This is a genomic window from Comamonas squillarum, from assembly GCF_025309455.1.
Classification (GTDB): Bacteria; Pseudomonadota; Gammaproteobacteria; order Burkholderiales; family Burkholderiaceae_C; genus Comamonas; species Comamonas squillarum.
The window spans coordinates 1,756,694-1,870,707 of record NZ_CP104377.1 but is presented as its reverse complement, the minus strand read 5'-3'; the positions used below and the strand labels follow the sequence as shown (position 1 = coordinate 1,870,707).

The 114,014-nt window shown below is 63.3% G+C and carries 101 protein-coding genes, 1 tRNA gene and 1 pseudogene (1 of these 103 cut by a window edge); 52 read left to right on the top strand and 51 right to left on the bottom strand.

Going from position 1 to position 114,014, the window contains the following annotated elements:
- Nucleotides 1-80 precede the first annotated feature (80 nt).
- The gene (locus N4T19_RS08730; protein ID WP_260719927.1) at nt 81-2,399 is read right to left on the bottom strand and encodes a PKD domain-containing protein; all 2,319 of its coding nucleotides are present in this window, start codon (nt 2,397-2,399) and stop codon (nt 81-83) included.
- 651 nt (nt 2,400-3,050) lie between these two features.
- Between N4T19_RS08730 and N4T19_RS08725 the strand changes: the two genes are divergently transcribed.
- Nucleotides 3,051-6,320 carry a DUF11 domain-containing protein gene (locus N4T19_RS08725; RefSeq protein WP_260719925.1) on the top strand — a complete coding sequence of 1,090 codons (3,270 nt, stop codon included), beginning with the start codon at nt 3,051-3,053 and terminating at the stop codon, nt 6,318-6,320.
- Between the two features lie 104 nt (nt 6,321-6,424).
- Here the strand turns inward: N4T19_RS08725 and N4T19_RS08720 are convergent, their stop codons facing one another.
- The 4 genes from N4T19_RS08720 to N4T19_RS08705 form a co-directional block, all read right to left on the bottom strand.
- On the bottom strand, nt 6,425-6,871 hold the full coding sequence (locus N4T19_RS08720; RefSeq protein ID WP_021027649.1) for a GatB/YqeY domain-containing protein: 447 nt from the start codon (nt 6,869-6,871) through the stop codon (nt 6,425-6,427).
- Between the two features lie 151 nt (nt 6,872-7,022).
- The gene (gene rpsU, locus N4T19_RS08715; protein ID WP_007833691.1) at nt 7,023-7,235 is read right to left on the bottom strand and encodes a 30S ribosomal protein S21; all 213 of its coding nucleotides are present in this window, start codon (nt 7,233-7,235) and stop codon (nt 7,023-7,025) included.
- 231 nt (nt 7,236-7,466) lie between these two features.
- A complete protein-coding gene (locus N4T19_RS08710) occupies nt 7,467-8,714 on the bottom strand; it encodes a BaiN/RdsA family NAD(P)/FAD-dependent oxidoreductase (protein WP_260719924.1) in 1,248 nt (415 codons plus the stop codon).
- A gap of 76 nt (nt 8,715-8,790) precedes the next feature.
- Entirely contained in the window at nt 8,791-9,669 is an 879-nt protein-coding gene (locus tag N4T19_RS08705; protein WP_116925938.1) for a DUF3626 domain-containing protein, read from the bottom strand.
- Nucleotides 9,670-9,825: 156 nt separating this feature from the next.
- Here N4T19_RS08705 and tenA point away from each other — a divergent pair, with 156 nt between their 5' ends.
- The 6 genes from tenA (at nt 9,826) to N4T19_RS08675 (ending at nt 21,131) form a co-directional block, all read left to right on the top strand.
- A complete protein-coding gene (gene tenA, locus N4T19_RS08700; protein ID WP_260719923.1) occupies nt 9,826-10,491 on the top strand; it encodes a thiaminase II in 666 nt (221 codons plus the stop codon).
- A 238-nt stretch (nt 10,492-10,729) separates the two neighbouring features.
- On the top strand, nt 10,730-10,969 hold the full coding sequence (locus tag N4T19_RS08695) for a hypothetical protein (protein WP_260719922.1): 240 nt from the start codon (nt 10,730-10,732) through the stop codon (nt 10,967-10,969).
- Nucleotides 10,970-11,702: 733 nt separating this feature from the next.
- Nucleotides 11,703-13,370, top strand: coding sequence for an MdtA/MuxA family multidrug efflux RND transporter periplasmic adaptor subunit (locus N4T19_RS08690; RefSeq protein ID WP_260719921.1), 1,668 nt, complete (start codon nt 11,703-11,705; stop codon nt 13,368-13,370).
- A gap of 13 nt (nt 13,371-13,383) precedes the next feature.
- Nucleotides 13,384-16,494, top strand: coding sequence for an efflux RND transporter permease subunit (locus N4T19_RS08685; RefSeq protein ID WP_260719920.1), 3,111 nt, complete (start codon nt 13,384-13,386; stop codon nt 16,492-16,494).
- Nucleotides 16,491-19,682 (top strand): efflux RND transporter permease subunit, encoded by a 3,192-nt coding sequence (locus N4T19_RS08680; RefSeq protein ID WP_260719919.1) that lies wholly within the window; start codon nt 16,491-16,493, stop codon nt 19,680-19,682. Before N4T19_RS08685 ends, N4T19_RS08680 begins: the two co-directional genes overlap by 4 nt.
- Nucleotides 19,683-19,688: 6 nt before the next feature.
- Entirely contained in the window at nt 19,689-21,131 is a 1,443-nt protein-coding gene (locus N4T19_RS08675; protein ID WP_260719918.1) for an efflux transporter outer membrane subunit, read from the top strand.
- A gap of 16 nt (nt 21,132-21,147) precedes the next feature.
- Here the strand turns inward: N4T19_RS08675 and N4T19_RS08670 are convergent, their stop codons facing one another.
- Nucleotides 21,148-22,215: a DNA/RNA non-specific endonuclease gene (locus N4T19_RS08670; protein WP_116925945.1), complete on the bottom strand. Its 1,068-nt coding sequence runs from the start codon at nt 22,213-22,215 to the stop codon at nt 21,148-21,150.
- A gap of 537 nt (nt 22,216-22,752) precedes the next feature.
- Between N4T19_RS08670 and N4T19_RS08665 the strand changes: the two genes are divergently transcribed.
- Complete coding sequence (locus N4T19_RS08665; protein ID WP_182342827.1) at nt 22,753-23,028, top strand: hypothetical protein; 276 nt, start codon at nt 22,753-22,755, stop codon at nt 23,026-23,028.
- Nucleotides 23,029-23,968: 940 nt separating this feature from the next.
- Here N4T19_RS08665 and N4T19_RS08660 read toward each other — a convergent pair.
- Nucleotides 23,969-24,664: a LexA family transcriptional regulator gene (locus tag N4T19_RS08660; protein ID WP_182342825.1), complete on the bottom strand. Its 696-nt coding sequence runs from the start codon at nt 24,662-24,664 to the stop codon at nt 23,969-23,971.
- A 426-nt stretch (nt 24,665-25,090) separates the two neighbouring features.
- On the opposite strand from N4T19_RS08660, the gene N4T19_RS08655 reads away from it, so the two are divergent.
- From N4T19_RS08655 to N4T19_RS08580, 16 genes are all read left to right on the top strand, one after another.
- The gene (locus N4T19_RS08655; RefSeq protein ID WP_260719917.1) at nt 25,091-25,363 is read left to right on the top strand and encodes a hypothetical protein; all 273 of its coding nucleotides are present in this window, start codon (nt 25,091-25,093) and stop codon (nt 25,361-25,363) included.
- A gap of 2 nt (nt 25,364-25,365) precedes the next feature.
- A complete protein-coding gene (locus N4T19_RS08650; RefSeq protein ID WP_260719916.1) occupies nt 25,366-26,307 on the top strand; it encodes a hypothetical protein in 942 nt (313 codons plus the stop codon).
- On the top strand, nt 26,304-26,765 hold the full coding sequence (locus N4T19_RS08645; RefSeq protein WP_260719915.1) for a hypothetical protein: 462 nt from the start codon (nt 26,304-26,306) through the stop codon (nt 26,763-26,765). The genes N4T19_RS08650 and N4T19_RS08645 overlap by 4 nt, the downstream gene beginning before the upstream one ends.
- Nucleotides 26,766-26,817: 52 nt before the next feature.
- A complete protein-coding gene (locus N4T19_RS08640) occupies nt 26,818-27,330 on the top strand; it encodes a hypothetical protein (RefSeq protein ID WP_182342817.1) in 513 nt (170 codons plus the stop codon).
- Nucleotides 27,331-28,051: 721 nt separating this feature from the next.
- Nucleotides 28,052-28,699: a phage tail protein gene (locus N4T19_RS08635; protein ID WP_260719914.1), complete on the top strand. Its 648-nt coding sequence runs from the start codon at nt 28,052-28,054 to the stop codon at nt 28,697-28,699.
- Nucleotides 28,700-28,798: 99 nt separating this feature from the next.
- Nucleotides 28,799-29,182, top strand: coding sequence for a phage tail assembly chaperone (locus N4T19_RS08630; protein WP_182342813.1), 384 nt, complete (start codon nt 28,799-28,801; stop codon nt 29,180-29,182).
- A complete protein-coding gene (locus tag N4T19_RS08625; RefSeq protein ID WP_182342811.1) occupies nt 29,182-29,523 on the top strand; it encodes a DUF1799 domain-containing protein in 342 nt (113 codons plus the stop codon). The genes N4T19_RS08630 and N4T19_RS08625 overlap by 1 nt, the downstream gene beginning before the upstream one ends.
- A 64-nt stretch (nt 29,524-29,587) precedes the next feature.
- On the top strand, nt 29,588-34,585 hold the full coding sequence (locus tag N4T19_RS08620) for a phage tail length tape measure family protein (RefSeq protein ID WP_260719913.1): 4,998 nt from the start codon (nt 29,588-29,590) through the stop codon (nt 34,583-34,585).
- Nucleotides 34,582-35,478 carry a hypothetical protein gene (locus N4T19_RS08615; protein WP_182342806.1) on the top strand — a complete coding sequence of 299 codons (897 nt, stop codon included), beginning with the start codon at nt 34,582-34,584 and terminating at the stop codon, nt 35,476-35,478. The genes N4T19_RS08620 and N4T19_RS08615 overlap by 4 nt, the downstream gene beginning before the upstream one ends.
- Complete coding sequence (locus tag N4T19_RS08610) at nt 35,478-36,419, top strand: hypothetical protein (protein WP_260719912.1); 942 nt, start codon at nt 35,478-35,480, stop codon at nt 36,417-36,419. Before N4T19_RS08615 ends, N4T19_RS08610 begins: the two co-directional genes overlap by 1 nt.
- A 32-nt stretch (nt 36,420-36,451) precedes the next feature.
- Nucleotides 36,452-37,120: a hypothetical protein gene (locus tag N4T19_RS08605; protein ID WP_260719911.1), complete on the top strand. Its 669-nt coding sequence runs from the start codon at nt 36,452-36,454 to the stop codon at nt 37,118-37,120.
- An 8-nt stretch (nt 37,121-37,128) separates the two neighbouring features.
- Entirely contained in the window at nt 37,129-37,668 is a 540-nt protein-coding gene (locus N4T19_RS08600) for a hypothetical protein (protein WP_260719910.1), read from the top strand.
- Nucleotides 37,669-37,906: 238 nt separating this feature from the next.
- The gene (locus N4T19_RS08595) at nt 37,907-38,563 is read left to right on the top strand and encodes an SGNH/GDSL hydrolase family protein (protein WP_260719909.1); all 657 of its coding nucleotides are present in this window, start codon (nt 37,907-37,909) and stop codon (nt 38,561-38,563) included.
- A 57-nt stretch (nt 38,564-38,620) separates the two neighbouring features.
- A complete protein-coding gene (locus tag N4T19_RS08590) occupies nt 38,621-38,959 on the top strand; it encodes a hypothetical protein (RefSeq protein ID WP_182342798.1) in 339 nt (112 codons plus the stop codon).
- A complete protein-coding gene (locus N4T19_RS08585) occupies nt 38,956-39,588 on the top strand; it encodes a glycoside hydrolase family protein (protein WP_260719908.1) in 633 nt (210 codons plus the stop codon). The genes N4T19_RS08590 and N4T19_RS08585 overlap by 4 nt, the downstream gene beginning before the upstream one ends.
- Nucleotides 39,585-40,124, top strand: coding sequence for a hypothetical protein (locus N4T19_RS08580; protein WP_182342794.1), 540 nt, complete (start codon nt 39,585-39,587; stop codon nt 40,122-40,124). Before N4T19_RS08585 ends, N4T19_RS08580 begins: the two co-directional genes overlap by 4 nt.
- A 312-nt stretch (nt 40,125-40,436) precedes the next feature.
- Here N4T19_RS08580 and N4T19_RS08575 read toward each other — a convergent pair.
- Nucleotides 40,437-40,521, bottom strand: a tRNA-Leu gene (locus N4T19_RS08575).
- 37 nt (nt 40,522-40,558) lie between these two features.
- Here N4T19_RS08575 and cysM point away from each other — a divergent pair.
- The 3 genes from cysM to N4T19_RS08560 are packed head-to-tail and all read left to right on the top strand — an operon-like array spanning nt 40,559 to nt 42,404.
- Nucleotides 40,559-41,470: a cysteine synthase CysM gene (gene cysM, locus N4T19_RS08570; RefSeq protein WP_260719907.1), complete on the top strand. Its 912-nt coding sequence runs from the start codon at nt 40,559-40,561 to the stop codon at nt 41,468-41,470.
- Between the two features lie 47 nt (nt 41,471-41,517).
- A complete protein-coding gene (locus N4T19_RS08565; RefSeq protein WP_182342790.1) occupies nt 41,518-42,144 on the top strand; it encodes an NUDIX hydrolase in 627 nt (208 codons plus the stop codon).
- Between the two features lie 32 nt (nt 42,145-42,176).
- Entirely contained in the window at nt 42,177-42,404 is a 228-nt protein-coding gene (locus N4T19_RS08560) for a sulfurtransferase TusA family protein (RefSeq protein WP_027010629.1), read from the top strand.
- A 71-nt stretch (nt 42,405-42,475) separates the two neighbouring features.
- Here the strand turns inward: N4T19_RS08560 and galU are convergent, their stop codons facing one another.
- The 9 genes from galU to hemC all read right to left on the bottom strand — a co-directional run bounded on the left by galU (nt 42,476) and on the right by hemC (nt 52,907).
- A complete protein-coding gene (gene galU, locus N4T19_RS08555; protein ID WP_116925950.1) occupies nt 42,476-43,363 on the bottom strand; it encodes a UTP--glucose-1-phosphate uridylyltransferase GalU in 888 nt (295 codons plus the stop codon).
- Nucleotides 43,364-43,471: 108 nt separating this feature from the next.
- Nucleotides 43,472-46,375, bottom strand: a complete 2,904-nt coding sequence (locus N4T19_RS08550; protein WP_182342786.1) for a valine--tRNA ligase — start codon at nt 46,373-46,375, stop codon at nt 43,472-43,474.
- Between the two features lie 231 nt (nt 46,376-46,606).
- The gene (locus N4T19_RS08545; RefSeq protein ID WP_116925952.1) at nt 46,607-47,182 is read right to left on the bottom strand and encodes a YceI family protein; all 576 of its coding nucleotides are present in this window, start codon (nt 47,180-47,182) and stop codon (nt 46,607-46,609) included.
- 45 nt (nt 47,183-47,227) lie between these two features.
- Nucleotides 47,228-47,803 (bottom strand): YceI family protein, encoded by a 576-nt coding sequence (locus N4T19_RS08540; RefSeq protein ID WP_182342784.1) that lies wholly within the window; start codon nt 47,801-47,803, stop codon nt 47,228-47,230.
- Between the two features lie 43 nt (nt 47,804-47,846).
- Entirely contained in the window at nt 47,847-48,410 is a 564-nt protein-coding gene (locus tag N4T19_RS08535) for a cytochrome b (RefSeq protein ID WP_182342782.1), read from the bottom strand.
- 293 nt (nt 48,411-48,703) lie between these two features.
- Nucleotides 48,704-49,990 (bottom strand): heme biosynthesis HemY N-terminal domain-containing protein, encoded by a 1,287-nt coding sequence (locus tag N4T19_RS08530; protein ID WP_116925955.1) that lies wholly within the window; start codon nt 49,988-49,990, stop codon nt 48,704-48,706.
- A gap of 3 nt (nt 49,991-49,993) precedes the next feature.
- Complete coding sequence (locus tag N4T19_RS08525; protein WP_260719906.1) at nt 49,994-51,133, bottom strand: uroporphyrinogen-III C-methyltransferase; 1,140 nt, start codon at nt 51,131-51,133, stop codon at nt 49,994-49,996.
- Nucleotides 51,130-51,966 carry a uroporphyrinogen-III synthase gene (locus tag N4T19_RS08520; RefSeq protein WP_116925957.1) on the bottom strand — a complete coding sequence of 279 codons (837 nt, stop codon included), beginning with the start codon at nt 51,964-51,966 and terminating at the stop codon, nt 51,130-51,132. The genes N4T19_RS08525 and N4T19_RS08520 overlap by 4 nt, the downstream gene beginning before the upstream one ends.
- A 20-nt stretch (nt 51,967-51,986) precedes the next feature.
- Nucleotides 51,987-52,907 (bottom strand): hydroxymethylbilane synthase, encoded by a 921-nt coding sequence (gene hemC / locus N4T19_RS08515; protein WP_260719905.1) that lies wholly within the window; start codon nt 52,905-52,907, stop codon nt 51,987-51,989.
- 177 nt (nt 52,908-53,084) lie between these two features.
- On the opposite strand from hemC, the gene ppc reads away from it, so the two are divergent.
- The 3 genes from ppc (at nt 53,085) to N4T19_RS08500 (ending at nt 58,554) form a co-directional block, all read left to right on the top strand.
- Complete coding sequence (ppc, locus tag N4T19_RS08510) at nt 53,085-55,970, top strand: phosphoenolpyruvate carboxylase (RefSeq protein WP_116925959.1); 2,886 nt, start codon at nt 53,085-53,087, stop codon at nt 55,968-55,970.
- Nucleotides 55,971-56,150: 180 nt separating this feature from the next.
- Nucleotides 56,151-56,483 carry an SMR family transporter gene (locus N4T19_RS08505; RefSeq protein WP_260719904.1) on the top strand — a complete coding sequence of 111 codons (333 nt, stop codon included), beginning with the start codon at nt 56,151-56,153 and terminating at the stop codon, nt 56,481-56,483.
- A 127-nt stretch (nt 56,484-56,610) separates the two neighbouring features.
- A complete protein-coding gene (locus N4T19_RS08500) occupies nt 56,611-58,554 on the top strand; it encodes a trypsin-like peptidase domain-containing protein (protein ID WP_260719903.1) in 1,944 nt (647 codons plus the stop codon).
- Nucleotides 58,555-58,621: 67 nt separating this feature from the next.
- Here the strand turns inward: N4T19_RS08500 and N4T19_RS08495 are convergent, their stop codons facing one another.
- From N4T19_RS08495 to N4T19_RS08485, 3 genes are all read right to left on the bottom strand, one after another.
- Nucleotides 58,622-59,542: a sulfurtransferase gene (locus tag N4T19_RS08495; RefSeq protein ID WP_260719902.1), complete on the bottom strand. Its 921-nt coding sequence runs from the start codon at nt 59,540-59,542 to the stop codon at nt 58,622-58,624.
- 102 nt (nt 59,543-59,644) lie between these two features.
- The gene (locus N4T19_RS08490; RefSeq protein WP_116925962.1) at nt 59,645-60,526 is read right to left on the bottom strand and encodes a DMT family transporter; all 882 of its coding nucleotides are present in this window, start codon (nt 60,524-60,526) and stop codon (nt 59,645-59,647) included.
- 148 nt (nt 60,527-60,674) lie between these two features.
- Complete coding sequence (locus N4T19_RS08485; protein WP_260719901.1) at nt 60,675-61,814, bottom strand: aromatic ring-hydroxylating oxygenase subunit alpha; 1,140 nt, start codon at nt 61,812-61,814, stop codon at nt 60,675-60,677.
- Between the two features lie 397 nt (nt 61,815-62,211).
- On the opposite strand from N4T19_RS08485, the gene N4T19_RS08480 reads away from it, so the two are divergent.
- From N4T19_RS08480 to N4T19_RS08465, 4 genes are all read left to right on the top strand, one after another.
- Complete coding sequence (locus N4T19_RS08480; protein WP_021026004.1) at nt 62,212-62,469, top strand: exodeoxyribonuclease VII small subunit; 258 nt, start codon at nt 62,212-62,214, stop codon at nt 62,467-62,469.
- A gap of 9 nt (nt 62,470-62,478) precedes the next feature.
- A complete protein-coding gene (locus N4T19_RS08475; protein ID WP_116925964.1) occupies nt 62,479-63,387 on the top strand; it encodes a polyprenyl synthetase family protein in 909 nt (302 codons plus the stop codon).
- 125 nt (nt 63,388-63,512) lie between these two features.
- On the top strand, nt 63,513-65,426 hold the full coding sequence (gene dxs, locus N4T19_RS08470; RefSeq protein WP_260719900.1) for a 1-deoxy-D-xylulose-5-phosphate synthase: 1,914 nt from the start codon (nt 63,513-63,515) through the stop codon (nt 65,424-65,426).
- A gap of 233 nt (nt 65,427-65,659) precedes the next feature.
- Nucleotides 65,660-66,745 carry a TRAP transporter substrate-binding protein gene (locus tag N4T19_RS08465; RefSeq protein WP_116925966.1) on the top strand — a complete coding sequence of 362 codons (1,086 nt, stop codon included), beginning with the start codon at nt 65,660-65,662 and terminating at the stop codon, nt 66,743-66,745.
- A 292-nt stretch (nt 66,746-67,037) separates the two neighbouring features.
- Here the strand turns inward: N4T19_RS08465 and N4T19_RS08460 are convergent, their stop codons facing one another.
- The gene (locus N4T19_RS08460; protein ID WP_182342774.1) at nt 67,038-68,867 is read right to left on the bottom strand and encodes a TRAP transporter large permease; all 1,830 of its coding nucleotides are present in this window, start codon (nt 68,865-68,867) and stop codon (nt 67,038-67,040) included.
- Between the two features lie 21 nt (nt 68,868-68,888).
- On the bottom strand, nt 68,889-69,521 hold the full coding sequence (locus N4T19_RS08455; protein ID WP_182342772.1) for a TRAP transporter small permease subunit: 633 nt from the start codon (nt 69,519-69,521) through the stop codon (nt 68,889-68,891).
- 442 nt (nt 69,522-69,963) lie between these two features.
- Here N4T19_RS08455 and N4T19_RS08450 point away from each other — a divergent pair, with 442 nt between their 5' ends.
- Entirely contained in the window at nt 69,964-70,596 is a 633-nt protein-coding gene (locus N4T19_RS08450) for an OmpA family protein (protein ID WP_260719899.1), read from the top strand.
- Nucleotides 70,597-70,684: 88 nt separating this feature from the next.
- Here the strand turns inward: N4T19_RS08450 and modC are convergent, their stop codons facing one another.
- The 3 genes from modC to modA all read right to left on the bottom strand — a co-directional run bounded on the left by modC (nt 70,685) and on the right by modA (nt 73,443).
- Nucleotides 70,685-71,821: a molybdenum ABC transporter ATP-binding protein gene (gene modC / locus N4T19_RS08445; protein ID WP_260719898.1), complete on the bottom strand. Its 1,137-nt coding sequence runs from the start codon at nt 71,819-71,821 to the stop codon at nt 70,685-70,687.
- Complete coding sequence (gene modB, locus N4T19_RS08440) at nt 71,818-72,516, bottom strand: molybdate ABC transporter permease subunit (RefSeq protein WP_260719897.1); 699 nt, start codon at nt 72,514-72,516, stop codon at nt 71,818-71,820. Before modB ends, modC begins: the two co-directional genes overlap by 4 nt.
- Nucleotides 72,517-72,687: 171 nt before the next feature.
- Entirely contained in the window at nt 72,688-73,443 is a 756-nt protein-coding gene (modA, locus tag N4T19_RS08435) for a molybdate ABC transporter substrate-binding protein (RefSeq protein ID WP_260719896.1), read from the bottom strand.
- A 200-nt stretch (nt 73,444-73,643) separates the two neighbouring features.
- Between modA and N4T19_RS08430 the strand changes: the two genes are divergently transcribed.
- The gene (locus tag N4T19_RS08430) at nt 73,644-74,474 is read left to right on the top strand and encodes a TOBE domain-containing protein (protein ID WP_182342762.1); all 831 of its coding nucleotides are present in this window, start codon (nt 73,644-73,646) and stop codon (nt 74,472-74,474) included.
- Between the two features lie 255 nt (nt 74,475-74,729).
- Here N4T19_RS08430 and N4T19_RS08425 read toward each other — a convergent pair.
- Nucleotides 74,730-75,257 (bottom strand): annotated as a pseudogene (locus tag N4T19_RS08425) (LysR family transcriptional regulator substrate-binding protein); the annotation flags it as partial.
- 46 nt (nt 75,258-75,303) lie between these two features.
- Between N4T19_RS08425 and chrA the strand changes: the two are divergent.
- Nucleotides 75,304-76,539 (top strand): chromate efflux transporter, encoded by a 1,236-nt coding sequence (chrA, locus tag N4T19_RS08420; RefSeq protein WP_260719895.1) that lies wholly within the window; start codon nt 75,304-75,306, stop codon nt 76,537-76,539.
- A gap of 32 nt (nt 76,540-76,571) precedes the next feature.
- Here the strand turns inward: chrA and N4T19_RS08415 are convergent, their stop codons facing one another.
- Nucleotides 76,572-77,456, bottom strand: coding sequence for a LysR family transcriptional regulator (locus N4T19_RS08415; RefSeq protein ID WP_116925974.1), 885 nt, complete (start codon nt 77,454-77,456; stop codon nt 76,572-76,574).
- Between the two features lie 128 nt (nt 77,457-77,584).
- On the opposite strand from N4T19_RS08415, the gene argC reads away from it, so the two are divergent.
- The gene (gene argC / locus N4T19_RS08410; protein WP_260719894.1) at nt 77,585-78,511 is read left to right on the top strand and encodes an N-acetyl-gamma-glutamyl-phosphate reductase; all 927 of its coding nucleotides are present in this window, start codon (nt 77,585-77,587) and stop codon (nt 78,509-78,511) included.
- 25 nt (nt 78,512-78,536) lie between these two features.
- On the opposite strand, the gene N4T19_RS08405 is transcribed toward argC, so the two are convergent.
- Nucleotides 78,537-78,902 (bottom strand): hypothetical protein, encoded by a 366-nt coding sequence (locus N4T19_RS08405; protein WP_260719893.1) that lies wholly within the window; start codon nt 78,900-78,902, stop codon nt 78,537-78,539.
- A gap of 75 nt (nt 78,903-78,977) precedes the next feature.
- On the opposite strand from N4T19_RS08405, the gene N4T19_RS08400 reads away from it, so the two are divergent.
- From N4T19_RS08400 to N4T19_RS08375, 6 genes are all read left to right on the top strand, one after another.
- Nucleotides 78,978-79,613 carry an ABC transporter ATP-binding protein gene (locus N4T19_RS08400; RefSeq protein ID WP_116925977.1) on the top strand — a complete coding sequence of 212 codons (636 nt, stop codon included), beginning with the start codon at nt 78,978-78,980 and terminating at the stop codon, nt 79,611-79,613.
- A gap of 118 nt (nt 79,614-79,731) precedes the next feature.
- The gene (locus N4T19_RS08395; RefSeq protein WP_116925978.1) at nt 79,732-80,559 is read left to right on the top strand and encodes an undecaprenyl-diphosphate phosphatase; all 828 of its coding nucleotides are present in this window, start codon (nt 79,732-79,734) and stop codon (nt 80,557-80,559) included.
- A 203-nt stretch (nt 80,560-80,762) separates the two neighbouring features.
- Complete coding sequence (locus tag N4T19_RS08390) at nt 80,763-81,290, top strand: 2,4'-dihydroxyacetophenone dioxygenase family protein (protein WP_021026020.1); 528 nt, start codon at nt 80,763-80,765, stop codon at nt 81,288-81,290.
- A gap of 1 nt (nt 81,291) precedes the next feature.
- Nucleotides 81,292-82,029, top strand: a complete 738-nt coding sequence (locus tag N4T19_RS08385; RefSeq protein WP_116925979.1) for an SDR family NAD(P)-dependent oxidoreductase — start codon at nt 81,292-81,294, stop codon at nt 82,027-82,029.
- A 34-nt stretch (nt 82,030-82,063) separates the two neighbouring features.
- On the top strand, nt 82,064-83,044 hold the full coding sequence (locus N4T19_RS08380; protein ID WP_116925980.1) for a Bug family tripartite tricarboxylate transporter substrate binding protein: 981 nt from the start codon (nt 82,064-82,066) through the stop codon (nt 83,042-83,044).
- A 43-nt stretch (nt 83,045-83,087) separates the two neighbouring features.
- On the top strand, nt 83,088-83,813 hold the full coding sequence (locus N4T19_RS08375) for an SDR family NAD(P)-dependent oxidoreductase (protein ID WP_021026023.1): 726 nt from the start codon (nt 83,088-83,090) through the stop codon (nt 83,811-83,813).
- A gap of 103 nt (nt 83,814-83,916) precedes the next feature.
- Here N4T19_RS08375 and tolA read toward each other — a convergent pair whose 3' ends face one another.
- From tolA to N4T19_RS08330, 9 genes are all read right to left on the bottom strand, one after another.
- Entirely contained in the window at nt 83,917-85,086 is a 1,170-nt protein-coding gene (tolA, locus tag N4T19_RS08370; RefSeq protein WP_260719892.1) for a cell envelope integrity protein TolA, read from the bottom strand.
- 11 nt (nt 85,087-85,097) lie between these two features.
- Entirely contained in the window at nt 85,098-85,532 is a 435-nt protein-coding gene (locus N4T19_RS08365) for an ExbD/TolR family protein (RefSeq protein ID WP_021027304.1), read from the bottom strand.
- 17 nt (nt 85,533-85,549) lie between these two features.
- Complete coding sequence (gene tolQ, locus N4T19_RS08360; protein WP_021027305.1) at nt 85,550-86,248, bottom strand: protein TolQ; 699 nt, start codon at nt 86,246-86,248, stop codon at nt 85,550-85,552.
- Nucleotides 86,245-86,658 carry a tol-pal system-associated acyl-CoA thioesterase gene (gene ybgC, locus N4T19_RS08355; RefSeq protein WP_260719891.1) on the bottom strand — a complete coding sequence of 138 codons (414 nt, stop codon included), beginning with the start codon at nt 86,656-86,658 and terminating at the stop codon, nt 86,245-86,247. The genes tolQ and ybgC overlap by 4 nt, the downstream gene beginning before the upstream one ends.
- Before the next feature lie 105 nt (nt 86,659-86,763).
- The gene (locus N4T19_RS08350; RefSeq protein WP_116924446.1) at nt 86,764-87,948 is read right to left on the bottom strand and encodes a pyridoxal phosphate-dependent aminotransferase; all 1,185 of its coding nucleotides are present in this window, start codon (nt 87,946-87,948) and stop codon (nt 86,764-86,766) included.
- 148 nt (nt 87,949-88,096) lie between these two features.
- Nucleotides 88,097-88,633: a transcription antitermination factor NusB gene (gene nusB / locus N4T19_RS08345; protein WP_116924445.1), complete on the bottom strand. Its 537-nt coding sequence runs from the start codon at nt 88,631-88,633 to the stop codon at nt 88,097-88,099.
- Nucleotides 88,630-89,091 carry a 6,7-dimethyl-8-ribityllumazine synthase gene (ribH, locus tag N4T19_RS08340; RefSeq protein WP_021027309.1) on the bottom strand — a complete coding sequence of 154 codons (462 nt, stop codon included), beginning with the start codon at nt 89,089-89,091 and terminating at the stop codon, nt 88,630-88,632. Before ribH ends, nusB begins: the two co-directional genes overlap by 4 nt.
- Nucleotides 89,092-89,096: 5 nt before the next feature.
- The gene (gene ribBA / locus N4T19_RS08335) at nt 89,097-90,218 is read right to left on the bottom strand and encodes a bifunctional 3,4-dihydroxy-2-butanone-4-phosphate synthase/GTP cyclohydrolase II (RefSeq protein ID WP_260719890.1); all 1,122 of its coding nucleotides are present in this window, start codon (nt 90,216-90,218) and stop codon (nt 89,097-89,099) included.
- Nucleotides 90,219-90,350: 132 nt separating this feature from the next.
- Nucleotides 90,351-90,641, bottom strand: coding sequence for a 2Fe-2S iron-sulfur cluster-binding protein (locus tag N4T19_RS08330; protein ID WP_116924442.1), 291 nt, complete (start codon nt 90,639-90,641; stop codon nt 90,351-90,353).
- A 370-nt stretch (nt 90,642-91,011) separates the two neighbouring features.
- On the opposite strand from N4T19_RS08330, the gene N4T19_RS08325 reads away from it, so the two are divergent.
- From N4T19_RS08325 to N4T19_RS08315, 3 genes are all read left to right on the top strand, one after another.
- Nucleotides 91,012-91,929 (top strand): SDR family NAD(P)-dependent oxidoreductase, encoded by a 918-nt coding sequence (locus N4T19_RS08325; RefSeq protein WP_116924441.1) that lies wholly within the window; start codon nt 91,012-91,014, stop codon nt 91,927-91,929.
- Between the two features lie 226 nt (nt 91,930-92,155).
- On the top strand, nt 92,156-93,688 hold the full coding sequence (gene gshA, locus N4T19_RS08320; protein ID WP_116924440.1) for a glutamate--cysteine ligase: 1,533 nt from the start codon (nt 92,156-92,158) through the stop codon (nt 93,686-93,688).
- A gap of 177 nt (nt 93,689-93,865) precedes the next feature.
- Nucleotides 93,866-96,241: an FUSC family protein gene (locus tag N4T19_RS08315; RefSeq protein WP_260719889.1), complete on the top strand. Its 2,376-nt coding sequence runs from the start codon at nt 93,866-93,868 to the stop codon at nt 96,239-96,241.
- A gap of 21 nt (nt 96,242-96,262) precedes the next feature.
- Here N4T19_RS08315 and N4T19_RS08310 read toward each other — a convergent pair whose 3' ends face one another.
- Together N4T19_RS08310 and N4T19_RS08305 are read right to left on the bottom strand one after the other, a co-directional pair.
- On the bottom strand, nt 96,263-96,490 hold the full coding sequence (locus N4T19_RS08310; RefSeq protein ID WP_116924438.1) for an oxidoreductase-like domain-containing protein: 228 nt from the start codon (nt 96,488-96,490) through the stop codon (nt 96,263-96,265).
- Entirely contained in the window at nt 96,487-96,738 is a 252-nt protein-coding gene (locus tag N4T19_RS08305; protein ID WP_021027316.1) for a hypothetical protein, read from the bottom strand. Before N4T19_RS08305 ends, N4T19_RS08310 begins: the two co-directional genes overlap by 4 nt.
- Nucleotides 96,739-96,808: 70 nt before the next feature.
- Here N4T19_RS08305 and ylqF point away from each other — a divergent pair, with 70 nt between their 5' ends.
- The 3 genes from ylqF to N4T19_RS08290 all read left to right on the top strand — a co-directional run bounded on the left by ylqF (nt 96,809) and on the right by N4T19_RS08290 (nt 100,458).
- A complete protein-coding gene (gene ylqF / locus N4T19_RS08300) occupies nt 96,809-97,753 on the top strand; it encodes a ribosome biogenesis GTPase YlqF (protein ID WP_116924437.1) in 945 nt (314 codons plus the stop codon).
- Between the two features lie 445 nt (nt 97,754-98,198).
- Nucleotides 98,199-98,444, top strand: a complete 246-nt coding sequence (locus tag N4T19_RS08295) for a hypothetical protein (protein ID WP_182342736.1) — start codon at nt 98,199-98,201, stop codon at nt 98,442-98,444.
- Between the two features lie 31 nt (nt 98,445-98,475).
- Nucleotides 98,476-100,458 carry an ATP-binding protein gene (locus N4T19_RS08290; RefSeq protein WP_260719888.1) on the top strand — a complete coding sequence of 661 codons (1,983 nt, stop codon included), beginning with the start codon at nt 98,476-98,478 and terminating at the stop codon, nt 100,456-100,458.
- An 86-nt stretch (nt 100,459-100,544) separates the two neighbouring features.
- Here the strand turns inward: N4T19_RS08290 and N4T19_RS08285 are convergent, their stop codons facing one another.
- The 7 genes from N4T19_RS08285 to N4T19_RS08255 form a co-directional block, all read right to left on the bottom strand.
- Nucleotides 100,545-101,675, bottom strand: coding sequence for a TraB/GumN family protein (locus N4T19_RS08285; RefSeq protein ID WP_182342732.1), 1,131 nt, complete (start codon nt 101,673-101,675; stop codon nt 100,545-100,547).
- 62 nt (nt 101,676-101,737) lie between these two features.
- Nucleotides 101,738-102,934, bottom strand: coding sequence for a M20 aminoacylase family protein (locus N4T19_RS08280; protein WP_116924435.1), 1,197 nt, complete (start codon nt 102,932-102,934; stop codon nt 101,738-101,740).
- A gap of 142 nt (nt 102,935-103,076) precedes the next feature.
- The gene (locus tag N4T19_RS08275; RefSeq protein WP_409935164.1) at nt 103,077-104,342 is read right to left on the bottom strand and encodes an MFS transporter; all 1,266 of its coding nucleotides are present in this window, start codon (nt 104,340-104,342) and stop codon (nt 103,077-103,079) included.
- 57 nt (nt 104,343-104,399) lie between these two features.
- Entirely contained in the window at nt 104,400-105,212 is an 813-nt protein-coding gene (locus N4T19_RS08270) for a pseudouridine synthase (protein ID WP_182342729.1), read from the bottom strand.
- A gap of 66 nt (nt 105,213-105,278) precedes the next feature.
- Entirely contained in the window at nt 105,279-105,692 is a 414-nt protein-coding gene (locus tag N4T19_RS08265) for a DUF6691 family protein (RefSeq protein ID WP_260719887.1), read from the bottom strand.
- Between the two features lie 10 nt (nt 105,693-105,702).
- Nucleotides 105,703-106,131, bottom strand: coding sequence for a YeeE/YedE family protein (locus N4T19_RS08260; RefSeq protein ID WP_182342725.1), 429 nt, complete (start codon nt 106,129-106,131; stop codon nt 105,703-105,705).
- A gap of 36 nt (nt 106,132-106,167) precedes the next feature.
- On the bottom strand, nt 106,168-106,491 hold the full coding sequence (locus N4T19_RS08255; RefSeq protein WP_116924431.1) for an ArsR/SmtB family transcription factor: 324 nt from the start codon (nt 106,489-106,491) through the stop codon (nt 106,168-106,170).
- A gap of 91 nt (nt 106,492-106,582) precedes the next feature.
- Between N4T19_RS08255 and N4T19_RS08250 the strand changes: the two genes are divergently transcribed.
- Entirely contained in the window at nt 106,583-107,503 is a 921-nt protein-coding gene (locus N4T19_RS08250) for an MBL fold metallo-hydrolase (protein ID WP_260719886.1), read from the top strand.
- 158 nt (nt 107,504-107,661) lie between these two features.
- Here N4T19_RS08250 and N4T19_RS08245 read toward each other — a convergent pair whose 3' ends face one another.
- The 3 genes from N4T19_RS08245 to N4T19_RS08235 form a co-directional block, all read right to left on the bottom strand.
- Nucleotides 107,662-108,942, bottom strand: a complete 1,281-nt coding sequence (locus tag N4T19_RS08245; protein ID WP_116924430.1) for an MFS transporter — start codon at nt 108,940-108,942, stop codon at nt 107,662-107,664.
- 346 nt (nt 108,943-109,288) lie between these two features.
- On the bottom strand, nt 109,289-110,125 hold the full coding sequence (locus N4T19_RS08240; protein ID WP_260719885.1) for an META and DUF4377 domain-containing protein: 837 nt from the start codon (nt 110,123-110,125) through the stop codon (nt 109,289-109,291).
- A gap of 270 nt (nt 110,126-110,395) precedes the next feature.
- Complete coding sequence (locus N4T19_RS08235) at nt 110,396-111,268, bottom strand: peptidoglycan DD-metalloendopeptidase family protein (RefSeq protein WP_409935200.1); 873 nt, start codon at nt 111,266-111,268, stop codon at nt 110,396-110,398.
- Between the two features lie 382 nt (nt 111,269-111,650).
- On the opposite strand from N4T19_RS08235, the gene N4T19_RS08230 reads away from it, so the two are divergent.
- The gene (locus tag N4T19_RS08230) at nt 111,651-112,208 is read left to right on the top strand and encodes a DUF2242 domain-containing protein (protein WP_312986736.1); all 558 of its coding nucleotides are present in this window, start codon (nt 111,651-111,653) and stop codon (nt 112,206-112,208) included.
- 102 nt (nt 112,209-112,310) lie between these two features.
- Here the strand turns inward: N4T19_RS08230 and N4T19_RS08225 are convergent, their stop codons facing one another.
- Both N4T19_RS08225 and N4T19_RS08220 read right to left on the bottom strand, forming a co-directional pair.
- Nucleotides 112,311-113,687 (bottom strand): YdgA family protein, encoded by a 1,377-nt coding sequence (locus N4T19_RS08225; protein ID WP_260719883.1) that lies wholly within the window; start codon nt 113,685-113,687, stop codon nt 112,311-112,313.
- Between the two features lie 202 nt (nt 113,688-113,889).
- Nucleotides 113,890-114,014: the 3' portion of a gamma-glutamyltransferase family protein gene (locus tag N4T19_RS08220; RefSeq protein ID WP_260719882.1), read on the bottom strand. 1,801 nt of this gene lie beyond the right edge of the window; 125 of the gene's 1,926 nt are visible here — the last part of the coding sequence; its start codon lies beyond the right edge, outside the window — the gene reads right to left on this strand; it ends in the stop codon at nt 113,890-113,892.

Here is a 114,014-nt window from a genome sequence, read left to right as displayed (position 1 = left end):
CTGCCGCGTGGCAGAAGGCAGGGGTGTTGGCGAGGCTAAGCGCGGATGTGACCGTGCCATGGATTTCCCGCCAGCAGACCTCAATTGGTTTTGAAGGTGCTGGTGTAGGTGAAGGCCTCACCGGTTTCCTTGATCGTGAAGCTGAACTTCAGATTCACCGTCTTGCCATTGGTATAGGCGCTGCGCAGCGCAAAGGATACTGGCTTGTCCGAAGTGACCACTTGGCCATCAGCCAGACCTTCAAAAGACGCTTTGACGCTGGAGCCCGAAGTGAGGTTGGTCGCTTTGAGGTCGGCAATCGTGTAGTTGGCGCCATTGACTTGGAGCTTGTATTGGGCAATCTTGTAGGTGTTCTCGCAAGCACCGACGCAAGCTACGCTAGCGCTGATCTCTGACGAGCCGGTGTATGGCCAGCTCAGCGCCTGGCCCGATGCGGCGGAGTCATCGTCACGCAACAGGCGAATACCGTCCTTGGGCATGACGGTTACCGTCACTTTGGCTGCGGCACTGTCCTTGCTGCCATCATTGACCACAAGCGTGATCACATAGCTGCCAGCCTTGTCGGCGACAAAGCTGGGGCTGATGGTGTCGGCAGACTTCAGTTGGGCCTCGCTGCCTGCCGGGGCAGCGCTCAGCGTCCACTTGTAGGTCAGGCGTTTACCGGCCGCAGCTTTGCCGCTGCCTTCCAAGGTCACCGTCCCGCCTTCGACTGCGCCGGTCACCGCGCCGATTTGGGCGGTAGGTGCAGCAGCCTCGCCGTTGCCAGGGTTGTTGCCTTCGTCGTCCACAGGGTAGAGGGGGCCGCCTTGTACCAGATTGCCTTGGGCGTCGGTGATGCGGATAGCGGTCAATTCGGGCGAGCTGTCGGGGAGGGAGCCACCGTCGCCCAAAATAGCGCGGGCAGCACCATAAAAACCCGCACCCAGACGAATGCGCTGCTGGTCAGCAGTGACCGTCTTGGGTTCGCAGACAAAGCGCAGATCCAGCCAGTAAGACACGGTGCAGGTGTATCCGGCATCCTTGTCTTCGACTACGCCGCTGGCGGTTTTCTTCAGGTTGAGAATGCGATGCTTGACAGCGCCGGCATGCGGCACCAGCGCCCAAGTGCCGACGAGGCTGTCGATGCGGTCTTGGTCAATACCGAAGTAAAAACGCTTGAAATTGACAGGATCTTCCTTGGGGAATTGAATCAGGCCGGTCGCTGTGGTATTGAAGGTGATCTGCTCCGGTCCGACATACACATCTTCAACACCGTCTTGTGCAGGGCCTCCCAAGTAGCGACCGCCCTTGTACTTCATCACGGGGATGGCAGGCAAGGAGGGATTGACCGCGCTGGGGCTGTGGGTGGCCATGCCGATGTGGAAAGTGGCATTGCCCTTTTCGTCGTAGTTGTAGATGGGCATGAACAGCAGGTGCTTGCTGCCCACCGGCTTTTGCAGATCCAGCGAAATACCACGGCCCGCCTTGCCGGTGACTTCATTGCTGATGATCCAGGTTCCCGCTTCAGGCAGCGAATTGCGGCGGAAGTAGGCGCGCGTGACGACCTTGCTCTCTTCGATGGCGTACGCCGTTTGTTCCACCCGGGCGCCCATCACCTTGGTGTCGCTGCCATCCAGGGTCAAGGTGCCTTGCAGGTCGTCAATGCTGCGCTGCATGACCAGGCTGATGGGCTTGCGCACAGAACTGCCTGAGCTGGTGTCCACTTGCTCGCCGACGCAGCTGAATTCCATGTTGGAGCCCAGGTACTCGCATTCCATGAAGCCATGCTTGTTGGGCGTGGCCAAGTCCAGCGTATGCACCGTGAACTTGCTGCTGGATTTGTAGGGCCAGCCGGCAGCCATGTTCGGAACCATGGCCATCTGCGTGCCAATCGCGGTATCGGCAAAGAAGGTCGATGTGGGTTTGCCATCAGCATCCATCGCCACCATGGCCCAACGCTCGACAAAGGCTGGGTCGGACCATTGGTCTTCCGGCGTGCTTTCGTAGTTGAAGCGGTGCATCAACTTGGGCTCTTCGCCAGGGAGCTGGATCGTGGCGGTAGTACGGCTGGTGAATTCGATCTTCACATTGCCGGCATTTTCAGCTTCCACTCCATCACGGCGGCCGCTGCCAAAGTAAGGTCCATCCTTGTACTTTTTGAGGGGTGCGTCCACCTTGTTGTCAATCACTGCGCCTGTAGCCATATGGAAGGTGGCGCTGCCGTCCTTGTTGTAGTTGTACAGCTGCATCAGAAAGACGCCATCCTGGACATCAATGCCCATGCCGCGGCCAGGCTTGCCGCCCAATTCGTCGGCAATGATCCAGTTTCCGTTCTGTGGCGCAATGGTGTTGGCAGCCCAACCTGCGGAGACGGCGCAAGATATCAGCGCAGCTGTGATGCTTTTGGAGATCAGTCGCATTGGTGTATTCATAGGAAGTGAAACAAGGCAGTCGGCACCGACCGCATAGCTGTGTGTCATGGAAGCCTACAGCCAACCGAGCATTGTAAAAGCATGGCGGCAAAGCCAAGGATTTTGCAGGGAATCGTTACGAATTTCTGCATTTGAAGGTCAGTGCACACAGGGCCAGACGCTTGCTGGCTGGTTCGATGTCAGTTTCCTCGGGCCCTGCATCCATCCTGTGGGACCGAACGCCGCTTGCTAAAGGCTCTCACAGGCCAGGCGCCATGCGCATACACCGCAATCTTGCTGGTGTATTGAGTTGTGAAATAAAATGATACATAAATAACCTATTGAAATTTATTGATTTCAGTCAAGGTTGGGCCCAGGCCAAATTTCAGTCTTTGTTAACCAAAGTGAATACATGGAATCAAAGGCTTTATTTTGATAATTGATTAAGTTAATATATTTTTTGAATTTCAACTGATGGACACAGGCCCTGATGCTGCACAGGCTTCAGGGTCTTGGCATTTCGGTGTCGGTGTTTTCAACAAGAACGGTCAAGGTGTGATGGGTTCAGTGAATAGGTGGGCGCAGGGTGCGCGGCGGATGCATGGCTTGCTGGGGCTTTGCTTGGTGCTGGGGCAGGGCGTGGCACATGCGGCAGACAATGTGACTGCTGTCTGGGGCAGCTTCAACGGCAACCGCTGGACGGCCAGTACCAGCAACGCCGCCACGGCGCCTGCAGCCAATGGGAACAACGATCTGCTGGCGTTCACGGCCGGGGGCGTGCGCTACTCGACCGGGGTCAATGATGCGGTGCTGACCGGGGCTTTTGAGCCGGCGGTCTTCCAGGGCTTTACGCCCAACGCCAGCTCGCTCCCGGCTACGGGTGGTCTCAATGCCATCGCGCAAAGCGCGAGCTACGACATCTCCAAAACCCGGGCCTCCTACCTGTCTGACGGCGTGCATGGGCTCGATCTCAGCACGGCCTTGTTCAATATCCCGGCGAGCTCACTGCGCTTCAGTGCGAGCGTGGGCAATCCCGAGTCCACGACGGATGATGTGCCCGATGTGCTGGTGACCCAGGTCGGTCAGCCATCGAGCAAGACCGACACCTTTTATTTCATCGACGACACGGGCGCGGTCGTGGGGAACAGCGTCAGCATCGCGCTCAGCAGCGTGCCGGTCGTCGCCCGGCAGAACTGGCAGTTCTGGAACCCCAACCACACCAAGTCCTCGGTCGGTGATGGCAGCCGTGATCTGCGCATACGTGCTTACTATTTCGCCGACTTTGGCATCACGCCGCAGAACATGGGCCGGGTGGCTGGCTTTGTGCAGGCCTTGAGCGGCGACTCCGACATTGCCTTTGTTGCCTACAACCAGGAGGCCGTGAGCACCCCCGCGGCATTGAGCGTGCAAAAGACCAATGCGGCCGCAGCCGTGACCGCAGGCGGTCGCACGGTCTACACCGTGACGATCAGCAATACCGGCGGCTCGCTGGCCAGCGATGTCTCCTGGCAGGATCTGCCCCAAGGCCTGCGCGTGCTGGGTATTGAGGCCGGTGCCGTGGGCGCGGGCAGCGATGCCGGTGTCTGCAATAGCAGTGGCTGCACGGGCCTGCGCCTGGCGCCGGGTGCATCGATCACGTACCGCGTGGAGGCGGAGGTGACCGGCTTGGTGGGTACGATGGCATCGAACACCGCCGTTGTGAACGGCGCCAACTGCAGCAACGGCAGTCCCGCCAGTTGCAGCAGCAGCGATGCGGATCTGATCGTGGCCGCCGACTCGGTCAGTGTGGTCAAGACCAATGGGGTGGACCGCCTGACCGTGGGCGCCGAGACCACCTACAGCGTGACCCTGAGCAACAGCGCAGCGACCGCGTTCGCGGGCCTGAGCTGGAGCGATGTGCCCAGCGGCCTGGCGGTCAGTGGTATCCGCGCGGGCAGCGTGGGGGCCGGTAGTGTGGCGGGAACCTGCAGCACCACGGGCTGCACCGGCATCACCTTGGCTGCGGGTCAATCCATCGTCTACATCGTCAGCGCAAAAGTGAATGCTACCGTAGCTGCAGGCGCCTCGGTCAGCAACAAGGCCGTGGTGCAGGGCGGCACCTGCACCAGCGAGCGGGTGAGCGGCTGCGCCAGCACCGATACTGACCAGGTGGTGACGGCGGCCAATATGCAGATCAGCAAGAGCAATGGCGTGGATGTGCTGGCACAGGGTGCCAGCACGGTCTACCAGGTGGTTGTGCGCAACACCGGCGGCAGTGCAGCTGCGGGCCTGCGTTGGGCAGAGAGCCCGGTGGGCCTGGCTATTGAGCGCATCAGCGCCACGACGGTGGGCGCCAACAGCGAGGCCGGCCTATGCACCGTCAGTGGTTGCTCGGATATCGCCGTTGCGGCTGGCGAATCGATTGTCTATGCGGTGCAGGCAACCGTCACCGGCGAGGTGGGTGTGGACAGCGCTCGCAATGCGGTGACCTTGAGTGGCGCTACCTGCAGCGGCGGCAACAGCTGCAGCGCCGAGGACCGCGATGCCATCGTGCTGCCAGCCGCTGTCAGCATCCACAAGAGCAATGGTGTCGATACGCTGACCGAAGGCGCCAGCAGCAGCTATACCGTCACCATTACCAACAGCGGCGGCATGCCCGCTGCCGGCCTCGCCTGGCTGGACAGCCCCCAAGGCATGGAGATCGAGGCCATCACGCCGCTGGCGGCCGCAGCGCCCAGTGATGCCGGCAGCTGCAGCCTGCAGGCACCGATGGGCTGCAACGGCATCACGGTTGCCGCCAACGCCAGCGTCAGCTACCAGGTGCGGGCGCGGGTCACGGCGCTGGTGGAGAGCCGTGCCGATGCCACGGTCAGCAATACGGCCACGCTGACGGGGGCGAACTGCACGGCAGCATCCCCCTGCACAGTGACGGATACCGACTCTCTGCGCAGCCCCGTGCATCTGACGCTGAGCAAGACGGCCGCGGCAACGGTGGAAGCGGGCCAGGCGCTGGACTACCAGTTCCGCATTGGCAACAGCGGCCAGACGGCCGTTGCCGCCGGGCAAACGCTGGTGGTCGCTGAGGCCCTGCCCGATGGCATGCGCCTGACGGGTGCCTCGCCCGGTGCCGGTGTGACATCGGTGGTCTGTAGTGGCGAGCCGCTGGAGTGCGAGCTGGTGCTGGATGCCGCGCTGGAGCAAGGCGGCCATGTTGCCTTTGGCTTGCATGCCATCGCGCCAGCGCAGGCCGGCAGCATCACCAACCATGCCGCCATCGATCCGCTGGGGGGCAGCGAGCCGCCTGTGCCGGGCGCTGCCTGCCTGCCTGCCGACAGCTGTGCCCAGGCGCGCACTGATGTGCTGGCCCCCGCCCATATCACCGTGCTCAAAAGCAATGGCGTGAGCCAGGTGCTGGAAGGCAGCAGCACGCGCTATGTGGTGACGCTGAGCAATGAAGGCGGCATGCCCGTAGAGCTGCAATGGGACGATGTGCCCAGCGGCATGGTGGTGACCGAGATTGTTGCGACCGAGGTTGGGGGCCACAGCGCCGCAGGTGTCTGCAGCCCATCGGGTTGCACCGGCGTGACGCTGGCAGGCGGCGAAACCGTGCGCTATGCGGTACTGGCCCGGATCACGGCCACGGCACCTGCGCATGTTCGCAATCTGGCCCGGGTAAGCGATGCGGCCCAGTGCAGCAGCAGCGCGCCTTGCAGCAGTGAGGACGAGGATGAGGTCTACAGCAACACCATCGATGTGGACCCACCTGCGCCCGATCCCACACCTGACCCGACTCCAGACCCTGACCCCACTCCGGATCCAGACCCGACACCGTTGCCCGCGCCGGTGGCGGTACCCACGGTATCGCTGGCGGGGCAGCTGCTGATGTCGCTGCTGCTGGGCGGGGCCGCTGCGCTGGGCCTGCGCCGCATGCGCCAGCGCTGCCGCCACTGAGCGGCAAAGCGCCCACAAAAAAACCACTGCCGCTCGGTGCTGCAGTGATTTTTTTGATGTTTGTCTTCCGGGCAGCCCCGTACCCGGGGCCTGCCTCCCGGCGATCAGGGGGCCAGTGCAGCCTTCACGGCGGCAGAGACCTGGCCCATGTCCGCCTTGCCCGCCAGCTGGGTCTTGACGGCGCCCATGACCTTGCCCATGTCGCCAGGGCCCGAGGCGCCCAGTTCCGCCACGATGGCCTGGACCGCAGCGGTCACTTCTTCGGCGGACATGCGCTCTGGCAGGTAGGCCTTGATGACCTCGATTTCCGACTTTTCCTTGTCGGCCAGGTCCTGGCGGCCGGCAGTTTCAAATGCGGCGATGCTGTCCTTGCGCTGCTTGATCATCTTGTCGACGATGGCGATCACCATCGCGTCATCGAGCTCGACGCGCTCATCGACTTCCTTCTGCTTCATCGCAGCTTGCAGCAAGCGGATGGTGCCCAGGCGTTCCGTGTCCTTGGCGCGCATCGCGTTCTTCATGTCTTCGGTGATTTGTGCTTTCAAGCTCATAACAGGCTCCTGTTGGCAGGCCGTCGACGCAAGCAGCGGTCTGCCTGAAAAATCTGGCGATGGCCAGAAAACAAAAAACCCGCGCCTGGCGTCCCGAGCGCGGGTGGTGTCACAGCCTGGGCAAATTGCGTCAGGCCTGTGAGAGCTGCGATCAGTACAGCTTCTTGGGCAGTTGCATGCTGCGAACGCGCTTGTAGTGGCGCTTGACGGCAGCAGCCTTCTTGCGCTTGCGCTCAGCAGTTGGCTTTTCGTAGAACTCGCGAGCGCGCAGGTCGGTCAGCAGGCCCAGTTTTTCGATGGTGCGCTTGAAGCGGCGCAGCGCAACGTCAAAGGGTTCGTTTTCTTTTACACGGATAGTCGTCATTAGCTAATGTTTCCATTGGTGCCAACAGCGGGTTTTGGGGAAGATCGCGCCCCAAAGCCTTGAATGGCGGTTTTGCCCTGTCATATTGACTAGTATTGGCAGACAGGGCTTTGCCAGCAAAGAGGGGAGATTATATCCGGCTTTTGATCCAAAAGCAAGAGGGTCGCGGTTTGCAAGCGGGGAGCCAGACCTGCGCTGTTGCTCTCCTGCATCTTGCCTTGCGTCCTGCTGTTATTGGCTTTCTGCCATGCCCGCTGCGCAGGCGGCCGCACTGGCCCAGGCCCATTGAAAGTTGTAGCCGCCCAGCCAGCCGGTGATATCCACCACCTCGCCAATGCAGTAGAGGCCCGGCACCTTCTTGGCCTCCATCGTTTGCTGCGACAGCTCGCGCGTGTCCACACCGCCCACGGTGACCTCAGCCTTTTTATAGCCTTCGGTGCCGGTGGGGGTCAGCTCCCAGCGCGTCAGGCGCTCGGCCAGGCGCAGCAGGGCCTTGTCACTCGCCTCGGCAATCGGGCGCTGCCATTCGGCATCCTGCGCCACCCAGGCATCGGCCAGGCGCGCGGGCACCAGGCTGGCCAGCGCATTGGCAATCAGCTTGCGCGAGCGCTGCTTGGCCGACAGCAGCTGCTCGGCCACATCCACCTCAGGCACCAGGTTGATGTCGATGGGTGTGCCGGGCGTCCAGTAGCTCGAGATCTGCAGGATGGCCGGCCCCGACAGGCCCCGGTGCGTGAACAGCAGGTCTTCGTTGAATGTCATGCGGTTTTTCTTGCTGCCGGTGCCAATTACCACCGGCAAGGCCAGGCCCGCCAGCTGCGCATAGGGCGCCCAGGCACTGCCATCGAAGGTCATCGGCACAAGGCCTGGCACACGCGGCACCAGTGCCAGACCAAACTGCTGGGCCAGGCGGTAGCCCAGGTCGGTGGCACCAATCTTGGGGATGGACAGGCCGCCGGTGGCAACCACCAGGTGGCGGCAGTGCACCGTGCCCTGGGCGGTGCTGACCTGAAAGCGCTGGCCTTGGGCATCGGCATCCAGCGCCGCAACGGCGTTGACAGCGCAGGGCTGCCAGTGGGTCACCTCGCCCGCGCGGCACTCGGCCAGCAGCATCGCGATGATGTCTTCGGCCGAATGGTCCGCAAACAGCTGGCCCTTGTGCTTTTCGTGGTGGGCAATGCCGTGCTTGTCGACCAGCGCGACAAATTCGGCCGGCCCAAAGCGCGACAGTGCCGAGCGGCAGAACTGCGGGTTCTGGCCGACAAAGTGCCGGTGCGGCTGGCGCACATCCAGATCGCGGTTGGTGAAGTTGCTGCGCCCGCCGCCCGAGATGCGGATCTTCTCTGCGACCTTGGCCGCATGGTCAATCAGCAGTACCTTGAGCCCGCGCTGGCCCGCCTGCGCCGCACAAAACAGGCCGGCAGCGCCTGCGCCAATGATGACGGTATCGAACAGGTGGGTGGGAGCGGGAGAAGGCATGCGGATCCGGAAGATGGCTGGGCCTCTCAATTGAGTGCCTGCGCCGACAAAAGCAGCGATTATCGGTGATGCGGCTCTAACCCGACTGCCTGCCCAGGTGGGCTATGCAATGCCAGGCCTTTTTCAGCAGTGCTGCCGGGTAGCGATGGCAGGCCTGGGCCTGGCCCAGATCGGCTGGGGTGAGCCCACCTGGCGCATGCTGCAGCATATCGGCCAGCACCTCGGCCACCTCGGCGCCCCGGTACAGGCTGGCTTGCGCCAGTTGGTCAGCCAGCAGCCGGTAGCCGGCGTGAAAGCGCAAGGGCAGACCGGAAGTCTGCACGGCTTGCGCCAGCGGCGTATTGCGGTAGCAGGGGTCGAGCCAGATGGCCGCCACATCGCGCGCCAGCACCAGGCCGCCATGCAGCTGGGCCTCGACATAGTGGTCCAGCGGGTCGGCCAGTTGCAGGCATTGCAGCTGCTGCCAGTCCATCTGCTGCCACAGCCCGACATGGCGGGGCTGCCAGTAGCTGTCGGGGTCGCAAAAGCTGCTGCGCGCGGTGGCGGCGCGGTGCAGCTGCAGATACGCCGATCCAAAGCGGGGCGCGGCGCCATAACCCTGGTGGCTGGGGTGGCCCAAGGGCGCCAGATCGACGGCGCCGTACACCGGCCGCTCGGCGGGATCGGCGTGGTTGTAGGCGCCCGCAAACTGCTGGTCCTCCCACTGCCAGCGCTCGCCCTGGGGCTGGGGGCTGTAGCTGCCATTGCTGCGGCCGCTCTCAAACTGCGACAGGTAGCGGCCTTGCTGGCACAGCAGCGCCAGCAGCGGCTGGCCTTGCACGATCCAGTCGGCATGAAAGTGGACGTGAATCGAAGCGGGTGCAAGTGCGTGCTCGCGCACCGGGCCGCCACGGCGTTGCACGGCCTGCAGGGCTTGCTGCTGGGCGGCGGTCAACAAGGGCGTGGGGCTGGGCATGGGCAGGTTCGGTTGAAGGTCCAGGGACTGCAGTGGATGGATCGTAGCCGGTTCTGCGCTGCATGTATGCCCTGGCTGTTCTGGGGTTGGATACTGCCCAGCGGCCCGGCGCTGGCCGACAATCAGCGCTTATCCCCGATCTCTTGAGGAGTTTGCATGTCGTTTTGCCAGGCCTTGTGGCAAGCCAACCAGGCGCTGTACCAGCGCACCTTGGACCATCCCTTCAACCGCGAGCTGGCGGCAGGCAGCTTGTCGGTCGAGCGCTTTCGCCATTACATGATCCAGGATGCGCATTACCTGGTGGCCTATGGCCGTGCGCTGGCCGTCGCTGCCGCCAAGGCCGACCAGGCAGAAGGCGTGGTGCAGTTTGCCAATGCCGCCAATGAGGCGGTGGCCGAGGAGCGCAAGCTGCACGATGGCTTTATGCGCGACTTCGGCATTACGCCGCAGCACTTTGCCGCCACGCCACTGACGCCGGCCTGCCACCACTACACGAGCTTTTTGCTGGCCAACAGCTGGTCGCAGAGTTACCCGGTGGCGCTGGCCGGGCTCTTGCCCTGCTTTTGGATCTATGCCGAAGTGGGGCGCGACATCCATGCCCGCTCCCAGCCGGGCAACCCCTACCAGGCCTGGGTGGATACCTACGCCAGTGAGGAGTTTCATGCGGCGGTGCGCGGCGTCATCGCCACGATCGACCGTGTGGCCGACACCGCTGACTCGGCCACGCGCACGCGCATGGCCGAGGCCTACCGCTACAGCGCTGAACTTGAATGGATGTTCTGGGACAGCGCCTACCAATTGGGAAGCTGGCCGACACGCTAAGCTGCGCTGAAGCCTGGTGCGCTGCCGCACGCTGCGCCGGCTGTAAAGCCCGGGCAGCGCGGGCGTAAAGTTATGCAATGCTGCATCCGGTCGCGATAGGCTGGCGGTATTCGCCTACAGGCGCTTGCCAAAAACCGTCTTACGCTTCGTGGCATTCATTGATCAGATGCGCCAACGCGCAGACCCCGAGCGAGCCCGAGGCCTACACGCACGCATCGCAACCTTAGAAGGAGTTGCCATGTTGTCTACCAACGCTGCCCACACCCATACCGCCTACCACGCCCCCGTGTATGAACCCACGGTCGATGAGCTGGCCGTGCTGAAGAAGCTGGAGCTGGGCGAATCGATCTCGGTGGAGGATGCGCTGCATGCGCATGTCTCCAAGCGTTTGCTCGAGCGCGGCTTGGTCGAGCAGCGCGATGGCCATCTCACCATTACGGCGCAGGGCCTGCAGCTGATCAAGCGCGACGATGCCTGATCCCCACCCCACCTGCGCCGAGCAGCGACACCCCAGGCAGTCCAAGCAGGCTGCCTTTTTTTTCATCATGGCACTCTTTTTGTTTTATTTTCAACGATTTGGGTGGCTTATCTACAGCTGTGCACAGAGCTTTCCACAGCATTGTGCCCACGGACTGGGGACAACGCGGTGATGCGCTGAAATAGCGGCGTTCCAGTGCCAGAAGAGGCCAGGGCCAGTAGTGCAGGCGCGTTGAAACTGCGCGAATGACGCGCCCAGGCCCCATATGCCTCAATTTTGAGCATGGTTGGCATTTGGCTTAGAAATCAGCGGCTTGCCTTGCTTATCTACAAGCTTCTTCACAGCTTTCCACAGCATTGTGCCCGTGCATTGGGGACAACGCGCGACTGCCGCGCGACGCGCAGGCCTGGGGTGATCCGCAAGCTGGTGGGGCGCTGCGCGCATGTTGGCTGGCTTGCGCTTTGCTGCGCCAGGAATGGCGATGGGCGGCTGCAGGCAGCGAAGCAACCGCACCGCAAAAAACCTGCGCGTCCAACAGCCTTGCCAACGGCGTGCTGCCACGGAATCTCAGTAGACTCGGGGCTGGCGGCGGTGGCGTTTACTTATCTTCGCAGTCGGTACAGGGCAGGTGCAACATGGCTGCACTAGGATGCGGTCATTCTTTACATGCCGGTGCCGATGGTGGAACTTTGCCCCAGGCCGCTGCTGTAACTCACCTCTACCGATTGCTGCCATGGACCATAACTCCAATAATTCCACCCGTCCCACCCCAACCCCCGGCGCGGCAGACGCCGGGCTGAAACCCGGTGCTGCAGCAGCACCCAAGCGCCGCAGCCGCTGGCTGGGCTCGACGATCGCCATCGTGCTGGTGGCGGGGCTGGCAGGTGGGGCCTGGTACCTGGTGCAAAGCAAGAAGAACCCGAGCGGCATGGCAGCGGGCGCGCCCGGCATGGGCGGCCCACCGGGCGCAGGCGGCCCTCCTGGCATGGGCCCTGGCGCGATGCGCGCGATGGCCGTCACCGTGGGCAGTGCCGCTGCCAAGCGCCAAACGCTGCCCGTCACCCTGACGGCGATGGGCACGGTGGTGCCCACCACCACAGTGACCCTGACCACCCAGGTCTCCGGCATTCTGCGCGATGTGCTGTTCACCGAAGGCCAGATGGTCAAGAAGGGCCAGAAGCTCGCCCAGATTGATCCGCGCCCATTTGAGCAAGCGCTGCAGCAGGCCAAGGGCCAGTTGGCACGCGACCAGGCGCAGCTCGATGCCGCGCGCGTGACGCTCAAGCGCTACCAGACCTTGTGGGACCAGGATTCGATTGCCCGCCAGGACCTGGACACGCAGGCCGCGCTGGCCAAGCAGCTCGAAGGCACGGTGCTCACCGACCAGGCCCAGGTGCAGACCGCCCAGCTCAATCTGGGTTATGCCAGCATTACCTCACCCATCGATGGCCGCATCGGTCTGCGCACGATGGATGCGGGAAACTACATCAGCGCGGGCGGCACCACCGGCATCGCCGTCATCACCAAGATTGCGCCGATCGATGTGAGCTTTACCGTGCCGCAAGACCATATCCCCGCGGTGCTGGGCGCGCAAAAGACCGATGCCCGGCTACCGGTGGCAGCGCTGGACCGCGCGGGCAACAAGACCTTGGCCCAGGGCGTATTCCTGACCTTGGACAACCTGGTCGATACCGCCACGGGCACCGTCAAGGCCAAGGCCCGGTTCGACAACAGCGACGGCTCGCTCTTTCCCAACCAGTTTGTCAACACCCGCCTGACCTTGAAGGACGAGAGCGCGCTGGTGGTGCCGGTCACCGCCATCCGCACCGGCGGCAATGGCGATTTTGTCTATGTGATCAATGCGGACCGCACCGTGACCCAGCGCACCGTCATCCGGGGCATGAGCACGGTCGAATGGGTGGCCATCAACTCCGGCCTCAAGGAAGGCGAGTTGGTAGTGACCGAGGGCGCCGACCGCTTGAAGGATGGCGCCGTGGTCGCCCTGCAAGGCGACACCCCCACGCAGGCCCATGGCGCCAGCAGTGGCCGGCGCGGCCCCCGTGAGGGCGGTGGGCGCGAGGGCGGCGGGCGCCGCGGCGCTAACGGTGGCCCCGCATCGGGCGCACCCGGTGCGGCAGGTAATGGTGTGGCTGCGGGCACTGGTGGCGGCGGCGCTGCCGTCGAGCCCAATGCCGGCCAGCCCAGCGCCGCAGCCCCTGCGGTGAACCCGGACCAGGCTGCCGGTGGCGCCAGTGGTTCAGGTGGCGCCAGCGGTTCAGGTGGATCAACCCCTTCCACGCCATCCGGCCAGACCGCACCGGCGATCAAACCGGAGGATGTGCCCAAGGGCATGGCGCCAGCGGCCACCACCGTGCAACCCGCCCAGCGCGCCAACCCATAAGGCGGGCTGAGCGATGAGTCCTTCCCGTCCCTTTATCCAGCGGCCGGTAGCGACGGCCTTGCTGATGCTGGCCATCGTGCTGACCGGTCTGGTGGGCTTTCGGCTGCTGCCGCTGTCGGCGCTGCCCGAGGTGGATTACCCGACGATCCAGGTGCAGACCCTGTACCCGGGGGCCAGCCCCGAGGTGATGAGCCGCACGGTGAGTGCGCCGCTCGAGCGCCAGCTCGGCCAGATGTCCGGCCTGGACCGCATGGCATCGACCAGCGCAGCGGGCGTGTCCATCGTGACCTTGCAGTTCCAGCTGGGCTTGTCGCTGGATGTGGCCGAGCAAGAAGTGCAGGCGGCCATCAACGCCAGCAGCGCGCTGCTGCCGGCCGACCTGCCCGCGCCCCCGATTTATGCCAAGGTCAATCCGGCCGACACGCCGGTGATGAGCCTGGCCATCACCTCCAAGGAGCTGCCGCTCACCGAGGTGCAGAACATCGTCAATACGCGCCTGGCGCAGAAGATCAGCCAGGTCACCGGCGTGGGGCTGGTCAGCCTGGAGGGCGGGCAAAAGCCTGCGATGCGCATCCAGGCCAACACCCAGGCGCTGGCGGCCAATGGCATCACCCTGAGCAGCCTGCGCACTGCCATCAGCAATGCCAATTCCAACACCGCCAAAGGCAGTTTTGATGGCCCCAAGCGCTCGTACTCGATCAACAGCAACGACCAGCTGCTGACCGCTGCCGACTACATGAACCTGGTGGTGTCCTGGAAGGACGGCGCCCCGGTGATGATGAAGGATGTGGCGCGCGTGGTGGCGAGCGCCGAGAACGACCGGCTCGCCGCCTGGGTCGATGAGACACCCGCGATCATCTTGAACGTGCAGCGCCAGCCCGGCGCCAATGTGATTGCGACGGTGGACGCGATCAAGCAGCGCCTGCCCGAGCTCACCGCCTCCTTGCCCGCCTCGGTCGAGGTCAAGGTGCTGACCGACCGCACCACCGGCATCCGCGCCTCGGTCGAGCATGTGCAGATGGAGCTGGCGCTGGCCGTGGTGATGGTGGTGCTGGTGATCTTCTTTTTCCTGCACAGCCTGCGCGCCACGGTGATTGCGAGCCTGGCCGTGCCCATCTCGCTGATCGGCAGCTGCGGGGCCATGTACCTGCTGGGCTACAGCCTGAACAACCTGAGCCTGATGGCGCTGACCATTGCCACCGGCTTTGTCGTCGACGATGCGATCGTGATGATCGAGAACATTGCGCGCTACATCGAGGAGGGCGAGACGCCGATGGCTGCTGCCTTGAAGGGCGCCGCGCAAATTGGCTTTACCATCATCTCGCTGACCGTGTCGCTGATCGCGGTGCTGATTCCGTTGCTCTTCATGGGCGATATCGTCGGGCGTCTGTTCCGCGAATTTGCGGTGACCCTGGCGATCACCATCCTAATCTCGGCAGTGGTCTCGCTCACCTTGGTGCCGATGATGTCGGCGCGCTGGCTCAAGCAAGAGGACACCAGCGCGCACACGCGCGGCTGGGCCAGCTCGGTGCAGCGCGGTTTCGACAAGGTGATCCACCACTACGACCGGGGGCTGCACTGGGTGTTTCGCCACCAGGCGCTGACCCTGGTCGTGGCCGTGGCCACCGTGGTGCTGACGGGCCTGCTCTACCTGGCCATCCCCAAGGGCCTGTTCCCGACGCAGGACACCGGCCAGCTGCAGGCGCAGATCGAGGCGGCGCAAGAAGTGTCCTTTGCCCGCATGAGCAACCTGCAGCGGCAGGCCGTGAGCGCCATCCTGCAGGACAAGGATGTCGCCTCGGTCAGCTCGGTGGTGGGCGTGGATGCGGCCAACAACACCATGCTCAACACCGGCAGCCTGTCGATCAACCTGACCCGGCCGCATGATGCGCAGGATGAGGTGATGCAGCGCCTGCGCGAGCGGGTGAGCCAGGTGGCGGGGGTGCGCATTTTTCTGCAGCCCTCGCAGGACCTGACCATCGACTCGCAAACCGGCCCTACCGAATACCGCCTGTCGATCGGCGGCGTGAACACCGACCAGGTCAATGACTGGACGCAAAAGCTCGTCAGCCAGCTGCAGAATGTGGCTCAGGTGCGCAATGCCACGAGCGACGCCGGGCGCAAGGGCCTGTCGGCCTATGTGAATGTGGACCGCGATACCGCATCGCGCCTGGGCATCAGCGCCAGCAGCATCGATGACAGCCTCTACAGCGCCTTTGGCCAGCGCATTGTCTCGACGATCTTCACGGAGACCAACCAGTACCGGGTGATTCTGGAGGCGCAGCAGGAGCAGCTCAACAGCGTGCAGACCCTGGGCAACCTGGCCATCAATGCCAGCAGCACGGGCGCTACGCCGCTGTCGGCGATTGCCAAGATCGAGGAGCAGATGGCGCCGCTGCAGGTGACCCGCGTGTCGCAGTACCCGGCCGCCACCCTGGGCTTTGACACGGCGCCTGGCGTGTCGCTGGGCCATGCGGTCGATGCCATCAAGCAGGCGACCAAGGACATCGGCATGCCCGCGTCGCTGACCATGGAGTTCCTGGGCGCAGCGGCGGCCTACCAGAACTCGCTCACCAGCCAGCTGGTCTTGATTTTGGCGGCGCTGGTCTGCGTCTACATCGTGCTGGGCGTGCTGTACGAGAGCTATGTGCACCCGCTCACCATTCTCTCGACCCTGCCATCGGCCGGCGTGGGCGCCTTGCTGGCGCTGATGATCAGCGGCAACGACCTGGGCGTGATCGGCATCATCGGCATCATCTTGCTGATCGGCATCGTCAAGAAGAACGCGATCATGATGATCGACTTTGCGATCGATGCCGAGCGCAACCAGGGCATGGCACCGCAAGAGGCCATCCACCAGGCCGCGCTGCTGCGCTTTCGGCCCATCTTGATGACGACCTTGGCCGCCTTGTTTGCCGCGCTGCCGCTGATGTTTGGCTGGGGCGAGGGCGCCGAGCTGCGCCGCCCGCTGGGCCTGGCCATTTTTGGCGGGCTGATGCTCAGCCAGTTGCTGACCTTGTTCACCACGCCGGTGATCTACCTGGTGTTTGACCGCCTGGGTGCCCGCTTTGGCCGCCGCCAAGCCGGTACTGCGGATGGAAGCCATTCCGAGGTGCAGGCATGAACCTGTCCCAGCCCTTTGTCAAACGCCCGGTCGCAACGGTCCTGCTGACCATTGGCATGGCATTGGCGGGTATTGCCGCGTTCTTTGCGCTGCCGGTGGCACCGCTGCCGCAGGTGGACTACCCGGTGATCTCGGTCACGGCCAGCCTCTCGGGCGCGAGCCCAGAGAACATGGCCTCGAGCGTGGCCACGCCGCTGGAGCGCCACCTGGGCGTGATTGCCGGTGTCAACGAGATGACCTCGCGCAGCTCGACCGGCTCGGCCAATGTGACCTTGCAGTTTGACCTCAACCGCGACATCAATGGCGCCGCGCGCGAGGTGCAGGCGGCCATCAATGCAGCGCGCACCGATCTGCCTTCTGACCTGCGCAGCAACCCCACCTACCGCAAGATGAACCCGTCGGATTCGCCGATCATCATCTTGGCGATGACCTCGCCCACGCGCACGCCCGGCGAGCTGTATGACGAAGTCTCCAACGTGGTGAGCCAGCGCATCTCGCAGGTCGATGGTGTGGGCGATGTGGAAATCGGCGGCGGCTCCTTGCCGGCGGTGCGGGTCGAGCTCTTGCCCCAGGCGCTGAGCCACTACGGCATTGCGACCGAGGATGTGCGCGCCGCCATCCAGGCGGCCAATGCCAACCGGCCCAAGGGCGCCATCGAGAGTGGCGGCAACCGCCTGCAGATCTACACCCCCGCGCCCGAGCGCAAGGCCAGCTGGTACCAGGGCCTGGTGGTGGGCTGGCGCGACAATGCGGCCGTCCGCCTAGGCGATGTGGCGCGCGTCATCGACGGGCCGGCCAATGTCTACACGATGGGGCTGTTCAACGGCCAGCCCGCCATCCTGGTGCTGATCACGCGCCAGCCCGGCGCCAACATCATCAATACCGTGGACAACGTGCGCAAGCTCCTGCCCGAGCTGCAGGCCCAGCTGCCCAAGGATGTGAAGATCCAGGTGGCCAGCGACAGCACCAACTCGATCCGCTCGTCGCTGCGCGAGATCGAGACCACCTTGATGGTGTCGGTGATCCTGGTGGTGCTGGTGGTGGGCGCCTTTATCCGCAAGGCGCGCGCCACGGTGATTCCGGCGGTGGCCACCGTGGTGTCGCTGCTGGGCACCTTTGGCGTGATGTACCTGCTGGGCTATAGCCTGAACAACCTGAGCCTGATGGCGCTGACGGTCGCCACCGGTTTTGTCGTCGATGATGCGATTGTGGTGCTGGAGAACACCAGCCGCCATATCGAGCAGGGCATGGACAAGATGGCCGCCGCGCTGCAGGGCGCGCGCGAGGTGGGCTTTACCGTGCTGTCGATCAGCCTGTCCCTGGTGGCGGTGTTCATTCCGCTGCTGTTCATGGAAGGGCAGATCGGCCGTTTGTTCAAGGAGTTCGCCGTGACCTTGTCGGTCGCGGTGATGATCTCGCTGGTCATCTCGCTAACCACCACGCCGATGATGTGCGCCTGGTTTCTGCGCAATGAGGATGCGATTGAGACGGCGCCGCGCGGCCGCTTTGCCCGCGCGCTGGAAAGCGGCTATGACTGGATGTTGCGCGTTTATGAGCGCTGCCTGGATTGGGCCTTGCATGCCAAGGCCGTGGTGATGCTGATCCTGGTGATCGTCATCGGCATGAATGGCTATTTGTTCATGCATGTGCAAAAGGGCTTTTTCCCGCAGCAGGACAATGGCCAGCTCGCCGGCGGCCTGCGCGCAGACCAGAGCATCTCGTCGACCGCGATGGCCGGCAAGCTCAAGGAGGCACTGGCCATCATCCAGCAGGACCCGGCCATCGACACGGTGGTGGGCTTTGCCGGCGGCAGCCGCTCGGGCGGCGGCTTTGTGTTCATCAACCTCAAGCCGGTGAGCGAGCGCGATGTGACCAGCCTGCAGGTGGTCGCGCGCCTGCGGCCGCAGCTGTCGCAGATCACCGGTCTGCGCGTGTTTCTGAACCCGGTGCAGGATTTGCGCATGGGGGGGCGCTCGTCGAACTCGACCTACCAGTACACTCTCAAGAGCGACAACACCGCCGACATGAAGAAATGGGCCACGCGCCTGGCCGAGCGGCTCAAGCAAGAGCCCTTGCTGCAGGACGTGGACACCGACCAGTCCGACAGCGGCGTGGAAGTCTATGTCGAGGTGGACAAGCAGGCTGCAGCGCGCCTGGGGGTGAATGCCAAGTCCATCAACAATGCGCTCTACAACGCCTTTGGTCAGCGCTCGGTGGCCACCATCTACAGCGATCTGAACCAGTACTCGGTGATCATGGAGTGGGCGCCCGAATACACGCGTGGGCCGCCGGCGCTGCAGGATATCTATGTGCCATCGAACCTGAGCGGCACCGAGGGCGCCGCGGCCAACCCGGCGCTGCGCAGTGCATCGACCGGCAGCGTGATCAGCACCAGCGTGGCCACCATGGTGCCGCTGTCGAGCTTTGCCAAGGTGCTTGAGCGCCCTGCGCCCACCAGTGTGAACCACCAGGATGGTGAGCTGTCGACGACGATATCGTTCAACCTGGACGCAGGCGTGGCGCTGAGCGAAGCCCAGCAGGTGATTGCCCAGGCCGAGGCCGATATCGCCATGCCGATCAATGTGCGCGGCAGCTTCCAGGGCACGGCGCTGAGCTTTCAGAAATCGCAGAACCAGCAGCTCTACCTGATCCTGGCTGCGATTGTCGTGATCTACATCGTGCTGGGCATGCTCTATGAAAGCCTGGTGCACCCGATCACCGTATTGTCCACGCTGCCATCGGCGGGGGTGGGCGCGGTGATTGCGCTGATGCTGTGTGACATGCAGTTCACGGTGATTGCGCTCATCGGGGTGTTCTTGCTCATTGGCATCGTGAAGAAAAACGCCATCCTGATCATCGACTTTGCGCTGGAGGCCGAGCGATCGCGGGGCCTGTCCGCGATCGATGCGGTGCGCGAGGCCTGCCTGCTGCGTTTTCGCCCCATCCTGATGACCACCTTGGCCGCCGCGCTGGGTGCCTTGCCACTGGCCATTGGCTTTGGCCAGGGCTCGGAGCTGCGCCAGCCGCTGGGCATCGCCATCATTGGCGGCCTGCTGGCCAGCCAATTGCTGACCCTGGTCACCACCCCCGTGGTCTATGTGCTGCTGGACAAGCTGCGCCGCCGCGCGCCCAACGAGCGTGACCTGGGCCGTGCCTCGAGTGACGGCATGCCTACCCTGGAACACTGATACGCCATGACGCCTTCTCTTGATCTTTCCTATTCTTTTCGTGCCCCCCTGCTGCGCAGCCTGGCGCTGGCGCTATGCTGCGCAGGGCTCTTGAGCGCCTGCTCGGTGGCCCCCGTCTACCAGGTGCCCGCCACGCCAGCGCCAGCCAGCTTCAAGGAAGCGGGCGCGCTGTGGCAAAGCGCCCAGCCCAACGATGCGGTGGACCGGGGCGACTGGTGGACGCTGTTTGCGGACGAGCCGCTCAACCAGCTCGCTGCCCGGGTGCAGGTGCACAACCAGAACATTGCCGCGGCTGCTGCCGCTGTGCAGCAAGCCCAGGCCGCGTTGCGCGTGGAGCAGGCCGGCTTGCTGCCGACCGTCAGTGGCAGCCTGGGCCAGACGCGCCAGGGTGGCAGCCAGTCCAGCAGCAATGGCAGTGCCTCGCTGGGCATCAGCGCCGCCTGGGATGCAGACCTGTGGGGCCGCCTGCGCGAATCGGTGAGCGCCGCCCAAAGCAGTGCCCAGGCGAGCGAAGCCGATCTGGCCGCTGCGCGCCTGTCGGCCGTGGGCAGCCTGGTGCAGAACTATTTCCGCCTGCGCGAGGCCGATGCCGAGATGCAGATCCTGCTGCAATCGATCGAGGGTTACCAGCGCAGCCTGCTGATTGCCCAGAACCGCTACGACGTGGGGGTGGAGGCGCGCACGGCAGTGCTGCAGGCGCAGACCACGTTAACCAATACCCAGGCCAGCGTGGAGTCCCTGCGCCAATCGCGCCAGACCTACGAGCATGCGATTGCCGTGTTGACGGGCCAGGCGCCGGCGCAGTTTGACCTGCCGCCCGCCGCCTGGAACGTGACCGTGCCCGAGATTCCGGGCATGGTGCCATCGACCCTGCTGGAGCGCCGGCCCGACATTGCCGCTGCCGAGCGCGCGGTGGCTGCTGCCAATGCCCAGATCGGCGTGGCCCAGGCGGCCTACTACCCGAGCCTGGGCCTGAGCGGCTCGTTGAACCGCTCGGGGTCGAACATCGGCAACCTGTTCAGCGCCTCGGGCCTGCTGTGGTCGCTGGGCGCATCGCTGAGCCAGAGCATTTTCAACGCCGGCGCCACTACCGCGCAGGTCGATTCGGCCCGCGCCGCGCATGCGGCCCGCACGGCCAGCTACCGCCAGTCGGTGCTGGCGGCGTTCCAGGCGGTCGAAGATGTGCTGAGCAATGTGGCAGCGCTCAATGCCCAAAAGCCGCTGCTGCAGCAAAGCCTCGATTCTGCCGAGAAGGTCGAGCAGCAGATGCTCAACCGCTACAAGGAAGGCCAGGTGCCCTATACCGATGTGGTCACCGCCCAGGCCACAGCGCTGTCGGCACGCCGATCCTTGATCCAGCTGCAGCTGAACCAGCAACTGGCAGCGGCCCAACTCATCCAGGAGCTGGGGGGCGGCTGGCATGCCGATTGGATGAAGCCGGGCGCCTAAAGCTCAGACAAAGGGCTCAGTGCAGATGGGGCAGAAAATTGCGCCCTGTCCGCTGCACAAATTGCGCATAGCTCATTGGCGCGCCCAGTTGCGCATCGCCCCGGTTGGGCAGCACCCAGGCCCAGGCGCGTTGTTGCTGTTCATCAAACACCAGCTTGTACAAATGGCTGGGCACCCAGACCTGGTTGCGGCCGATGGTGGGGGTCTGGCCCTCAAACAAGGGGCCGGTATAGACAAACACGTTGCCGCTGGCGCGCTTGGCGTACTTGCGCACATCCGCTTCGAGCTTGGACCAGACCTGGCGGTTGTGCGTCGGGTCCTGCGGCACCATGTTGGACAGCGCAAAGGACTGCGCCATGCCGGTGGCGGTGCTCTGGTCCGCTGCCGGCGCCATATGGCCCCGGTCATAGCCACTGGCCTGGTAATCGGACAGCTCGGCCTTGTAGGCCGCGCGCAGGCGCGCATCGGCATAAAAGTGGTCGGTGCGCTGCAAGCCCGCCGCGCCTTGCAGCCGCTGGCGGCTCAAGCGCTCCACCGTGACGATCGGCGTTTTGGACAGCCCCGAATAAAGCACCGCAAACCCGGTCGAGCACAGGGTGACGGGCATCCAGTTGCGCCCCACACTGGCAGCACTGAGCGGCGCGCTGGCGGGCAACTGCTCGGCGCAGTCGGCAAAGCCCTGGCTGCCTTTATCGCTGCTCGCCTGGCTGGAAGGGGGCGGGGTGGGGGTGGCTGAAGCGTGCCCGGCATCTGACGCAGCGCCCCGGCTTTGCCGGGCAATCTCTAGAAAGCGGCTTTGCCAGTCTGCCGCGGTGGACTGGACCTCTTCCACCCAGTGCTGCACCGTTTGCACCGGCGGCAACTGCTGCAGCCACTGAGTGCTATGGCTGACCGCCCATTGGCGGATAGGGTCGAGTTGCGGCACATAGGCGGCCGACGCGATGGCTGCGACCGCGCTGTAGGCGGCAATCGCCCCTTTGCCCACCATGCCGCGTAAATAACCGCGCAGCAGGCCGGGGGCGGACTTGGATGCTTTTTTCTTTTTGGCGGGGCGCTTGGCGGAACGGGGAGGAGGGCAGGCCATGAACTACGACAACCGGGGCATGCCGACCTTTAGCCAGCACAGCAAGACAACTGCCGTATTGTGGCTCAAATTGCTACCTGTTGCCTGAAATTGCTATGAATTTTTAAGCTAACTATCTAGTGCAATGAATGCGTTGTGGCTATATGGTGCTGAAGGCCGCCAAGCACAGGACTGTATAAAAATATGGCAAATATTGCGCTGTAGAAGCGCAGCTGGCACAGCCGCCCCCGCGCCACCGGGGCTGGTGCTTCAACCAACGGTCTGCGGCGGTGGCTGCATCCCTCATAAAACAGATTTCACACGAATAGCAAACAACTGCAAACTGATAGTTGTTGTTAACCACAAATAGATTTAATCGAATATCATATAGCTATCAATTATAGCTAAGTGTTAGCGCGGAGTTAATCGCTGTAGCCGTTTCTGTCATTTACCATCCGCGCTGGGGGAGAATCCAGTGCGGAATTTTTGATGGCGGCACAGGTAATGGGTAGTAATGGTATTTGCTGCCCCCTAATTCGCAAAGACAATATTTACTCAATGTACACCCCTGTCTACGTGTATTTGTCGTCAGAGCCGTTTTCGAAGATAAAACTCAAGCCCACCAGCCATTTCGGCGTGTACAGAACGGATCCCATCAAGCTCGTGGTGAACGAAACCACGGTGGCGACCTACCAGTATGTGCGGCTGGACCGGGTATTCAACAAGATTTTTATCTACGATATCCATTTGCGCCGCGATGTGGGCAGCCTGGGCCTGGGCCAGTTTTATGATGAGCAAATGGGCGGGCGGGCGAAGTCGGGCGGGGATGAGTGATTATTGAAGTATTTTAATAAGGTACTCATTGCTTTATTAAGCTGCACATGAGCTATTCGGCCAGTTTGGAAGTTAGCGATATGGATCTATTTGGTAGCCATGGATCGTTGCTTCAAATACCTTACTCAACATGCTGTATTTGTGCATTGTTGCCAAGCCCCTATGACGTTAGCTGGACACGCAGTTCAAATATCTACTCAGACTTTTGAGCTATATATGTGAGCACATGTGTTAGTAGTATCTCCATTTTCCAGAGCCATGCTACTGGACTGCGCACTGAAGTGGCATGCATTGCTCGCCGCTCTTAACCTCGTCGCTTATAGACGAGGTCACCCGATCAAGCCATCTCTTTGAACGGGAGGACCGCAGCACTAGCTGGTCGGAGTGCGCTGTTAGTAAATACACGGGGTGGTTTTGGCTACCTCAATGAATCAACCGCTCTCTGTGGAGCACGTCTATGGCGAACTGCTACAGGCTGCGCACCATTGTCATGACCTCTATCGCTGCATTGAGTATTATAGGTATCAAAATTAATTAAATGATATCTATGAGATGCTTTTCTGCGATCATGTGCGCTTGTTCGTGGCTTAGCGTCTTCCAATTTCAGCGGTTTCGGCGCCCGGTCCGAACCATCTGCAGTCGCGGGATCCGTTATTTGGGTTACGGTTTGCGCGGGCTATGTCCGGTGTCACTTGTTGGCTAGCCTTCGCCAGGATGGATAGATAGTCAAACCTAAGTTAATATCAAAATTTAACTATAGTTAAGTAAATTTCTGAACTATTCTTAATTTCTACAATAAGATGCCCGGTGTCGGGTGCAGCATTGGCGCCAAGTATGCAGGCAGTGCTGACCGGTGATCTGCACCGGTCGCCTGCAATCAATAGTTGGTGGGTCAAAAGCCCGAGCGTGCGGTGGGTAAAGACAAGGCTTTGGCTGGTGGTCAGAGCTTCTGTCCATTCCAGGCCCAAAGAACTCGGCCGCGCACATCGAGTTGCTCCCGGCCGTCGAGCAAGTCTGAGGTCTTGATGCTCGGGTTGTCGCTGCTGATCTCGAACTGGCCATCCCAGCGTTGGCGCACGCGTTTTACAAAAAGTCGGTCATGGGCGCACAGCACATACACCCCATCGATATCGACCAGGCGAATGCCAGTATCAACCAGCAAGATATCGCCATCGTTGAAGGTGCCCTTCATCGAGTCACCATAGGCATGGATAAAACGCAGCGCCTGCACATGGGAAGGCTTGACGCGCTGCGTGACCCACTCCTGAGAGAGCTTCAGATCTCCTGTCAGCACGTCGTGCTCCAGCAACTCTGCGCCTGAGCCCATCGATGCGCTGTTGGACAGCACAGGCACGGCGATGGTGGGACGCCCGGGAATCGGCGCAGGGGACAGGTCACTATAGGGCATCACCATGTTGGAGCGCGACATCGTACCTTCGCCCAGCGCCAGCCAATCAGACGAGACATTGAGCAGCTGCGCTGCGCGAGCGCTGTTCTCCGCCGTCAATGCCTTGGTGTTTCCGTCCACCACCTTCTTGATCGCTTGGTAGGACAGTCCCAGCCGGTCTGCCAGATCGGCTGTTTTCATCTCTGCAGCAGTCATCGCCTGAACCAGGCGGTCTTTGTATTCAACCATGGTTTAAATTCTCGTAGAAAATATCTTAACTATAGTTGCTATTTGTTCTGAACTATGGTTTAATTGTGACATGTCTACACCAAAGTCACAAGCCATCCAAGATCAGAGCCAGGCCCCCGGTTCTGTGGTGGCGCATGAAGCAGCGCTCATGGAGTCGGATTCAGAAGCAGGGGGCTCTTATGGCGTGGTGTGCCGCGTCGGATCCAACAAGTCAGGCTGGTCAACCCTTGGTGCTTCTGTGCACGCGGGGTTGGTTCCGAATGCCTTTAGCCGCCCGGCGCAGTCTGTTGCATCCAAGTTCAGCCCGCAGCGGGTATCCAGAACCGTGGAGCGCAATCCCCGATACCCCGGCTATTTCATCGAGAGCGGGGCCCAAGCCCAGGCCTCTCACCATAAAACCCAACGTATTTTGAAAGGAGCACTGCGATGAACAACACCCGAGCCTATGACCCTGTGAGCAGCCACTGCGCTGCAGAGCATTCGGCACGGTTTGCTGACAGACATGTCTCCCGCATCATGGCAGCGCTGCAAGATGAGAAGTCGCTGACGGCAGGCGAGATGGCCGAATGCACTGGCATGACGGTTGAGCAAATCTGCCGCCGTCTGCCCGAGCTTGAGCGACGTGGCCATACCCAGGTAGTGCAGTTTGAAGGCGCGGATCTGCTGCGCAATGGCTATCGCGTATGGGAGGCGGTGTGAGCATGCAGCTGCCCTGGTTTCGCGCCTACACGGAGATGGTCGACGACGAGAAGCTGCGCCTGCTCGCCTTCGAGGACCGCTGGCATTTCATGGCGCTGCTGTGCCTCAAGGGGCGAGGTGTTCTGGATGATGCCGGCCCTTTGATGATGCGCAAGGTCGCCGTCAAGATGGGCATTGACACCCGCACCTTTGCGGAGGTGGGTCGTCGCTTGGCTGAGGTAGGTCTGATCGACCAGGAGAGCTTGCAGCCTTTGCGCTGGAACTCGCGCCAGATGCGCAGCGACACTGACCCCACGGCTGCTGATCGCAAACGCCGCCAGCGCGCAAAAGCCAAAGCCGGTCCCGCACTGCAGTCCGAGACGGATGGGGTACGCGTGACCGCAGGCGATGTCACGCGTACAGACAGAGAGACAGATGCAGATACAGAAGCAGAGAAAAATACAAATGAAGCTGCTGCGGTGACGGCTGGCGCAGGCCTGGGCTTTGGTCAGGCTGCCGGAGCCATGCATGACTCCAAAGCCAAAGCGGCCACACGCCTTGCCGATGCCTGGATGTTGCCGCAAGCCTGGTGTGACTGGGCAATGCAAGCCCGGCCAGATCTGACAGACGATGACGTGCGCAAGCAAGCGGAGGTGTTTGCCGATTTCTGGCATGCCAAGGCTGGCGCTGATGCGAAAAAGCTGGACTGGCTGGCGACCTGGCGCAACTGGATTCGGCGCTGCGAAACCCGCAAGCCCTTTGCACGGCAAGCATTTGGTGCGCAGCATCACAGCGGCGAGACCAGCTACCAGCGCAGCATGCGGGAACGCGCCCAAGAGGCAGCTCCTTCCATTGCCCGGCAAGCTCCTGAAGCATCGCCCGCCGATTTTTTCAAAAGCCAGGCCATTGAGGTCGCGGCCAGGCGCATTGAGCGGCCACAGAAAAATATCGGAGGTGCGGCATGAGCTTGCCGGTCGCATGGATAGACAAGATTTTTACCAAGCTCTCCTTGGTATATGGCCGCGACTTTCTGGGACGATGGGAGAGCCTGGACCTCAATGCCGTGAAATCCGATTGGGCGCATGAGCTGGCGGGTTTCGAGAAATTCCCGGAAGGCATCGCCCACGCATTGACACACCTGGATCTGGTCAAGCCGCCCACTGTATTCCAGTTCCGCGATCTGGCGCGCAAGGCACCTGTGCCAGAGGCTCGGCAACTGTCCGCGCCGCTGGCCTCGCAAGCCGTTGTCGCCGAGCAGCTCAAACGCTTGGCGCCGCAGCTCCAGCGTGCGCAGGCGCCGGCGGACAAAGGCTGGGCACACGCGATCATCCAGCGCGTCAAGGCCGGCGAGAGGCTCAACCCGACCACGGTCCGCTTTGCGTGTGAGGCAGTGGACGCGGATGGGAGGCAGGCATGGTCTTGACCACCATGCCAGACGAGCGCATGGCACTAGACCGCAGCGCCCACCTGAACATATGCGCAAGCAGAACCCGACTGAACCCAGCCAGCACAACGGCATTGAAGGAGCAAGCATGAGCAATACAGCAGAGCGGTACACGGCCGCGATAAGTTCCCGTGATCTGTCGGATGAATCGCACCGCATCGGCCAGGTGGACCTGATCAAGGCCAGCGGGATGAGCAAAGCCAACGTCGCCTTGCACTATCTGCGGATCATCACCAAGCCTAGCAGGGTGGATATGGAGCGTATGTACACAGCCTTGATCCAATACGGATCGACCAAGAAGCTGGCCGATCCTCAAGATGCTGCCCTTGAAGCCATGGCTTGGCTGCTGGACCAAAGGTGCAAGCCATGCCAGGGAACGGGCCTGACGGCCAAGGATGGCAAGAGCTACAAGTGCCTCAAATGCAAGGGTGCGATGCTGGCCAAGGAACCCAGCCGCAGGGATGTGCAGTTCCTTATCGACTATGTGATGGATTGCAAAAGAACGCACAGCAATAACTTGAATAAGTTGTTGCGGCCTGGCTAAAACTGTGGTATTCTCGTAATCGTTGAGACAGTGATGCGAAGGACGCGAAAGTAGCCCGCCAATGTCCTCAGCCATGAACTACTTGCGATGCTGTTGCGGCATCGCAAGGCCTTGGATGGCAGAGCTATGCCACCAGCCTTTGAAGCCTCGCCCCGTGCGGGGCTTTTGCATTTCTGGCGTGGGTAAATGCGCTGAAAATTGTCTGCACAGATGGGCTGTGGCGTTGTGCTGATTCACCTATACGGCGCCACACAATTGCACTTACCAGGCACCCATTCTTCTTACCTTCATTTTTGCGCCGAGGCCCGCTTTATGTGGGCTCTGTCGTTTCAACTGCAGCAAGCGCAGTCCGCACCTGAGTGGTTTGACGGTGTGGTATCTCCTGCTGAGAGCTTCCCAGTGCTTGAAGAAGCGAACAGCAGCCCCAGCCCGCTTGGGTGGTCTGATGGGGCATTGATCTGGAGGCCAGTGTTCGTGCTGGCCTTTGTAGTTACCGCAGGGCAGGCTCTGCGCGCATGCGCAGCCAACCATCTGGAGCCTAGCCCCTGCGACCCTTGACGAGAGAGCGCAGGCTGCCGACGTTCAATACGCCGCCCGCAGCCTTGTCTCTTTCAACCATCGCATACCGCCGAGAGGCGGTTTTTTTGTGCCCGACGAGGGCGAAACCGATCCGCCCTGCAATGACGCAGGCGGATTTTTCTTTTTCTAGAAAGGCCCAACCATGGCTTATGAAGTATCGACCGGCACCCGCTTCGCAATCTCGACCGGCTTTGGCGCTCCCGTCTCCGTGACCACCATCTCCAACGCCGCACCTCCTGTGATTGCTGCAGCCGCGCACGGCCTGAGTGCCAAGGACCCCTTCCTGCTCAACACGGGCTGGGAGGACATGAACGACTCGATCTTGCGTGTGGGTTCGGCCACCACGGGTGCCATCACCCTGGAAGACGAAGACACCTCTGATCTGATCCAGTTCCCCAGCGGCTCGAGCGCCGGCACGGTCCGACCCATCACAGGTTGGACCGAGCTGCAGCAGGTCAGCGAAATCAGCCCTACCGGCGGTGAGCAGCAGTACGCGGAATTCGCGCCGCTGTCGCAGAAGTACGGCATCAAGATCCCCACGACCCGCTCGGCAATGAGCTGGGAGCTGACCTTCGGCTGGGATCCCTCCCTGCCTGGCTACAAGGCAGCGGTGAATGCCTCCCGTGCCAACCGACTGGTGGCGATTCGCATGGCGCTGCCCAACGGGGGCTCGGTCAGCTATGCCTATGGCTACATCAGCGTGCAGGAAACCCCCGTGGTGGCCTCCAACGCTGTGACCACCGGCAAGCTGACCCTGTCCATGCTGCGCCCCATCAAGACCTACAAGTAAAGGTCGCCACACCTGTCTTGACCGATCAAGGCGGGTTTTCTATGCCCGGCAGGTAGCACCTGCACGGGCTTTTTTTGTTTGAAAAGAAGGAAATTCATCATGGCGAAGTCTCTCGCATCGTTTGCACCCACTCCCACCTTCAAAGGCACTGCCGATGTGCCCGTTGCCGGCAAGGGCCCGCAACCCCTGGGCCTGACCTTCCGCTTTCATGACACCGAAGCCATGAAGGCGCTGTCGGCCGAGTTCACAGCCTTGCAAGACAAGTACAAGGCGACGGCCGAGGCCCCGCTCAGCGATGAGCAAGAGAAGGACATGCGTACCGACCAGGCCAAGCTGGTGATGAAGATCGTGTCCGCCTGGGAGTTCACCGATGACTTCAGCGTTGAGAACATCACGCAGTTCTTTGTGACCCATGCGTTCGCCTTCGGTGCGATTGTGACTGGCTTCTTCCAGGCTCATTCGGGCGCCAAGACAAAAAACTGATGGAGCTGGGCCGCGCGCTGTTTGGCGAACGGTCCAGTCCCCAACAACTGGTGGCCATGGGCTTTCCTTCCGAGATCATTAAGGAACGCGAGCCCCTGGTGTGCTACCCCGACAACGAGCTGGCCTACCGCTGCTTCATCGACAACTCCAGCCAGTGGCGTGCAGGCATGGGCGGCATCTACGCCCTTGACTACAACGTGATCTACAGCTGGTTGGATGCCGAGGGCATCAAAAAGCGCAAGCGCAACCAGGTGCTGCGCGAAGTCGGCCTGCTGGAACGGGGCGCGCTTGAAGCGATGCAGACGCGCAGGGAAGCACAGGAGCGCTCCCGCCAGAAATAGCCCACCTCGGTGGGCTTTCCTTTTTCTACGCTCGCCTCGGCGGGCCATTTCTATTGGTGCTGCTATGGCTGATCTAGAAAAAAATATCAAGATTGGTGTCGACCTCTCGGATCTCCAGGTGGGTGTCCATGAGGCCATCAACAGCATTCAGGGCTTCTGGAGTTCGGTCGAGGCCGGCTCCAGAAATTCCGCACAATCGTTCGAGCTGATGACCTCGGCGTTTCAGAGCCAGTCATCGGTGATCCAGGTGGGGATCCGGGATACCCAGCGCTTCTCAGAAACCTTTGTTCAGGTGCAGCAAACCAGCCAGGTTGCGCTGAGTAGCTACTCCAGAGACCTGGCGACGGTGCAGCAAGAGCAAGAGAGCGCAAATGCCTCTGCCAAACGCTGGACCGAATCCACCAAGGTGGTGTTCGGCCTGCTGGCACAAGGCGCGCCCGCGTTCTTTGGCAAATTCATCACCGAGACCATCAATGCAGAGAAGCAGCAGGCCCAGCTCTCTGCCGTGTTGAAGTCCACCGGCGAGGCTGCGGGTTGGTCACAGGAACGGCTCAACGGCATGGCGACATCGCTGTCCAAGTCCAGTGTCTTCTCGACCGGCGATATCACCCAAGCGCAAACGCAGCTGCTGAACTATTCCAATGTGGTGGGGCAACAGTTTCCGCAGGCCATGCAGGCCGTGGTGGATATGTCTTCGCGCATGGGCACATCGGTGACCAGCTCTGCGGAGACCATTGGACAGGCGTTGAACTCCCCGTCCGAAGGGCTCAAAGCGCTGGCGGACAAGGGGGTGCAATTCACCGACCAGCAAAAAGAGATGGTCGCGCAGTTGGAAGCCACCGGCCAAGTTGGTGCGGCACAGGCCGTTATTCTGGATGCGCTGCAAACCTCGTATGGCGGTGCGGCAGTTGCTGCCAGGGATACGCTGGGTGGCGCCTTGGAGGCGCTGCAGCACAGCTTTGCGACGGCCATGACAGGCGACAGCGGCAGCCTGCAAGGGATGCGCGAGGGCATTGAGTCGTTGAACGATACGCTGTCCTCCGAAGCGACACGCGAAGGCTTTCAGACAGTGATTGGCGCGATTGCTGGCGTCATTGAAATTGCCATCAAAGGCATCAGTGCGCTTGGGCAGCTGGCGAATGCCGCCTCGCTGAGTCGCAAGGAGACTGCGCACAAGACCGCCAGTGCTAACTTTGACTGGAACAAGAAGAACTATGAGGAGGCCAAGGACTTGGCAGAAGCTGAGCCTGGCAACAAGCGCTACGCAGCTGAAGCTCAGAAATACTACGATGCGATGCGGGCTGACCATGCGAATATGCAGCGCATCACTGCATCGATGCAGCCTCCGACCATCGAGCTACCGACGGTCAAAGTGGAAACTCCCAAAATCACGCCGAGGCGGGCACCTTCTGCAGGAAGTAATTCTGCTGGCAATGCCCCCCGTGAATCTAATGGGGGTGATCAGGAGCATGCGATTTCTGGCATCAAGTCCAGGATTGCGGCCGAAGAGGATCTGATTGATCGTCTCAAGGAGCGGGCTGCAGCGGCCGCCAGCATGAGCGAGTCAGACCAGCTAGTCATGAAGCTGCAGAAAGAAATTGCTCGCACAACGGATGCGAGTACCAAAGCCAATTTGCAAGGCCAGCTTGTTGAAGCGCAGCGCTACCAGGTGATCCAGCAGGTCCGGGGTGAACTGGAGAAGCAGATTCAGACCCAGGACGAAGCAAGCAAGAGCTATCTCAAATATATCGACGACCTGAAAAAGTCAGCAAGTGCGATTGGCGATATGGCAGACAAGCAGGATGTGGCCAACGCAAACTTTGGAAAGTCCAAGATAGCTATTGCCGAAATGGCGATGGAGAAAGCCCGGTCCGAAGCAAACAATGCCAGCGGAGTGCCCTGGAGACCTGAGGTCAGCGAAGGTTTGGCGAAGGTTGCCGAGCAGCATGAGCGTTATGTGCAATCGCTGAAAGAAGGCGCATACATCGAGGCCAGCAGCAAGTATGCAGAGCAGCTGAAAGCTGCAAAAGAGGAATATGAACTGCAGCAATACAGCATGTCCCTGCTGGGCGTGGAAGAAAGCCAGCGCCAGAAACTGCTGGCTGTGCGCAAGGCTGAGTTGCAGCTTGCGCGTGAGATTGAGCAGATCAAAAAGAGTTCTTACGATTCCAACAGCGAAAAGAACGCGATCAAAGAAGCTGATTTGATTGCTCAGGCGAGACTCACTGCAGAGACGAAGCTACAGACCGAGCTGGCGCGCATTCAGGACCAATACGTCACGCAGCAGGCAAGCAAATATGCGGATGTCGTGCGCCAGGGATTCGCCGACTTTCTCAATAACGGCGCTCAGGGTCTGAAGAACTTGGGCAAGTCTTTGAAGACGACCGTACTGACCTCCATTTCAGATGCTTTGTACAAGGCATTCGCGCAGAAGTTTGTGATGAACATCGGCGCGAACATCACGGGCATTATTACCAGCGGAGTGGGATGGCTGGCTGGGTTGTTTGGTGGAGGCTCGGGACTTGGTGGTTCAGGCGATGGCGCCATGAGCTTGCTGAGCGGTGGGTCTAATGCATACAGCCTCTATACCGGGGAAGGATTGCTGGGTCAGACTTCTCGCTACGTAGGAAGCATGCTTGGCTGGGGTAATACTGCGACCTTTTCCGCGCATACCCTCAACTCAGCAAATGCAATAGGTATGGCCGGAGGTGACTCTCTTGGATTTCTGGCTACAAGCTCGGAAGCCGCGGGAGCTGGCGGATCCGGGATGGGCAGTTGGTTTTCCGGTGGCGGTTGGGTGATGAGTATCCCAATCATCGCGGCATACCTCGGCGGCATGTTCAAGGAAGAAAAGCAGGTCGGCAGCGGCCTGATGGGTGAGCTCGGCGGAGACATGTATGGCTACCAGCTGATGCGAGAAAGCGGCAGCTTGTTTGGTGGTCCGAAGTACCGCTACCTGGCTGCAGAGAAGGAGATCGAGAAGGCCAATGCGCAGATCGAAACGCTCCAAGGCCAGATCGCGGCGAACCCGGATGCCAAGGAGAATGGCTACCGTGAGCGCCAGCTCCAGCAGCTGTATTCGCGTGTCGAAATGCTCAAAGAGAACTATGGCACGGCGATTGAAGGCTCCAAAGGCCCCATCAAGGTGCTGCAGGATGCCTTCAAGGACATGCGTGAGGACACGGCCAAAAAAGCCGATACCCTGGGGCTGAATGGAGACGCAATCCGTGCCATGAAGGTGGCACTGGGGCTCGATGAGATCCATCCGGACACGGGCGGCAAGGGCTTGCAGTTGACGGGCCTGTCGCAAGAGGAAGCATCGGCCAAGATCCAGCAGGCGCTCGCGCAGGCCAATGAAGAGCTGGCACGCAGTGTGCTCGGCAGCTGGCAGGAGCAGACCAGCGAAGTGACCCGCATGGTGTGGGACAACGTGCAAGTGGCCGGCGATGGAGACACTGAGCAATGGGCTCGTGTCGGCCGCCAGGTGACGGAGACGGTTACCGAGCAGATCTTCGTGATGAGCGAGTATGTGCGCACGGGTGAGACGGCAGTTGATGCCTTGACCCGCATGTCATCCAGCCTGGTCGGCGTCAACCAGATCTTTGAACTGTTTGGCTCTACCTTGCTGGAGGGCTCGCTCTCTGCAGGTGACTGGGCCAGCAAGCTGGTGGATGCGGTTGGCAGCATGGACGCGCTCACACAGGCCGCAAGCACTTATTACGATTTGTATTACAGCGACGACGAGAAGCGAAGCCGTGCGACCAAGGTGGCCAACGACGGTATGGAAGAGCGTGAGCTGGACCTGCGTGTTGGCGATGTGGATGCAAAGAAGAAGTACCGCGCCCTGGTTGACAAAGCGATTGCGGACAAGGACGAGGAGCTGCTCGCTTGGCTGCTGCAGTTTGCGGATGATTTTGCCAATGGCGTTGATGCCGTGAATGCCAGCTTGGAAGAGGGATCCAACAAGCTTCAGCATGCCCGGGAAACGACGCTGTCAACGTTGGGGCTGTCGATGGATGGCCTGGTCGATGGCTTCATCAATGAGATCAACGAGGGACGTGGTGCGGAAGCCGGTAGCTGGCTGGCCAATCAAATCTCGGCGGGCTTTGAGCAGGCTGTGTACGAGCAGGCGGTGAACACCATTCTGGCGTCCATGATCGACGGGATGATCACGCCGATGCTGACTGCTGCACTCACTGGAGCCAATGTGGCTGATGCCGTGAGCGGTGCAGCGATTGACAACATGATTTCAAATGCCAATGCGGCGCTGCAAGCACTGAATACGTTGCTGACCAGCACCGAATTCGTGGAGGGCATGGAGAAAATCAAGGTCACCGTCAAGTCGTTGGGGAACTCCATTGGCGTCAGCATTCCCAAAATGCGCAGCTACCAGGGAGGCGTCTCCAGCCTGGGCAGTTCCTACGACTCGTCCGCCAAGGCTGCAAACTCTGCGGCGGATGCGGCCAAGAAGCTGGCTGAACAGTGGTCCAAAACCATTGACGCCATGTCCAATGAAATGAAGCGGCTGCGCGGGCAGTTGCTGGGCTCTGGCCCGGACCACGGAGCGGCATATTACGAGTCCCTTTTTGCCATCAAGACGGCCCAGGCCCGATCTGGCAATCAGGATGCAGCCGACGAGCTGCCCTCGATCATCCAGGCGCTGGAGGAGCTAGCAAAAGCCAGTGCAACGTCCCAGGCCGATGTCTTGCTCAAGCAGTCGGCCTGGCTGGCGTCGTTGGCCGATACGAGGAACTTCCTGGCCAATAAATACGGCGTCGATATCGGCGATGTGAAAACCGCAGAGGTGGGCGCTGCCACTGCAGGGCGCGTGGTTCAGGCGAGTGGCAACACCGCTTTGCTCAGCGCGCTGCAGGCGTCGAGCGACAACCCGGTGCTGGTGGCGGAAGTGCGGGCCCTGCGCTTGGCACTCGACAACCATGATGCCAACCGCAAGGCCGAGGCCACGGTCGTTGTGCCTGCCGTGCAGCAACTCAACAAGACGCTGCGCATGTGGGACGCCGATGGAATGCCTGCAACACGTACACAGGAGGAAAACGCATGACAGGATTGAGAACCGTCAGCCCGCTGGAGATCAGCGATGGCGTGATCGTTGCGCAGCCGCCCGTGGAAGACACAGCTGCGGCCTGGTTGGCTGGCGCCTGGCCCGCAGGCGGCAGGGTGCGCTACCAGCATCTGGTCTACCAGGCCGGGGCGGACATCAATGACAGCATTCCGCCGCCGGACAACCCCACGCTCTGGATCAAAGTCGGGCCCACCAATACGTGGGCCCTTTTTAATGGGCGCACGTCGCAGAGCTCCAAGTTCAATGCGACGGCGTCCTACCGGTTCCGATTTGGACGCGCAGTGGATGCCGTATGTGCCATGGGCATGACCGGTGTGCATTCCGTCCGAGTGCGCGTGCTGGACCCTACCTATGGCACCGTCTATGACAAGGCACTCACCGTAGGCCTGGCGCCAGAGACCGCCGATTGGTGGGAATGGCACTTTGGCGAGTGGACGCCTACGGGTGTGCTGGGGCTCTTTACCGGGCTACCGGCATTCCCGCAAGCGGATGTGCTGGTGGATTTCATCGGCACGACCGACATGGAGGTCGGCAACCTCATTTTGGGCAATGCCAAAGAGTGGGGTCTGGGTGTCGAGATCGGGGCCTCGGTGGGTATCCAGGATTTTTCCCGAAAGGAGCTCGATGAGTTCGGCAATCGTGTGCTGGTCGAGCGCACCTACATCGGATGGGCGGATATGTCTGTGCCCATCCGGCGCTCAGAAATCATGGCCATCAAAAACTACATGACCAAGAACCGGGCCAAGCCCATTCTGTTCCTGGGCTCTCAAGACATTGAGGCCCTGAACGTATTTGGTATCGCCAAGGATTGGTCAGTCGCTATCGAGTACCACGACTACTCGATGTTTGCAATTCAACTTGAGGAGGTGTGATGCCTTTAGTCGTTCCAACCCCTATTCCCGCCTATCCCCCAGCGCCGCAGCCCACGGATGACCGTGTCAGCTTCAGCACCAAGGCCTTTGCGCTGGCGGCAGCCTACGAGCCGCAGCGGCTGGCTTTCAATACAGCTCTGGGCCAGGTCTATACGAACTCGCAATGGGCGCAAACCAAAGCGCAGGAGGCGCAACAAGCGGCCTCCAGTGCTGATGATTCTGCAGACGCAGCGCACGTCAGCCGCGTGGCCGCTGACCAAGCTGTCCAGGATGTGCGCGATGCAATGGCCTCCATTCAAGCTGGGCCGGTTGCCTCTGTTATGGGGCGCACCGGGGTGGTGACTGGGTTGGCTGAGAGATCGGGTCCCATCTACACAAAGGCCGTGTCGATGGCCAGTGCGCCTTTGGGGCAGTGGGCGAGCTATAACGATGGCACAGGAGCAGGGCCTGACTGGCCAACTAGTTTGGCTATTTCTTGTTGGAACGTTTTCACGTACGGCACAGCCCTGCGCAAGACACAGCGTGCATCGCAGGTGCTTGAAGGGACACAGCAGGGCTGGATATTTGAGCGACAGCTGCATGATGCTGTTTGGAGCCCTTGGCAGAGAGTGCTTGGGGATCGGACGCTAATAGAGTTGTCCGCAGGAGGCGGAATTACCACAAGCGGGTTTCTGATTAACCCATCTCTTGGCTCGGTACAGCAATACGGTATTCAAACATCCGTAACGCTGAGCATCACCCCGGCGAGGTCCCCGGGCGATCAGGTTACCTTCTGCGCACATATGCAGGGGGCTTTCTCGATAACCCTTGGCGCTAACATCGCGCTGCCTATCGGCGCCTCGTTGCCAACGGTCGCTAACGGAGAGATGCTGATGCTTATATTCACGGCGAAATATGACAACACCTGGTATTGCTCTATTGGTGGAAAGTACCCAGGATGACGGCGCGGCGCTTACTCTTGGCGGGCGGCCTTGTGCCAATCACAATTGCCGCGACTGTCCGCAGCCCCAACATTGCTGCGCTGGCCCGTGCCCGCGGGTGGAATGGCTACGGCCAAATCATCTGCACCATTAATCCAGGTGTCGATGTTGCCACGCTCAGCATCTCGGGAATCCCTCACGATTGCCTGACCCTCCTCAATCATGGGGGCCGCATTGGTGGTGTCCTCAACGGCGGCACCGCGATCTACACACGCACCCGCATTCGCATCGATAACACCGGTGGAACGATATTTGGCGGAGGCGGGTTTGGCGGCGGTGGTGGGTCATACCTTATCCAAAATCCCAATTCTTCGAGCTATCGGGCATCGGGCAATGGCGGCTCGGGTGGCAACGGCGCCGGGTTCAGTTCTTCGGGTGTGGTGACCATGAGCAACGCGCAATCGGGGTCTAGTGGCAGCTCGCAACAGTTAAGCGGGCCATCAACAGGCTCGCTTGGTACTTCTTACGGCGGCAGAGGTGGATACGGCGGCTCCATCGGTCAGGCAGGGACAATTGGCTTTGATGGCAGTGCGAGCGGGAATTACACCTTGATTCAGGTCTACCAGCCCAGCCAAGGACAACCCGCAGGCCTTTACGTTGACGGAGCTAGCCTCGTCACCTGGATCGTTGAGGGCACCCGTCTGGGTAACGCAGCAAACTGAGGATCGACATGTATATCGACACAACTACCAATGAATGGGGCCTTACCCAAGCTGCAATCATGCAGCGTCACCCTTTAACAGTTTTCCCTGATCCATTTTCCCCTCTTGAGCAATACGCGGAGGTGGCGGATCAACCCCAGCCTTTTTTTGACGCAGCGACTCACAAGGCAGTGGAGCAGCAGCCTTTGTTGAGTGAGCGCGGCTATCTGCAGCAGTGGCACGTCGTGCCGCTGAATGAAAAGGAGCTTGCACATCTTCAGGCCGAGCGCCTGTCTGCTGAGCAGACCGCATTAGATTCAAACCGGATAACGATTTCGCGCACCCAAGGTTTGATCTATATCTATCGCATGTTGCGGGTGACTGAGGCGGATATGGAAATTCAGATGGAGTCGTTGACAGACGAAGACACCAGGTACGAGGCTACCTTGTACTTTCGCTCTGCAACTTGGGAAAGCGACAACCGATATGTACTTGCCTTTGGTGCTTGCATTGGTTGGGATACGCCTGCCAAGCTGGAGCATGCTTTCCGCGCCGCACGGGCACTGTAGTGACTGGTGTTACCGCCGATACGGCCCGCCATAAGCGTTCTTATTTTTGAGGTTGATGTGAAGTGAACATACCTGCAATCGTCAAGTAGCTCGATGACGATTGCCCAAGGCGTTGATGGCATGTGGTGCTGAACCAGACCTCAAGCCAAGGTGCACCGGTTTGCCGCATCGCTAGGCTGGGCTGCCGTACCCATCTCTTACGCCATCTGACCTCTTAGGAGCCCAATACGAAAAGAATATGACAATCCAAAAACTTCTCTGCAAAATCCTGCGCAAATTGTGCGTTAGTTGCTGTCCCTTGTCGGTAGAACTGAACGGGGACAGCATTTTGTTTGGCTGGGGCTGCGACAGCACGCCAGCAATGCAGATGCGCGCACAGCGCCCTCGATGGACGCTGACGGACCGCAATGCCTGTGGTCTGCGGATGGCGGACTTCATGCAGGGTTACCAGGAGCCATTTCCTGATGCGCCGCCAGACATGTATCCCGCAGGTCCGCAGCCCGCATTCAAAGATGCCTTGCACCAGGCACAGGTGATAGTGCTTGGTCTGGGCCTGAACGACTCCTACGGCTATCTGTCGCCAGAGGCCTACCGGCAGCAACTGCTCGATGCGCTGGTGGTCATTCGCAGTGGGGGCGCCGTTCCCGTATTCACAGGTCTTGTGCCTATTCCCAGTGGTTACTACGACCCTGTGCAAGATGCCAATCTTCTGGCCTTCCAGCAAGTGATGCGCGAAGTGGCGGATGCGCAGTGTGTCATCCATGCGGGTTGGGACCAGGAGTACCACGGCGAAGGGGACCTGCAGGACGACCATATCCATCGCAGCCAAGGCGCGACGGACCGCCTGGCGGCCCGCTTGATCGCAGCCATTGACCGCGCGGCAAAGCGCGTTTGACCTGGCTGTACCACCCATGACCCGCTTCGGCGGGTTTTTTTATTTTTAGGAGGCCTGATGCAAAGCACAGACATCAGCATGCCGATGGCCAAGGCGACCAGTGCGGTTACCTTGGCCACCGCTGCACAGACGGACATGGCGGACAAGCTGGTTCAGGCTGCCACCGTTAATACCAGTGCACAGAGTTGGCACTGGGTCAATTCAATTCCCTGGGGCACCATTGCCTCCATCGTGGCAGCGCTCTATACCTCGCTGTTGATTTGCGAGTGGTTCTGGAAAAAGCTGTGGCGTCCGGCTTTCGAGCGCTGGGGGTGGATGGCACCGAATAAGCGGCGAACCACTATGACCCTCGATGAATGCCAGCACATGAGTGAGACGCCAAGGATGGAGCCATGAGCCGCGTGCCCCATGCGCTGCGCGCGGGCCTGCTTGCTTTGGCTGTACTGCTGGCCGGTGGTGGCGGCTATGTGGTGGCTGAGCGCGACCAAGCTGCCGCCCAGGTGATGGCGGAGCAAAGTCATTACATCCAGGCCGTTGCGGCTGACGCTGACACTTCGGATGCCGCCAAGATCGCGATGGTCATGGGCAGCTATTACGAAAGCAGCTATCGCCACATCGGCAGGCCCTATTTTGACCAGCTGGGCAAAGGGGCGCCGCTGACGGTTTGCAATGGAATCACCGGGCCTGCAGTGGTGGCCGAGCGCTATTACTCACCGGCTGAATGCTATGGGCTTGAAAAGTCCCGCTACCTGGCATCCGAAGCCGCTGCAAAGCGGCTTTTTCGTTTTTGGGCGCAGTACACGGCGCTGCAGCAGGCGGTGTTTATCGACTTCATCCACAACAAGGGCGAGGCCGCTTTGGCGGGATCGACCTTGCTGCGCAAAGCCAATGCCGGTGATGTGTTGGGCGCCTGCCGAGAAAACCCGCGCTGGAACCGGGGTACGGTCAACGGTGTGTCGGCGGTGCTGCCTGGTCTGCAGCGCCGGGGCGATGCCAACGGCGAGATTTGCGAGGAGGGCTTATGACCCTGAAGCTCCAGCTGATGCTGGCGGCCGTCATGGCCGCGCTGGCTTTCTCGACTGGCTGGGTGGTCAAAGGCTGGCAAACCGGCACCCGCCTTGCTGAGATGCGCGCTGATCAGGCGCTTGACCTGGCTGCACGCACCGACGCTGCCCGAAGTGACGAAGCCCACACCGCCCAATTGGAGAGCAAACATGCCCAAGATACCCTCTACAACGCTGACAAGCTGGCGGCCTTCAAGACGGGCATTGCTATGGATGTGCGTGCTGAGCTTGCTCGTGCTGAGCGCCTGCAGCGCAGCGCCGACCGCAGAGCCGCCACTTATCGCGCGCAAGCCCAGGCCGACACCGCTGCCCGCAGCGATCTTGCAGATAAAGCCGCAGCCCTCGACCGCCAGCTTGCAGAAGGCCTCGGCGTGGTCGCAGAACTCGGAGGTCATCTTAGGCGGCGAGACGCAGAAGTAGCTGCGCTGTGCAGCCAGGTCAATACCGAGCGCCAGCTTGGTGGCGATGAGAGTGACAAAGCCTGCACTCAGCCATGATCGGTTATGCAAAGAGCCTCCCTGGCGCCATCTGGTGCCGGGGAGGCTCTTTTTTTGTTGGTGGAGCCAGATAGATATGTGATGCCGACCTGCGTGTGTACGAGGCAGGCGCCGTTGAAGCGAGGAGACTGTTGCCGCCTCCGGCACCCCCAACACCAACCCAACAAGGGGCTTGCCCTCTGGTTAGAATGTCGGCTGCTATCGTTTTTAAACAAACGCAATCGGTTTCAACCGCGAACGCCTAGACATGCAGCACCCCGCACCAGACAAAGAAAAAGCCGCTAAGTTGTTTAAACTTAACGGCTTTGAATGTGGTGCCCGGGGCCGGAATCGAACCGGCACGCCTTGCGGCGGGGGATTTTGAGTCCCCTGCGTCTACCAATTTCACCACCCGGGCTGTGTCTGTATCGCAGCTCGCAATTATGGCACAAATAATGAGCTCCAAAAAATACCCAACGATTGAGGATGCGATTGGCAAGACCCCCTTAGTGGCCCTGCAGCGCATCGGTGCCGACTACAACGAAGCCCATGGCAATGTGGTGCTGGGCAAGCTCGAGGGCAACAACCCGGCCGGCTCGGTCAAGGACCGGCCGGCGGTGTCGATGATCCAGCGCGCGCAGGAGCGCGGCGAGATCAAGCCCGGTGATACCTTGATCGAGGCGACCTCGGGCAACACCGGTATTGCGCTGGCAATGGCCGCGGCCATCAAGGGCTACCGCATGGTGCTGATCATGCCCGAGGACCTGTCCATCGAGCGCGCGCAGACGATGAAGGCCTATGGTGCGCAGCTGATCCTGACGCCCAAGAGCGGCGGCATGGAATATGCCCGCGATCTGGCCGACAAGATGGTCGCCGAGGGCAAGGGCATTGTGCTGGACCAGTTTGCCAACCCGGACAATCCGCGCGCGCATTACGAGACCACCGGCCCTGAGATCTGGGAGCAGACTGGCGGCCAGATCACCCACTTTGTCAGTGCGATGGGCACGACCGGCACCATCACCGGTGTCTCGCGTTATTTGAAGGAAAAGAACCCGGCCGTGCGCATCATCGGCGCCCAGCCCACCGAGGGCTCGCGCATCCCCGGCATCCGCAAGTGGCCCGAAGAATACCTGCCCAAGATCTACGACCCCAGCGCGGTCGACGAGATGGTCTATGTGACCCAGAACGATGCCGAGGACATGGCCCGCAGCCTCGCCCGTGACGAAGGCATCTTTGCCGGCATCTCTGCTGCTGGCGCCTGCCATGTCGCCCAGGAAATTGCGCGCCGCGAACGCAACGCTACCATTGTGTTCGTCGTCTGCGACCGGGGGGACCGCTATCTGTCCACCGGCGTGTTTCCCGCCTGAGCACGCGCGCCGAGCGATGAGCGCTCGGTTGCCGGCATGAAAGCCCTATGCAATACGAAACGAAATTTTGCGTGAACTGCGCCACGGCGCTGCAATGGAAGGTGATGGCCGAGGACAGCGGCGAGGTGAGCCGACTGCGCTGCCCGGCCTGCGGCTGGACGCACTGGGGCAACCCCACGCCCGTGCTGGCCGCTGTCGTCGAGAACGACCTGGGCCAGGTGCTGCTGGCGCGCAATGCGCTGTGGCAGCCGGGCATGTTTGGCCTGATCACCGGCTTCATGGAGGCTGGCGAATCGCCCGAGGCCGGCATTGCCCGCGAGGTGCTTGAAGAGACGGGCCTGCAGACCCAAGCCCTGCGCCTGATTGGCTGCTGGGAGTTTTTGCGCATGAACCAGGTGCTGATCGCCTACCATGTGCGCGTGGCGGGCCGGCCCGAGGACGTGCGCCTGTCGCCCGAGCTGGTGGAGTACCAGTGGCAGACTGCGCAGGAAGTGCTGTGCTGGCCCTCTGGCACGGGTTATGCGATGGCCGAATGGGTCAAGAGCAAGGGCGAGCCGGTGCGCTTTGGCGCGTTCCGCCCCAACAACCCGAACCCGAACCCCGATCCCGCCAAATGGCCAGTCAATTATTGGGAAGAGGACGCGCGCTTTGTGGTCGCTCCCCGTTTGGACTGAGCAGGGTGGGTTATCGATAACGAATGAACACGATGGATATTGACCAGGAAGTGGATACGCGCGGACTGAACTGCCCGCTGCCGATTTTGAAGGCCAAGAAGGCCTTGGCCACCATGCAAAGCGGCCAGCTGCTCAAGGTGGTGGCGACGGATACCGGCTCGATCCGGGATTTCCAGGCCTTTGCCAAGCAGACCGGCAATGAGCTGGTGGAGCAGCAGACCGTGGGTGAGGAGTTCATCCATATTCTGCGCCGCCGCTAGGCGCCACACCCGCCACTGAAACACCAAGGCCTGCATCTGCAGGCCTTTGTTTTGAAGAGGTGGAGCGCCGATCAGATCTGCAGGTTCTTCAAAAAGGCGCGGAAATCATCGCCCACGTCGGGGTGCTGCAGCGCCAGCTCCACGGTGGCCTGCAAAAAGCCTTCCTTGCTGCCGCAGTCATAGCGCTTGCCGCTGTAGCGGTAGGCATACACGGTTTCGCTGTGCATCAGACGCTCTATCGCATCGGTCAGCTGGATCTCGCCGCCCACGCCCTTGGGCTGGTTGCGGATCTCGTCAAAAATGCCGGGGGTGAGCACATAGCGGCCGGCCACACCCATGCGCGAGGGGGCTTTTTCCGGGGCGGGCTTTTCGACGATCTCGTCAATGCGCATCAGCGGGCCGCCTGCGGGCTCGCCCTTGACGATGCCGTAGCGCTTGGTGTGTTCCAGCGGCACTTCCTGCACCGCCAGCAGCGAGCGGCCTTGTTTGGAAAAGGCGGCCGTCATCTGCGCCATCACGCCCGGGCCGCCTGGCGCGCCGGTCATCAGGTCGTCGGCCAGCAGCACGGCAAAGGGCTCATTGCCCACCAGTGGCTCGGCGCAGAGCACCGCGTGGCCCAGGCCCAGCGAGCGGGGCTGGCGTACAAACAGGCAATTCATGTCATCGGGGCTGACGCTGCGCACCAGGTCCAGCATGGCCTGCTTGCCGGCGTTTTCCAGCTCGTTTTCCAGCTCATAGGCGGTGTCGAAGTGGTCTTCGATCGCACGCTTGCTGCGGCCAGTGACAAAGATCATGTCCCGGATACCGGCCTCGTAGGCCTCTTCCACCGCGTACTGGATCAGGGGCTTGTCCACGACGGGCAGCATTTCCTTGGGCGATGCCTTGGTGGCAGGCAAAAAGCGGGTGCCCAGGCCAGCGACTGGGAAAACGGCTTTGCGGACACGGGTCGGTGTAGTCATAAATACTCGGGTGCTAGGACTTGGATGTGACAAAGGCGCAGCAAGCTGCGCCTTTGTGTGCAGGGCCAAGGGGCATTATGTGCTGATTTTTGCACGGCCCCGGCCGATTCAACCCAGGCGCTGGAGCTGCTCTTGCAGCTTGCTGAGCGAGGCACCAAAGTCCGCCACGCGCTTTTTCTCCTGGTCCAGCACGGCAGCGGGGGCCTTGGCGCAGAAAGCCTCGTTGGACAGCTTGGCGTTGGCCTTGGTGATCTCGCCTTCGAGGCGCTTGATCTCCTTGCCCAGGCGCAGCTTCTCGGCGTCCACATCCACTTCGACAAACAGCGCCATGCGCGCATCGCCCACCACCGACACGGGGGCATGCTGGGCTTCGGCCGCCCAGGCCGCTTCGTCGTCAAACACCTTGACCTCGCTCAGCTTGGCCAGGTTCTTGAGCACATCGGCGTTGGCGCGCAGGAAGGCTGCGCCCTCGGCAGAGCCGGCCACCGTCAGCAGCGGCAGGCGCTGCGCGGGCGACACGGCCATTTCTCCGCGCAGCGCACGGCAGGCATCCACCATCTGTTTGATACGCTCGACATAGGCAATCGCTGCGTTGTCGATCTTCTCGGGCTGGGCTTGCGGGTAGGCGGCAATCGCAATCGATGCGCCTTCGCGGCCGGCCACGGGTGCCACCTTCTGCCACAGCGCTTCGGTCACGAACGGGATGATCGGATGGGCCAGGCGCAGGATGGTCTCCAGCGTGCGGATCAGCGTGCGGCGGGTGCCGCGCTGCTGGGCTTCGTTGCCGGTCTGGATCTGCACCTTGGCGATTTCCAGGTACCAGTCGCAGAACTCATTCCAGACAAAGTCATAGAGGGTGTTGGCGACGTTGTCCAGGCGGAACTCGGCAAAGCCCTTGGCCACCTCGGCCTCGACCTTTTGCAGCTGCGAGACGATCCAGCGGTCGGGCTGGCTGAACTGCAGGTAGTCGCCCGTGGCGCACTGGTCCTTGCTGTGTTCCAGCAGACCGCAGTCATGGCCTTCGCAGTTCATCAGCACAAAGCGCGAGGCGTTCCACAGCTTGTTGCAGAAGTTGCGGTAGCCTTCGCAGCGCTTGCTGTCGAAGTTGATCGAACGGCCCAGCGACGCGAGCGCTGCAAAGGTAAAGCGCAGCGCATCGGCGCCATAGGCGGGAATGCCTTCGGGGAACTCCTTTTGCGTGTTCTTGCGCACCTGGGGCGCCGTCTCCGGCTTGCGCAGGCCCACGGTGCGCTTGTCCAGCAGCGGCTCCAGTGCAATGCCATCGATCAGGTCGACGGGGTCGAGCACATTGCCTTCGGACTTGGACATCTTCTTGCCCTGCGCATCGCGCACCAGGCCGTGGATGTAGACATGCTTGAACGGCACGCGCCCGGTGAAGTGCGTGGTCATCATGATCATCCGGGCGACCCAGAAGAAGATGATGTCGTAGCCGGTCACCAGCACCGACGAGGGCAGGTAGAGGTTGAAGTCGTCATCGGCGGCGTCGCCCTGCTCGGGCCAGCCCATGGTGCTGAAGGGCACCATCGCCGAGGAGTACCAGGTGTCGAGCACATCGGCGTCGCGGCGCAATACCTTGCCGGGCGCCTGTGCCTGGGCTTCAGCCTCGTTCTTGGCGACGTAGATGTTGCCTTCTTCGTCGTACCAGGCCGGTATCTGGTGGCCCCACCACAGCTGGCGCGAAATGCACCAGTCCTGGATGTTGTTCATCCACTGGTTGTAGGTGTTGACCCAGTTCTCGGGCACAAACTGCACCTGGCCCGAGGCCACGGCGTCGATGGCCTTTTGCGCAATGCTCTTGCCGGTCGGGTCCTGGTCACTGACCTTGCTCATCGCGATGAACCACTGGTCGGTCAGCATGGGCTCGATCACCTGGCCGGTACGGTCGCAGATGGGCACCATCAGCTTGTGCTTCTTGGTCTCGACCAGCAGCCCCTGGGCTTCGAGGTCGGCCACGATGGCCTTGCGCGCGACAAAGCGGTCCATGCCGCGGTATTTCTCGGGCGCCTCGTCGTTGATCTTGGCTTCCAGGGTCAGCACCACGATCATCGGCAGCTTGTGGCGCTGGCCGACCTGGTAGTCGTTCTGGTCATGCGCGGGCGTGACCTTGACCACGCCGGTGCCGAATTCGCGGTCCACATAGTCGTCGGCAATGATCGGAATCTGGCGGCCCACCAGCGGCAGGGTCACGGTCTGGCCGATCAGGTGCTGGTAGCGCGTGTCCTCGGGGTGGACCATCACGGCCACGTCGCCCAGCATGGTCTCGGGGCGGGTGGTGGCCACCACCAGCTGGCCTTCGCCGCTGGTCAGCGGGTAGGCAATGTGCCAGAGCGAGCCGTCCTTTTCCTGGTTTTCCACTTCCAGGTCGGACACGGCCGATTGCAGCACCGGGTCCCAGTTGACCAGGCGCTTGCCGCGGTAGATCAGGCCTTGCTGGTAGAGCTTGACGAAGGTCTCGGTCACCACTTTGGAGAGCTTGTCGTCCATGGTGAAGTACTCGCGGCTCCAGTCCACGGTATCGCCCATGCGGCGCATCTGCGTAGTGATGGTGTTGCCCGACTGCTCCTTCCACTCCCAGACCTTGGCGACAAAGTTCTCGCGGCCCAGGTCATAGCGGCTTTGGCCTGCGGCCTGCAGCTGGCGCTCCACGACGATCTGGGTGGCAATGCCAGCATGGTCGGTGCCCGGAATCCAGGCCGTGTTGTAGCCCTTCATGCGGTGGTAGCGGGTGAGCGAGTCCATGATCGTCTGGTTGAACGCATGGCCCATGTGCAGCGTGCCGGTCACATTGGGGGGCGGCAGCTGGATGGAGAAGTTGTGCTGCGCCGCGACCGATTCCGCATTGGGCGCACCGGTGCCGCGATAGCCGGCGTTGCCGTAGCCGCGCTTTTCCCATTCCGGGCCCCAATGGGCCTCGATGGCCGCAGGCTCAAAAGACTTGGACAGGCTATCGAGACCTGGTTGGGAGATCGGTTGGCTGTTGGTGTCGCTCATGGTGTGATCAATGGAAAACGGCACCACAGATCGAGATGCCGTTGGATAGCTTGGAATGAATAGGCTGATTTTAGCCCGCCTGCGGCCATGACCGGCCCGCGTGGGCTTGTGCCGCCGTTGGCGGCGGCCTCGCCCTGGGCGATGGCCATAAAAAAACTGCCAGGGGCCGTCAATCGGCCACTGGCAGTCTGTGCTCCTGTGCGGAGGATTTCAGCGTGGGTATCGGCTGGATTACTGCTTCACTGCTTCGATCTGCACGACCAGGCGCACGTTCTTGGCAGCGCCATAGTTCACACCATAGTCCAGGCCGAAGGCGGTGCGGTCAAAGGTGGTTTCGAAATCGCCACCGCAGACTTCGCGGTCCTGCAGCATCTTGTTGGGGTAGCAGTTGAACTTGCTGGCCTTGAAGGTGATGGGCTGGGTCTTGCCCAGCAAGGTCAGGTTACCTTCGACGGCACTGAGCTTGTCGCCGTCAAACACGAACTTGGTCGACTGAAATCGGGCCTTGGGGTGCTCGGCCACGTTGAAGATGTCCTTGCTTTGCAGGTGCTTGTCAAAAGCGGGCGTGCCGGAGTTGACCGAGGAGGTGTCGATGCTGATATCGACCGAGCCGGTCTTGCCCGCGCGGTCCAGCGTCAATGTGCCTTCTTTTTTGTCAAAGCGTGCACGGTTGGTGCTGGCGCCGTTGTGGTCGATCTCGAAGGTCGCAAAGGTGTGCGTCGGGTCGATCGCGTAGGTGGCTGGCGCCGCGTGCACGGCACCGGCGAACAGGGAAGCAGCGGCCAGGGCCAACAGGGAAGTGCGCATCAGGAATCTCCTAAAAAAGAGGTTGAGAGAAAAGGGAACAACAGCTTAGATCTTGCCCACGCCGGTCAGGGCCAGCTTGAACTGCACCAGCACTTCGTCGGCCACCATCGAGGTGTCTTTCCAATCGCCATCACCGATGGCGTAGGTCAGGCGCTTCAAGGGCAGGGTGCCCGCTGCGGTGGTGGTCGTGCCCGACTGGGTCAAGGTGACGGGCAGGCTGACCTTCTGGACATTGCCCTTGATCGTCAAGGTGCCATCGACCTGGTACTTGCCGCCGCCCAGCGCCTTGACGGCAGTGGAATCAAAAGTGGCTTGCGGAAACTTGGCGACGTTGAACCATTCGGCCTTGGGCAGCTCGGCATCGGTTTCCTTGACGCCCATCGTGGCGCTGCCGGTATCGACCGAGAAATGGATCTTGCTGGCTTCGGGCTTGACCGTGTCGAAGGCGATCTTGGCATCGAACTTCTGGAAGTGGCCCTTGATCGGCACGCCCATCTGCTTGGCTTCGAAGTTGACGGCGCTTTGCGCCGGCACCAGCGCTTGCTGGGCCATCACAGGGGTGGCAAAGGCAACTGCGGTCAAGGCGGCAGCGAACAGGGCGGAGGGGGAGAGCTTGGACATCAGATCAGACTCCAGTAAAAAAAACGGTGCAAAACAGTACAAATCAGGAGGCGCGGCCGGGCAGCATACGCGAGAGCAGGCCATCGCGGTCGATCAGCTGGTGCTTGAGCAGCGCGGCCACATGCATCACCACCAAGGCCGCCAGCGTATAGGCAAGGTAGGCATGCCAGGGCTTGAGGGCTTCTGCGAGCTCCGGGCTCTTGCTCACCAGATCGGGCAGCGGCACCACGCCAAACAGCACGACGGGAAAGCCCGCAGCCGAGCTGTAGAACCATCCCACCAGCGGCACCGCGAAGAACAGTGCATACATCAGGTGGTGCACGCCGTGGTGGGCCACATGCTGCCAGGCGGGCATTGCGCGGGCGGTGGCCTCGGGCAGCGCCGGTGGGCGGTGGGTGAAGCGCCACAGGATACGCACGGCCGACAAAATCAAGATCGTCATACCGGCCCATTTGTGCCAGTTGAAGTACTTGAGGCGCGTAGGGGAGAAAGGCAGGCTGGTCATGTACAGGCCAAAGGCAAAGATACCAATCAGGGCCAGGGCCAAAATCCAGTGCAGTGCGATCGCCGTGCCGGTGTAGCGGGTGTTATTCGTCGTGGTAGCCATAAAAAACGCTGCAGCGGTAGGCCCAGCGGTATTGTTTGAAGCGAGTGTAGGAGCGGATCAACCGGTAGAAGTTCAGCCCGATTGATGGCGAAGTTCAAATTAATTGAATTGATCGATCCTCTGGTGGCGAGTTCCAGAACCAATCCACATTAGCATATGCCGAGCAGGCGCTAGCTCGCGCTGCTCACTGGTGCGCATACAACAGCGGGGGACCGGGACTTTGTATCGCCTTGTATACCGTGCTGGGGCACGGCGCCCTACACGGAGCCCGACGGGGCCTGACCGGGCCTGCCTTAGGCTTGCTCGCCGGCGAGGGCTGCCTGCTTCCAGGCATGGGCGGCCGCAGCGGCATCGCCCCGGTACTCGGCCTGCCGTGCCAGGTGCTGCCAGGCGCGGCGGCGCAGCGATTCCTCTTGCAGCGAAGGAGCCGCCTGCTGCAGCCACTGCTGGGCCTTGCCCCAGAGCTGGCGCTGCAGGCAGGCGCAGCCGGCCAGGTACTGCAGGTAGGGGTCATGGGGGCGGCGCTGCTGGGCCGCCTCAATGCGTGCCAGCCAGCTGGCGTCGAGCGCACCCATGCTGTCTTCGAGCACACGCACCAGGCGTTCGGCCTGCAGGCTGGGCAGGCCGTTGTTGCTGGTGGTGTAGCGCTCCCAGGCGGGCAGCAGCCACTCGCGCATCTGCTGCGGGTTGCCGCCCAGCTGCTGCAGGCGCCGCGCCGCGTGGATGCCCACTTCGGGCAGGTTGCGCTCGGCCGCATCCAGGTTGCGCCAGGCCTGCATCAGCTGCTCGGGGTCGTGGGCGTCGTTGATCAGCTCGGTCGCCAGGCCCTTGATGATGCTTTGCGCCGCAGCGGCCGAAAACGCGCGGTGCTTGGCCAGCAGGCGGGCGGTATCGAGCGCGGTCAAAGCCTGGCGCAGCTGGCGCGCGGCCTTGAGCTTGAGGCGCAGCGCCAGGGTGCGACGCGCCGCCCCCTGGGGCAGGCGCGCGAGCTGCTCGATCGCGCTGTGGGCATTGTGGTCATCGAGCGCCCATTGGGCCGCGCGCAGCTGGGTGCCTTCGGCCAGTTCGGGCTGGTTTTTGGCCTGGGGGGTGGCCGCTTCCTGCATCGCCAGCTCCCAGTGCTGGTCGCGCTGGGTTTGGTCCTGCAGCGCATGCGAGCTCTCAGCGGCCAGCACATGGCCCAGCACGCGCAGCTGCAGGCCGTTGGGGATGGCGGCGCCACTGTCCTGCAAGGCCTGCTCCTGGGCCAGTGCCGACAGCGCAGCCTTGCGGGCGCGCACGAAGCGGCCTGCTTGCAGCTGGGTCACGGCATCCAGCGCTGCGCCATGCATGGCGCGCTCTTTTTGCTGGATGCGCCAGCGCTTGGCCTGGCGCGGCAGCTCGAACATGGCGCTGACGCCGCGCAGCGCGCCGTAGACCAGCACAAAGGCCAGCAGCAGCAGCACGACGACCATGTTCAGCGAGAAATCGATGCGGTAGGGCGGCCAGTGCAGGGTCACGCTGCCCTGGTTGCTGCCGGCAAACAGCGCGGCGGCCACTGCCACGGCAAACAGACCGATCAACCAAAGTGCGGCTCTCATCGCTTACCGTCCTGCCGCTGCCGTGGCCAGTGCGGCCAGGGTGTCATTGGCGCGTGGCACTTCCACATCCTGCATGGCCTGCTGCAGCTGGTTGAGTTGCTGGGCGGCCTGCTGGCCTCGGCGCGAGGAGATATCGAAATACTTGTGCACGGCGTCAGCCGCAGCGGCCAGGTCATTGCGCGAGGCATTCATCTGGCGGCCCAGCAAGGCCATGCGGGCGTTCAGTATGCGCAGCTTGAGGTTCTCGCGCACAAAAAATGCCTGTGTGGGCGAGAGCAGCACCGCATCGGGGTAGTCGATGCGGCGTACGCGCACGAGGCTGCGGGCTTCCTCATACACCACGCCCCAGGCGGTGGACAGCGCCGACAGCCACCAGCTGGGGCTGGCACTGTCGTCCGTTGCAGCTTCGGCTGGGGTACTGGCTGCAGCGGGGGTAGCCGATGGGTTGCCCCGGTTGCGGGCGGGCGCCGTGCGGCGGGCGTTTTTGTCGAGCACATCGTTTTGCAGCGGCAGATCATCGATCTGGCGCAGCAGGTCATCCATGCGGGCCAGCAGGCCGGCGGTGTCCAGCGATTTGCTCGCGGCGATGCGGTCCAGGTCGCGGGCAATGGCGCGTTGCAGCGGGGCCAGGCGCGGCTGGGCCGAGACGGTCACGCGCTGCTGGGCGATCTTGAGGGCGCTGACGAGCGGGTCGGGGCTGCCGCTCAGCTGGCTTTGCTGCATCGCAAAGCGCACGGCGCTTTCGATATCGCCGACCATGGTGTCATCGCGGTTGCGTGAGAGGCTTTGCACCAGCTCTTCGAGCTGGCCGCGCTGCAGCGCAACTTCGCCCACGCGCGCTTCCATTACCGACATGCGCGAGGCGGTATCGCGCGAGACATCTTCGGCTTGGCGGGCGAGGGTGCGCGCTTCCACGGCCTGGCTGCGCGAGTCGGCGCTTTGCAGCGCCAGCTGCTGCTGGATGTTGTTGAGCCGCTGCCAGAGCATGGCCGCGCTGATGATGGCAATGGTGGCGGCAACGCCCAGAGCCACTGACGTCCAGACCCAGGCTTGCGGCATGCGGCCGCCCGCAGGGTGGGCCTGGTGGGAGGAGGTGGCCGGGTGGGGAGGCGTGGGGTTCGGTGCGTGCTCGGGCAGCGTCATAGGGCAGATTCTAACGACGCCACCACGTCTTCCAGCGAAGGCCTGCACTGCTGAATGTGGACAAATCCTGCCGCTCGGGTCGCTTGCGCGATGCGTGCATGGGTGCTGAGCGCCTGGGCAGGCGCCAATGCGTCGGCGCTGAATCTGTTGCTTAAATGCATCACCGCCTCGGAGCTGCTGAACAGCCAGATGCTGCCATCGGTCAGCGCCTGCGTTGCCAATGCCAGTTGCGCTGGCGTCCAAGCGGGCGCGCGGCGCTCGTAGACACCGACAAAATCCACGCCCACACCAGCCGCTTGCAACTGGCGCGCCAGCCATTCGCGGCCTGAGCCGCTCACCAACTGGTCGATCGCGCTGCCCGCGCTGGCGCCGCGCACCACCAGCACGCGCTGGCCCGATGCTGCCATCGCTGCGGCCTGGGCGCCGACCTCGGTCCACAGCGATTCGGAGTCGAACTGCGGGGCATCGGTGGCGGGTTGGTCGATCAAATCAATGGGCACGCCCAAGGCCTGTGCCGCGCGGGCCGTGCCTGGGCCCGGGCACCACAGCCGGGTATGGGGCGCCTTGCGCTGCTGCTGGGCCAGCGCCTGCACCAGGGCCGGGTCCAGAAAAAAACGGGCCGCATTGGTGCTCACCAGCATCAACGCGCCATAGTGCTGCCAATGCTGGCGCGCATGCATTCGCGCCGTGTGGTGGGCGGGGCTGTCGGCTGGAACAATATCGATCAGTGGCAGCGCATCGGCCCGCAACCCCCGCTGCCGCAACTGGGCGACCCAGTCGTCCGCCTCGGGTTGCGGGCGGGTGATGATGGTGCGGTGGTGTGACGGGGCCATGGCGGACGGCGGCCGGGTGCTTAGCGGCGCACCTGCGCGCCCGCTTGCTGAAGCAGCGATGCCACCTGCTGGCCCAGTGCATCGGCGCTGGCCAGGTCGGTGACGGCCGCGCGGGCCTGCGCAGACACCAGGGGCGCGTTCGGGTTGGCTTCGTCGCCCCAGGCGGCGCGCAGCCACAGCTGGCCGTCCTGCCATTCACCGTGCGCGGCCAGCGGCATCGAGCAGCTGCCGCCCATGCAGCGGCTGACGGCGCGCTCGGCCGTCACGGTCTGCCAGGTGCGCGGATCGGCCAGGCCGGCAAACAGGGCCAGCAGGTCCTGGCGGTCGCTGCGCACCTCAATGCCCAGCGCGCCCTGGCCGGCCGCGGGCAGCATGGTGTCGGTGGCAAAAGCATGGCGGATGCGTGCATCCAGCGCCAGGCGCTTGAGGCCGGCAGCGGCCAGCACAATGCCGTCGTACTGGCCTTCATCGAGCTTGCGCAAGCGGGTGTTGACATTGCCGCGCAGCGGCTGGATATCCAGATCGGGACGCAAGGCCTGCAGCAGCACCTGGCGGCGCAGGCTGGAGGTGCCGACCACGGCGCCCAGGGGCAGATCCTGCAGACTGGCGTAGTGGTTGGAGACCCAGGCATCGCGCGGGTCTTCGCGTTCGAGCACGGCTGCCAGCGCAAAACCCGGTGGCAGCTCCATCGGCACATCCTTGAGCGAGTGCACGGCCAGGTCGGCGCGGCCCGTCTCCAGCGCGGTTTCCAGCTCTTTGACAAACAGGCCCTTGCCGCCCACCTTGGACAGCGTGCGGTCCAGAATCTGGTCGCCCAAGGTGGTCATCCCCAACAGGCTGACCTGGTGGCCCAGGCGCTGCAGGATATGTTGCACATGTTCAGCCTGCCACAGGGCAAGCTGGCTTTCGCGGGTGGCGATGGTCAGGGACAAGGAGCTCATGGGATGGGGGAGCACGCCAGGCCCGGTCACCTCTTTATTGGCGGCCGGACACCTTACGTGGTCAACAAGCGGTTCACAACAGGCGGCTGATGCTAGCATGTGCAGCGCCGCTCTTGGCGCAGTGCGACTTTGAGCGGCATCAATCGTTCAGCCCCTTTGCTACTTTGCCCTTCGCCCATGACCACTGCCAGCAAAAAAGACAACCCTGCAGTCGCCAAGACCCCTGCGCGCAAACCGAAGGCGAGCAGCCCTGCCGCCACCCAGGCCGTGACGCGGCGCGCGGACAAGGACCAGCCTTTGATGGATGACATCCGGCTTCTGGGCCGGATTCTGGGCGATGTGATTCGCGAGCAGGAGGGCCAGGCCGCGTTCGATCTGATCGAACAGGTGCGCCAACTGTCGGTAGCCTACCGCCGCAATGACGACCAGGATGCAGAGAAATCGCTCAAGTCGCTGCTCAAGGGCCTCTCGGGCGACCAGACGGTGAGCGTGATCCGCGCCTTCACCTATTTCTCGCACCTGGCCAACCTGGCCGAAGACCGCCACCATATCCGCCGCCGCGAGATCCATGAGCGCGCAGGCAACACCCAGGAGGGCAGCATCGAGGTGGCGCTGGCGCGCCTGCGCTGGGCCGGCATCCCCGTCAAGGCCGTCTCGCAGACGCTGGCGCACAGCCTGATCTCGCCGGTGCTCACGGCCCACCCCACCGAGGTGCAGCGCAAGAGCATTCTGGATGCTGAGCGTGCGATTGCCACCTTGCTGGTGGCGCGCGACGATATCGCCCAGCGCGCCCAGCTCTTCAACAGCAGCAAGGACACGCTGACCCCGCGCCAGCTGGCCGACAACGAGCTGCAGCTCAGTGCCCAGGTCACCCAGCTGTGGCAGACGCGCCTGCTGCGCTACTCCAAGCTGACGGTCGAGGACGAGATCGACAACGCGCTGAGCTACTACCAGGCCACGTTCCTGACCGAGATCCCCAAGCTCTACGCTGCGCTCGAGCGCGAGCTGGGCGAGCGTGACCTGGCCACCTTTTTGCGCATGGGCCAGTGGATTGGCGGCGACCGCGACGGCAACCCCAATGTCACCGCCAAGAGCCTGCAAGAAGCGCTGCGCCGCCAGTCCGACCTGGTGCTGCGCCACTACCTGACCGAGGTGCACTACCTGGGGGGGGAGCTGTCGATGTCCCAGCGCCTGGCCGGCAACACCGCCGCCTTGCAGGCGCTGGCCGCGCGCTCGCCCGATACCAGCCAGCACCGCGAAGACGAGCCCTACCGCCGCGCGCTGATTGGTGTGTATGCGCGCCTGGCCGCGACCTTGAAGAACCTGAGCGGCGGCGAAGCGGCCCGCCATGCGGTGGCGCCGCAGAATCCCTATGCCACCAGTGACGAGTTTCTGGCCGATCTGCGTGTCATTGAGGATTCGCTGCGCGACAACCATGGCCGCGCGCTGGTCGAGCAGCGCCTGTCACCGCTGATCCGTGCCGTGCAGGTGTTTGGCTTCCATCTGGCCACCGTCGATCTGCGCCAAAGCTCGGACCAGCATGAGGCTGTGATCAGCGAGCTGCTGGCCACCGCCGGCCTGCAGGCCGACTACAGCCAACTGAGCGAGGCGGCCAAGCGCGAGCTGCTGCTGCAATTGCTGTGCGATGCGCGCCCTTTGCGCGTGGTGGGCGCCAGCTACAGCGAGCGCTGCCAAAGCGAGATGGCAATTTTCGAGCGCGCGCGGCTGTCGGTGCAGCTCTATGGCCAGGATGCCATCCGCCACTACATCATCAGCCACACCGAATCGGTCAGCGACCTGCTCGAAGTGCTGCTGCTGCAAAAAGAGGTGGGCCTGCTCAGCGGCCGCATCAACGACGGCCAGTCGCGCGCAACCTTGATCGTGAGCCCGCTGTTCGAGACCATCGATGACCTGCGCCACGCGGCCACCATCATGCGCGAGTACTACGCGCTGCCCCATATTGCCGCGCTGATCCAGCGCAGCGGCGCCGAGCAGGACATCATGCTGGGCTACAGCGACAGCAACAAGGATGGCGGCATCTTCACCAGCAACTGGGAGCTGTACCAGGCCGAGCTGGCGCTCGTCGCGCTGTTTGACGAGCTGAGCCAGCCCAACCCCGTGCAGCTGCGGCTTTTCCATGGCCGGGGCGGTACCGTGGGGCGGGGCGGCGGCCCGAGCTACCAGGCGATTCTGGCCCAGCCGCCGGGCACCGTGCGCGGCCAGATTCGCCTGACCGAGCAGGGCGAGGTGATCGCCTCCAAGTACGCCAACCCCGAGATCGGCCGGCGCAACCTGGAAACGCTTGTGGCTGCCACCTTGGAAGCGACCTTGCTGCAGCCCACCAAGCCCGCCAGCCAGGCGTTTTTGGATGCCGCCGCTGACCTGTCTGCTGCCAGCATGTCCGCCTACCGCGACCTGGTCTACGGCACCAAGGGCTTTGAGAGCTATTTCTTCAGCTCCACCCCGATCCGCGAGATTGCCGAGCTCAATATCGGCTCGCGCCCCGCGTCGCGCAAGGCCAGCCAGCGCATTGAGGATTTGCGCGCCATTCCCTGGGGCTTCAGCTGGGGCCAGTGCCGCCTGACCTTGCCAGGCTGGTACGGCTTTGGCTCGGCTGTGCAGGCCTTTGTCGGGCAAGAGGGCAAGACCGCCAAGCTGCAATGGGCCTTGCTGCAGAAGATGTACCGCCAGTGGCCGTTTTTCCGCACCTTGCTGTCCAACATGGACATGGTGCTGGCCAAGAGCGATATGGCGCTGGCATTGCGTTACAGCGAGCTGGTGGCAGACACCCGTTTGCGCAAACGCGTGTTCCAGGCGATTGAGGCCGAATGGAAGAGCACGGCCGAGGCGCTGGCGCTGATCACCGGCGAGGCCAATCGCCTGGCCAACAACCCGGCGCTGGAGCGCTCGATCCGCCACCGCTTCCCTTATATCGATCCCTTGCACCATCTGCAGGTGGAGCTGATCCGACGCTGGCGCAATGGCGAGGACAATGAACGGGTCAAGACCGGTATCCATATCTCCATTAACGGCATTGCAGCGGCGCTGCGCAACACCGGTTGAGGTGATCCGGATGTGGGCTGGGCTCCCTGCCGTTGGCAAGCGTCCGCCCCTGCGATAAGGCCCTGGCGCCCAGCCGGGGCCTTTGTTATTTTTACGGGGCAGGTGGGTTATCTGCCTTGGATGCAAATACCTGCAGCTGTGGAGCTTTGACACACAGCTGCCAAACAAAAAGGAATGGTGATGAATGCCTATGTGTACCTGGGTGGCGCGATTGCGCTGGAAGTGATGGCCACCACGGCGATGAAGTCGTCCGAGGGCTTTACCCGGCTGGTGCCCAGCCTGATTTGCGGCCTGGGCTATGTGCTGTCGTTCTACCTGCTGGCGCAGACCTTGAAAACCATACCCACCGGCATCGCCTATGCGATCTGGTCGGGCGTGGGGATTGTGGCGATCTCGCTGATCGCCTGGGCCTTGCATTGGCAAAAGCTCGATGCCGGGGCGATGGCAGGGATGGGCCTGATCATTGCCGGGGTGCTGGTGATCAATCTGTTCTCGAAGTCGGCGGGGCATTGATGCGGTTTGTCCACAGATGCGCTCCTTGCAAGGATTGACACAGAAGCTCCGCCAGCGATTTATAAAATTAATCTTAGAATGCTTCGTTTTGAATTGAAGGCCAAGAAGGGGTACAGGCATGGGGTGGATGGCAAAAATAGGGGCCAGTGTGGTCACCTGGGGTGCGATGGCGGGCATGGCCGCAGCGGCTGGCGCGGCGGTGCCAGCAGGCCAGGCGGAGCAGGTCTTCAAGGTGCCGGCGCTGGAGCAGCCCGCTGGCGTACCGCTTGAGTTTGTCCGCACCAAGAGCATGGAAGCGGGCCTGGCCATCCAGCCGGTCGCCATCGACCTGGGCGAGTGGACGGGCCTGAAGTCTGCCCCCGAGATGCCCGTGCACATCATTGGCGCCTCGCGCGCGGTGCAGCAAGCCCAGTCCGCTGCGCAAACGGCGCAGTTGCTGCAATGGCAGCCCTCGGCCAAGGGCGGCACCGTGGCGGCCTTGAGTGTGCGCTCGGGTGGTGCCCAAGGCCTGCGTTTGGGCCTGGTGGTGGAGCAGCTGCCTGGCAGCGCGATGCTGCGCCTCTATACCGACCACCAGCCCGCAGCGGTGTTCGAGATTGCCGGCCAGCGCGTGATGCAGACGCTGCAGGCCAATCGCGATGCCGGCGACCACAGCGAAGCGGGCCGTACCTGGTGGACGCCCAGCAGTTCTGGCGAGCAGGTGAGCTTGGAGATCGAGCTGCCTCCGGGCACGGCGCCTGAGCAGCTCAAGTTGTCGCTGCCGCAAGTGATGCACATCTATGAAAACCTGTCGCTGCCACTCGGTACGGAAGAATCGGATGCAGCGCAGGAGGATGCCAAGGCCATGCCGCTGGGCAACCCGGTCGAATGCCACCTGGATGTGAACTGTTTCAGCCAGCTCGCCACCGAGCGCAAAGGCGTGGCCCGCATGGCCTATGTGACCGAGCGCATGGCCGATGGCAGCTACTACTATGGCCTGTGCACCGGCAGCCTGCTCAACGATGCCCAGGGCTCCAGAACACCGTACTTTCTGACCGCCGCCCACTGCATGTCGACCCAGACGCTGGCTTCGGCGCTGGAGACCGACTGGTTCTACACGTCCACGCGCTGCTCCAGCAACAGCCTCTCGCCCAGCAGCGTGAATCTGCGCAATGGCGCCCAACTGCTCTACAGCAGTGCCAACCCCGATGTCACCTTGCTCAAGCTCAACGACACGCCGCCAGCGGGTGCCGTGTTCCTGGGCTGGGACAGCAGCATCGTGCCCAACAGCACCAGCGTGGCGGGCGTGCACCACCCCGATGGCGGCCTGCAAAAGATCAGCTTTGGCATCATGTCCTCGCGCTATGACTGCAGCCTGGACAGCAAGAGTGTGTTCTGCACCTCGGCCCCCAGCAGCGGCAACTACTACTTTGTGCAATGGACCCTGGGCCTGACCCAGCCGGGCAGCAGTGGCTCCCCGCTGTTCAACAACGGCGCCGTCACCGGTGTGTTGACCGGCGCTTCGGAGGCCAGCTGCCGCGCCAACGCGGGCGGCGCCTACAGCTTCTACCCCAGCTTGAACAGCGTGATGCCGGCTCTGCGCAAATGGCTGGTGGATGCGGGCGGCACGCAAACCCCGGTCGCAGGCCGCATGCCGGTCTACCGCTTCTACAACACGCAAAACGGCACACACTTCTTTACGGCCAGCGCGCAGGAGCGCGATGCGGTGATCCAGGGCAACCCGAACTACCAGTATGAAAATATTGGCTTCTATGCGTCCACGCAAACGGCTGCAGCGCCCAATGCGGTCTACCGCTTCTACAACAACAACTCGGGCTCGCACTTCTACACGATCAATGCCGACGAGCGCGCCTTCGTGATTGCGAACTACCCGCAGTTCAGCGTGGAAGGCACTGCCTGGTATGCACGCCAGGCCCAAGGCGAGGGCTCGGTCCCGATGTACCGTTTCTACAATACGCTCACTGGCGCGCACTTCTACACGACCAACCCGTCCGAGCGCGACTTTGTCGTGGCGACCTATCCGCAGTTCAATTTCGAGGGTGTTGGCTACTACGTCTGGGGCAGCCAGTAAGCGGGCGCGGACTGGGTCTGACAGCCGGCGGGAGAGCGGTCAGACCCTGTAGTTCAGCACCGGCCCATCAGCCCCTTTCCACCGGGCGCGCTGGGTCGCTGCACCATTCGCTCCAGCTGCCGGCAAACAGCGCCGTGGGCGCATAGCCTGCAATCTCCATCGCGATCAGATTGGGCAGTGCGCTGACGCCGCTGCCGCACTGGTGCACCACCGTCTGCGGGTCGTGCCCGGCCAGCAGCGCATCAAACTCGGCACGCAGTTCAGCGGCGGGCTTGAAGCAGCCATCCGCACCGATATTGCTCGTAAAGGGCCGGTTGAGGGCGCCAGGGATATGGCCGGCCACCGGGTCCAGCGGTTCGACCTCACCACGGTAACGCGCAGGCGCACGCGCGTCGATGATGGTTTGCGGCGTACCCAGGGCTTGCTGTACCTGGGCAGCGGTCTTGAGCGTGCGCAGCGCAGGGCGCAGCTCGAAGTTGCTCTGGAAATGGCTGACCGCCTCGCCCGCCTCCACCGCGCCGCCTGCGGCCTGCCAGGCCTGCAAGCCGCCGTCGAGCACGGCGACGGCATCATGGCCGGCCCACTTGAGCATCCACCACAGGCGGCCAGCGTAGTTCACGCCATTGCGCTCATAGACGACCGCCTGCATGTCATTGCGAAAGCCCACTTGCGACAGCCACACCGCAAAGCGCTCGCGGCTGGGCAGTGGATGGCGGCCGCCAGAGGCCGGCTCGCCCAGGTCGGTGGCAGCAATCGTCTGGCCGTGGCTGAGGGCGCCGTGCGGGGCGCTCAGGTCCTTGTCGAGGTTGGCGTAGACGGCGCCTGCGATATGGCTCTGGGCAAACTGCTCGGCACCGGCGGCCGGCTGGCTCAGGTCAAAGCTGCAGTCAAACACCATCACGTGTTGGGGGCTGGACTGCTGCAGCGCCTGCAATTGGGCGACGGTGATCAGGGTGGTATAGGCAGCGGTGAGGGGCGTGGTGGCCATGGCAGGTGCTCCAAGAAAAATCTTGCAAACATTATGTGGCAGCGCCGCGCCCGCTGCAGGCAACGGGTGCCGCGCCACCCCGCAAACGGCTGCCGACCCGGGTCAGCGCTTGCGCAGCACCGTGGCGACGATGCCGCTGCCGACGATCAAGGCCATGCCCATCCAGCCAATCGCCGGAATCTGGTCGCCAAAGACGACGATGCTAAAGAGGCCTGCAAACACAATGCCCGAGTACTGCAGGTTCGCGACCACCAGGGTGGCGCGGCGCGTGGTGGCCGAGCCGTAGGCGCGCGTCATCGCCAGCTGGGCGCCGGCGGCCAGAATGCCGACGGGGATCAGCCACAGCGCGGGCCAGCCGGGGAAGCTCGACGTTCCGACAAACAAGGTCGCCAGGCCGCCGGCAATGGCCGAGCCCACGGCAAAGTAGAAGACCACACGCTGCTCGGGCTCACCCATGCGCGACAAGGCCACCACCTGCATGTAGGCAAAGGCCGAGATCAGGCCGGACATCAGGCCCACCAGGCCGGCGAACATCTGATCGGCCTCGATATTGGGGCGCAGCATCAGAATGACGCCGCAAAAACCACTGATCACCGTCAGCACCAGCGGAATGTTCAGCGCCGGCTGGTCGCCTTCTGCCTTGGGGCGCCAGGTGAGCAGCGCGCTGCCCACGACAAAGGCCGCGACCCAGAGGCTGCTCATGTAGTTCAAGGTCATTGCGGTGGCCAGCGGCAGCTTGCCGATCGCATAGAACCACATGCCCATCGAGGTGACACCGATGCAGCTGCGCCAGGCATGCATCTTGGGGTAGCGGGTGGTGAGCGAAATATGCTGGCGCCGGGTGAGCCACCAGATCAGCGCCATGCTGATGAGGCCGCGGTAGAACACGATCTCGGCCGCATTGAAGTACACAGAGGCGAACTTGATGCACACGCCCATGAGTGCAAACATGAACGCGGCGGCCACCATCCAAAGGGCTTGCATCGGAAATTTCTAAATAAAAAAGCTGCTATCGCAAAGCGCTAGCAGCTGTGGGGTGATCTGCAGAACCTTCGCCCGGGCCCTTGTTCAGACCCTGGCAAGGTGTTGTGCAGACCTTACCTGGTAGTTGGGAGTGCCTGGCCGTGGCAGATCACCTGTCTGGAACGGCGGTCTGCATCATACCCCGATACCACTCGTGGAAGTGCTGCATGCCGTCTTCCATCGGACTCTGGTAGGGGCCCACTTCGTTGTCGCCGCGCTCGAACAAGGCCTTGCGGCCGGCATCCATGCGCTCGGCGATCTCGTCGTCTTCGATGGCCGTTTCCATATAGGCGGCGCGCTGCGCCTGCACAAACCCGGGCTCGAAGGCGCTGATTTCCTCGGGGTAGTAGAACTCCACCACATTGAGGGTCTTGTCCACGCCCAGTGGGTGCAAGGTCGAGACCGTGAGCACATGCGGGTACCACTCCACCATGATGTGGGGGTAGTAGGTCAGCCAGATCGCGCCGTGCTCGGGCATCTTGCCGCCTCGGAAGTTCAGCAGCACCTCGTGCCAGGTCTTGTAGATGTCCGAGCCTGGCTTGGCAAAGGTGGGCGCCACGCCCACGGTCTGCACCGAGTACTCCTTGGCGAACTCCCACTTCAGATCGTCGCAGGTGACGAAATTGCCCAGTCCGGGGTGGAAGGGGCCGACGTGGTAGTCCTCCAGGTAGACCTCGATAAAGGTCTTCCAGTTGTAGTTGCACTCATGCATCTCGACATGGTTGAGCACAAAACCATCAAAGCTCAAGGCAGCGGCCGGGCCCATGTTGGCCAGATCGGCCTGGATGTTGCGGCCGTTGTCCTCAAAGAGGAGGCCATTCCACTCCTGCAACTTGTAGTTGTTCAGGTTGAGGCAGGGATCCTGGGCAAAGTGCGGGGCGCCCAGTAGCTCGCCGCTTGGGCTGTAGGTCCAGCGGTGCAGCGGGCAGACGATATTGCCGCCGGCGCTGCCTTTTTGCTGGTGGTTGAGCGAGCCCCGGCCCTTGAGCATCAACGCCTGGCGGTGGCGGCAGACGTTGGAGATCAGCTCGGCCTGGCCTGCGGCATTGCGCACCAGGGCCCGCCCTTCCTTTTCATGGGGAAGGGCGTAGTAGTCGCCAATCTCGGGAATCGCCAGCTGGTGGCCCACATATTTAGGGCCGTTCTGGAAGATGGTTTGCATCTCGCGCTCGAAAAGCGCTTGATCAAAGTAGCTTGAAACTGGAAGTTGGCTTGCGGCCTGCTGCAGTTGAAGACTTAAATCAGACATGGGTGACCTGACCTAAAGACTCCCCACAGGGAGGGTGCGCGTGCGCACGCGGAGAAAAAAATAAAACCGGCAGCAACAACAAAGGATGGCCGGTTTCGCGAAAAATGGGATTATACCCAGTGGGGTTATTCCCGTTCCGACCATGCGTGAATTGGCCATGGGTGACACAGCATGTCACCGATCCTTCATCGCACAGACAGACCGCCAATATTATCAAATTGATAGCTATAGCCTCATATTTCACGATAGATCGCCGGGATTTTTTGTGGGAATTGGGCCGGGCCTGCAGGCCTCGCAACGGTGGTTGGTCGTCGCTGCGCGCGCAGCCGCTTGTCCTGCGCCTAAAATCGAGCCTTTACATCCATGCACCTGGGCACGCTGTTTGCCCCCTTTGCCCATGCCCAAGGCCACTGCCTCCAAGACGTCTGCCACGCCGGACCTGCCCGAACCCGATAACTACGAAAGCGCGCTGCAGGAGCTCGAAGGCCTGGTTGCGCGCATCGAGTCCGGTCAGCTGCCTTTGGGCGACATGCTGGCCGCCTACCAGCGTGGCGCCGTGCTGCTGGCATTTTGCCGGGGCAAGCTCGAGGCGGTGCAGGACCAGATCAAAGTACTGGATGAGGGCCAGCTCAAGCCCTGGACCAGCGAGGAATAAGTGCTAACCATGACTTCAGCACACGATAATTTTGCCCTTTGGTGCAGCCAGGAACTCGCCCGCGTGGAGGACGCCCTCACGCTGTGGATCGCCGCCGATGCCCCTGCCAACCTGGGCGAGCCCATGCGCTACGCCGTGCTCGATGGCGGCAAGCGCCTGCGCCCGCTGCTGGTGCTGGCCGCTGCCCAGGCCGTGGGCAGCCTGGATGCGTCCCAGGCAGAGGCCGCCTTGCGCGCCGGCTGCGCGGTGGAGCTGATCCACGCCTATTCGCTGGTGCATGACGATATGCCCTGTATGGACAACGATGTGCTGCGCCGTGGCAAGCCCACCGTCCATGTGCAGTTTGGCCAGGCCCAGGCCTTGCTCGCGGGCGACGCGCTGCAGGCGCTGGCGTTCGAGATCCTGGTTCCCGAGGGCAGTGCCATCTCCGATGGCGTGCAGGCGCGCCTGTGCCGCCAGCTGGCCTGGGCAGCGGGCTACAACGGCATGGCCGGTGGCCAGGCCATTGACCTGGCCAGTGTGGGCAAGCAGCTCAGCCGCGAGCAGCTCCAGCAGATGCACAAGCTCAAGACCGGCGCGCTGCTGCAGGCCAGCGTCGAGATGGGCGCCACCTGCGCCGGCATCCAGGGCGCAGCGCTCGCAGCACTGAAGCAATACGGCGCCGCCCTGGGACTGGCGTTCCAGGTGATCGACGATGTGCTCGATGTGGTGGCCGATTCGGCAACGCTGGGCAAGACCGCCGGCAAGGACGCCGACAACGACAAACCCACCTATGTATCGCTGATGGGCCTGCAGCCCGCGCGCGACTATGCCCATGAGCTGCTGGCCGAGGCGCAGCGGGCACTGGCAGGCAGCGGTTTGCCCCAGACGGCCGCGCTCGCGGCGCTGGCCGACATGGTGGTGCGCCGCAGCCATTGAGTAGGCCAAATGCGCCTTGTGACGGCTTAACCGGCCTCAAGGCGCTAACATAGCCCCTTGCCATTCCAGTAAAAAAACTGCGCGGATGCTTCCGAGGTATGCGTAGCAAGTGACCAAACCATAGTATGTCCACGAAGACCTTTCCCCTGCTAGCCACCGTCAACGACCCGGCGGATCTGCGCAAGATGTCGCGCGCCGAGCTCAAGACCCTGGCGCGTGAGCTGCGGGAATTTGTGCTCGAGAGCGTGTCCAAGACCGGCGGGCACCTCAGCTCCAACCTGGGCACGGTGGAGCTGACCATTGCGCTGCACGCCGTCTATGAAACGCCGCATGACCGCTTTGTCTGGGATGTCGGCCACCAGACCTATCCGCACAAGATTCTGACGGGCCGGCGCGACCGCATGCAGGGCCTGCGCCAGTGGGGCGGCATCTCGGGCTTTCCGCTGCGCAGCGAGAGCGAATACGACGCCTTTGGCACCGCCCATTCATCGACCAGTATCTCGGCGGCGCTGGGCATGGCCGAGGCCTTCAAGCTGCAGGGCAGCGACCGCCAGGCCGTGGCCATCATTGGCGATGGCGCAATGACGGCCGGCATGGCCTTCGAGGCGCTGAACAACGCCGGGGTGAGCGACGCCAATCTGCTGGTGATCCTGAACGACAACGACATGAGCATCAGCCCGCCGGTGGGCGCGCTCAACCGCTACCTGGCGCAGCTGATGAGCGGCCAGTTCTATGCCAAGGCGCGGGGCGTGGGCAAGAGCATGCTCAAGCAGGTGCCGCCGCTCCTGGAGCTGGCCAAGCGCCTGGAGCAGCAGGCCAAGGGCATGGTGGTGCCCGCCACCCTGTTCGAGAACTTCGGCTTCAACTACATCGGCCCCATCGATGGCCATGACCTCGATTCGCTGATTCCCACCTTGGAGAACATCCGCCAGCTCAAGGGCCCGCAGTTTCTGCATGTGGTCACCAAAAAGGGCCAGGGCTACAAGCTGGCCGAGGCCGACCCGGTGGCCTACCATGGCCCGGGCAAGTTTGACCCGGCCATCGGCCTGGTCAAGCCCGCCACGCCGCCCAAGCCCACCTTTACCCAGGTCTTTGGCCACTGGCTGTGCGACATGGCCGCCCAGGACGAGCGCCTGGTCGCGATCACTCCAGCCATGCGCGAAGGCTCGGGCATGGTCGAGTTTGAAAAGCGCTTTCCCAAGCGCTACTTCGATGTGGGCATTGCCGAGCAGCACAGTGTGACCTTTGCCGCTGGCCTGGCCTGCGAAGGGCTCAAGCCGGTGGTCGCCATCTATTCGACCTTCCTGCAGCGCGGCTATGACCAGCTGATCCACGATGTGGCGCTGCAAAACCTGCCCGTGGTGTTTGCGCTGGATCGCGCGGGCCTGGTGGGGGCCGATGGCGCCACCCATGCCGGCAACTACGACATCGCCTTTACCCGCGCCATTCCGAACATGAGCGTCGCCTGCCCGGCCGATGAGCGCGAATGCCGCCAGCTGCTGAGCACCGCTTTTGCGCAGAACCACCCGGTGACCGTGCGCTACCCGCGTGGCGCGGGGGCCGGTGTGGCGCCACTCGAATCGCTGGAAGGCCTGCCCTTTGGCAAGGGCGAGATCCGCCGCCAGGCGCAGCCTGCGGTGGCGGGCCGCCCGCGTATCGCCATCCTGGCCTTTGGCAGTCTGCTCTATCCGGCCTTGCAGGCCGGTGAGGCGCTCAACGCCACGGTGGTGAACATGCGCTGGGCCAAGCCGCTCGATACCGAGCTGCTCGAGCAGGTAGCGCAAAGCCATGAGGCGCTGGTCACTGTCGAAGACGGTTGCCTGATGGGCGGCGCGGGCAGCGCGGTGCTCGAGGCATTGCAGCAGCTGCACATCGATGTGCCGGTGCTGCAGCTGGGCCTGCCCGATGCCTTTATCGAGCATGGCGACCCGGTCAAGCTGATGGCCATGCAGGGCCTGGATGCGACGGGCATCGAGCGCAGCATCCGCGAACGCTTTGCGGTGCCTGAGGCGGCCGCCGGCCAGAGCGCTGCGGCCTGATCCGCCCGCCTGGCACGCGCCTGGTTCTCTTGACAAGCCCGGTCATGGTGAACCGGGCTTTTTTGTGGCCTGCGCCGCCTGTGGCGCAATGCGGACAGAATCCTTTGCAAAACTCTGGGGAAAACCCGCTGAAGTCACTTCTGCAACCATTTCTACAATTTGCAAAGCTAAAAGCGGCTCGCGCCTATGGCAGGATAGCTACCTTTACTTTCAACAAATAATTGGAGACACGAATGGATCGTCGTTCGCTTATCAAAAATGCCGGTATCGCTGGCGTTCTGGCCGCAGGGGTGGCACCGGCCGTGCATGCACAGGCTGCAGTGCGCTGGCGCCTGGCCTCGAGCTTCCCCAAGTCGCTTGACACCATCTTCGGCTCCGCTGAAAAGCTGTCTGCGGCCGTCAAGGCCATGTCCGGCGGCAAGTTTGAAATCTCGGTCCACCCTGCGGGCGAGCTGATGCCCGCATTCGGCGTGGTCGATGCGCTGCAGGGCGACACCATCGACATGGCCCAGACGGCGGCCTACTACTTCACCGGCAAGGACCCGATCTTCGCGTTCAGCTGCGCCGTGCCCTTTGGCCTGACCACCCTGCAGATGGCGGGCTGGAAGGACCACGGCAACGGCCGCAAGCTGCTCGATGCCTTCTTTGAGAAATACAACTTCAAGACCGCATCGGCGGGCAACACCACCACCCAGATGGGCGGCTGGTACCGCAAGGAAATCAAGACCGTGGCTGACTTGAAGGGCCTGAAGATGCGCATGGGCGGCGGTGTGTTCGGTGAGGCCATGGCCAAGCTGGGCGTGGTCGCGCAGAACATGCCAGCGGGCGACGTGTACCAGGCGCTGGAAAAGGGCACGCTGGACGCGGTGGAATTTGTCGGTCCCTACGACGATGAAAAGCTGGGCTTCAACAAGGTCGCTCCGTTCTACTACTACCCCGGTTGGTGGGAAGGCTCGGCTGATCTGGAGTTCTTCATCAATATCAAGAAGTACAACGCGCTGTCGCCCGAGAACAAGGCCATCCTGGACGCCGCCACCCGCGTGGCCGCTGCCGACATGACCGCCAAGTACCAGGTGCTCAACCCCATCGCGCTGAAGAACCTGGTAGCCAACAAGACCCAGCTCAAGCCGTTCTCCAAGGAGCTGATGGACGCTGGCTTCAAGGCCTCGATGGAAACCTTTGCCGAGCACGAGGCCAAGTCGCCCGAGTTCAAGAAGATCCACCAGGACATGCGCGCCTTCCAGAAGGACCAGATCCTGTGGAACCGCTTCTCCGAGTACCCCTTCAACCAGTACATGGCCCAGGTCAAACTGCCCTGATCGGGAGATGCGCCAGGCCATTGGGGCTTGGCCGCAGCAGCCAAGAGCCGCAGCTTGCTGCGGCTTTTTTGCGTCTATACAGGCTGCGTGGGTGCATCGGCATGCGGCTTGGGTACTTCGCACTCATTCATGACTGGGTGCGGCCGGAGCGCCTCGATGCCGGTTCGCCGGGCCGCCGGGCCGCCGGTTCGCCGGACCACCAGCGCACGGGGCGTTGTGGCACCCAGCTGCAGGCAGCCATAAAAAAACCCTGGGCAAGCCAGGGTTCGGGTGGGAAGGGCTTGGGCGCCCCTTATTTGCTTTCTGCGGGAGCAGTGCCCAGCGAGTCCTGCAAGGCCTTGGCTGGATCGTCCGAGCCATAGCCTTCTGCGGCGGGTGCCGGCATTGCGCCTGCATCGGAGCCCGGTGCTGCGCCTGCATCGGCGGGTGCATCCGGGCTGGCAAAGGGGTTGTCCCCATAGCCGCCGTCTGCGTTGCCCAGCTGGTTCATCATCTGCTCATTGACCTTCTGCATGTCGACAACCGCCGGCTTTTCCAAAGCTCCCGTAACGATGCCCGGGAAGGCGATCAGCACACCGACCATGATCAGCTGGATCAGCACAAACGGCACAGCGCCCTTGTAGATCTGCATCGTGGTCACCGGCTCGATCACCTTGTGTGTGACCCGGTCCACATACTGCTTATCAGGCGCCACCGATCGCAGGAAGAACAGCGCAAAGCCGAACGGCGGGTGCATGAACGAGGTCTGCATGTTGACTGCCAGCAGCACACCGAACCAGATCAGGTCGATGCCCATTTTGTCAGCCACGGGGCCCAGCAGCGGCACGACGATGAACGACAGCTCAAAGTAGTCCAGGAAGAAGGCCAGGAAGAAGATCATCACGTTGACGACGATCAGGAAGCCGGTCTGGCCGCCTGGCAGGCTGGTGAGCAGGTGCTCGACCCACTTGGGGCCGTCTGCGGCCTGGAACACCAGGCTGAAGGTCGTCGCGCCAATCATGATGAACATCACAAAGCTGGCAAGCTTGGTGGTCGAGCCCAGCGCCTGCTTGAGCAGGTTCATGTTCAGGCGCTTGCGGGCAAAGCCCATGATGAGCGCGGCCATGGCACCCATGGCGCCGCCTTCGGTGGGGGTGGCGATGCCCAGGAAGATGGTGCCCAGCACCAGGAAGATCAGCAGCAGCGGCGGGATCAGCACAAAGGTCACGCGCTCGGCCAGCTTGGACAGCAGCCCCAGCTTGAAGACGCGGTTGATCGAGGCGATGACAAAGGCGATGAAGGTGCCGCCGCACATGGCCGTGACAATCTTCTCGTCGGTGGCCACGTCGGTGACCAGCTTGCCTTCCCACCAGGTGTGGATGTCGGCCATGTGGTTGGCCAGGAAGATCGCGACAATCGTCGACAGGCCCATCACCACGATCAGCGAGGTGTAGCCGGCATTGCCGTTGGCTTCGCGGTAGATACGGGCTTCAACGGGCAGCGCAGGCACCAGCTTGGGCTTGAAGATGGCCAGGAAGGCGACCCACAGCACATACAGACCCATCAGCATGAAGCCGGGGATGAACGCGCCCTTGTACATATCGCCCACGCTCTTGCCCAGCTGGTCGGCCATCAGGATCAGCACCAGCGAGGGCGGAATGATCTGGGCCAGGGTGCCCGATGCGGCAATCACGCCCGAGGCCAGGCGCCGGTCATAGCCGTAGCGCAGCATGATGGGCAGCGAGATCAGGCCCATGGAGATGACCGATGCGGCGACCACACCGGTGGTAGCGGCCAGCAGCGCGCCGACAAAGATCACGGCGAGCGCCAGACCGCCACGGATCGGGCCAAAGACCTGGCCCACCGTGTCGAGCAAGTCCTCGGCCATGCCGCTGCGCTCCAGTATCAAGCCCATCAAGGTGAAGAACGGCACGGCCAGCAAGGTGTCATTGGCCATGATGCCGATCAGGCGCTGGGGCAACCAGGCCATCACCGACGAGGGAAACACATTGAGCTCAATGCCGATAAAGCCGAACATCAGGCCGGCAGCGCCCAGGCTGAACGCCACGGGAAAACCAAGCAGCAAAAAGACGATCAGGCCCGCGAACATGATCGGGGCGTAGTTGGTAGCGATAAATTCCATGGTGAGATCCTCGTGCTACCTTCAAGACTGGCGCGCAGCAGCCTGGACTGCTGCAGCCGCCTGGGCCTGCTTGATTTCAGCTTCGGCACGCAGTGCTTCGGCCAGCTCTTCCTCAGCGCTCTTGTCGCTGAGCTTGCCCATCGGGTCGGGGCCATCGCCAGTCAGAAACGCGATGCGCTTGACCAGCTCGGACAGGCCCTGGAGCATCAGCAAGGTGATGCCCACGGGGATGGCGGCCCATACCGGCCAGCGGATCAGGCCGCCGGGATTGCCCGACATTTCGCCAGATTGGTACATCTGGATCACCACCGGCATGCTCAGCCACAGAATCGTGACGCACAGCGGAGTGAGGAACAGCGCAAAGCCGATGATGTCGATCCAGACCTGCTTGGTCTTGGACAGGCGCGAGTTGATGACGTCGATGCGCACATGCTCACGGTGCAGCAAGGTGTAGCCGGCGGCCAGCAAGAAGGACCAGGCGAACAGGTACCACTGCACTTCCAGGAAGGCGTTGGAGCTGGCGTCGAAGGCCTTGCGGACGATGGCGTTGGCGGCGCTGATGAAGGTGGCGGCAAAGATAAGCCAGATTGAGTATTTGCCGACGAAAGCATTGAGCCTGTCGATAGCCCTGGATAGGGCGAGTAAAGCCTGCATGGTGTCTCCAATGGTTGGCTAGTCCTGTCACACGTGCTCATTGCCGGTAAGCAAATGCACATTTTCGAAAAGCACTGATTTTACGAATAACTACGCGCTTCCCCATACAAATTACCTTGCCGATGTTGCGAACAGGCGCAAGGATGAAAAAATATTTCAGAGAAAGCCGCCAACTCAAGGGTAATCACTAGGTAAAGGGCATGGTGTCACGATGACCTGCTATCTATTTTCGAGCGCCGGGTGCCGGGTTACTACCTGGTTGGTTGCCACTTTGCGCACCGGATTGGCTGCATCGGCCGTGGGAGGTTCGCTGCGCAGCGCCAGTGCTGCAAGGTACAATCTCGCGCGTATCTGCCATGGGGCTGTGCAGGGCCTGCGCGGCCACGGCATGCAGCCACAACAATTTCTTTTTTAATGCACCACGGGTGCCTGGAGTCTGACTGTGAGTTCTTCGCAAAATAATGACGGTGATGAGCGCTTTGCCTTGGGCCTGGTATTTGCCCTGATCACCCTGGTGGTGTTGGGCGTGATCTGGTTTGGCGCCTACACAGGCTTGCATGGCGCCAAGTCTGGCCAAGCCGGCGTGGTCGCTGCTGAGACTGGCGCCAAGCGCGGCGCCGTGCTGGGTGGTACGGACCCGGCCGTTGCTGCTGCCCGTGCGGCCGCTGCGGCGCAGGCTGGCAATGCCGCTGGCGCTACCGGCGTAGCCGCTGCTGCTGGCGGTGCTGCCGTGGTGGCCGATGACGCTGCTGCGGTGGTGATCGAAAACGGTGTGGTCAAGTTCTACTTTGCCACGGCCAAGGCCGAGCTGGCCCAGGGTGCGAACGAAGCGCTGGTGGATGTGATCGCTGGCGTCAAGGCCGGCCAACGCGCCGTCATCTCGGGCTACACCGATGCCACTGGCGACGCAGACAAGAACGCCGAGCTGGCCAAGCAACGCGCCTTTGCCGTGCGCGATGCGCTGCTGGCCCTGGGCGTGACCGAAGACAAGCTGGAGCTGAAGAAGCCCGAAGCGGTGGAGAGCGCGGGCAACAATGCCCAAGCGCGCCGCGTGGAAGTGGTGCTGGCCCCTTAATCGGCCCCAGCAGACACGACCAAGCCCGGATGCGTCCGGGCTTTTTTGTTGTTGGCGGGGCCTGAGCGGCCGCTGCGCGCCATGGCGGTCAGCGCAAGACGGCAACGCCCTTGAGCTGCGCATGCACGAGCAGGCCGGGACCCAGCTGCAACAGACGTGCCGAGCGGGCCGAGACCAGCGCCAGCAGGTGGGGCGTGTCATCAGCCGCACCCGGTGCCAGGCGCAGCTGCACCAGCACCTGGCCTGGGCTGCTTTGCTGCAGGGCCGTCACCACGGCCGGCAGGCTGTTGAGAATGGAGCTGCCGGTCTGGGGCATCAGCGACAGGCTGACATCGCGCGCCATCACGCGCAGGCGCACCCGCTCGCCTTGCCGGTAATGGGCATCGGCCTGCGTCCAGTGCAACTGCAGCTGCGGGTGGGCGCCTATTTGCAGCGACCACAGGTGGTCTTGCAGGTCGTGGCCGCAGACCTGGCCTTCGAGCAGGCTGGCTTGCTGGGCATCGGGCAGGGCCTGGGCCAGCGGGGCATTCAGCGCGGTCAGCATGTCGGCCACCGGCCCCTGCGCCACGACACGGCCGGTTTGCAGCAGCACCACCCGGTCGGCCAGGCGGCCCACTTCGTCGATCGAGTGGCTGACGTACAGGATCGGCAGCTTGAGCTGATCGCTGAGCTGGTCCAGGTAGGGCAGCACCTCGGCCTTGCGCTCGGCATCCAGCGCCGCCAGCGGTTCATCCATCAGCAGCACGCGCGGGCTGGTAGCCAGTGCACGGGCAATGGCCACGCGCTGGCGTTCGCCGCCCGACAAGGTGGCAGGTTTGCGCCCCAGCAGCGGGCCAATGCCCAGCAGCTCGACCAGGCGCTCGATCTGCACGCGCTGGCGCGCGGCCGGGGTGCGGCGCAGGCCGTAGCGGATGTTGTCATGGGCGCTCAGGTGCGGGAACAGGCTGGCCTCCTGGAAGACATAGCCCAGTGCCCGCTGGTGCGTGGGCAGCCAGTGGGCGCTGTCATCGTCTTGCCAGCGCTCGCCATTGACGCTGACCTGGCCCTGGGCACGTTCGAGCCCGGCAATGGCGCGCAGGCAACTGGTCTTGCCGCAGCCCGAGGGGCCAAACAGTGCGGTGACGCCCTGGCCGGGCAGCTGCAGGTCCACCTGCAGTTGGAACGCGGCGCGCTGCAGCTGCAGGCGCGCGTGAATGCCGTCGTGGTGGTTCTGGGCTTGCGTCATAGGGGGCTCGCGTTGTTCCTGTCGCGGGGTTGCAGCCATTGCAAGGCCACCAACACCACAAAGGCAAACACCACCATGCCGCCGGCCAGCCAGTGTGCCTGCGCATACTCCATCGCTTCGACATGGTCGTAGATCTGCACCGACACCACGCGCGTCTTGCTGGGGATATTGCCGCCCAGCATCAGCACGATGCCGAACTCGCCCACCGTGTGGGCAAAGGTCAGTACGGCGGCGGTGATAAATCCGGGGCGCGCCAGCGGCAGCGCCACGCTGAAGAAACTGTCGATACGGCTCGCGCCCAGGGTGGCAGCCACTTCCAGGGGGCGGCGGCCCAGGCCCTCAAAGGCCCGCTGCAACGGCTGCACGGCAAAGGGCAGCGAGTAGACCAGCGAGCCCACCACCAGCCCGGCAAAGGTAAAGGGCAGATAGCCCAGACCCAGGGCGCTGGTGAGCTGGCCCACCGGGCCATTGGGGCCCATCGTGACCAGCAGGTAAAAGCCGATCACCGTTGGCGGCAGCACCAGCGGCAAGGTCACCACCGCGCCAATGGGGCCGCGCCAGCGCGATGCCGTATGCGCGAGCCACCAGGCCAGCGGCGTGGCCAGCACCAGCAGCAGGGCAGTCGTGACGCTGGCGAGCTCCAGCGTCAGCCAGATGGCGGCCCAGTCGTCGGGGCTGAGAAGGGAGGTACTCACGGCAGAGGAGGGCGTGGCGAGGTGGGTTGAAGGAGGGAGGCTGCTGCGCACATGGTGCACGCGCAGCGCGGGCCCGGCAAGGGCAGTGTTTGGCCGGACCAACGCGCTGAGGTCAATGGCCGAGCAGAGACCAGCGGGATCAGACCCGCCAGTTCGGTGGCCCGCCGCGCCTTAGAACCCGTAGCCGTAGGACCTGATGATGGCGCGCGCCTTGTCGCCCTGGAGGTATTGAATCAAGGCAGTGGCGGCGGCATTGTCCTTGGCGCTACTCAGCACAATGGCGTCCTGGCGGATGGGTTCATGCATGGCCGATGGAACCATCCAGGCCGAGCCTTCGCGCAGCTTGCCGTCTTCCATCACCTGCGACAGCGCCACAAAGCCCAGTTGGGCATTGCCACTGGCTGCGAACTGGTAGGTCTGGCCGATGTTCTCGCCCTGCACGATTTTTGGCGTCACCTGGTCGGTCAGGCCCAGGTTCTTGAGCGTTTCCATCGCGGCCAGGCCATAGGGGGCGAGCTTGGGGTTGGCGATCGCGATATGGCGGTAGTCACCCATCTTGAGCACGGCGCCCTTGTCGTCCACATAGCCCGCTTGCTTGCTCCACAGCACCAGCTGGCCAATGGCGTAGGTAAAGCGGCTGGCGGCGACGCCCTTGCCTTCCTGGGCCAGCTTGGCCGGCGTCGTGTCATCGGCAGCCAGCAAAATGCCAAAGGGTGCGCCGTTGTTGATCTGTGCATAGAACTTGCCGGTGGCGCCGAACGACAGCACCGCCTTGTGGCCGCTGTCTTTTTCGAACTCGGCGGCAATCTTTTGCATCGGCGCGGTGAAGTTGGCGGCCACAGCCACAGAGACTTCATCGGCATGGGCGCTGGCAGCGAGGGCGGCCAACAGGGACAGGGCGAGGGGGGCGAAGCGGCGTTGGATCATGGCGGTCATCAAATCGCTATTCTGTTAATGAATAGCGCGAGTGTAGCGAGATTGTTTTGGGGTGCCAAATGATGGGGGCCATAGGCCCCTGTATGGGCACGCTATTGGTCCGCTATTGGCACGCTATTCTGGGCAAGGCTTTTCTCCAACCGCGCTTTGGGCACCGGCGCGGGGCGCTAAAGCATGCGAAGATTCGCGCCATGATTCCCCAAGCATCGCTCGCTGCCGCGCTCGCCGAGAAGCGCTCTGACCGCCGCATGGATGTGCTGCGCCATATCCAGGATTGCGGCTCCATCTCCGAGGCCGCGCGCCGCGTGGGCATCAGCTACAAGGCGGCCTGGCAGGCCCTGGATACCTTGTCCAACCTGGCGGGTGTGGAGCTGGTGCAGCGCAGTGTGGGCGGCAAGGGCGGCGGGGGGGCGCAGCTCACGGCCGATGCGCTGCTGCTGCTCGAAGCGGCCGATGCCATGGGCCATGCCCGTGAGCAATTGCATGTGCAGCTCGAGCATGCGCGCCAGCTTCCAACGGCTGCAGACCCCCAGGCACGCAATGCCGGGCAAGCAGGCATCTCAGTGGCCACCACCCTGGCGCGATTGCAGGTGATGACCAGCATGCGCAACCAATGGCCCTGTGTCGTGGCCCAACTCAGCCGCAGCGGCCCCTTGGTGCAGGTGCAATTGCAGGGGGCCGATGCTGGCGCGCAGTTTGTATTGCATTCCCATATCACCGATGAGAGCGCGCAGCTCTTGGGCCTGCGCCAGGGCCTGCCGGTGCTTGCCATGTGCAAGGCCACCGCTGTCGCGGTGCAAGCGGAATCGGCCGCTGCCGCGCTGGCGCCGGGGGGCAACGTCTGGCAGGGTGCGGTTACACGGGCCACGCGCGGCGGCACGGTGCAGGAGCTGGCCGTACGCCTGCAGTCTGGCGTGCAGCTGGTGGGCTTTAGCCGCGAGGCCACGTCGCTGCGCGCGCGCTCTGCGGTGCAGGTGACGGTGGAGCCCTCGGCGGTGGTGATTGCGCTGAGCGGCGAATAAACCCGGCTTGCGCCCGGCAGCGAGGCGCTGACGTCCAGGCGCCTTATTCCAGCACCAGGCGCTTGCGCAGTTTTCGGGTGGTTTCGACAAAGGCCGCTGCTGCCGGCGATAAGCGGTCAAAGCGCAGCGCCGCCAGCGCGATGGGCCGGTGGTTGCGCGGCATGAGCCGGCGGTAGGTGACGCCGGCCGGGGCGCGGGCAGCGCCAGGCGCGCGGCAATGGTCAGCGCATCGCCTTGCGCGACAAAGCCCATCATCGAGCTGAGCTGCTCAAACCGGTACAAGGTGTTGGGAACGGCGCCTTTGTCGGCCAAGAACGCGTCCACCCGCGGGCCGGAGCCCGCCGAGGTGCGAATAAATGGCTGGTTATGAAAATCCAGCGCGCTGATGCTGGTCTTCTGGGCCAACGGATGGGTGGCGGGCAGCACGGCCACCAACTCGCCCTCGATCAGCGGCACCGAGTCAAAGCGCTCGTCGGGCAAAACCACAAAGCCCAGCTCCACGCGGCGCTCCAGCAGCCATTGCAGCACCACGCTGTTCACCGCTTCTTCGATATGCACCTCGACCAGTGGATGGGCCTGGCGAAATGCGGCCAGCAGCTGCGGCAGCAGGCGCAGCGAGGATGTCGCGCCAAACGAGGCGATCTGCAGGCGCTCGCACCGCTTCCTTGCTGGTAGGTGGTGGTGCGGCGATTGTCGGCATGGGGCTGATGAATGCGGGCAGCAAGCGCTTGCTGCCAAGGCCTGCGCAGGCAAGTTGATGCATGATCGTCTTGGCAATGCCACCGAGCCCGCTTATGCTGCTGGCCAACCACCGCGACTGTGCCTCCCTATGAACGCCCACCCCAGCCCAGAGCCTTGCCCTTCACCGCAAGCAGATCCCGCCCCGGCCAAGGGCTCTGCGCTGGAAGTGCTGGGCGCCTTTTTGAAGCTGGGCCTGACCTCGTTTGGCGGGCCGGTCGCGCATCTGGGCTATTTCCATACCGAGTTTGTGCTGCGCCGGCGCTGGATCGATGAGCGCGCCTATGCGGATCTGGTGGCGCTGTGCCAGTTTCTGCCCGGCCCGGCCAGCAGCCAGGTCGGCATGGCCTTGGGCCTGGGCCGGGCGGGTTGGTGGGGGGCCTTGGCAGCCTGGCTGGGTTTTACCTTGCCATCGGCCCTGCTGCTGATGCTGTTGGCACTGGGCATGTCGCAATGGACAGGGCTGGCCACATCGGGCGCCGTGCATGGCCTCAAGGTCGTGGCCGTCGCGGTGGTGGCGCAGGCTGTATGGGGCATGGCGCGGGCGTTGTGTCCGGACCGGCTGCGCGCCGCATGGGCCATCGCCGCCGCCTTGCTGGTGCTGGCCGTGCCTTCCACCTATGGGCAGCTGGCAGCCATCGTGCTGGGTGCAGTGCTGGGCCGCTGGGTGCTGAAGCTGGGCCCGCTGCCTGCGGCACAGCACCAGCACTATGGTGTCAGCAACCGTGTGGGAAGCTGCTTGCTGCTGGTCTACGCCGTGTTGCTGGGGCTGAGCCCCTGGCTGATAGCCGCGTATGGAGGCAGCTTGCTGGCCATCGCAAGCCAGGTCTTCCAGGCCGGTGCACTGGTGTTTGGCGGCGGCCATGTGGTGTTGCCGTTGTTGCAGGCCAGCTTGGTGCCGGGCGGGCTGGTGTCCAACGACATACTGCTGGCCGGTTACGGCGCAGCCCAAGCCGTGCCGGGCCCGCTGTTCACGTTTGCCGCCTACCTGGGCGCGGCCATGCCCGCGCCATGGGGCGGCTGGTGGGCCGGCCTGGCCTTGCTGCTGGCGGTGTTTTTGCCGGGCCTGTTGCTGGTGGCCGGTGTGCTGCCGTACTGGGAATCGCTGCGCCAGCGGGCCGGCGTGCAGCGGGCGATGGCGGGCATCAATGCATCGGTTGTCGGCGTGCTGCTGGCTGCGCTGTACGACCCGGTGTGGACCAGCGCCATCCATTCCCGGCTGGATTTTGGCCTGGCGCTGGCCGCATTCGGCCTGCTGGTGTTGGCCCGGCTCTCCGCGCTATGGGTGGTGGTGGGCGCGGCCTTGTGCGGCTGGTGGTTTTTCTAGCGGGCAGGGCGATGGGCCAGCGGCAGCGGCGCTCACACCAGGCGCAGGCCCCACAGCACATCCAGCACATGCTGGGTGGAGGGCTCCACATAGCCGGCGCGGTGGGCGATGCCCAGCCGGCGCCACAGCGCAGGGCGCAGCGGGCGCATGGCGATGCGCGCGTCCGGCGGTGGGGCCGTGGCCTCGTGCGGCAACAAGGTGGCGCCGTAACCTGCGGCGACCAGGCTCTTGATGGCATCGTTGTAGTTCAGCGCAATGCGCGGCACCGGGTGGTGGCCGCCCGCGGCAAACCACTCGCTGGTCTGGCGTGACAGGCGTGTGCTGGCATCGTTGAGGATCAGCGGCTGGCCGGCGAGCCACTGCGGTGTGAGGCGGGCCGGGCAGGTCCAGTCGGCAGGCACAAAGGCCATCACAGGATCGCGGCGCCAGGGCTTGATCACCAGGCCTGCGACGGCTGGCTGGGGCAGGGCGGTGACGCCGATGTCCAAGCGGCTATCCACCAGGCGCGCCAGCGTCTCCTCCGAGGTCTGGACGCTGATCTGGATGTCGATGCCCGGATGCTGATCGCGCAGCACCGCCAATGCCTGGGGCAGCAGATGCGCAATCACCCCGGTCGATGCGCCCAGCCGCACACGCCCTTCCAGCCCCTGCACCTGGCGCTGGATGTCGCTCAGCGCCAGCTCGGCCTCGTCCAGCAGGCGGCGCGCGCGTGCGACCAACACCTCCCCAATGGCCGAGGGCCGCACATGCCCGCGCTTGCGCGACAGAAGCGGCGCGCCAATGCGCTGCTCCAGCTCGGCAATATGCAGGCTGACCGTGGGTGCTGCCAGGTGCAGGCTATGGGCGGCCTTGATGAACGAGCCCTGGTCGGCAATCGCCACCAAGGTGCGCAAACGGTCCAGGCTGATCTCTCGCATCGTGGCTCCAAAATCAGAAATGCTGAACGTCTGGTTTGTGAAATTCAACTTTCATTATTTTAGGACGCGGAGGAACATAGCGGCTCGATCCATGGGCCAGCGCCCGCATTCTCGGAAGTCATCTGCATATGCGCACTCCTCTTGTTTTTATCGACGGCGACCAGGGCACCACCGGTTTGCAAATCCATGAGCGGCTGCGCGGGCGCAGCGATATCCGTCTCGTGACCCTGCCAGCCGCTGAGCGCAAGGACGCCCAGCGCCGGGCCGAAGCCATCAATGCCTGTGATATCGCCATCCTCTGCCTGCCCGATGCGGTTGCGCGCGAGGCGGTGCAGTCCATCGTCAATCCTGCGGTGCGGGTGATCGATGCCAGTTCTGCGCACCGCACCCACGCCGATTGGATCTATGGATTTGCGGAGATGTCGGCAGCGCAGGCCGAGCGCATTGCCAAGGCCCGCCGGGTGACCAATCCCGGCTGCTACCCGACGGGGGCCATCGGCTTGCTGCTGCCGCTGGTGCAGGCCGGGCTGGTGCCTGCCAGCTACCCGCTCAGCGTGCATGCGGTATCCGGCTACTCCGGGCGCGGGCGCGCTGGCGTCGAGGCGCATGAGGGCGGGGGCGATGCCAAGCCGCCAGCGTTCCAGGTCTATGGCCTGGAGCTGGCGCACAAGCATGCGCCGGAGATGCAGTTGCACGCAGGCCTGGACGCGCGCCCGCTGTTTGTGCCGGCCTATGGCGCGTATCGCCAGGGCATTGTGCTGACGGTGCCGCTGGCATTGCGCATGCTGCCGCCTGGGGTGGATGCCGCTGCGCTGCAGGCCTGCCTGGCACGTCACTATGCGCAGGCGCCTGATGTGCAGGTCTTGTCGCTGGACGAGGCCAAAGCGCTTACACACCTGGATCCGCAACTGCTCAACGGCACGAATGCCATGCAACTAAGCGTCTTCCACAACGAGGCGCAGGGCCAGGTGCTGCTGGCGGCCATTTTTGACAACCTGGGCAAAGGCGCATCAGGTGCGGCGGTGCAGAACCTGGACCTGATGCTGGGCGCCTAGCAGGCCACCGTCGGCCAGCTATTCGCTAGTCGTTACTGCCCAAAAACTGCTCGGTCAGCTGCTGGGCAAAGGCATCGGGGCCGCTGAGGGTCAGGCTCAGCTGCAGCGCGGTCTGCTGGGCAGCTTGCGGCGCCAGCAGCTGGCGCTGCAGCGCATCCCAGTGCAAGGCCAGCGCGTCACCTGCATCGCTTTGCAGCTGCAGGTCCAGATCCCAGCGGTGGCCATCTTCCAGCGGGCCGGGGGCGCCAAAGGCATCGCTGCACCAGGCCAGCAGCTGCGTGACCTCGGCCGTCAGCGCCGGCCACTGGGCGGCCTTGGCATAGGCCATCGCATCGAGGCTGGTAAGGCCTTCGCCGTCATCGCTGGTGTCAAAGTCCAAATAGTCAAGCATCTGCGGGGGTTTCATCGATATTGCGCGATTTTATGCTATGTTTTTAGGAGTTAATCAAGCAAGCCGGATACCCCTATGAGCCTGGAATGGAATGCGCTGGATTTCTCCTACCCGCAAGCGGCCCCGCTGCTGGTCGGCTGGCAATGGCAGGCTGCGCCTGGCCTGGTGCAGCTGGTCGATGGCCTGAGCGCAGGCAAGACCACGGCCTTGCAATTGCTGGCCGGGCAGCTGCAGGCCAGCGCAGGCAGCGTGCACATCGATGGCCAGACGCCGGAGGCGCTCAAGAGCGCAGGGGGCGTGTTCTGGCACGAGCCGCGGCTGCCTGCGACCATGCCGCCAGGCACTACGGTGGTGGCCGATTGGGTGGCGCAGTTGCGCCGCGACTGTCCGGGCTGGGACGAGGCGCTTTTTGTGCAGTGGCAGGCGGGGTTGGATCTGGCCGCGCACAGCGCCAAGCCGTTGCTGGCGCTCTCGACTGGCAGCCTGCGCAAGCTGGTCATCGCGCTGGGCCTGGCCAGTGGCGCCCGGCTGGTGCTGATCGATGAGCCGACCTCGGGGCTGGACAAGCCGGCGCTGGCTTTTTTGCGCGAGGGCCTGCAAACCCTGGCGCCGCACCTGGCCGCGCAGGGGCGCTATGCCGTGCTGGCGCATTACGAGCCTTTGGTGGATGCCGGGGGCGCCGTGCAGGTGGTGGCGCTGCCGGCGCCGTAGTGGCTGCGCAGGCGCGGGCGCTGCATTGTGTAAATTTTCGTGCGCGCCCGGGGGCCAGCCCTGTGGCGCGTGTTGGGCCGCTGGATAATCGGGCAGACCGATTTTTTGAAAGACTGTTGTGGATACCTTGCTGTTGATCAAAGCCGCCATCATGGGCGTGGTGGAGGGGCTGACGGAGTTCTTGCCGATCTCCTCGACAGGGCATTTGATTTTGGCCGGCAGCCTGCTGGGCTTTGACGATGCCAAGGCCAAGGTGTTTGACATCGCGATCCAGACCGGTGCCATCTTTGCGGTGATCCTGGTGTATTGGCAAAAGATCCGCAGCACCGTAGTGGCGCTGCCATCGAGCCGCCAGGCGCAGCGCTTTGCGCTCAATGTCTTCATCGGCTTTTTGCCCGCCGTGGTGCTGGGCCTGTTGTTTGGCAAGTACATCAAGGCGCATTTGTTCACGCCCATCGTCGTGGCCACCACCTTTATCCTGGGCGGCTTTGTGATTCTCTGGGCGGAAAAGCGCCAGTCGGCCCATGTGCGGGTGCAGACGGTCGATGAGATGACGCCGCTCGATGCATTGAAGGTGGGTCTGGTGCAGTGCCTGGCGATGATTCCGGGCACCAGCCGCAGCGGCTCGACCATCATCGGCGGCATGCTGATGGGCCTGTCGCGCCAGGCGGCCACCGATTTTTCCTTCTTCCTCGCGATCCCGACCTTGATCGGCGCAGGTGTCTACAGCCTCTACAAGGAGCGGGCACTGCTGTCGATGGCGGACCTGCCCATGTTTGCGACGGGGCTCATCTTCTCGTTCATCAGCGCCTGGCTGTGCGTGCGCTGGCTGCTGCGCTACATCGCCTCCAACAGCTTTGTGCCCTTTGCCTGGTACCGCATTGTGTTCGGCATCATCGTGCTGGTGACCGCCTTTAGCGGCATGGTCAATTGGGTGGATTCCTGATCGCGAACATCCTCGCGCATCCGCACACTCAAGCCCGGCCCGACAGCCGGGCTTTTTTTGTGCCCGTTGGGCCACTGCCGCAGCCCGGTCCCTGTCGCCAATATGTCTGTGCCGCCCAAGGCTTGGGGTTTGTCTGGGCTGCGGGTCTTTCGGCGTTCTCTACAATTATCCATATTGTGAACTTTAGTCCATATGGTGGATAAATGCCTGTAGATAGCCCTGACCAGACCCCGTTGATGCCTTACCAGTATCCGAACCCACCTGATGCGCTGCCCGAGATCGTGGTGGAAAGCGCCATCCCCACCGATGAGCGGCTGTGGGTGCCGCAGGCCGAGAATGTCTGGTTTCGTCCGCTTTGCCTCAATGCCAGCCAGGGTTACTGGATGAACCTGCTCAAGGTGCGCAAGTCCGGGGTGCTCAGCCGCCACCGCCACCCCCAGGCGGTGCATGGCTTTGTGCTCAAGGGCCGCTGGAAATACCTGGAGCACGACTGGTGGGCCAAGGAAGGCAGCTATGTGTTCGAGCCACCAGGCGAGACCCACACCTTGTATGTGCCCGAAGACTGCGAGGAAATGATCACCTACTTCCAGGTCAATGGTGTCATGTACTACACCGACCCCTGGGGCAAGGGCATGGGTTTTGAGGACGTGTTCACCAAGATCGACATGTGCCGCAAGCACTTCGAGGCCGTTGGCCTGGGTGCCGATTACACCAACCAGTTCATCCGCTGACATGGCCGATTGCAGCTACCAATTTGGCGGCCGCGTGGCCGTGGTGACGGGGGGCGCCAGCGGCATTGGTGCCAGCCTGGTGCAGGCCTTGCAGCAAGCGGGCGCGCGGGTCGCCGTTTGGGATTTGCAGCCGCTTGCCGCAGCGCTGGCCGGCGATGCGCTGTTCTGCCCGGTCGATGTGACCGAGCCGGCCAGCATCCAGGCGGCGCTGGCGCAGACCTTGGCCCGCCTGGGCCGGGTTGACATGCTGATCAACAGCGCCGGTATCACCGGGCCCACGATGGCTCTCGATGCCTTTGACGATGCCGTCTGGCAAAGGGTGATCGACATCAACCTGGTCGGTGTCTACCACGTCTGCAAGGCGGTCGTGCCGGTGCTGCGTGCCCAGGGCTATGGCCGGGTGGTGAATATCGCCTCGCTCGCAGGCAAGGAGGGCACGCCCAATGCGTCGGCCTACAGCGCCGCCAAGGCCGGGGTGCTGGCGCTGACCAAATCGCTGGGCAAGGAGCTGGCCGGCAGCGGCGTGCTGGTCAATGCGGTGGCACCGGCAGCGGTGCGCACGCCCATTTTGGAGCAGATGGCCCCCGAGCATGTGGCCACGATGATTGCCAAGAGCCCGATGGGGCGGCTGGGCGAGCCCGAGGAGATTGCGGCCCAGGTGCTGTGGCTGGCGTCTGACGCCTGCTCGTTCAGCACTGGGGCGGTGTTTGATGTATCCGGTGGACGTGCGACCTATTGAAACTGCACGACAAAGTAAAAACAGAGGAGACAGTATGAACATGAGCAAAACGCGCCGAGGCGCCATCGGCTTGTTTGCGGCCAGTGCCAGCGCGGTATTGATGGCGCTGGGCAATGTCGCAGCAGCTGCTGATTTCCCGACGCGCCAGATCGAGTTGATCGTGCCCTTCCAGCCCGGTGGCGGCACCGACGGTGTGGCCCGTGCCTTTGGTGAGGCGGCGCGCAAGCACATTCCCCAAAGCGTGGTGGTGATCAACAAGCCCGGTGCCAGCGGCGCCATTGGCTGGACCGACATGATCAATGCCAAGCCTGATGGCTACAAGCTGGCCGTGGTGACGGTGGAGCTCGTGACCCTCAAGCCCATGGGCCTGGCCAAGTTCTCGTACGACGATGTGCAGCCCATCATCCAGTTCAATGCCGACCCGGCCGCGATCACCGTGCGCGCCGATGCGCCCTGGAACACGATTGAAGAGTTCCTCGCCGCCTCCAAGAAGGACCCCGGCAAGATGGGCGTGGGCAATGCCGGCAATGGCTCGATCTGGCACTTCGCCGCCACGGCGCTGGGCGACAAGACCGGCATCCAGTTCAACCATATCCCGTTCCAGGGCGCGGGCCCGGCCGTGCTGGCGCTGATGGGGGGCCACGTCGATGCGGTGGCGGTGAGCCCGGCCGAAGTGGCCCAGCAGCTGCAGGCGGGCAAGCTCAAGATGCTGGCCGTGATGGCAGACCAGCGCGTGAAGAACTTCGACAAGGTCCCCACCCTGAAGGAAAAGGGCATCGACCTGAGCATTGGCACCTGGCGCGGCATTGCCGGCCCCAAGAAGCTGCCCACCGATGTGCTGAACTACTTGAAGGCCGCCGCCAAGAAGACCGTCGATGAGCCGGCCTTCCAGGAAGTGCTGGCCAAACAGAACCTGGGCTTTGTCTATGCCGACGACCAGGGTTTCCGCAACCAGATGATGAAGGATGCGACCTATTTCGCCGACCTGATCAAACTGCTGGACATGAAGAACTGAGCCCCAAGCGGGCGATAAGCAAGCAATGCGAGAGATGCGAGTGATGACTACGACCTATCAGAAAGACCTGTTGACAGGCAAGACCGCCCTGGTCGCCGGTGCCACCCAAGGCATTGGCGCCGTGATCGCCAACCATTTGGCGGCGCTGGGCGCGCGCGTGATTGCGCTGGGCCTGGGCGAGGGCGATGGCACGCTGGATGCTGGGGTGGAGGTGCGCCAGGCCGATGTCACGCGCCAGGCCGATCTGGATGGGGCGCTCGCCGATCTGGACGAGCTCGATATCGTCTTCAACTGCGCGGGCATCATCAAGCGCGGGCTGGAGCACGATGTGGAGGTCTTCCAGCGCGTGCTGGAGGTGAACCTGACCGGCACCATGCGGGTCTGCACCGCCACGCGCGACAAGCTGCGCGCCCGGCGCGGCTGCATTGTCAACACCGCATCGATGCTGACCTTCTTCGGCGGTGGCCTGGTGCCCGGCTATGCGGCCAGCAAGGGTGGCATTGGCCAGCTGACCAAGTCGCTTGCCATTGCCTATGCGGCCGACGGCATCCGGGTGAACGCGATTGCGCCGGGCTGGATTGCGACGCCGCTGACCCAGGCGCTGCAGGACGACCCGGCCCGCTCGGGCCCCATCCTGGCACGCACGCCGCTGGGGCGCTGGGGCACACCGCAGGATGTGGCGCAGGCGGCCGTGTTTCTCTGCACGCCGGCGGCCAGCTTCATGACGGGCGTGGTGCTGCCGGTCGATGGCGGCTATATGGTGAGCTGAGGCTGACGCCCGAGAAGGCGGTGGCAGCAAGCTGTCCATCCAAAGACAAATGCCCTCGGCCAGGTGGCCGAGGGCATTTTTTTTGAGGAAGACGAACAGGTCGTCAGTCCTTGGGGCGGAAGCCAATGACCAGGCTCGACGGCACGCGGCCATCGGTGTCGCGCGGCAAGGTCTCGGTCTTGTGCATTGCGCGGACAACGGCATCGTCCCAGGCCTTGTTGCCGCTGGACTTGGTGACGCGCACGCCCACGATGGTGCCATCGGGGGCAGCGCGCACTTCCAGCTCGGCACGCGGGTTGCCCTGGATGTCATCAGGGAAGGTGATGTTGGGGCGCACCTTGGCAGCGACCTTGCCGCCATAGCCGGCCGATGGGCCGCCTTGGCCAGAGGCGCTGCCCGATGGCGTGCCACCCTGGCTGCTGCCGGCCGCACCTGCAGCGCCTGCCATACCGGCCATGCGGGCGATATTGGCCTGGCGCTGGGCTTCGGCGGCCTTGGCATCTGCTGCTGCCTTGGCTTTGGCGTCAGCAGCGGCCTTGGCCTTGGCGTCCGCTGCTGCTTTGGCTTTCGCATCTGCAGCGGCCTTGGCCTTGGCGTCGGCTTCTGCCTTGGCTTTCTCGGCCTTCTCGCGCTCGGCCTTGTCCTTCTCGGCTTTTTCCCGGGCGTCCTTTTCCTTTTGCAGGCGGTCCTTCTTGTCCTGCTCGGCCTGCTTCTTGCGGTCGGCTTCCTTGCGGTCCTTCTCCGCCTTCTCGGCCTTTTCGCGGGCATCCTTTTCCTTTTGCAGGCGTTCCTGGCGCTCCTCTTCCAGGCGATCCTTCTTGTCCTGCTCGGCTTGCTTCTTGCGCTCGGCTTCCTTGCGCTGGGCCAGCTCACGCTCCTTTTGCTCGCGCTGCTTGGCTTCCTGCTCCTTTTTCTTGCGCAGGGCAATCTCGGACTCGCGGTCGTCGTCATCCTGCACGGCCGCCACGGGCTTGGGCGTGGTCACGGCCGGGGCGGGCGCGGGGGGCGGAGGTGGCGGAACCGGGGCGGGCGGCGGCGGTGCCACGGGCGGGGGAGGTGGGGGCGGCGTCAGCGGCGCAGGCGCGGCCTGCTCATTGGTGGGCGCCCACAGCTCGGCTTCGACCGAGGGCTGGTCGCTGTCGCGCGGGTTGCGCACGGTCCACAGCAGGGCGACGACCACCAGCAAGTGGGCCGCAGCCGCCACGGTCCAGGACTTGGTCCGTGACGGAGGTTTGGGAGGGGCAAGCTGATCGCGCTCTTGACGAGGAGACATGGGCACTCTTCTTATTGGCTGCCACCAGCCACTTGCAGGGCGACACGTTTGACACCGGCCTTCTGCAAGGTCGACATGGCATCGATCACCTTCTGGTAGGCCAGGTCCTTGTCCGCCACGATGAGCATGGCGCTGTCCTCAGGCGGGTTGTCCGCTTGCCAGGCCTTGGCCCGGTCGGCCAGGTCGCCCGCGGCCACGGCCTGCGTGACATTGCCGGTCTTGAGCTGGATCGAGCCGTCCTTGTCCAGCAGCACATGGGCGATGTTCTTGGTGGGCGGGCGCTCGCTCTTGCCTGCCTTGGGCAGGTTGATGGCGCCCGGCGTGAGCATGGGGGCGGTGACCATGAAGATGATCAGCAGCACCAGCATCACGTCGATGAAGGGCACCATGTTGATCTCGTTGACGGTGCGGCGGTTGCGTTTTCCGCGAGAGGCGACGGCCGGCATGGCTGTTTCCTTTGTATTTAGTGCGCAGCGTGCAGCGGCTGGGCACCCAGGTTGCGCTGCAAGATGTTGGAGAACTCTTCAATGAAGGTTTCTTGCTGGCTGGCGATGCGGTCAATGCCGCTGGAGAAGCGGTTGTAGGCAGTCACGGCGGGAATCGCCGCGAACAGGCCCATGGCCGTGGCCACCAGCGCTTCGGCAATGCCGGGCGCGACGGTGGCCAGGGTGATCTGTTCCATGCTGGCAAAGCCGGTGAAGGCGTGCATCACGCCCCAGACCGTGCCGAACAGACCGACATACGGGGAGACCGAGCCGATGGTGCCCAGCAGCGACAGGCCCGATTCGATCTCGTCCATCTCGCGCTGGAAGCTCGCACGCATCGCGCGGCGGGTGCCGTCGAGCAGGGTGTCGGGGTTGGTGATGTGGCGCTCGCGCAGTTTCTGGTACTCGCGCATGCCGCTGGCAAAGATGCGTTCCATCGGGCCGCAGGCTTTGACGTTGTGCATCGCGTTCTGGTAGAGCTCGTTGAGGCTGGAGCCGGACCAGAAGTCGCTCTCGAAGCTCTCATTCTTGTTCTTGATGGCTTTGAGCATGCCGACCTTGCGCAGGATCGTGGCCCAGCAGGCGACCGAGGCGGCCACCAGGATCAGCATCACGAGTTGCACCACCCAGCTGGCGTGCAAGACCAGGCTGGCAATGGACATTTCTTGGGAATTCATGAGATGGTTTGGATCAGGGATTGAGGAATTCTTGCCGGGCGCATGCTGAGGGCATCGACCCAGCCGATACGGATTGTGCCCTCACAGAGCAGCTGAGGTGTATCTGTTGGTTGCTTCTGTTTTAAGAGCACGCGCTGCGCGATCTGCATCGAAGCGCGCCCCGCTTCTTGGAGCGCTGCCGTCACGATGAGTTCATCGTCCAGACGTGCAGGTTGTAAATATTTGATATGGGCTTCGCTGACCACAAACATGCCGCCCACCTGCTCGCGCAGGCGCTGCTGCTCCAGTCCCAGTGAGCGCAGCCATTCGGTGCGGCCCCGCTCCATGAACTTGAGGTAGTTCGCGTAGAACACGATGCCGCCGGCATCGGTGTCCTCCCAGTACATGCGGATCGGAAACTCAAAGTCCATGGCTATCGCCTTTCAAAGGGGCTTTATAGCGTGGCTGAAAGGTGGCGCTGCGCAGCACCCCTTGCGGGGCGACTGGCAGTGGGCAAGGCGCAGCGGTCTGCATCATCAGGCCAGCAGCTTGCGCAGCCGGGCAATGGCCTCTTGCAGCTGCTCCATCGAGTTGGCGGTCGAAAAGCGCACGAAGCGGCCGGTGTCATGGCTGCCAAAGTCGCGCCCCGGCGTGATGGCCAGGTGGGCCCGCTCCATCACCGCATAGGCAAAGTCCCAGGAGCCTTCCACGCCCAGCTTCTTGGCCGCCTGCGTGCAATCGGCCCAGGCGTAGAAAGCGCCATCGGGTGCGACCGGCACCGGCAGGCCCAGCGCTTCGAGCGCGGGGATGAAGTAATCGCGCCGGGCCTTGAACTCGGCGCGGCGGCGCTCGTACTCGGCAATGCTCTCGGGCGCAAAACAGGCCAGCGCTGCGTGTTGCGCAATCGTGCTGGCGCAGATGAACAGGTTCTGCGCCACGCGCTCGATCACCGGCACCAGGGCCTCGGGCACCACGGCCCAGCCCAGGCGCCAGCCGGTCATGTTGAAGTACTTGCTGAAGCTGTTGATCGAGATGATGTTGTCATCGATCGCCAGCGCAGTCTGGCCAAAGGCCTCGTCATAGGACAGGCCCAAGTAGATTTCGTCGATGATGGTCAGGCCGTCGCGGGCCTTGACCACCTCGTGGATGCGGCGCAGCTCCTGCGGCGCAATCGAGCTGCCCGTGGGGTTGGAGGGCGAGGCCAGCAGCACGCCACGGGTCTTGTCGCCCCAGGCGGCCTGCACCTTGTCGGCGCTCAGCTGAAAGCGCTCCTCGGCCGTCGTGGGCAGCAGCACGGCCTGGCCTTCTGCTGCGCTGACAAAGTGGCGGTTGCAGGGGTAGCTGGGGTCGGGCATCAGGATCTCGTCGCCGGCATCGATCAGCGACAGGCACACGAGCTGCAAGGCAGCCGATGCGCCGGCGGTGATGACGATGCGGCGCGCCGGCACATCGATGCCAAAGCGCTGCTTGTACCAGTCGGACAGCGCCTGGCGCAAGGGCTCGATGCCCAGCGCCGGGGTGTACTGCGTGCGGCCTTCGCCAATGGCGCGCTCGGCGGCCTGCTGCACCAGCTGCGGTGCGGTGAAGTCCGGCTCGCCGATGTTCAGGAAGATCATCGGCTCCGCGCTGCCCGCCACCTGGGCCGCCAGTGCCTGGGCGGCCTTGGCGACCTCCATCACATAAAACGGCTCAATGCGCTCGGCTCGGGTGGCGATTTTCATGGTCTTCAGCTTGGATCAGAGGGCTCCCACAGCGTTGGCGGCATATGGGCAAGCACGGAGTGTGCTATCAAAAGTATAACTGGCAGCGGCTAAGCCCTTAGAAAAACCGATGCCAGCGCGCAGGCATGGGCATCGGTGGTCAGGGCGATCAGGCCGCGTTGTTGCGGTCAGCAGTCACTTCGGCGGCGCGCAAGCTTGGGGCCAGCGCGTTGAGCACGGCGTTCACATACTTGTAGCCGTCGGTGCCGCCAAATTCCTTGGCCAGCTCGATACTTTCGTTGATGACCACGCGCCATGGCACATCCAGGCAGTGCTGGAATTCATAGACGCCAATCCACATGCAGGCATGCTCGATGGGCGAGATCTCTTCCATCTTGCGGTCCAGATGGGGCAGGATCTGCGCATTGAGCTGCTCGGCCGCCTCGATGCATCCGTGCAGCAGTGCGTCGTAGTGGGCAGCATCGGCCTTGTGAAAGCCCGCCAGATCGCGCGTGAACAGGTCGATCTCGGTGGCGCTGTTGCCGCTCAGGATGTACTGGTAGAGCGCCTGCAGCGCGAACTCACGCGAGCGGCTGCGGGTGGACTTGGAGGCGGCCTTGCGCGCGCCGGTGGAGGTCAGACCCTTGCGGGCCTGGCGCGGAGGGCGCTGGCTGGAGGAAGAGTCGCTCTGGTCGTTTTCGTTCATAGTGTTTTCAGCAGATTGGCCATCTCGACAGCGACGATGGCGGCATCGCGCCCCTTGTCGATCTGGCGGGCGATGGCCTGGGCTTCGTTTTCAGTGGTGAGGATGGCATTGGCCACGGGGATCTGGAAATCCAGGCCGATGCGGGTGACGCCAGCGCCCGACTCGTTGGCCACCAGTTCAAAGTGGTAGGTTTCGCCGCGGATGATGCAGCCCAGCGCAATCAGCGCGTCGAATTCTTCGGATTCGGCCATGGCCTGCAGTGCCACGGGCACTTCGAGTGCGCCGGGTACTTTGACATGGCGGATGTTCTCGGCTTGCACGCCCATGGCGGCCAGCTCCTGCAGGCAGGCCTGGGCCAGGCTGTCGGTGATGCTTTCGTTGAACCGGGCCTGCACAATGCCGATGGCAAGCGCGCTGCCATCCAGGTTGATGGCACTGCCTTTTTCTGCTCCAAACATGCTGCTTATTCCTTGTTGATGTATCCGGTGATCTCAAGCCCGTAGCCGGCCATGCTGGGCAGGCGGCGGGGCGCGCCCAGCAGGCGCATCTTCTGCACGCCGCAGTCGCGCAGGATCTGGGCACCGATGCCATAGGTGCGCAGGTCCATGCGGCCGCGCTCGGGCGCTTGCGCAGCACGTGCCTTGCCGTCGAACTGGCGGATCAGCTGGGAGGCGCTTTCATTGCAGTTGAGCAGCACGGCCACGCCGCAGTTTTGCTGCTGCAAATAGGCCAGGCTCGCGTCCAGGGTCCAGCTGTGCATCGCGCGGCCGCTCTCGAGCAGGTCCATCACCGACAGCGGCTCGTGCACGCGCACGGGTACATCGCTGTCCGTCTGCACGCTGCCCTTGACCAGGGCCATGTGCACCGCGTGGCTGGCATGGTCCTGGTAGAGGTGGGCGGTGAATTCGCCATGCGCCGTTTGCAGCGGGCGGCTGCTGATGCGCTCGACCAGCGATTCGTGGCGGCTGCGGTATTCGATCAGGTCGGCAATAGTGCCGATCTTGATGCCGTGCTCGGCGCAGAACAGCTGCAGATCGGGCAGGCGGGCCATGGTACCGTCGTCCTTCATCACTTCGCAGATGACGGAAGAGGGCGAGCAGCCCGCCAGGCGCGCCAGGTCGCAACCGGCTTCGGTGTGACCCGCGCGCATCAGCACGCCGCCATCCACCGCCTGCAGCGGGAAGATATGGCCGGGCTGCACCAGGTCGCTGGCCTGGGCATTGGCGGCCACCGCGGCCTGCACGGTGCGGGCGCGGTCTGCGGCAGAGATGCCAGTGGTCACGCCTTCGGCCGCCTCGATCGAGACGGTGAAAGCGGTGGACAGCGGGGCGCCATTGTTGGCGGTCATCTGGCGCAGCTGCAGGCGCTCGCAGCGCTCGCGGGTCAGGGTCAGGCAGATGAGGCCCCGGCCCCACTTGGCCATGAAGTTGATGGCTTCCGGTGTGACATGGTCGGAGGCCAGCACCAGATCACCTTCGTTCTCGCGGTCGGCTTCATCGACCAGAACGACCATGCGGCCAGCGCGCATCTCGGCAACAATGTCCTCCACCGCAGAGATCGGCGCAGGGGTCAGGGGGCTGCTCATGGAATGCCTTTAAAGAACTTGTGTCGTGTCTGCGCGCAGATCTGCGGCGCGTGAGACAGTAAAAACCCCAATTTTAGACCAGCTGCTCCCCGGCTGGGCGGCTTTGGCGCTTCTGGGGACTGGCGCAGCGGGTCAATACTCGCCACGCATCAGCACCACATTGCCATCCGGATAGGCCACGCAGGGCAGGATGCAGCCCGCTTCCTTGTCCTCGGCGCTGAGCCCGGGCCATTCGATCTCGTAGTGCACACTGCCCGATTTCAATCGACCCACACAGGTGCGGCAGGTGCCATTGCGGCAGGAGCTGGGCCAGTCCACACCGCCTTCTTCCAGCGACTGCAGCAGCGGCGTGTCTGCCCAGGCATCGACCTGGATATCTTCGTTGTCGATCTGGGCGTTGTAGAGCTCGGGGGTGATGGGCATGGGGTGTGGATCCTAAAGGCCATATCAAAACCATAGCTGCCCAGCTAAGTGTGGTAAGCACTGATGCTGGATAGCAAGGATGAGGCCAGTTTTGCTGAAATTGCGGGCAATGTAACACACGGCTAATAAAAACATGGGCTTAGCGGGTTAAATGGCCCGCGATGCGCAGTTATCCACATGGTTGTTCAGCCATTTTCGGGATAACCCTAGCGCACCGCTGGCCGCTGGCCTGCATTGTCGCCCCCGCGTCTGTCGCCCAAGCGGCGCGCAAAGCAAATGTGAACACGTACAGTGCGAATGCATCCGGGGCTGCAAGCCTCTTCCAACATTGGGCGGCACAAGCGCCCGCATGGTGTAAAGGTGCGAACGTATGGGTTTGGATTTCAGCGACAAGGTAGCGATTGTGACGGGGGCCGGCGGCGGGCTGGGGCGTGAACATGCGTTGGCGCTGGCCCGGCGCGGGGCCAAGGTGCTGGTCAATGACCCGGGCGGCGCGGTGGACGGGCAGGGCAACTCGTCAGCGGCCGAGAAGGTGGTGCGCGAGATCGAGGCGCTGGGCGGCGTTGCCATGGCCAGCCATGCCTCGGTGACCGACTGGCCGGCGGTGCAGGCCATGGTGGCCCAGGTGGTCGAGCGCTGGGGCCAGGTCGATGTGCTGGTCAACAATGCCGGTACCTTGCGCGACAAGAGCTTTGCCAAGATGGAGATGGACGACTTCCGCGCCGTGCTGGAAGTGCATCTGATGGGCAGCGTGCACTGCTGCAAGGCCGTGTGGCCCTTTATGCAGGCGGCCCACTACGGCCGCATTCTGGTGACGACCTCGTCATCGGGCCTGTTTGGCAACTTTGGCCAGAGCAACTATGCCGCCGCCAAGATGGCGCTGGTGGGCCTGATGCAGACCCTGGCGCTGGAAGGGGCCAAGTACAACATCCATGTGAATGCGCTCGCGCCCACGGCCGCCACGCGCATGACCGATGGCCTGCTGGCGCCCGAGATGCTGCGCGCACTGCGGCCCGAGCTGGTGAGCCCGGCCATGCTGGCGCTGGTGCACGAGAGCGCGCCGACGCGGGCCATCGTCTGCGCCGGGGCCGGCAGCTTCGAGGCTGCGCACATCACAATGACGCGCGGGCTGCACCTGAGTGCTGACAGCGTACCGGTGGACGAGATGGATGCCCACCTGGCCCAGCAATGGGCCGAGCTGACCGACCGCCGGGGCGATATCGTGCCGGACAACGGTTTTGTGCAGGGCGACCTGGAAATCCGCAAGGCGCAGCAAAAGCTGCACTAAGGCGCCGGCCTGCGTTGGGTGGTTGGTCTGATCCCCCGGTGCCCCGGGGCCGGGCTTTATTGCAGTACAGAAAACAACAGCGCGGGCGATCGCTACACGTTCTTACCAAGGTGTGCTGCGGCTATCGGGCTAAATCCCGAAGCCCGGTCAGGCTGAGCGTGCAATACTCTGCCAGTCGCCGGGCAACCTGCTATCGTGCAGCCCGGCTTAGACAAGAACAACGCAGATGAACCATATCCAAGAACGCATTGATGCCATTGGCACCCAGCGCCTGCTGGGCATTGGGCGAGGCATCGAGAAAGAAGGCCTGCGCGTGAACGACGAGGGTGCGCTGGCCTTGACGCCGCATCCGGCCGCTTTGGGCTCGGCGCTGACGCACAGCAGTATCACGACCGATTTCAGCGAGTCGCAGATCGAGATCATCACCGGCGTGCACCAGGGCGTGCAGGCCTGCCTCGATGAGCTCTCCGAGGTGCACCAGTACGTCTACCAGGTTCTGCAAGCCAATGACGAGCGGCTGTGGATCTCGAGCATGCCTTGCTCGCTGCCTTCGGACGAGACCATTCCGCTGGGGCGCTATGGCACCTCGCACATTGGCCGCTCCAAAAGCATCTACCGCATGGGCCTGGGCCACCGCTATGGCCGGCGCATGCAGACCATCTCGGGCATCCACTACAACTGGTCGATGCCAGGGGTGAGCAGCGAGGCCTATTTTGGTCTGATCCGCAATTTCCGCCGCGAAGCCTTTTTGCTGCTTTATCTCTTTGGCGCGTCGCCCGTGCTCTGTCCTTGCTTTGTGCAGGGCCGCCCGCACCAGCTGCAGCCGCTGGGTGATGGCCAGGGCGCCCTGCACCTGCCCCACGCAACCTCGCTGCGCATGGGGCGCCTGGGCTACCAAAGCGATGCCCAGGCCTCGATCAGCGTCAGCTACAACGACCTCAAGGGCTATGCCGATTCGCTCTATGGCGCCTTGACCCAGCCGTATCCAGCCTATGAAAAAGTGGGTGTGATCAACCCGGGCGGCGAGTACAACCAGCTGGGCACGAGCCTGCTGCAGATCGAAAACGAGTTCTACGGCACCATCCGCCCCAAGCGCACGGTGCAGCGTGGCGAGCGCCCGCTGCATGCGCTGCGCGAGCGCGGCGTCGAGTATGTTGAAGTGCGCTTGATGGACATCAATCCGTTTGACAGCATGGGCATCTCGGCCCCGACGATGCGCTTGCTCGATGTCTTCTTGCTGCACTGCCTGCTGAGCGACAGCCCGCCCGATTCGCCCGCTGAAATCGCCGAGATGAAGCACAACCAGCACATGGTGGCCGAGCGCGGCCGCGAGCCGGGCCTGACCCTGCAGCGCCAGGGCCAGGAAGTGCTGCTGACCGACTGGGCCCAAGAGGTGCTGCAAGCCTGCCAGCCCATTGCGGCGGCGCTGGACCAGGCCCATGGCACGCAGGACTACAGCCAGGCGCTCCAGCAATCCCAGCATCTGCTGGCCCACCCGGAGCAAACTCCATCGGCCCAGGTGCTGGCGGCGGTCAGCGGGCAGTTTGGCACCTCGTTCAAGGCCTTTGGCGCCGCCCAGTCGCAATGGGCCCGCGAGCAGACCCTCGCCCGCCCCTGGAGCGATGCGCTGACGGCCAAGTACCAGCAGCGTGCGGCCGAGTCGATCAAGGCGCAAAAGGACATGGAAGCGGCGGACACGGTGCCGTTCGAAGAATGGCGCCAGTGCTATATGTCTCCCGAACACCTGGTCGTGTCTTGATAGACCTCGTGCCCTAGAGCCCGCTGCTGCGGGCTTTTTTGTTGCTGGCACGCCGCAGCGGTCGGGGGCAGAATGCAAGCGTTTGCAAGAAGCTTTGCGCTTCTGTTTTGATAGCTGTCCACGTTGGCTATCATTTGTCCGACATCTTTGGGTGTTGATTTCTCGTATTGTTCTGCCATGGCGCACTTCTCTTCCGACCGCAGCTGGCGCACGTTCAAGCGTGGCCTGCTCAACCACTATGTGCTCAACGGGCTGGAAGTGGCGCTGGGCCTCTTTCTCGTAACCACGCTGGTGCAGCTGATCTGGGGCACGCAGCATGCGGCGGCGGCCTCGGTCGGGGTCATCGTCACCATCGTGGTAGACAACCCTGCGCCGCGCCGGGGCAAGTTCTGGCGCATGCTGCCTGCCCCCTTGCTGGGGGCGCCGCTGTTTTTCATGGTGCAGCTGATGCACCAGCACCTGGTGCTGCTGGGCCTGGTGGCCGTGTTGTCCACTTTTCTGGGCTTTTTGTGGATGGCCTGGGGCAAGCGCGGCGCGCCCATTGCCATTGCGGTGGTGCTGGCCATGGTGCTGGGCATGTCGGTGCCCAAGCCGGCCGAGGGGCAGCTGCTGGCCGCAGCGGCCGAATCGACGATGTTCTTCAGCATTGGCGCGGGCATGTTCCTGGTGTATGCGGTCATCGCCAACACCTTGCTCAATTTCCGCTACCGCGTGCAGTTCATCGCCGATACCGTGCTGTCGCTCGCTGCCCTCATGCTGGAGCAGGCGCGCATGGTGCTGCCCGAGGCGGCCCGCCATGTCGGGCTGGAAGGGGAGTCGGTCGATGGCGAGGCCTATGGCGACAACCTGGCCGACCGCAATTTTGGCAAATTCTCGCGTTCAGGCCAGCCCCAGCAGCACATGGGCCAGCTGATGGCCCGGCACGCAGCCTTTGCCGACCAGCTGCAGGCGGCCCGCGACATTGTGCTGGAGAGCCCGCGCACGCCGCGCCGCCAACGCCTGGCCGGCATGCTGATGCAGATGCTGGAGATCCGCGACCACCTGCTCGCCTGCGAGCTGGACCTGGAGCATTTGCGCAAGTCGCCCGAGCAGGCGCCGATGCTGCTGGCCCAGCAGGCCATGCTGCGTGCCCTGGCGATGGAGGTGGTGCACCTGGCCGACAGCCTGCTGCTGGGCCGCAAGCCCCGCGCGATGAGCAATCTTGACGCCTTGCTGCGCCCCATGCAGATGGCCAGCAAGCTGCCCGCGCAGCGGCTCGAAGAATCGCTGCCTGACCACTACGACACGGACGTCTCGCCCCAGGCACTGTCACGCGAGCTGAGCGAGCGCATTGTGCGCATCCATGAAGAGGTCAACCGCTTGATCGGCCTGGGCCGCGACGAGGTCGAGCCCGATCTGGCCGTGGTGCGCGCGAGCTGGCAGATGTTTGTCAGCCCGACGGCCTGGTCCTGGACGCCATTCAAGGGCCTGATGAGCTGGGATGCGCCTCCGCTGCGCCATGCGATCCGCGCGGCGCTGGCCATTGCGGTGGGCTACCTGGTGGTGCAGGTCCTTCCCTGGAATGCCCATGCCTACTGGGTGCTGCTGACGATTGTGGTGGTGCTGCGCGGCAGCCTGGCGCAGACCCTGGAGCGGCGCACAGTGCGGGTGCTGGGCACCTTGCTGGGCTGCGTGGCGGCGCTGGCCATCTTGTCGGCGCATCTGTCGCCGCTGGGTTTGATTCTGTGCCTGACGCTGGCCCAGGGCGTCGCGCACGGCTTTGCGCTGCGCCGCTACCTGTTCACCGCGATGGGCGCCACGGTGCTGGGCCTGGTGCAGGCGCATATGCTGCATGCCGGAGGCAGCACCACCTTCCATATGTTCGAGCGCGTGGTCGATACCTTGATCGGCACCGGCATTGCCTGGGCCTTTGCCTATGTGCTGCCGTCCTGGGAGCGTTCTCAGTTGCCCGCGCTCGTGCAGCGGGTGCTCAAAGCGCAGGCCGCGCATGCCAGCACGTCGCTGGCGGTGGACCAATTGCAGGCCGTGGACAACGCCCCCGAGCTGGCCTGGCGCCTGGCGCGGCGCGAAGCCTATGACAGCCTGTCCGCGCTGATCCAGGCCGTTGACCGCTCACTGAAAGAGCCGCGTGCCGTGCAGCCGCCGCTGCAGGCGCTCGAGCTGTTCCAGGCCCATTGCTACCAGCTGCTGGGCCAGATGTCTTCGGTCAAGATCATGCTGATGATGCGCCGGGGCCAGACGCCGTCGCCGTTTGCGGTGCAGCAGCTCCAGGACACCGCTGCCACCATCGATGCCTGCCTGCTGCAGGCGCCGCCGTTGCCGGCCGCTGGCGATGCCGAGGCCCAGCGCCCCGCCAAGATGCCCGCTCCCGAGCGCGTGCCAGGCCCGGAAGACCGCGACCAGCTCATTCCCTGGCTGATGCGGCGCCTGGCCACGGCACGCATTCTGGCCGGCCAGCTGCAGCAGGATGCCGTGCAGATCCGCCAGTTGCTGGCGCGCGAGGAGACCTTGCCGCCGGTGCAAGCAGAACCGGTTCAGGCGCAGTCCACTTGAGCGCTAAAAAAGATGGAGGGGTTAGGACTGCAGCGCCTCCAGCGCGCATTCCTGCCAGTACATTGCCGCGGCAAAAAAACCTTCCCAGACGCAGCCATTGCAGCCCCGGCCGCAGCAGGTGGTGGGCGCGGCTGGGGGCTCGCGCAGGCTGATCTGGCGGGCGCTGGCGCTGGCCTGCAGCGCGGCAAAGCACTGGCGCGCCTCGCGCAGGCTGGCCAGCGGCTGGAGGCGGAGGACGGCAGGGTTCACTGCTCGGGCCGGGGTGGCACGGCCTTGCGGCGCAGGCCAAAGCGCAGCACAAAAGCCGCGCCCAGTACCAGGGAAAACCAACCCACTGCCGGGGCCTTGGCAAAAACTCCCTGCACAATATCGCCCTGAGCGACATAGGGCGAGACCACAATCACCAGCCCTATCAAGACCAAGATGATGCCTTTGATGAGCAGGTCCTGATCGGATTTGCGCTGCGCATCCCACTGGCGTTGAGATAAAGAAGACATGGCAGCATTATCCGGCACAGCGCGCCTGCGTGCGCACCGCCTGCCTGCCATTCCCCCCGAAAGCAAGAGTATGAGTATCCAATGGTTCCCCGGGCATATGCACCTGACGCGCAAGCTGATTGCCGAGCGCATCAAAGACATCGATGTGGTCATCGAGGTGCTCGATGCACGCATGCCTGGATCGAGTGCCAACCCGGCGCTGACGGAGCTGACCGGCCACAAGCCCACGCTCAAGATCATCAACAAGCAGGACATGGCCGATGCCAGCCGCACGGCGCTGTGGGTGGCCTGGTATGAGGCCCAGCACGAGACCAAGGCCCTGCCGCTCGATGCCAGCGAGCCGGCCCCGGCCAAGCGCCTGGTGGAGGCATGCCGCCAGTTGGCACCCGGGCGCGGCGGTCTGGCCAAGCCCATGCGGGTGCTGATCTGCGGCGTGCCCAATGTGGGCAAGTCCACCCTGATCAACAGCATGAGCGGCAAAGGCCAGGCCAAGGCCGGCGACGAGGCCGGTGTGACCAAGGACGAGCAGCGCATTGTGCTGGCCGATGATTTCTACCTCTGGGACACACCCGGCATGCTCTGGCCCAAGATCATCGTGCCCGAGTCGGGCTACAACCTGGCGGCCTGCGGATCGGTGGGGCGCAATGCCTATGACGACGAGCTGGTGGCGCTGGAGCTGCTGCTGTACCTGCAAAAGCACTACCCGCGCCAGCTGGACGAGCGCTACAAGCTGGGGCTCGAAGATGCGGACATCGCTGCGCTGAGCGATGACGAGCTGCTGACCTTGATTGGCAAGAAGCGCGGCGCAGTGATGGGCGGCGGGCGCATCAACATGCAAAAGGCCGCTGAGCTGCTGATCACCGACTTTCGCACCCAGATGCTGGGCCGCATCACCGTCGAGACGCCGGCAGAATTTGAGCAATGGCGGGCGGCTGGCGAGGCGGCCGAGGCCTTGCAGCAAGCCAAGAAGGCAGAACACGCCAAACACCGCAAGGCAGGGCGCAAGCGCTACTGATCTGCGCGGCAGGCTCGCGCTGGCTGGGGCGCTGCTGGCAGGTTGCTGCCTTTTATGCGCACAAAGCCGCTCAAAAGCGGCCAAAGCCAGCGGTTGCTGTGGGCTTTTATGCAACAAGCGGTATATAGTCCTTGCATTCTTGAGAAATAACCGCTATAGTTCACCCTTCGTCTTCTTATCGCTGCAGCAACGAATGACCTTCTGCAGCGCACCATTGGGAGTTTTTGCTATGTCCTGTTTCATGTTCAACCCTCTCCACTGAACACGGTTTCTGCCCCGGCTTAACCATGTTCATATGGTTTAGCCTTGGCCCAGATCGCCGCCTGCACCACTGCAGCCGGGATCGACAAAAGCCCTGGCTACTTCGCCGGGGCTTTTTGTTTCGGGGTTTTGCTGCGCCCGCCGTCAGGCCATAGGCGCGCCAGGCCCCTGAGGAACCGCACAGATGAGTGCAAAAACGGTTTCCCGTGCCTTTGAAGAGGGCCGGGTCAAGGCTTTGCGCCGCATGAAGCAACCTATTGCGTTGCTGATCGTGGCCGATTCCACTCCTTTCAACCCTGTTGCCAAAGCCATGGCCCAGCGGCGTCTGTCCGGCGCTGCGGGCAAGCACATTCGCAGCCAAGGCGCCCAGCGTCGTGCCGACCGGATGGCCTTGCAACAGATGACCCGCAAAGCCGACCATGGGGATTGAGCGGCTGCGCTGGATGAAAAGACAGCACAACATGAAAGAAATGAAAACCTCCCCGGAGCTATTGCTTCGCGTACAGATGCATGAGCGTCAGCAAAACCTGCAGGCCATTGCGGCCCAGCTGAAAACCGAATTGATCGGTATTGATGACGTGATTGACCGTGTGATGGGCGCCGTGCGCGCCTGGTACGTGATGCCCCAGCTCATTACCCGCCCTGTGATTGTGTGCCTGTGGGGATTGACAGGCACGGGCAAGACCCAGCTGACGCGCCGCCTGGCGCAGCTGCTGGGTTTTTATGATCGCTTTGTCGAAGTCCAGATGGACGGCTTCAGCCAAAACGGTGACAGCTATGGCGCATCGACCATCTCCGGCACGCTCGAGAGTGCGGGGCTGGTGGAAGGCGCGCCCGGCATCCTGGTGCTCGATGAGTTCCAGCGTTACCGCACCGTGAGCAGCCGGGGCGATGACAGCAAGGTCGAGCGCTTCCAGGATGTCTGGGCCTTGTTGTCGGATGGCAAGCTGCCGCCTGCCTTGTCGGAGCTGCACAGCATCGAGCGCAAGCTGGCGGACGCGCTCTATGACGCCGAGCGGGCCGAAGAAGACGACGCGCAGGAGCGGCGTAAAAAGCAGCAGATGCGCTACAAGATCGATGCCTGGGACGCGCAGGCACTCAAGCGCAGCTTGAAGCTCGATGCGCCCTTGCTTGACATCATGCAGTGGAGCAATGACTACATTCACCAGCTGCTGCTCCAGTTTCGCAGCTCCCAGCAATCCTGGGAGACCGATTACAGCCGGCTGCTGGTCTTTGTCTGTGGCAATCTCGACGAGATGTACACGGAGACGGCCAGCCGCGTCGAGGACTGCGACACCGATGCCGACATTTTCCACCGGCTCACAAGCCGCCTGTCGCTGATCGATGTCAAGCGCGCCTTGGCCGAGCGCTTCAAGCCCGAGCAGATTGCCCGGCTGGGCAACCAGCATGTGATCTACCCGTCGTTCAGCCGCTCGGCCTACGAGCAGCTGATTGCGACGACGGTGCAGCACTATCTGCGGGGGCTTGAAGCCAATTGCGGTCTGCGCTTTGTCATCGGCAGCGATGTGCTCGCGCAGATCTACCAGAACGCGGTGTTCCCCACTCAGGGCACGCGGCCGCTGTTCTCGTCGGTGCACACGATCTTGTCGAGTGCGTTGGTCGATGCAGCGCTGTGGGCGCTGGAGCAGGGCGCGCAGGCCGGCCAGCCATTGCAGGTGCAGATGGCCGCTGGCGCGGCGCAGCTGCAGGTGCAACTGCCACTGCCAGGTGCGCCAGAGGTGCTGCAGCAGTGCTTTGCGGTTCCGCTGGATCTGAACAAGGTCAAGCAGCGCACCAGCGCGGATTTTCGCGCGCTGCTGGCGGTGCATGAGGCCGGGCACGGCCTGGTCTATGCGCTGCTGTATGGCCGCACGCCGCAGGAGCTCAAGATCAATATTGCGACTTTCGAAGGCGGCTACAACAGCTTTACCGAGCTGCAGGCGACATCGCGGCGCAATATGCTGGACATGGTCTGCGTGGGCCTGGCCGGCCGCGCGGCCGAGCGCCATGTGTTTGGCCAGGAAGCCTGTACCACCGGCGCCGAGCAGGATATCCGGCAGGCCACGGCGGATGCGGCGCGCTACCTGCGCCACCTGGGCTTTGGTGCGCGTCTGTCGCGCACCGATGTGGCCCAGGAGCCTGGCGACAACACCAATACCGAGGTGGGGCCCAGCAATGCCGGTATCGAAGCCTTGCTGCAAGCGCAGATGCTGCGTGCGCAGGACCTGCTGGTGCAGCACAACGCCTTGCTGATGGCGATGACCGCCTTGCTGCTGCGCGAGGGTCTGATCAGCCCGGCCGCAATGGCGCAGCTGTGTGCCGAGCATGGCCAGGTGGTGCAGGCCAGTGCGGCGCAGATCCCGGATGCGGCTGAACAAAAATGGGTGCTGGAGCCCTATGCCGATATGCTGGCCAAGCACGACCAGCGCCCGCGCATGGCCTGAGTGCGCGAGCTGTTCAGCTACTTTTTACGCCGCCTGTTGCAAAACAGGCGGCGTTTTTTTATGGGCGCGGATGGCGCCCATTACAGCTACTGAGCCTTGGCGGGCGTGCTTGCAGGCACTGCGCTGCTGGCAGCGGCTGCAGCCTCTGCGCCCTTGCCGGTCAGCTGCCGCACCGTAAAGCCCTGCTTTTGCAGCAATTGCAGCAGGTTGTTGTCGCCCACCATGTGCAGCAGGCCCACGGCGATGAAAAGCTGCGGTTGGGCCGCCATCATGGCCGGCAGCCGCTCGGCCATGCGCTGGTTGCGCGTATCGAGCAGGGCCGCTTGCATGCCCACATCGCCCAGGCATTGGCAGGTCTGCATCAGCTGCTCCAGCGCAGCCAGGTCACCGCTTTCCCAATACTCGGCCAATTTCTGGGCGACCTGGCGGTTCTTGCCGCTGTCGATGTCGTCGAGCGCCTTGCGGATGTCGTCGGGTGTGGCCAGCTGCGCGGGCACACCATCGCCACCCAGGCCCATGGCCAGCAGCTGCTCCTGCGCCGTCTCGATGGCCTGCACCGGTTTGCCCACCGCATGGGCCATGGCCGCCAGGTTCAGGTCGATGCCGTAGGCCGGGTGGTAGCCGCTGCGTGCCATGTCCTGCATACCGAGCGCGATCAGGCGGGCCAGGGTGGCGGCATTGGTTTGCCAGGTGCTCTGGTCCACACAGGATTCAAAGGCCATGCGACCCATGCGTGTCTGCAGCTCGGGGTTTTGGCGCATGACCAGCTTTTGCCGGTCGTTGTCTTCGCGCATCGCCTGGGTCAAGGCCTGCAAGGTGGCGGGGTCCACCGGGTCGAGCTCCAGCGCAATGGCGGGGGCCCCGCGCAGCGCTTGTGCGGTGCGCGGTCCGGGAAAGATCCAGGGCAGCTGGCCCACATGGATGCTGCCCCAGAGATAGGCGACCGTATCGCCTTTGCGCAGTTGCCACAGCACGCCCCGGTCCGGATGCGGCTTGCGCGATTCCGCCTGGTAGACCGCCGGATCTTTGACGGCTGGGGCCGGGCAGGAGGGGTTATCCGCTGGTGCCAGCTGCGGTGCTGGCGCGGCTGCAGGCGTGCGTGCCTGGGCCGCATGGCCGCCAGCGAGCAAGGCCAGGCCCAGCAGCAGCTGTGGCAGCAGGCGCAGGCCGCGTGCGGGGTGGTGGGGGAGAAGCGAGAGGGGTGCTGAATGCTGCAAAACGGGCTCCAGATCATGGCCGCAAGGCTTGCGGTGATGCGAGCCCTTGCGGCGATTAACGCTTAGCGCTGTGCCTGGGTCGCAAACCAGCGGCGTGCCAGGCGATCCCAGAACTTGGCGCCCAGGGCGATATTGTTGTCGTTGAAATCATAGCCCGGGTTGTGCAAGCCAACGCCGGGCTGGCCATCGGAGCCGTTGCCGATCCAGCCATAGGCACCGGGTACTTCTTCGAGCATGAAGCCAAAGTCCTCGGCTGTCATCGCCGGCAGCACATCGGTGTGGGCGTTGGTGTTGCCAACCATCTCGCGCATCACCTCGCCCATGAACAGCGCCTCCTTGCGGTGGTTGGTCGTGTTGGGGTAACCGGGCTTGATGATCACTTCGGCGCTGGCAAAATGCGCCTCGGCGATGTGGCCGGAGACCCGGTGCAGGCCGTCGATCAGGAACTGCTGCGAGGCCAGCGTCAGGTTGCGGCAGGTGCCGTAGATACGGGCCTCATCCGGGATGATGTTCTCCACCGTGCCCGACTCGATCTTGCCCACGGTCAGCACCGCAGCATCCAAGGGATCAGTGCCGCGCGAGACCAGGGTCTGCAACTGGCCGACGATGGAGCAGGCCACCGGGATCGGGTCCACGGTCGTATGGGGCAGTGCCGCATGGCCGCCCCGGCCACGCACCACAATCTCAAAGCGCAGCGCAGCTGCCATGATGGGCCCCACGCGCACCCCCATCTGGCCCTGCGGCAGCGCGGGCCAGTTGTGCAATGCAAACACGGCCTGGCAGGGGAACTGGGTAAACAGCCCGTCCTGCATCATCGCGCGCGCGCCTGCGCCGCCTTCTTCACCGGGTTGAAAGATCAGGTGCACCGTGCCATCGAAATCACGCCGGCCAGCGAGCAGCTCAGCGGCCCCCATCACCATCGTCGTGTGGCCGTCGTGGCCGCAGGCATGCATGCGGCCCGGGTACTGGCTGATGTGGCCAAACTGGTTGGTTTCCTGCACCGGCAGCGCATCCATGTCGGCGCGGATACCGATGGCAGGCCCGGGGTTGGCGGCATCGCGCCCCTGGCCGTAAATGCTGGCCACAATGCCGGTGGTGCCCAGGCCCCGCACCATGGGGATGCCCAGCGCCGTCAGATAGGCCGCGATCTTGTCGGCGGTGCGGTTTTCTTCGTACTTCAGCTCCGGGTGCATGTGCAGATCGCGGCGAAATGCAGTGAGCTGGTTGATGTTGGGGGCGTTGTCTTGGTCGAGGTACATGGTTTCTCTCTCGTGTCGGTGCAGGCGGCCACTGACCGCCATGCCGGAACTGCAAGCCTACCATTGTCCTCCTGTCTGCCCGGAGTGTCTGCGCGACAGTGTCTGGCGGGAAGCTCTGGGCGGGAAGCTTCGGGCCGCCCCTTTATGCCGCGTCGGTGGCAGAGGCCACGGCGCCCGGATGCGACAATCTGCGGTCCGCCAGCAGGGCCGCCACATTGAGCAGGGCCAGCACCGTGCCAGCGATGCAGGCACCCGTCCAGCCGCCGTGGTGCCAGGCCCAGGCGCCGATGGCCGAGCCAGCCGATGCGCCGATAAAGTAGCCCGTCATATAGCAGGCGTTGATGCGCGAGCGCGCCTCGGGTGCCAGGCGGTAGATGACGTTCTGGTTGCAGATGTGGGTGCCTTGCAGCGCCAGCTCGATCACCAGCATGCCGACGATGAACAGGAACACCGAATGCTGGCTGTACCACAGCAGCGCCCAGTTGACGACCAGCAGCAGCACCGAGAAGGCGGTGGTCGGGCGCTCCAGGCCTTTGTCGACCAGGCGGCCCGCGGCATTGGCCATCAAGGCGCCGGCTACACCCGACAGGCCAATGAGGCCGATCGACGAATCGCTCAGGCCGTGCTCGGGGCCGCCGAGCATCAGGGCCATCGTCGAGAACAGCACACTGACCGATGCAAAGGCCAGGCCCCCCAGCAAGGTGCGGGTGCGCAGGCGGGGCTGGGTGCGTATCAAGGTGGCCATGCTGCCCAGCACCTGGCCATAAGGCAGGCGTGGGCCGCTGTGTGCCACCTTGGGCAGCACCCGGTAGAGGGCCAGCGCCACCAGCACCATCGCGATGCCGCCCGCCTTGTAGACCAGGCTCCATCCGCCCACGGCCGACAGGAGTCCGGCGACTGTGCGCGAGAGCAAAATGCCGGTGAGCAGGCCGCTCATCACCAGGCCGACGGCGCGGCCACTTGACTCACGCGGGGCCAGGCTGGCGGCCATCGGCACCAGCACCTGGGCCGCGACCGAGAAGAGACCCGTGACCAAGGTGCCCAGCACCAAGGCTGTGAACGGTGAGGGCATCAGGCCGGCAAAGCCGCTGACCAGCAGGCCGATCGCCGCGAGCAGCATCAGGCCCACGGTCAGTTTGCGGCGCTCGAGCATATCGCCCAGCGGCACCAGAAACAGCAGGCCAATCGCATACGACACCTGCGCGCAGGTGACCAGAATGCCGGCCGTGCTCTCGCTCACCTGCAGCGCATGGGCGATGGAGTTGAGCAGCGGTTGGTTGAAGTAATTGGCGCCGGCGCAGAGGCCGCAGGCTGTGGCCATCAGCAGCAAGACGGCAGGGCTGAGCGTTGCAGCAGGCGCTGCCGAGGAGGGTGCGGCGGCAGAGGTTGTTGTTTGTTTATTTTTCACGGGGCGAGTGTGCGCGCATCCGAAAAACAATGTGCACCCTTGGTCTTGGCGCAGCTGCTAGGCTTGCCGCGACCAGGCCGGGTTGCGCAGCAGCGCCTGCCATTGCTGCAGGCTGGGGTGCGATTGCGGCACGGACATGCCCGCTGTGGGTTCTGTGTGCCGGAACTGCAGCCCACTTTCAATATGCAAGGGTGCCTGCGTATAGGGGTGCTGCAGCGACAGCGACCAGGCATGCAGCCACAGCCGCTGCAGGCCCAGACGCTCGGCCCACCAACGGTTCAATGGGCCCTTGCCATGCGTGGCATCGCCAATGATGGGGTGGGCGATGTGCTTGAGGTGGCGGCGGATCTGGTGGCGGCGCCCGGTGTGGGGTGTCGCCTGGACCAAGGACAGCCGCGTGCCGGCAAAGCGGCTGTCATAGGCCTCGGCGTGTTCCAGCCTCGCCAGGCGCGCAAAGCGGGTCCGGGCCGGCTGGGCGGGCGCGTCCTCAGGCGCATCATCGGGGCGTAGCGCATGGTCGACCTCCGCTTGCAGCGGCGCCCAGCCGCGCACCATCGCCAGGTAGCGCTTGTCGATCTGGTGGTTCTCAAACTGGCTGCGCGTGCGGCTGGCGGCCTCGGCATGCAGCGCCAGCAGCAGCACGCCGCAGGTGCCCTTGTCGAGCCGGTGCAGCGGAAACACATGCTGGCCGATCTGGTCGCGCAAGGTCTGCACGATAAAGCGCGTCTCGCCTGCGTCCAGGCCCGTGCGGTGCACCAGCCAGCCGGCAGGTTTGTAGATGGCCACCAGGTGCTCGTCGCGCCACAGCAGGGGCAGGGGGCAGTCCTGCGCATGGGTATGCGCAACAGCAGGGTCGATGGCGAAAGACATGGGTGGGCGGGCTGGTGAAACGATGTTGCAGGCGTGATCAGCTATGGATTTTATAGTGGCCGTGCCTCAAGACCTCTTGGACCACAGCCCAAACAACAGCATGCCCGCCAGCATCGCCGCACTGAAGATCGCCGCCGAGCCCATGCCCGCCGCCGTACCCACCAGCGCTGGGCCTGGGCAGTAGCCGGCCAGGCCCCAGCCGATGCCAAATAGCGCCGAGCCGATCAGCAGCGGTGCATCAACCGCTTGGCGTGCAGGCAGCTGCATGGGCTCGCCCAGCAGGCTGCGGCTGCGCCGGCGCGCCAGTGCAAAACCGGGCAGACCCAGCGCTATCGCGCCGCCCATCACCAGCGCCAGCGACGGGTCCCAGGGGCCTGCCAGATCGAGAAAAGCCAGCACCTTCTGCGGATCGGCCATGCCGGACACCAGCAGGCCCAGGCCAAAGACCAGGCCTGCAAGGGCCGCGATCAGGATAGTCATCATGCTCTCCTTATAGAAGGTGGCGCACTACAAACACCGTCGCGAAACCGGTGGCCATAAAGACCAGGGTGGCCACCAGGGAGCGCAGCGACAGGCGGGAGAGCCCGCAGACCCCATGCCCACTGGTGCAGCCCGAACCCAGGCGCGTGCCTATGCCCACAAGCAGGCCGGCCAGCACCAGCAGTGGCCAGGCTGCAGAGCTGCTGGCCGCTGGCAAGGGCGCAAACCACTGGTAAATCCATGGGGCTGCCAGCAGGCCAAGCACAAATGCCAATCGCCAGGCGCCGCGCTGCAGGCGTGGCGGCAGCAGTGCGGCCACGATGCCGCTGATGCCCGCAATACGGCCATTGAACAGCACCAGTAGCACGGCAGCCAGACCAATCAAGGCACCGCCTGCGAGGGCGGCCAGGGGCGTAAAGGCAGACAGATCGAGCGACATGGGCGACTTCCTTGACGTGAACGATGCGGTGGGGTTTCAGGCTGCCGGGCAGTACTGGGCGTACAGCGTCTGCAACAGCGCCAGCAGGCGCGCATCGGCCACCTGGTAGAAGATGTTCTTGCCCTCGCGCCGGGTGCTGACCGCGTTTTCGCGCCGCAACACGGCGAGCTGCTGCGACAAGGTGGGCTGCGCAATGCCCAGCTGCGCCTCCATATCGCTGACGCAGCATTCGCCTTGGCTCAGGAGGCAGAGCAGCAGCAAGCGGTCCTCATTGCCCAGAAGCTTGAGGGCAGAGACGGCATGGTGCGCTGCCTCGCGCATGGCGTCGGGCGAAGGGGAGGCCTTGGTTTTTGCAGACATGGGAAGAAGGCTTGGACGCAGCAGGCTTGCCGAAAAGGAGGAATTTTATTATATTAAAAGATATATTGTTTTGTGTGAATGTGTTTTGACCATGCGCTCTGCCCCTTCTTTTGGCGTTCAGGCATTTTTTGACGAGGTGACCGGCACCGTCAGCTATGTGCTGCACGATGTGGCCAGCCGCGAGGCGGCAGTCATCGACCCGGTCTGGGACTTTGATGCCAAGAGCGGCCGCACCAGTACCGCATCGGCCCAGCGCATCGCTGATTACCTGGATGCCGAGCGGCTGACGCTGCGCTGGGTGCTGGAGACCCATGCCCATGCAGACCACCTGTCTGCGGCCCAGTGGCTGCGCAGGCAGATGCCCGCAGGCGCGGTGCGCATTGCCGCGCCGGTGGTGATTGGCCAGCAGATCACGCAGGTACAAAAAGTGTTTGGCGGCATCTACGGCATGGAGGGCTGCATCGCACCGCAAGGCGCAGACTTTGACTGCCTGCTGCGCGATGGCGATGTGCTGGCGCTGGGGGCCACTCGCATCCGCGCGCTGGGTGTGCCCGGCCACACGCCGGCGGACCTGGCCTATGCGGTGGAAGAGGGCGGTGCTGCGGCAGGCGCAGTGGCCGACATTTTTGTCGGCGACACCTTGTTCATGCCCGATGTGGGCACAGCGCGCTGTGATTTCCCTGGCGGCGATGCCCATGCGCTCTACCGCTCGATTGGCCGGCTACTGGCGCACCCGCCAGAGACGCTGCTCTATGTCTGTCACGATTACCCGCCAGCCGGCCGCGCTGCCGCTTGGTGCAGCACGGTGGCCGAGCAGCGTGCGCACAACATCCATGTGCACGAGGGTGTGGACGAGGCCGCTTTTGTCGCGATGCGCGAGGCGCGCGATGCAACGCTGGCGATGCCGCAGCTGATGCTGCCCTCGGTGCAGGTCAATATCCGCGCCGGGCGCCTGCCCGATGCCGATGCGCAGGGCCGGCGTTTTCTCAAGCTGCCAGTCGATGCGCTCTGAGGGAGCGTTGAGGTTTGGTCTTAGAGCCGGTAACACGACCCAGCGAATCGAAGGTTTGCGGTTGAGACTAGGCGTCAAGCCGCAGGCAGTACAGGCGTACGACAAGGCTTGGCGCAGCCGGCGAGGCTACGACGTATCAAGGGTTGTGTTGGCGGCTCTTAGCGGCCCGCAGACTGGTGCTGCGCGTCTTCGAAGCGGTTCACTTTCCACAGGCTGGGGAAGAGCCGCGTCCACAGCCCCACCACCAGGAGCGAGCACAGGCCGCCCGCCACCGCTGCGGGAACTGCGCCCAGCAGGGCAGCGCTGCTGCCAGCGCGGAATTCACCCAGCTCATTGGACGAGCCGATAAACAGCATGTTGACGGCATTGACGCGGCCGCGCATGTTGTCGGGCGTGGCAAATTGCAGCAGCGATCCGCGTACATAGACACTGACCATGTCGGCCGCGCCAGCGACGGCCAGCGCCAGGCAGGACAGCCACAGCCAGTGCGACAGCGAGAACACCAGGTTGGCAATGCCAAACACGGCCACGGCCAGCATCATGCGCCGGCCCACCTGGGTGCCAAAGGGGCGGCTGCTGAGGTAGAGGCCGGCGCAGACTTCGCCCATCGCCATGGCGCTGCGCAGCAGGCCCAGGCCTTCGGGTCCGGTGTGCAGCACCTCATGGGCGTAGATGGGCAGCAGCGCCACCACGCCGCCCAGCAGCACGGCAAACAGATCGAGCGAGATGGTGCCCAGCACCATGGGGCGGCCAAAGATAAAGCGGATGCCCGCGCCAAAGCGCTGCCAGATCGTGTCGCGCGCGGCGCCTGGCTCGGCAGCGGCCTTGGGCGCCGCATACAGCACCTGGACGCGCAGCAGTAGCGCGGTGCCAATTGCAAAGGCCAGCATGCAGACCGCATAGGTCCACACGGCCCCGCCAGCGGCGTACAAAAAGCCGCCCAGCATCGGCGCGCCAATGGCCGAGCAGCGCATTACCACGCTGTTGGTGGCAATGGCCTTGGGCAGCAGCGCCATCGGCACCAGCTGCGGCAGCAGGCTTTGCAGCGATGGGCCCGAGAAGGCGCGCGTGGCGCCATACAGCACCAGCACCGCATAGATGCCTGCGACCCCGGCATGGCCATGGCCCGACAGCCACAGCAGCAGCGCGCTGCAGACACTGCCCAGCGCCCAGCTGGTGGCCAGCACCTTCTTGCGTGGCAGCCGGTCGATCAGCTCGCCGGCAGGCAGCAGCAGCAGGAGCATCGGGATGAACTGCGCCAGGCCGACAAAGGCCAGCGCCATGGGGTTGCGCGTCAAGTCATAGACCTGCCAGGCGACGACCACGGCCTGGATCTGGGTGGCACCCACGGCAAAGACGCGCGCGATCAGAAAAACGAGAAAGCCGCTGTGCTGGTCGCGCAGCAGCGGCGGAGGGGCGGAGTGGGTGGTCGCTGGCATGGGGTGGGGCGCAGCCTGCGCTGGTGCAGCTGCTGCAACCGCAATATGGTTGTAGGTGTTTGTGGCGCCATTCTGCCATGCCTGCTCAACTCTTATATAAGAGTTGGGCTTATCCATGCGGCAAGCAGGGCATGCCCAAAAGCGGGGCATGTGCGCAACGGCGCTGCGATGCGCGCATTGCGCCAATGCGGGCTGCAAAAACCAAACCCCCTGTCACCGCTGTGGGGCGACTGGGGGTTGGTGATGTGGATGTAGCTTGAGGCCTCTAACTGGCAATAGCTGCGAGCTGCCAGACCTCAATGTCAGCTGAGTAAGCGGGCGCTGTCAGCAGCACCCGCCGGGGCCATCAAGGGGCCTTGGCGGTCTCGACCGTCAAGTCCAGTACATAGGCGTAGCGCGACGCGTCCGCTGGCGGATTGGCAATGGTGTAGCGCTTCACGCGCAGCACATTGCTGTAGCCGGGTTCGTGCTGGTAGCCTTCGATATTGCCGTAGAAATGCTGCCAGTCGCCGGCCACGGTCTTGCGGCCGTTGCTGTCATAGCGCAGCTCACGCACCTGCAGGCATTGCACGCCCTTGGCCACGCCGTGGCTGCAAGGCTTGGTCTGGGGGGCCACTTCATAGAACATGGTCTCCCCGGCGCTGCCGTACTTGGTGGCGTTGGTGGGCACCGACTTCAGCAGCCAGCGGCTGCCATCGTTGAACTGCAAGGTCAGGCGCGGGGCGTTGCTGTCCTGCGTGATGCGCAGGCTCTCGGCGCGTGTGATCTGTGCGCTCACTGCCTGCTCGAGCTGCATCAGTGGGGGCTCACACGCCATCATCGTGCCAATCGGGTTGGTGATGCTGATCTTGTCGCCATCGAGCTGGTAGCCCGCGCCCATCACATTGCAGAGGTTGCCGATGCTCACGCGGTGTGCTGTCTTGGCATCGCCGCTGAAGCCCAGGCGCAGCACCTTCTTGGGGGCCAGTGCGGTGAAGGCGGGCAGCGGACGGCCGGACTGGTCTTCGGCGCGCTCCAGGTCCCAGTGGTAGGACTGCAAGGTCTTGTCGGTGGCAGATACGTTCATGGCGGGTGCGGTGCTGCCTGCAGCTGGTGCTGCAGGGGTGGACGATGGGGTGCTGCTGCAGGCGGCCAGGGCCATCGCAGCGGCTGCGCTGAGGCTCATCAGTTTCCAACGTTGCATATGAAGTTTTTCCTTGTTCGAGGCAGCGCACAGGCGCGCGCTGCGGTGGGTGAAAGCAAACTTAGCTTGCCATCCTAGGGGCTGCCGGCCGGCGCTGGTGTAGGCCAAGCTTGGTGCTTGGCAGCCCGCTCCATGGCCGCTGCCGCAGCAGCGTTTGCCTAAAACTTAGGCGCATGAAAATTGTTGAAGCAAGTCAAAGGCTTGCCATCTTGTCCAGAGCCTTGTCCACATGCTGACCCACAGATATCTGGGATAACCACAGGCGCGCTATCAGGCGGTGAGGAAGAGGGCCGGGTCGACCATGCTGCGGTTGAGCATCACGCCCCAATGCAGGTGCGGGCCTGTGACCCGGCCGGTCGCGCCGACCTTGCCGATCACTTCGCCAGCGCGCACGCTCTGGCCCACCGTGACCTGGGTCGCGCTCAGGTGGCAGTACATCGTCAGAAAGCCGCCACCATGGTCCATCCAGATGGTGTGGCCGTTGAAGAAGTAGTCACCCACATCGATGATCTTGCCATCGACCGGTGCCTTGACGGGCGTGCCGGTGGCTGCGGCGATGTCCATGCCGCTGTGCGGATTGCGCGACTGGCCATTGAAGACGCGGCGCAACCCGAAGGAGCTCGAGCGCCGGCCGGGCACCGGCACGGGCAGCTGCATCTGCGCGGGCAGCGGCGTGCTGAAGGTGGCCATCACTGTTTGTTGGTGGTCACGTTCGCGTTCATAGCGGGCATTGTCGGCGGCAGACAGATCGACCGTCTTGGGGGCGACCTTGAGGCGCTGCTCGCTGTACTTCTTGTCGCGCACCGTGTAGGGGATACTGCGTGGGCCGCTGGCCGTATGCAGCCGGATCTCTGCGGCGCCGGTGGGGGCCGACAGCGGTATGCCGACCAGCGCTGTCCATTCGATGGCGTCACCCAGCACCAGCAGCGGTATATCGCCCGCAAAGGCCTGGGGCCGCTCGGCCGCCGGGCCCAGCGACAGGCGCGCTACGCCACCGGGAACGCGCGCGTCAGCGGGCCAGCCATCGGTGGCCGCTGCCTGCGCGCCGTGCAGCCAGGGCAGCAGCAAAAGGCCGCTGCCAGCTTGCAGCAAAAGGCGGCGCTGCAGGCCTGGGGAGTCGGTTGGGCGGGCAGGGTCTGGCATGGACATGGGGGTTGGGCAGGGAGGTTGAATGTGCTTTTAAAAGCATAGCGCGTTGTGCTTTTCCATCCTGGGTAAATGCCGCGCATAATATGCAAAATTTGGTAAACCAGTGCAGCGCTGCTGGTGCTGGGGAACGCGGCTGGTAGCATGCCTCTTTGCCCCCTGTGCCGGGCGTGCTATACAGGCGTTGGCTGACATGCTGCGCCGGCCATATCCATTACAGTGGTGCGGCTGGGCCTGCATCTCTGTCATCCAGGTCATCATGTTGTTTCGGGAGTTCGTTTCGTTCATGTTGGGCAAGCATTCAGATCTATTTTTACTGGCTGCATCCACCCGCTGCACACCGCATCGCTCATGGGCGGGTTGGTCCTTGGTGGCGGCCTTGGCGCTGTCTGTATCGGGTTGCGGCAGCCTGGACCGCGAGGCCGACAGCCACCGCTACAACGTTGTGGCCCATGAGACCTTTGGATCGTCTGCCACCTATTCACGCCTGTTTGATGCGCCGCCGGAGCGCGCTTGCGAGGCCGCACGCCGCGCGCTGTTGAGCCAGGGTTATCTGATCAACGTCTCCAAGGGCAAAGAGGTCGAAGGCCAAAAGAGCTTCCAGCCAGCGACGGACAACCACCAGATCATCACCATCCGCGTGGTCTGCGCTGCCGACAGCAAGGACGGCAAGGTGACCCTGGGCTTTGTGTCCGCACTCAAGGACACCTACAACCTCAAGAAGAGCAGCAACTCGGCCAGTGTCGGTGTGGGCGCTTTGGGCTCGCTGTCGCTGCCGTTTTCTGCCGGCAATGATTCCATGGTCAAGGTGGGCAGCGAGACGGTGAGCTCGGCCACCTTCTACGACAGTTTCTTTGACCTGATCAAGTCCTACCTGCGCCAGGACGATGAACTGCGCCAGCAAAGCCTGACCGGCGACGAAGAGTTCGTCGAGTAAAGCGGCGCCGCAGCTTGCCGCTGCATGTTGGCCACCTGCAAAAATGCCCGCCATCGGGCAGATGGCGGGCTTGGTTTTTGGGGGAGGGGCCCAGGCCCCGGTTCAAGGCATCGCGGACAACAGACCCATCATCCCGTTCTGGTCCAGTGGCTTGCCATTGGCTTGCAGCTTGCCGTCAGCCCATTGCAGCTGAGACGTCATGCGGTCGCTGTTTTCGACCAGCAAGCCGGCCTGCACCAGACCGCTTAGGCGGGCATTGACATCTTCTTGCACGACGCTGGCGAGTTGCTTTTCATCAAGCTCGGCGTCCTCGTTCTCCAGCAGGTAGGTCTCGCGCACCTTGCCGGCATACAGGGACTGCAGCACGGGCTTGGGCATGTCCAGGCGCAGCATGGCCTTGAAGTCCATCATTGGGTTCAGGGGCTTGCTGGAGTCACCTTGGTAGGCCAGCGAGGCCGCCACCTCGGCCGTGCCTTCGGCGGTGCGCCAGCTGATGCGCTTGACTTCCAGCTCGGGCTTGCGCGCCAGCAGCTGCTGCATGCCCTGCATCAGCAGCATCTGCATGGCCTGCGGATCGCCCTGGATCTTCTGCGACTCTTTGGTGAACTGGTTCAGCCAGCCCGCGTCCAGGTTGTGCAGACCCAGGTCGACGGCGATGTCGTCGATCTTGTGGTCCTTTTGTACAAAGGATTTGACCGAGGTATTGATGGTGGTGTTGACCACCTCGGCTGCCAGCTGCGTGTCGGCCACCATCTTCAGCCCCGCCAGCTCTGCCGGGGCATCGCCGTTCTTGGGCGTGACCTTGAGGCTGGCCAGGTCCCACTGGAGGCTGCCCACCATGAACTCCTGGCCCGTGGGCTGGTGCATGTCAAAGCGCATGGTGTTGCCGCTCATCAGCATCTCGGAGGCCTGGCCGTCGTCTTCTTCGCCGGGCTTGCTTTGCACCAGCAGGCTGGGCATCGATGCATCGCCCTTGATGCGGCTGAAATCGGAGGACATCTCGAAGTCTGACTTGAAGCCGCCAAAGGCGAGCTTGTCCGCGCCAAATTCGCCATTGAATGCCGGCGATGTCACCTCGTTCTGGGTGTTCTTGGACCAGCCCACCTTGCTCTTCCAGACCAGAGGCGCCTTGTCCTTGAAGGCCACCACCCACTCGGGCGGGGCATCGGGATTGATGGCAAAGGTGGAGACGATTTCTGCCAGGTGCGCAATCGGCAGCGGGCCGTGGCTGATGGCGTGCTGGGCGGTGAACTGCAGCTTTTCTTCACCGGTGTCCACCGTCCACAGCGTTTGCGCGGTCGACGAGAAAATGCCCTTCTGGTAGTCCTGCACCTGCACCAGCAGCGGCGGCTTGCTCCACTCCTTGGCGGCGGTCGCAAAACCTTGCTCGATGTTGTTGCCGACCAGGTAGCCTGTGGTGGCGCCGCCTGCGGCCAGCACGGCCACGGCTGCGGCAATGCCGATGCCTAGTTTTTTCATGTGTTTTCCCCTCTGTGGTTTGAAACCGGATGGACGCAGCTTGTGGTGTGCTTGGATGCTGCGCCTTGCGTGGAGCCCGCATTGTAGAGGGCGGGCTGCAAAATCAGCAATGCGGTGCCCAGGCGCTATGTGACCAGGTGTAGCGGCGCGCAGATATTAAACGAGCCGCAAGCGGCCCGTGTGTTGGCAAGCAGAGGGGCGCTTACTGGCCCATGACAATGCCTTCGCGGCGCGGATCGGCGCCACCAAACCACCAGGATTTGCCATGCGCCTCGCCGCGCGAGATCGCCTGCAGGCCGCTGGTGAGGTTTTGCTCCTTGACCTCGG

Bases quoted from the DNA above. Each gene is read 5' to 3' on its own strand.
- N4T19_RS08730 (WP_260719927.1), bottom strand. From the start codon at position 2,399: ATGCGACTGATCTCCAAAAGCATCACAGCTGCGCTGATATCTTGCGCC.
- N4T19_RS08720 (WP_021027649.1), bottom strand. From the start codon at position 6,871: ATGAGCTTGAAAGCACAAATCACCGAAGACATGAAGAACGCGATGCGC.
- rpsU (WP_007833691.1), bottom strand. From the start codon at position 7,235: ATGACGACTATCCGTGTAAAAGAAAACGAACCCTTTGACGTTGCGCTG.
- N4T19_RS08710 (WP_260719924.1), bottom strand. From the start codon at position 8,714: ATGCCTTCTCCCGCTCCCACCCACCTGTTCGATACCGTCATCATTGGC.
- N4T19_RS08705 (WP_116925938.1), bottom strand. From the start codon at position 9,669: ATGCCCAGCCCCACGCCCTTGTTGACCGCCGCCCAGCAGCAAGCCCTG.
- tenA (WP_260719923.1), top strand. From the start codon at position 9,826: ATGTCGTTTTGCCAGGCCTTGTGGCAAGCCAACCAGGCGCTGTACCAG.
- N4T19_RS08695 (WP_260719922.1), top strand. From the start codon at position 10,730: ATGTTGTCTACCAACGCTGCCCACACCCATACCGCCTACCACGCCCCC.
- N4T19_RS08690 (WP_260719921.1), top strand. From the start codon at position 11,703: ATGGACCATAACTCCAATAATTCCACCCGTCCCACCCCAACCCCCGGC.
- N4T19_RS08685 (WP_260719920.1), top strand. From the start codon at position 13,384: ATGAGTCCTTCCCGTCCCTTTATCCAGCGGCCGGTAGCGACGGCCTTG.
- N4T19_RS08680 (WP_260719919.1), top strand. From the start codon at position 16,491: ATGAACCTGTCCCAGCCCTTTGTCAAACGCCCGGTCGCAACGGTCCTG.
- N4T19_RS08675 (WP_260719918.1), top strand. From the start codon at position 19,689: ATGACGCCTTCTCTTGATCTTTCCTATTCTTTTCGTGCCCCCCTGCTG.
- N4T19_RS08670 (WP_116925945.1), bottom strand. From the start codon at position 22,215: ATGGCCTGCCCTCCTCCCCGTTCCGCCAAGCGCCCCGCCAAAAAGAAA.
- N4T19_RS08665 (WP_182342827.1), top strand. From the start codon at position 22,753: ATGTACACCCCTGTCTACGTGTATTTGTCGTCAGAGCCGTTTTCGAAG.
- N4T19_RS08660 (WP_182342825.1), bottom strand. From the start codon at position 24,664: ATGGTTGAATACAAAGACCGCCTGGTTCAGGCGATGACTGCTGCAGAG.
- N4T19_RS08655 (WP_260719917.1), top strand. From the start codon at position 25,091: ATGAACAACACCCGAGCCTATGACCCTGTGAGCAGCCACTGCGCTGCA.
- N4T19_RS08650 (WP_260719916.1), top strand. From the start codon at position 25,366: ATGCAGCTGCCCTGGTTTCGCGCCTACACGGAGATGGTCGACGACGAG.
- N4T19_RS08645 (WP_260719915.1), top strand. From the start codon at position 26,304: ATGAGCTTGCCGGTCGCATGGATAGACAAGATTTTTACCAAGCTCTCC.
- N4T19_RS08640 (WP_182342817.1), top strand. From the start codon at position 26,818: ATGCGCAAGCAGAACCCGACTGAACCCAGCCAGCACAACGGCATTGAA.
- N4T19_RS08635 (WP_260719914.1), top strand. From the start codon at position 28,052: ATGGCTTATGAAGTATCGACCGGCACCCGCTTCGCAATCTCGACCGGC.
- N4T19_RS08630 (WP_182342813.1), top strand. From the start codon at position 28,799: ATGGCGAAGTCTCTCGCATCGTTTGCACCCACTCCCACCTTCAAAGGC.
- N4T19_RS08625 (WP_182342811.1), top strand. From the start codon at position 29,182: ATGGAGCTGGGCCGCGCGCTGTTTGGCGAACGGTCCAGTCCCCAACAA.
- N4T19_RS08620 (WP_260719913.1), top strand. From the start codon at position 29,588: ATGGCTGATCTAGAAAAAAATATCAAGATTGGTGTCGACCTCTCGGAT.
- N4T19_RS08615 (WP_182342806.1), top strand. From the start codon at position 34,582: ATGACAGGATTGAGAACCGTCAGCCCGCTGGAGATCAGCGATGGCGTG.
- N4T19_RS08610 (WP_260719912.1), top strand. From the start codon at position 35,478: ATGCCTTTAGTCGTTCCAACCCCTATTCCCGCCTATCCCCCAGCGCCG.
- N4T19_RS08600 (WP_260719910.1), top strand. From the start codon at position 37,129: ATGTATATCGACACAACTACCAATGAATGGGGCCTTACCCAAGCTGCA.
- N4T19_RS08595 (WP_260719909.1), top strand. From the start codon at position 37,907: ATGACAATCCAAAAACTTCTCTGCAAAATCCTGCGCAAATTGTGCGTT.
- N4T19_RS08590 (WP_182342798.1), top strand. From the start codon at position 38,621: ATGCAAAGCACAGACATCAGCATGCCGATGGCCAAGGCGACCAGTGCG.
- N4T19_RS08585 (WP_260719908.1), top strand. From the start codon at position 38,956: ATGAGCCGCGTGCCCCATGCGCTGCGCGCGGGCCTGCTTGCTTTGGCT.
- N4T19_RS08580 (WP_182342794.1), top strand. From the start codon at position 39,585: ATGACCCTGAAGCTCCAGCTGATGCTGGCGGCCGTCATGGCCGCGCTG.
- cysM (WP_260719907.1), top strand. From the start codon at position 40,559: ATGAGCTCCAAAAAATACCCAACGATTGAGGATGCGATTGGCAAGACC.
- N4T19_RS08565 (WP_182342790.1), top strand. From the start codon at position 41,518: ATGCAATACGAAACGAAATTTTGCGTGAACTGCGCCACGGCGCTGCAA.
- N4T19_RS08560 (WP_027010629.1), top strand. From the start codon at position 42,177: ATGGATATTGACCAGGAAGTGGATACGCGCGGACTGAACTGCCCGCTG.
- galU (WP_116925950.1), bottom strand. From the start codon at position 43,363: ATGACTACACCGACCCGTGTCCGCAAAGCCGTTTTCCCAGTCGCTGGC.
- N4T19_RS08550 (WP_182342786.1), bottom strand. From the start codon at position 46,375: ATGAGCGACACCAACAGCCAACCGATCTCCCAACCAGGTCTCGATAGC.
- N4T19_RS08545 (WP_116925952.1), bottom strand. From the start codon at position 47,182: ATGCGCACTTCCCTGTTGGCCCTGGCCGCTGCTTCCCTGTTCGCCGGT.
- N4T19_RS08540 (WP_182342784.1), bottom strand. From the start codon at position 47,803: ATGTCCAAGCTCTCCCCCTCCGCCCTGTTCGCTGCCGCCTTGACCGCA.
- N4T19_RS08535 (WP_182342782.1), bottom strand. From the start codon at position 48,410: ATGGCTACCACGACGAATAACACCCGCTACACCGGCACGGCGATCGCA.
- N4T19_RS08530 (WP_116925955.1), bottom strand. From the start codon at position 49,990: ATGAGAGCCGCACTTTGGTTGATCGGTCTGTTTGCCGTGGCAGTGGCC.
- N4T19_RS08525 (WP_260719906.1), bottom strand. From the start codon at position 51,133: ATGACGCTGCCCGAGCACGCACCGAACCCCACGCCTCCCCACCCGGCC.
- N4T19_RS08520 (WP_116925957.1), bottom strand. From the start codon at position 51,966: ATGGCCCCGTCACACCACCGCACCATCATCACCCGCCCGCAACCCGAG.
- hemC (WP_260719905.1), bottom strand. From the start codon at position 52,907: ATGAGCTCCTTGTCCCTGACCATCGCCACCCGCGAAAGCCAGCTTGCC.
- ppc (WP_116925959.1), top strand. From the start codon at position 53,085: ATGACCACTGCCAGCAAAAAAGACAACCCTGCAGTCGCCAAGACCCCT.
- N4T19_RS08505 (WP_260719904.1), top strand. From the start codon at position 56,151: ATGAATGCCTATGTGTACCTGGGTGGCGCGATTGCGCTGGAAGTGATG.
- N4T19_RS08500 (WP_260719903.1), top strand. From the start codon at position 56,611: ATGGCAAAAATAGGGGCCAGTGTGGTCACCTGGGGTGCGATGGCGGGC.
- N4T19_RS08495 (WP_260719902.1), bottom strand. From the start codon at position 59,542: ATGGCCACCACGCCCCTCACCGCTGCCTATACCACCCTGATCACCGTC.
- N4T19_RS08490 (WP_116925962.1), bottom strand. From the start codon at position 60,526: ATGCAAGCCCTTTGGATGGTGGCCGCCGCGTTCATGTTTGCACTCATG.
- N4T19_RS08485 (WP_260719901.1), bottom strand. From the start codon at position 61,814: ATGTCTGATTTAAGTCTTCAACTGCAGCAGGCCGCAAGCCAACTTCCA.
- N4T19_RS08480 (WP_021026004.1), top strand. From the start codon at position 62,212: ATGCCCAAGGCCACTGCCTCCAAGACGTCTGCCACGCCGGACCTGCCC.
- N4T19_RS08475 (WP_116925964.1), top strand. From the start codon at position 62,479: ATGACTTCAGCACACGATAATTTTGCCCTTTGGTGCAGCCAGGAACTC.
- dxs (WP_260719900.1), top strand. From the start codon at position 63,513: ATGTCCACGAAGACCTTTCCCCTGCTAGCCACCGTCAACGACCCGGCG.
- N4T19_RS08465 (WP_116925966.1), top strand. From the start codon at position 65,660: ATGGATCGTCGTTCGCTTATCAAAAATGCCGGTATCGCTGGCGTTCTG.
- N4T19_RS08460 (WP_182342774.1), bottom strand. From the start codon at position 68,867: ATGGAATTTATCGCTACCAACTACGCCCCGATCATGTTCGCGGGCCTG.
- N4T19_RS08455 (WP_182342772.1), bottom strand. From the start codon at position 69,521: ATGCAGGCTTTACTCGCCCTATCCAGGGCTATCGACAGGCTCAATGCT.
- modC (WP_260719898.1), bottom strand. From the start codon at position 71,821: ATGACGCAAGCCCAGAACCACCACGACGGCATTCACGCGCGCCTGCAG.
- modA (WP_260719896.1), bottom strand. From the start codon at position 73,443: ATGATCCAACGCCGCTTCGCCCCCCTCGCCCTGTCCCTGTTGGCCGCC.
- N4T19_RS08430 (WP_182342762.1), top strand. From the start codon at position 73,644: ATGATTCCCCAAGCATCGCTCGCTGCCGCGCTCGCCGAGAAGCGCTCT.
- chrA (WP_260719895.1), top strand. From the start codon at position 75,304: ATGAACGCCCACCCCAGCCCAGAGCCTTGCCCTTCACCGCAAGCAGAT.
- N4T19_RS08415 (WP_116925974.1), bottom strand. From the start codon at position 77,456: ATGCGAGAGATCAGCCTGGACCGTTTGCGCACCTTGGTGGCGATTGCC.
- argC (WP_260719894.1), top strand. From the start codon at position 77,585: ATGCGCACTCCTCTTGTTTTTATCGACGGCGACCAGGGCACCACCGGT.
- N4T19_RS08405 (WP_260719893.1), bottom strand. From the start codon at position 78,902: ATGCTTGACTATTTGGACTTTGACACCAGCGATGACGGCGAAGGCCTT.
- N4T19_RS08400 (WP_116925977.1), top strand. From the start codon at position 78,978: ATGAGCCTGGAATGGAATGCGCTGGATTTCTCCTACCCGCAAGCGGCC.
- N4T19_RS08390 (WP_021026020.1), top strand. From the start codon at position 80,763: ATGCCTGTAGATAGCCCTGACCAGACCCCGTTGATGCCTTACCAGTAT.
- N4T19_RS08385 (WP_116925979.1), top strand. From the start codon at position 81,292: ATGGCCGATTGCAGCTACCAATTTGGCGGCCGCGTGGCCGTGGTGACG.
- N4T19_RS08380 (WP_116925980.1), top strand. From the start codon at position 82,064: ATGAACATGAGCAAAACGCGCCGAGGCGCCATCGGCTTGTTTGCGGCC.
- N4T19_RS08375 (WP_021026023.1), top strand. From the start codon at position 83,088: ATGACTACGACCTATCAGAAAGACCTGTTGACAGGCAAGACCGCCCTG.
- tolA (WP_260719892.1), bottom strand. From the start codon at position 85,086: ATGTCTCCTCGTCAAGAGCGCGATCAGCTTGCCCCTCCCAAACCTCCG.
- N4T19_RS08365 (WP_021027304.1), bottom strand. From the start codon at position 85,532: ATGCCGGCCGTCGCCTCTCGCGGAAAACGCAACCGCCGCACCGTCAAC.
- tolQ (WP_021027305.1), bottom strand. From the start codon at position 86,248: ATGAATTCCCAAGAAATGTCCATTGCCAGCCTGGTCTTGCACGCCAGC.
- ybgC (WP_260719891.1), bottom strand. From the start codon at position 86,658: ATGGACTTTGAGTTTCCGATCCGCATGTACTGGGAGGACACCGATGCC.
- N4T19_RS08350 (WP_116924446.1), bottom strand. From the start codon at position 87,948: ATGAAAATCGCCACCCGAGCCGAGCGCATTGAGCCGTTTTATGTGATG.
- nusB (WP_116924445.1), bottom strand. From the start codon at position 88,633: ATGAACGAAAACGACCAGAGCGACTCTTCCTCCAGCCAGCGCCCTCCG.
- ribH (WP_021027309.1), bottom strand. From the start codon at position 89,091: ATGTTTGGAGCAGAAAAAGGCAGTGCCATCAACCTGGATGGCAGCGCG.
- ribBA (WP_260719890.1), bottom strand. From the start codon at position 90,218: ATGAGCAGCCCCCTGACCCCTGCGCCGATCTCTGCGGTGGAGGACATT.
- N4T19_RS08330 (WP_116924442.1), bottom strand. From the start codon at position 90,641: ATGCCCATCACCCCCGAGCTCTACAACGCCCAGATCGACAACGAAGAT.
- N4T19_RS08325 (WP_116924441.1), top strand. From the start codon at position 91,012: ATGGGTTTGGATTTCAGCGACAAGGTAGCGATTGTGACGGGGGCCGGC.
- gshA (WP_116924440.1), top strand. From the start codon at position 92,156: ATGAACCATATCCAAGAACGCATTGATGCCATTGGCACCCAGCGCCTG.
- N4T19_RS08315 (WP_260719889.1), top strand. From the start codon at position 93,866: ATGGCGCACTTCTCTTCCGACCGCAGCTGGCGCACGTTCAAGCGTGGC.
- N4T19_RS08305 (WP_021027316.1), bottom strand. From the start codon at position 96,738: ATGTCTTCTTTATCTCAACGCCAGTGGGATGCGCAGCGCAAATCCGAT.
- ylqF (WP_116924437.1), top strand. From the start codon at position 96,809: ATGAGTATCCAATGGTTCCCCGGGCATATGCACCTGACGCGCAAGCTG.
- N4T19_RS08295 (WP_182342736.1), top strand. From the start codon at position 98,199: ATGAGTGCAAAAACGGTTTCCCGTGCCTTTGAAGAGGGCCGGGTCAAG.
- N4T19_RS08290 (WP_260719888.1), top strand. From the start codon at position 98,476: ATGAAAGAAATGAAAACCTCCCCGGAGCTATTGCTTCGCGTACAGATG.
- N4T19_RS08280 (WP_116924435.1), bottom strand. From the start codon at position 102,934: ATGTACCTCGACCAAGACAACGCCCCCAACATCAACCAGCTCACTGCA.
- N4T19_RS08270 (WP_182342729.1), bottom strand. From the start codon at position 105,212: ATGTCTTTCGCCATCGACCCTGCTGTTGCGCATACCCATGCGCAGGAC.
- N4T19_RS08265 (WP_260719887.1), bottom strand. From the start codon at position 105,692: ATGACTATCCTGATCGCGGCCCTTGCAGGCCTGGTCTTTGGCCTGGGC.
- N4T19_RS08260 (WP_182342725.1), bottom strand. From the start codon at position 106,131: ATGTCGCTCGATCTGTCTGCCTTTACGCCCCTGGCCGCCCTCGCAGGC.
- N4T19_RS08255 (WP_116924431.1), bottom strand. From the start codon at position 106,491: ATGTCTGCAAAAACCAAGGCCTCCCCTTCGCCCGACGCCATGCGCGAG.
- N4T19_RS08250 (WP_260719886.1), top strand. From the start codon at position 106,583: ATGCGCTCTGCCCCTTCTTTTGGCGTTCAGGCATTTTTTGACGAGGTG.
- N4T19_RS08245 (WP_116924430.1), bottom strand. From the start codon at position 108,942: ATGCCAGCGACCACCCACTCCGCCCCTCCGCCGCTGCTGCGCGACCAG.
- N4T19_RS08240 (WP_260719885.1), bottom strand. From the start codon at position 110,125: ATGCAACGTTGGAAACTGATGAGCCTCAGCGCAGCCGCTGCGATGGCC.
- N4T19_RS08235 (WP_409935200.1), bottom strand. From the start codon at position 111,268: ATGCCAGACCCTGCCCGCCCAACCGACTCCCCAGGCCTGCAGCGCCGC.
- N4T19_RS08225 (WP_260719883.1), bottom strand. From the start codon at position 113,687: ATGAAAAAACTAGGCATCGGCATTGCCGCAGCCGTGGCCGTGCTGGCC.